Annotated in this window: 82 protein-coding genes (2 of these 82 cut by a window edge); 8 read left to right on the top strand and 74 right to left on the bottom strand. The window is 40.4% G+C overall.

Annotated features, from left to right (window positions below; all coding sequences use genetic code 11):
• The 11 genes from alaS to G631_RS0104935 all read right to left on the bottom strand — a co-directional run.
• A protein-coding gene (gene alaS / locus G631_RS0104985) for an alanine--tRNA ligase (protein ID WP_051196846.1) crosses the window boundary here: on the bottom strand, positions 1–1065 show its 5' portion. Its footprint begins 1590 nt before the window's first position; 1065 of the gene's 2655 nt are visible here — the first part of the coding sequence; its start codon is at positions 1063–1065; its stop codon lies beyond the left edge, outside the window.
• Between the two features lie 106 nt (positions 1066–1171).
• Positions 1172–2581 (bottom strand): glycine--tRNA ligase, encoded by a 1410-nt coding sequence (locus G631_RS0104980; RefSeq protein ID WP_026488524.1) that lies wholly within the window; start codon positions 2579–2581, stop codon positions 1172–1174.
• A 54-nt stretch (positions 2582–2635) separates the two neighbouring features.
• Entirely contained in the window at positions 2636–3238 is a 603-nt protein-coding gene (locus G631_RS0104975) for a hypothetical protein (protein ID WP_026488523.1), read from the bottom strand.
• Positions 3239–3302: 64 nt separating this feature from the next.
• Positions 3303–3956, bottom strand: a complete 654-nt coding sequence (gene recO, locus G631_RS0104970) for a DNA repair protein RecO (RefSeq protein ID WP_026488522.1) — start codon at positions 3954–3956, stop codon at positions 3303–3305.
• Positions 3957–4021: 65 nt separating this feature from the next.
• Positions 4022–5104, bottom strand: a complete 1083-nt coding sequence (gene era / locus G631_RS21315; protein WP_026488521.1) for a GTPase Era — start codon at positions 5102–5104, stop codon at positions 4022–4024.
• Positions 5105–5115: 11 nt separating this feature from the next.
• Complete coding sequence (locus G631_RS18025; protein WP_051196844.1) at positions 5116–6087, bottom strand: DUF4349 domain-containing protein; 972 nt, start codon at positions 6085–6087, stop codon at positions 5116–5118.
• A gap of 19 nt (positions 6088–6106) precedes the next feature.
• Complete coding sequence (locus tag G631_RS0104955) at positions 6107–9037, bottom strand: insulinase family protein (protein WP_026488520.1); 2931 nt, start codon at positions 9035–9037, stop codon at positions 6107–6109.
• Between the two features lie 31 nt (positions 9038–9068).
• Positions 9069–10736 carry a hypothetical protein gene (locus G631_RS0104950; protein WP_026488519.1) on the bottom strand — a complete coding sequence of 556 codons (1668 nt, stop codon included), beginning with the start codon at positions 10734–10736 and terminating at the stop codon, positions 9069–9071.
• 45 nt (positions 10737–10781) lie between these two features.
• Positions 10782–11519, bottom strand: coding sequence for a YebC/PmpR family DNA-binding transcriptional regulator (locus G631_RS0104945; protein ID WP_026488518.1), 738 nt, complete (start codon positions 11517–11519; stop codon positions 10782–10784).
• A gap of 33 nt (positions 11520–11552) precedes the next feature.
• Positions 11553–12917: a hemolysin family protein gene (locus tag G631_RS0104940; protein WP_026488517.1), complete on the bottom strand. Its 1365-nt coding sequence runs from the start codon at positions 12915–12917 to the stop codon at positions 11553–11555.
• A gap of 81 nt (positions 12918–12998) precedes the next feature.
• The gene (locus G631_RS0104935) at positions 12999–14561 is read right to left on the bottom strand and encodes a hypothetical protein (protein WP_155833871.1); all 1563 of its coding nucleotides are present in this window, start codon (positions 14559–14561) and stop codon (positions 12999–13001) included.
• Between the two features lie 40 nt (positions 14562–14601).
• Here G631_RS0104935 and G631_RS19950 point away from each other — a divergent pair, with 40 nt between their 5' ends.
• Positions 14602–15681 (top strand): hypothetical protein, encoded by a 1080-nt coding sequence (locus tag G631_RS19950; protein WP_026488515.1) that lies wholly within the window; start codon positions 14602–14604, stop codon positions 15679–15681.
• On the opposite strand, the gene alr is transcribed toward G631_RS19950, so the two are convergent.
• The 5 genes from alr to G631_RS0104905 all read right to left on the bottom strand — a co-directional run bounded on the left by alr (position 15674) and on the right by G631_RS0104905 (position 27890).
• Positions 15674–16846 carry an alanine racemase gene (gene alr, locus G631_RS0104925; RefSeq protein WP_242829061.1) on the bottom strand — a complete coding sequence of 391 codons (1173 nt, stop codon included), beginning with the start codon at positions 16844–16846 and terminating at the stop codon, positions 15674–15676. The two genes, G631_RS19950 and alr, sit on opposite strands and share 8 nt — an antisense overlap.
• 41 nt (positions 16847–16887) lie before the next feature.
• Positions 16888–18453 carry a bifunctional ADP-dependent NAD(P)H-hydrate dehydratase/NAD(P)H-hydrate epimerase gene (locus tag G631_RS0104920; RefSeq protein ID WP_026488513.1) on the bottom strand — a complete coding sequence of 522 codons (1566 nt, stop codon included), beginning with the start codon at positions 18451–18453 and terminating at the stop codon, positions 16888–16890.
• A gap of 89 nt (positions 18454–18542) precedes the next feature.
• Positions 18543–19205: a hypothetical protein gene (locus G631_RS0104915; protein ID WP_026488512.1), complete on the bottom strand. Its 663-nt coding sequence runs from the start codon at positions 19203–19205 to the stop codon at positions 18543–18545.
• A 23-nt stretch (positions 19206–19228) separates the two neighbouring features.
• On the bottom strand, positions 19229–19864 hold the full coding sequence (locus tag G631_RS0104910; protein WP_026488511.1) for a redox-sensing transcriptional repressor Rex: 636 nt from the start codon (positions 19862–19864) through the stop codon (positions 19229–19231).
• A gap of 220 nt (positions 19865–20084) precedes the next feature.
• Complete coding sequence (locus tag G631_RS0104905) at positions 20085–27890, bottom strand: rhamnogalacturonan lyase family protein (RefSeq protein ID WP_026488510.1); 7806 nt, start codon at positions 27888–27890, stop codon at positions 20085–20087.
• Between the two features lie 333 nt (positions 27891–28223).
• On the opposite strand from G631_RS0104905, the gene hslO reads away from it, so the two are divergent.
• Positions 28224–29111 (top strand): Hsp33 family molecular chaperone HslO, encoded by an 888-nt coding sequence (gene hslO, locus G631_RS0104900; protein WP_026488509.1) that lies wholly within the window; start codon positions 28224–28226, stop codon positions 29109–29111.
• Positions 29112–29217: 106 nt separating this feature from the next.
• On the opposite strand, the gene aguB is transcribed toward hslO, so the two are convergent.
• The 4 genes from aguB to nspC form a co-directional block, all read right to left on the bottom strand.
• Positions 29218–30117, bottom strand: a complete 900-nt coding sequence (gene aguB / locus G631_RS0104895; RefSeq protein ID WP_026488508.1) for an N-carbamoylputrescine amidase — start codon at positions 30115–30117, stop codon at positions 29218–29220.
• Positions 30118–30205: 88 nt separating this feature from the next.
• Positions 30206–31351 carry an agmatine deiminase gene (gene aguA / locus G631_RS0104890; RefSeq protein WP_242829063.1) on the bottom strand — a complete coding sequence of 382 codons (1146 nt, stop codon included), beginning with the start codon at positions 31349–31351 and terminating at the stop codon, positions 30206–30208.
• A 57-nt stretch (positions 31352–31408) separates the two neighbouring features.
• Positions 31409–33181, bottom strand: coding sequence for a hypothetical protein (locus G631_RS0104885; RefSeq protein WP_026488506.1), 1773 nt, complete (start codon positions 33179–33181; stop codon positions 31409–31411).
• A 65-nt stretch (positions 33182–33246) separates the two neighbouring features.
• The gene (gene nspC, locus G631_RS0104880; protein ID WP_026488505.1) at positions 33247–34440 is read right to left on the bottom strand and encodes a carboxynorspermidine decarboxylase; all 1194 of its coding nucleotides are present in this window, start codon (positions 34438–34440) and stop codon (positions 33247–33249) included.
• Positions 34441–35246: 806 nt separating this feature from the next.
• Here nspC and G631_RS0104875 point away from each other — a divergent pair.
• Positions 35247–36032 carry a hypothetical protein gene (locus G631_RS0104875; protein ID WP_026488504.1) on the top strand — a complete coding sequence of 262 codons (786 nt, stop codon included), beginning with the start codon at positions 35247–35249 and terminating at the stop codon, positions 36030–36032.
• Between the two features lie 267 nt (positions 36033–36299).
• On the opposite strand, the gene G631_RS0104870 is transcribed toward G631_RS0104875, so the two are convergent.
• The 8 genes from G631_RS0104870 to G631_RS0104835 form a co-directional block, all read right to left on the bottom strand.
• Positions 36300–37562 (bottom strand): saccharopine dehydrogenase family protein, encoded by a 1263-nt coding sequence (locus G631_RS0104870; protein WP_026488503.1) that lies wholly within the window; start codon positions 37560–37562, stop codon positions 36300–36302.
• Between the two features lie 98 nt (positions 37563–37660).
• Positions 37661–38524, bottom strand: a complete 864-nt coding sequence (gene speE, locus G631_RS0104865) for a polyamine aminopropyltransferase (RefSeq protein ID WP_026488502.1) — start codon at positions 38522–38524, stop codon at positions 37661–37663.
• 46 nt (positions 38525–38570) lie between these two features.
• Complete coding sequence (locus G631_RS0104860) at positions 38571–40019, bottom strand: aminotransferase class I/II-fold pyridoxal phosphate-dependent enzyme (protein ID WP_026488501.1); 1449 nt, start codon at positions 40017–40019, stop codon at positions 38571–38573.
• 134 nt (positions 40020–40153) lie between these two features.
• The gene (locus G631_RS0104855; RefSeq protein ID WP_026488500.1) at positions 40154–44128 is read right to left on the bottom strand and encodes a hypothetical protein; all 3975 of its coding nucleotides are present in this window, start codon (positions 44126–44128) and stop codon (positions 40154–40156) included.
• A gap of 1 nt (position 44129) precedes the next feature.
• A complete protein-coding gene (locus G631_RS18015; protein WP_035789313.1) occupies positions 44130–46580 on the bottom strand; it encodes an MMPL family transporter in 2451 nt (816 codons plus the stop codon).
• A gap of 413 nt (positions 46581–46993) precedes the next feature.
• A complete protein-coding gene (gene groL / locus G631_RS0104845) occupies positions 46994–48619 on the bottom strand; it encodes a chaperonin GroEL (protein WP_026488499.1) in 1626 nt (541 codons plus the stop codon).
• A gap of 38 nt (positions 48620–48657) precedes the next feature.
• On the bottom strand, positions 48658–48942 hold the full coding sequence (locus G631_RS0104840) for a co-chaperone GroES (RefSeq protein ID WP_026488498.1): 285 nt from the start codon (positions 48940–48942) through the stop codon (positions 48658–48660).
• A gap of 114 nt (positions 48943–49056) precedes the next feature.
• On the bottom strand, positions 49057–49806 hold the full coding sequence (locus G631_RS0104835) for an SIMPL domain-containing protein (protein ID WP_081671246.1): 750 nt from the start codon (positions 49804–49806) through the stop codon (positions 49057–49059).
• A 323-nt stretch (positions 49807–50129) separates the two neighbouring features.
• On the opposite strand from G631_RS0104835, the gene G631_RS0104830 reads away from it, so the two are divergent.
• Positions 50130–50558: a hypothetical protein gene (locus tag G631_RS0104830; RefSeq protein ID WP_026488496.1), complete on the top strand. Its 429-nt coding sequence runs from the start codon at positions 50130–50132 to the stop codon at positions 50556–50558.
• A gap of 19 nt (positions 50559–50577) precedes the next feature.
• Here G631_RS0104830 and G631_RS0104825 read toward each other — a convergent pair whose 3' ends face one another.
• The 8 genes from G631_RS0104825 to G631_RS0104790 all read right to left on the bottom strand — a co-directional run bounded on the left by G631_RS0104825 (position 50578) and on the right by G631_RS0104790 (position 60875).
• Positions 50578–51795, bottom strand: a complete 1218-nt coding sequence (locus G631_RS0104825; RefSeq protein WP_207637876.1) for an SH3 domain-containing protein — start codon at positions 51793–51795, stop codon at positions 50578–50580.
• 53 nt (positions 51796–51848) lie between these two features.
• The gene (locus tag G631_RS0104820) at positions 51849–52787 is read right to left on the bottom strand and encodes an acyltransferase family protein (RefSeq protein ID WP_026488494.1); all 939 of its coding nucleotides are present in this window, start codon (positions 52785–52787) and stop codon (positions 51849–51851) included.
• Between the two features lie 99 nt (positions 52788–52886).
• Positions 52887–54914, bottom strand: coding sequence for a hypothetical protein (locus G631_RS0104815; RefSeq protein WP_026488493.1), 2028 nt, complete (start codon positions 54912–54914; stop codon positions 52887–52889).
• Positions 54915–54917: 3 nt separating this feature from the next.
• A complete protein-coding gene (locus G631_RS18010; protein ID WP_051196842.1) occupies positions 54918–55808 on the bottom strand; it encodes a metallophosphoesterase family protein in 891 nt (296 codons plus the stop codon).
• 26 nt (positions 55809–55834) lie between these two features.
• Positions 55835–57649: an ABC transporter ATP-binding protein gene (locus tag G631_RS0104805; RefSeq protein ID WP_026488492.1), complete on the bottom strand. Its 1815-nt coding sequence runs from the start codon at positions 57647–57649 to the stop codon at positions 55835–55837.
• Positions 57646–59463: an ABC transporter ATP-binding protein gene (locus tag G631_RS0104800; RefSeq protein ID WP_026488491.1), complete on the bottom strand. Its 1818-nt coding sequence runs from the start codon at positions 59461–59463 to the stop codon at positions 57646–57648. Before G631_RS0104800 ends, G631_RS0104805 begins: the two co-directional genes overlap by 4 nt.
• A gap of 54 nt (positions 59464–59517) precedes the next feature.
• Entirely contained in the window at positions 59518–60429 is a 912-nt protein-coding gene (locus G631_RS0104795; protein WP_026488490.1) for an SPFH domain-containing protein, read from the bottom strand.
• Positions 60426–60875: an NfeD family protein gene (locus G631_RS0104790; protein ID WP_026488489.1), complete on the bottom strand. Its 450-nt coding sequence runs from the start codon at positions 60873–60875 to the stop codon at positions 60426–60428. Before G631_RS0104790 ends, G631_RS0104795 begins: the two co-directional genes overlap by 4 nt.
• Before the next feature lie 168 nt (positions 60876–61043).
• Here G631_RS0104790 and G631_RS0104785 point away from each other — a divergent pair, with 168 nt between their 5' ends.
• Positions 61044–62468 (top strand): GGDEF domain-containing protein, encoded by a 1425-nt coding sequence (locus tag G631_RS0104785; protein WP_207637875.1) that lies wholly within the window; start codon positions 61044–61046, stop codon positions 62466–62468.
• A 6-nt stretch (positions 62469–62474) separates the two neighbouring features.
• Here G631_RS0104785 and G631_RS0104780 read toward each other — a convergent pair whose 3' ends face one another.
• From G631_RS0104780 to G631_RS0104645, 27 genes are all read right to left on the bottom strand, one after another.
• The gene (locus tag G631_RS0104780; RefSeq protein WP_026488487.1) at positions 62475–64145 is read right to left on the bottom strand and encodes a GGDEF domain-containing protein; all 1671 of its coding nucleotides are present in this window, start codon (positions 64143–64145) and stop codon (positions 62475–62477) included.
• Positions 64138–65847 (bottom strand): GGDEF domain-containing protein, encoded by a 1710-nt coding sequence (locus G631_RS0104775; protein ID WP_026488486.1) that lies wholly within the window; start codon positions 65845–65847, stop codon positions 64138–64140. Before G631_RS0104775 ends, G631_RS0104780 begins: the two co-directional genes overlap by 8 nt.
• A 167-nt stretch (positions 65848–66014) precedes the next feature.
• Complete coding sequence (locus tag G631_RS0104770; RefSeq protein WP_026488485.1) at positions 66015–67034, bottom strand: GGGtGRT protein; 1020 nt, start codon at positions 67032–67034, stop codon at positions 66015–66017.
• 20 nt (positions 67035–67054) lie between these two features.
• Positions 67055–67747, bottom strand: coding sequence for an iron-sulfur cluster assembly scaffold protein (locus G631_RS0104765; protein WP_022765395.1), 693 nt, complete (start codon positions 67745–67747; stop codon positions 67055–67057).
• A gap of 301 nt (positions 67748–68048) precedes the next feature.
• Positions 68049–69239: a multiple monosaccharide ABC transporter permease gene (mmsB, locus tag G631_RS0104760; RefSeq protein ID WP_026488484.1), complete on the bottom strand. Its 1191-nt coding sequence runs from the start codon at positions 69237–69239 to the stop codon at positions 68049–68051.
• Positions 69240–70790 (bottom strand): multiple monosaccharide ABC transporter ATP-binding protein, encoded by a 1551-nt coding sequence (mmsA, locus tag G631_RS0104755; RefSeq protein ID WP_026488483.1) that lies wholly within the window; start codon positions 70788–70790, stop codon positions 69240–69242.
• A gap of 115 nt (positions 70791–70905) precedes the next feature.
• Complete coding sequence (gene chvE, locus G631_RS0104750) at positions 70906–71991, bottom strand: multiple monosaccharide ABC transporter substrate-binding protein (RefSeq protein ID WP_026488482.1); 1086 nt, start codon at positions 71989–71991, stop codon at positions 70906–70908.
• A gap of 210 nt (positions 71992–72201) precedes the next feature.
• Positions 72202–73257: a sugar ABC transporter substrate-binding protein gene (locus G631_RS0104745; RefSeq protein WP_330365666.1), complete on the bottom strand. Its 1056-nt coding sequence runs from the start codon at positions 73255–73257 to the stop codon at positions 72202–72204.
• A 32-nt stretch (positions 73258–73289) separates the two neighbouring features.
• The gene (locus G631_RS0104740) at positions 73290–74897 is read right to left on the bottom strand and encodes a helix-turn-helix domain-containing protein (protein ID WP_026488480.1); all 1608 of its coding nucleotides are present in this window, start codon (positions 74895–74897) and stop codon (positions 73290–73292) included.
• Position 74898: 1 nt separating this feature from the next.
• Positions 74899–76374 carry a sensor histidine kinase gene (locus tag G631_RS0104735; protein WP_026488479.1) on the bottom strand — a complete coding sequence of 492 codons (1476 nt, stop codon included), beginning with the start codon at positions 76372–76374 and terminating at the stop codon, positions 74899–74901.
• Positions 76367–77362, bottom strand: a complete 996-nt coding sequence (locus tag G631_RS0104730; protein WP_207637874.1) for a sugar ABC transporter substrate-binding protein — start codon at positions 77360–77362, stop codon at positions 76367–76369. Before G631_RS0104730 ends, G631_RS0104735 begins: the two co-directional genes overlap by 8 nt.
• 203 nt (positions 77363–77565) lie before the next feature.
• Positions 77566–78048, bottom strand: coding sequence for an acetolactate synthase small subunit (gene ilvN, locus G631_RS0104720; RefSeq protein ID WP_026488477.1), 483 nt, complete (start codon positions 78046–78048; stop codon positions 77566–77568).
• A 23-nt stretch (positions 78049–78071) separates the two neighbouring features.
• Positions 78072–79700 carry a biosynthetic-type acetolactate synthase large subunit gene (ilvB, locus tag G631_RS0104715; RefSeq protein WP_026488476.1) on the bottom strand — a complete coding sequence of 543 codons (1629 nt, stop codon included), beginning with the start codon at positions 79698–79700 and terminating at the stop codon, positions 78072–78074.
• A gap of 13 nt (positions 79701–79713) precedes the next feature.
• Positions 79714–82176, bottom strand: a complete 2463-nt coding sequence (locus tag G631_RS0104710; RefSeq protein ID WP_026488475.1) for a homocysteine S-methyltransferase family protein — start codon at positions 82174–82176, stop codon at positions 79714–79716.
• 312 nt (positions 82177–82488) lie between these two features.
• Positions 82489–83556, bottom strand: coding sequence for an acyltransferase family protein (locus G631_RS0104705; protein ID WP_026488474.1), 1068 nt, complete (start codon positions 83554–83556; stop codon positions 82489–82491).
• A gap of 3 nt (positions 83557–83559) precedes the next feature.
• Complete coding sequence (locus tag G631_RS0104700) at positions 83560–83967, bottom strand: hypothetical protein (RefSeq protein ID WP_155833870.1); 408 nt, start codon at positions 83965–83967, stop codon at positions 83560–83562.
• Positions 83968–84098: 131 nt separating this feature from the next.
• Positions 84099–84527, bottom strand: coding sequence for an ATP synthase F1 subunit epsilon (gene atpC, locus G631_RS0104695; protein WP_026488472.1), 429 nt, complete (start codon positions 84525–84527; stop codon positions 84099–84101).
• 2 nt (positions 84528–84529) lie between these two features.
• Positions 84530–85942, bottom strand: a complete 1413-nt coding sequence (gene atpD, locus G631_RS0104690; protein ID WP_442855800.1) for a F0F1 ATP synthase subunit beta — start codon at positions 85940–85942, stop codon at positions 84530–84532.
• A complete protein-coding gene (gene atpG, locus G631_RS0104685) occupies positions 85914–86885 on the bottom strand; it encodes an ATP synthase F1 subunit gamma (RefSeq protein ID WP_026488470.1) in 972 nt (323 codons plus the stop codon). Before atpG ends, atpD begins: the two co-directional genes overlap by 29 nt.
• 24 nt (positions 86886–86909) lie before the next feature.
• Positions 86910–88703, bottom strand: a complete 1794-nt coding sequence (atpA, locus tag G631_RS0104680) for a F0F1 ATP synthase subunit alpha (protein WP_242829060.1) — start codon at positions 88701–88703, stop codon at positions 86910–86912.
• Positions 88696–89187 (bottom strand): ATP synthase F0 subunit B, encoded by a 492-nt coding sequence (locus G631_RS0104675; protein WP_026488468.1) that lies wholly within the window; start codon positions 89185–89187, stop codon positions 88696–88698. The genes atpA and G631_RS0104675 overlap by 8 nt, the downstream gene beginning before the upstream one ends.
• Positions 89188–89214: 27 nt before the next feature.
• Positions 89215–89433: an ATP synthase F0 subunit C gene (gene atpE, locus G631_RS0104670; RefSeq protein WP_092064543.1), complete on the bottom strand. Its 219-nt coding sequence runs from the start codon at positions 89431–89433 to the stop codon at positions 89215–89217.
• A 24-nt stretch (positions 89434–89457) separates the two neighbouring features.
• Positions 89458–90168: a F0F1 ATP synthase subunit A gene (locus tag G631_RS0104665; protein WP_026488466.1), complete on the bottom strand. Its 711-nt coding sequence runs from the start codon at positions 90166–90168 to the stop codon at positions 89458–89460.
• A 134-nt stretch (positions 90169–90302) separates the two neighbouring features.
• Entirely contained in the window at positions 90303–92822 is a 2520-nt protein-coding gene (locus G631_RS0104660; RefSeq protein ID WP_026488465.1) for a DUF342 domain-containing protein, read from the bottom strand.
• A gap of 147 nt (positions 92823–92969) precedes the next feature.
• Positions 92970–95816: a pyruvate, phosphate dikinase gene (gene ppdK / locus G631_RS18005; protein ID WP_035789311.1), complete on the bottom strand. Its 2847-nt coding sequence runs from the start codon at positions 95814–95816 to the stop codon at positions 92970–92972.
• A 96-nt stretch (positions 95817–95912) separates the two neighbouring features.
• A complete protein-coding gene (locus tag G631_RS0104650; RefSeq protein ID WP_051196840.1) occupies positions 95913–96812 on the bottom strand; it encodes a glycerophosphodiester phosphodiesterase family protein in 900 nt (299 codons plus the stop codon).
• A 137-nt stretch (positions 96813–96949) separates the two neighbouring features.
• Positions 96950–98290, bottom strand: a complete 1341-nt coding sequence (locus G631_RS0104645; protein WP_026488463.1) for an MFS transporter — start codon at positions 98288–98290, stop codon at positions 96950–96952.
• A gap of 106 nt (positions 98291–98396) precedes the next feature.
• On the opposite strand from G631_RS0104645, the gene G631_RS18000 reads away from it, so the two are divergent.
• Positions 98397–99260 carry a DegV family protein gene (locus G631_RS18000; protein WP_051196839.1) on the top strand — a complete coding sequence of 288 codons (864 nt, stop codon included), beginning with the start codon at positions 98397–98399 and terminating at the stop codon, positions 99258–99260.
• A 32-nt stretch (positions 99261–99292) separates the two neighbouring features.
• Here the strand turns inward: G631_RS18000 and G631_RS0104635 are convergent, their stop codons facing one another.
• From G631_RS0104635 to G631_RS19940, 3 genes are all read right to left on the bottom strand, one after another.
• Positions 99293–99937: an Hpt domain-containing protein gene (locus G631_RS0104635; RefSeq protein WP_026488462.1), complete on the bottom strand. Its 645-nt coding sequence runs from the start codon at positions 99935–99937 to the stop codon at positions 99293–99295.
• Between the two features lie 22 nt (positions 99938–99959).
• Entirely contained in the window at positions 99960–100724 is a 765-nt protein-coding gene (locus tag G631_RS19945; RefSeq protein ID WP_026488461.1) for a response regulator, read from the bottom strand.
• 127 nt (positions 100725–100851) lie between these two features.
• Positions 100852–102624: a GDSL-type esterase/lipase family protein gene (locus G631_RS19940; protein ID WP_051196837.1), complete on the bottom strand. Its 1773-nt coding sequence runs from the start codon at positions 102622–102624 to the stop codon at positions 100852–100854.
• 211 nt (positions 102625–102835) lie between these two features.
• Between G631_RS19940 and G631_RS0104620 the strand changes: the two genes are divergently transcribed.
• Both G631_RS0104620 and G631_RS0104615 read left to right on the top strand, forming a co-directional pair.
• On the top strand, positions 102836–104476 hold the full coding sequence (locus G631_RS0104620) for an ABC-F family ATP-binding cassette domain-containing protein (RefSeq protein ID WP_026488460.1): 1641 nt from the start codon (positions 102836–102838) through the stop codon (positions 104474–104476).
• 58 nt (positions 104477–104534) lie between these two features.
• The gene (locus G631_RS0104615; RefSeq protein WP_026488459.1) at positions 104535–105410 is read left to right on the top strand and encodes a phosphoribosylaminoimidazolesuccinocarboxamide synthase; all 876 of its coding nucleotides are present in this window, start codon (positions 104535–104537) and stop codon (positions 105408–105410) included.
• 103 nt (positions 105411–105513) lie between these two features.
• Here G631_RS0104615 and G631_RS0104610 read toward each other — a convergent pair whose 3' ends face one another.
• The 8 genes from G631_RS0104610 to G631_RS0104575 form a co-directional block, all read right to left on the bottom strand.
• On the bottom strand, positions 105514–107544 hold the full coding sequence (locus G631_RS0104610) for a methyl-accepting chemotaxis protein (protein ID WP_026488458.1): 2031 nt from the start codon (positions 107542–107544) through the stop codon (positions 105514–105516).
• 279 nt (positions 107545–107823) lie between these two features.
• Positions 107824–109464, bottom strand: a complete 1641-nt coding sequence (locus G631_RS0104605) for an Mbeg1-like protein (protein ID WP_026488457.1) — start codon at positions 109462–109464, stop codon at positions 107824–107826.
• Between the two features lie 148 nt (positions 109465–109612).
• Positions 109613–110212, bottom strand: a complete 600-nt coding sequence (gene thrH / locus G631_RS0104600; protein ID WP_026488456.1) for a bifunctional phosphoserine phosphatase/homoserine phosphotransferase ThrH — start codon at positions 110210–110212, stop codon at positions 109613–109615.
• Positions 110213–110228: 16 nt separating this feature from the next.
• Positions 110229–111608 carry a TrpB-like pyridoxal phosphate-dependent enzyme gene (locus tag G631_RS0104595; RefSeq protein WP_026488455.1) on the bottom strand — a complete coding sequence of 460 codons (1380 nt, stop codon included), beginning with the start codon at positions 111606–111608 and terminating at the stop codon, positions 110229–110231.
• Positions 111609–111738: 130 nt separating this feature from the next.
• Complete coding sequence (gene hflC, locus G631_RS0104590; RefSeq protein ID WP_026488454.1) at positions 111739–112626, bottom strand: protease modulator HflC; 888 nt, start codon at positions 112624–112626, stop codon at positions 111739–111741.
• A 12-nt stretch (positions 112627–112638) separates the two neighbouring features.
• On the bottom strand, positions 112639–113598 hold the full coding sequence (gene hflK, locus G631_RS0104585) for an FtsH protease activity modulator HflK (RefSeq protein WP_026488453.1): 960 nt from the start codon (positions 113596–113598) through the stop codon (positions 112639–112641).
• A 98-nt stretch (positions 113599–113696) separates the two neighbouring features.
• Positions 113697–115061 carry an NCS2 family permease gene (locus G631_RS0104580; RefSeq protein ID WP_330365654.1) on the bottom strand — a complete coding sequence of 455 codons (1365 nt, stop codon included), beginning with the start codon at positions 115059–115061 and terminating at the stop codon, positions 113697–113699.
• A gap of 48 nt (positions 115062–115109) precedes the next feature.
• On the bottom strand, positions 115110–115343 hold the end of the coding sequence (locus tag G631_RS0104575; RefSeq protein WP_026488451.1) for a CPBP family intramembrane glutamic endopeptidase. Its footprint extends 399 nt past the window's final position; 234 of the gene's 633 nt are visible here — the last part of the coding sequence; the start codon falls outside the window, past its right edge; it ends in the stop codon at positions 115110–115112.

Raw genomic sequence — 115343 nt, 5'->3', positions numbered from 1 at the left:
TTCAGTAAGAACAAACTTGATGTTCTTGTTAAGGTGCTCATAGCTTCCCTTGTACTCATCGATATAGATCTGTGCCACACCTAGAATCTGTTCCTTGTTAAGTCCAAGAGTTCTTGCATGTCTTACAGCACGGCGGATAAGTCTTCTAAGAATGTATCCTGCTCCTGTATTAGAAGGAAGAAGCTTAGCCTCATCTCCAATAAGCATTACAGAAGTACGTGTATGATCAGCAAGAATTCTCATTGATCTTGTAGTCTTCTCGTCTGCATCATATTTAATTCCGCTTTCCTTTTCAATATATGCAATAACAGGTGCGTGAAGGTCAATCTTGTATACATCATCAACACCATTTAAGAAAGCAAGAATTCTCTCAAGTCCCCATCCTGTGTCAACATTCTTCTGCGCAAGAGGTGTAAGACTGCCATCGTGGTGTTTCTCATACTGCATAAATACGTCGTTACCGATTTCTGTGTACTTGCCACAGTGACAACCAGGGCCGCAATTAGGGCCACAATCAGGAATATCCTTGACATAGAACATCTCACTATCTGGGCCACAAGGACCATATTCAAGTCCCCACCAGTTATCTTCTGCAGGAAGATAATAGATATTCTCAGGCTTAAAGCCAGATTCAATACGATACTTAGCGCCCTCTTCATCTCTAGGTGCATTCTCATCACCAGCAAATACAGTAGCTGCAAGGTGATCAGCATCAAAACCAAAAAGCTGTGTAAGGAGCTCAAAACTCCACTGGCAACGCTCCTTTTTGAAGTAATCACCAAGTGACCAGCTTCCCATCATCTCAAAGAAAGTTCCATGGCTCTTATCGCCAACAGAATCAATATCGTTAGTGCGGACACATCCCTGAACATTGCAAAGGCGTGTTCCCATAGGATGCTTTTTACCTAAAAGATATGGCATAAGCGGCTGCATACCAGCAACATTGAACATAACACCAGTTGAACCGTCAGATACAAGTGATACTGCTCCGCAATCTACATGTCCTCTATCTTTATAAAATTGCTTCCAAGCTTCGCGAAGCTCTTGTGCTGTAAATTGTTTCATTTTTATTCCTCCAGAATGTATATATATGATATACGGATTGCTTCACTTCGTTCTCGCAATCCTACAAAGATTCGGAAATCGAATCACTCATTCTTCGTGTATATCATTAAAAATCAAACTTATCTGAGAAAAATGCCTCAAGCTCATCGATGGCAATTCTCTCCTGCTCCATACTGTCTCTGAATCTTACTGTAACCATATTGTCATTCTCAGACTCAAAGTCATATGTTATACAGAATGGAGTTCCAATCTCATCCTGACGGCGATATCTCTTACCAATGTTTCCACGATCGTCAAACTCACAATTATACTTCTTGGAAAGCTTGGCATAAATTTTCTCTGCGCCCTCATTAAGCTTCTTTGAAAGTGGAAGGATACCAATCTTAACAGGAGCAAGTGCTGGATGGAAGTGAAGAACTGTACGCATATCAGGCTTCTCTTCTGTTCCGATATTCTCCTCATCATAAGCCTCGCAAAGGAATGCAAGTGTTACACGGTCTGCACCAAGTGAAGGCTCAACAACATAAGGAATATACTTCTCATTGGTCTCATCATCAAAGTAATCCATAGGCTGACCAGATGTCTCCTGATGTCTTGTAAGGTCATAGTCAGTTCTGGATGCAATGCCCCAAAGCTCGCCCCAATCTGTGAATGGGAATGCATATTCAATATCAGTTGTATGATCTGAATAGAATGAAAGTTCCTCAGGATCATGATCACGAAGACGAAGGTTTTCTTTCTTGATGCCAAGAGAAAGAAGCCACTCGTAGCAAGTCTTTCTCCAGTACTCAAACCATTCTGTCTGTGTTCCTGGCTTGCAGAAGAACTCAAGCTCCATCTGCTCGAACTCTCTTGTACGGAATGTAAAGTTACCAGGTGTGATCTCGTTACGGAAACTCTTACCAATCTGGCAGATACCAAATGGAACCTTCTTACGAGATGTACGCTGAACATTCTTGAAGTTTACAAAAATACCCTGCGCAGTCTCAGGACGAAGATATACTGTATCCTTGGCATCCTCAGTTACACCCTGGAAAGTCTTGAACATAAGGTTGAACTCTCTGATACCAGTAAAGTTGTGCTTACCACAAGATGGGCATGGAACGCTGTGCTCCTTGATGAAGTTCTCCATCTCCTCATGAGACCATCCATCTACTGATGTCTCAAGTGTAATACCATTCTCAGCAGCAAAATCCTCTATGATCTTATCAGCACGGAATCTCTCGTGACACTCCTTACAGTCCATAAGAGGATCTGAGAAACCGCCAAGATGTCCTGAGGCAATCCATGTCTGTGGGTTCATAAGAATTGCGCAGTCAACACCTACATTGTAAGGGTTCTCCTGTACAAATTTCTGCCACCATGCCTTCTTTACATTATTCTTGAATTCAACGCCCAAATTACCATAGTCCCAAGTATTGGCCAGACCTCCGTAAATCTCTGATCCTGGGTATACGAATCCTCTTGCCTTAGCCAGGGCTACAATTTTGTCCATTGTTTTTGCGTTTGCTTCCATAATCCTCCATTCCGCGGCGCCATAAATCATCAGCTGCCGTAAGTAAACATAATATTATTTTGAAAGAAGCAGCTGAACACTGTCAGAAAGTACATTGGTCAAATCAGCTTCCTTTTTGTCTCTTAAAGTTACACCACTTGTCATATATTCAATATTATATGGTGTATCAATTATAACCTTTTCACTTGATATCACAATATGTCTGTCAAGAAAGTCTCCGCTTCCAAGATCGATCTTGTTGCCTTCCCTGTCTACGAGGGCCGCAGACAACTCATATCCATTCTCTACTGCATCCTGAACAGTTCCAAAAAATAAAAGCTCCTGATTAAAATGAGAGTAATCCAGACAACTGTCAAAGGTCATAACAAGCTTCACATAGGGCTCGTCCTCAATCCTCGTCGTCTCATCAAGTGTAATCCTGGGAGAAATGTATTCAGAATTATAGTATGATATTTCCTCCGCCGCCATATCAGAAAGCTCAGAAATATCATAATAGTCCTGCTCAAAACTCTCATAAATTGTGCTGACTACTCCCCCGTCCTTGTCAAGGGTTACTTTGGTCTCTCTATCCTTGTCAGCACCACAGCCAACCAATGTCAGAGTCACCATAAAAAGAGAAAGCACTGGGCATAAAGCCTTTTTAATTAGTATTTTCACAATTTTCCCTCATAAACCTAAAAAAATACAAACAACGTTATTATATCCAAATAGTTTTTCTTTTTCAATACTCAAAGGTCTCAAGCATTTCAAGGCTTTTTAGCGGCCTGTCTATGTATTTTTGCCGATATTCCTTAGTTATGATATCAAGCTGGTCCAGCACTTCATCAGTAAGTGAAAAAGAAAACAGCTTATTAAGCGGGCTTGTTGTGATAAAATTCATAGCATACCGTGTAGAATCCAAAATGCCTGCCCTATCTGGAATACCAGGATATTCTCCTTCGATCAAAAGAGCTCTCAGTTCAAAAATACACCGGACAAGTCTATTAGGAATACTGCTCTTTAAAAGAGCTTTCAACGAAAAGTATAAAAGATTTAAAAGCTCCTTGTCCTCATTATTCTCCCTAGTATAAAAGGAGCACAATTCAAGAAAAAAGGTGCCATAACAGGCACCTTCCAAGTCACCCCTGAATTCTTCAAAATAGTTTTCTATGTCCGCCTCAACTATCGTATATGAATTCTTACCTGCAAAGAGTTTAAAAGTCCCAAAACAAAAAGGTTCAACCAGCCCTGAAAGCTTGGCTGAAGGTTTTCTGGCACTTCTGGCAAAGGCTGTTATCTTGCCCCTTTCTGCAGTAAAGATCGTAGCAACCCAGTCATAGTCTCCTGCTGGTGCATGCTTTAATACTATGCCGCGGACGATCACAAAATCTTCCATATTTCATTCCATATTGCCAGTATAATCTCAAAGTGCCTTATACCAGCACATATACCAAATTAGTTTTATTTTAAATCTCTGATATCGTATCCAAAGCTCTTCATCTGGGTTTTGTCATCTCTCCAGTCGCGCCTTACCTTGACCCAGAGCTGAAGATTGACCTTACATCCCACCATCTCTTCAATATCCTTACGGGCTGCAGAACCAATCTTTTTAAGCATTGCTCCGCCCTTGCCTATAACAATGCCCTTGTGGGAATCTCTCTCACAGATTATAGTAGCATCAATATCCATTATTCCATCTGGATCATATACTTCTTCAGGCTGTGAAATTGCAGAAATATCAAGAACAACCGGTCCATCCTGATCTTCATAGCCATCATCTAAGTTTTCTGCTTCCATTGCCATAGCTTCAAGCTTACTCTTTTTAGGAGGATGCTGATGTCTGTTTTTCTTTTTCTTTGGCTCTTCAACCTTCTTTTCGCGCATTCTCATGGTCTCGATTGTCACCGCAATTCCATGAGGAACCTCATCCTGTAAAAGACGAAGCGCCTTCTCTCTGATTATTTCAGCCGCAATCTGCCTCTCAGGCTGGTCTGTCAGTGTTTCTTCGTCATAAAAAGGAGGTCCAAAAGGAAGAAGGTCCTTGATAGCAATCATAAGTTCATCTATATGCTGTCCCTTAAGAGCTGCTACAGAGATAACCCTGTCAAAATCCATCTCTTTTCTATAGGCAGCTTCAAATTTCTCAAGATTATCCTTCGAAACGGTATCTATTTTATTTATGACGAGAATAACTGGTTTTCTGCACTTTTTAAGCTCTTCGATAATGGATTTCTCACCGGCTCCTATAAAAGTGCTGGGCTCCACAAGCCACAGAACCACATCCACTTCTTCAAGAGTGCTCTTGGCTACCTTGGTCATGTATTCTCCAAGCTTGTTCTTGGTTTCATGGATACCAGGCGTATCAAGAAAGATCATCTGACATGAATCATCTGTGTACACAGTCATGATCTTATTCCTGGTAGTCTGGGGCTTATTAGAAGTTATAGCTATCTTCTGCCCGATCATATGATTCATAAGTGTAGACTTTCCAACATTTGGTCGCCCTATAAGTGTTACAAAACCTGTTTTAAAATTATTCTCCATCTTTGCCTTTCTTATTTGCTGCTGTTTTGCTGGTTTTTATTATTGTCAGGAGTAGTTCCTGTCTTAGGACTTTTCTTATGCTTGATTTTCTTGATCAGCAAAATTATAACTGTTACAACAAGCCCAAAAACTATGATCTGTGGAATATGGATCACAAACCATACAAAAAACTCAACAATCGCATTCCATACTGATTTACAGCTATTCACAAAACCCTCAGCAATTCTCTCTATCACACCTTTTTGCTCAGTAGGTGTATACTGTGTCACCTCTGTAATATCCAGATAAACTGTTGAAAAAGTAATCTTATTATCATAGGTTCTAAGCTGAGATTCAATGCTCTCAAGCTGATATCTGACTTCTGAAAGTCTCTCTTCAACCTTGATAATGTCTTCAACTGTCTCTGCTGACTCCACTATTTCAAGGAGCCTTGCTTCCTCCGCCTTGAGAGCCTTTTTTCTGCTCTCAATATCAACGTAGGAAAGAGTTACATCCTCGACATTCGTTGACTTATTTGTGATATTAGTGCCCTCATCAAGTGTCACCACAAACTGATCCAGCTTATCTGCAGGAATGCGAAGTGAAAGACTTGCACTTCTATTGCTGACTCTTCCAGAATAGCTGCTACCATTATAGATATTGCTGGACTCAACGTATCCGCCCAGCTCCTTGACCTTATTCTGTACACCAGATAGAACCAGATCAAGATCCTCAGTTTCTGTGCTGATATTCATGGTAGTTATAAGTTTTCTTGATGTATCAACAACCTGTTCTGCCTGGTCAAAAGAGTTATCTGCCATCTTGGCTTCTTCCGCAAATTCAGCCGTTTCAAAGTCATACACTCCATTTGTATCATAGTCTTCCTGAGGTGCATAGCTTGCTGATGTGGCAAAGCTATCGCCCTTACTACTGCCGCAGGCAGACAACATTATAGATAAAGCTGCTACTGAAGTTACACAAATAAGTCCAAATCTCTTTTTCATAACTCCCTCCCCCAAAAAATCATCTGTTTACAAGCTGCTCCACATTATCAAAGAGTTCTTTTGCCTCTTCAATCTTGTCATTTGTTCCTATAACACACAGACACTCATCTTTCATAAAGGCATCTACATAATCAGCCAGCCCTCTGATTGTTTCCTTAGTAGTTCCAAGAAGTTCATCACGATTTCTCTGGATGTTCTCCATTTTTGCATTACAAAGGAAAGCTGTAAGGCCATATGCTCCCTTGCCTGCTGGTGTCTTGGGAGTATCAAGATCTGAGATAGCTCCAATTATATACTGCAGTATTGCTCTGTCATCATCATCAAAATTCCTGAGGTAATCAGCTGCCTTCTCAAATACATCTATACTATTCTTTAAATTAGGATCCCTGTATGTCACAAAAGCACTGTCGCCATTCTTGGCATAACTACTCATGCATCCATACGCGCCCCCTATTACTCTTATATTCTTCCAAAGGTAATCATACCCCATCATCACCTTAAGTACTCTAAGTGCGCCATTATACTTAAGGCCCTTGGATGAGAAGTTACCTGCCCTGCACACATACTGCACCTGACCTGCAGTCTTAAAGGCTTCATTCTTTTTGACAGGCTTTATCTCGAGTTTGCCAAGATCAATTTTTTCTGTATTCAAAGAATCCGCAAACTTCTTGCCATTTTCAGGAATTCCAGCATACTCCTTGTCAGTTCCTGTAATATCTATCAAAAGATTATCCGCCCTGAAGATTGCCTTACTAAGCATCTTTAAGGTTTCAATTATCTCTTTGGCCCCTTCATCAGTGCAGATATCCTTATTAAGCTTCTCAAGATGCCTAAAATAGCCGATACCACTCACATTATCTGACACTACAGCAGCAGGAGAAACATAGCTCATGGCACGAAGAGCTGCAGTCTGATGTCCAGCAGATGAAAGATCTGACTGAAGCCTTGCATACTGCTCTCCAAAAATTTCCTTAAGTCTCTTCACATCATCAAACTTAGTTGAAGTAATGATTTCTTTTACCAGGTCAAAAGCCTTATCCAGATTGTCATGAAGAACCTTAACACTTATCTCAAAGACTGTCTCAAACTTGTTCACATCAGTCGAATCTGTGTAGGTGCTGATAGATCCTGAAAGACCGCCTGTATATATATTGATCTCATTGTAGAGATCACCATAGCTAAAGTTCTCTGTATCCAGCATTCCAAGCACCTTTTTAAGAGCAGATGCGTAAGGAATGTACTTGACATCAATGTCCTTAAGGTCAAAGACAAAGTTCACATAGTCGATTCCATTTGTGAACACATTGTGATGAAGAATCTTTATTCCCTTGTACTCCTTGAGCTCATAGATAAATTTCTCTGCTTCTTTTTTAAGATCTGAAAGTTTCAAAAGAGGGATCTTTTTAAGATCTTCAGGATCATCAGGAGCTTCCTGATAATCTTTAAGTTCCTTAGTCTCCCTTACAATTCTCTCTATTTCTTCCTGTGATAAAGAGTTCTTGTAGTCAGAAAGTTTTTTCTTGAGTTCTTCATCCTTGGCTTCGTTAAGACCTCTTACAGGTTCTAAAAGAACTACAGTCCTGTGAGGATTATCAAGAAGATACTTCTTTATCAGTTCCTCAAAATATCTTCCCTCTGCTTCTTTTTTAAGTTCGGCAAAGGTGTCGTTAGCTTCTACATTTATCCATGGCTTAGCATCGTCATAAAGCCAGCTGTCAAATACCTGAAGGCCATAGAGTAGGCCCTTAGGGAACCTTCCAAAGTCAGCTTCTCTGTACTTAAACTCATCAAAGTTAAGACCAGCTAAAAGAGCTTTCTTATCAATTCCATTTTTTACCTGCTGCTCTAGTACTTCTCTAATTGTACCTACAAACTCTTCCTTCTGAGAAGCATTGGCATTCTTGGCAATGATGGAAAATACAGGCTGTCTCAGGCCATTATCATATTCGCTATACGCATCCTGTCCTATTCCCTTATCGATAAGTGCCTTTTTAATAGGTGCTCCAGGTGCTGAACAAAGAGCATAATCAAGGATGTCAAAGGCTACATAGAGCTTTCTGTCAAGAGGTGAGCCTACGCTGCAGTTATAGGACAAAAATGTATTATCCTCAAGTGGCTCGCTCTCCATGATGGAATAAGGCTTATGAATTTCCCTTGGAGCATCAAAGGCCTTCTGAAGTCCAATCTCAGAGTCAACATCAAGATGATCAAAGGCTGACAGATAGTTCTTGTCAATATAATCAAGTTTCTCCGCCATATCCATATCACCATAGAGATAAATATAGCTGTTTGAAGGGTGATAATATTTTCTATGGAAATCAAGATATTCCTCATAAGTGAGTTCTGGAATAACATCAGGATCTCCACCGGATTCGATTCCATAAGTTGTGTCAGGATAAAGAGAATTCTGTATTTCTCTTGAGAGCACATCATCGGCAGATGAGAAAGCTCCCTTCATCTCGTTATAGACAACACCGTTGATAGTAAGATCTGATGACTCATCTTCCATCTCATAGTGCCATCCCTCTTGCTTAAAGATTTTGTCAGTCTTGTAAATATTAGGATAAAAAACTGCATCAAGGTATACATGCATCAGATTCTGAAAATCAGTATCATTGCAGCTGGCAATAGGATAAACAGTCTTGTCAGGAAATGTCATTGCATTCAAAAATGTATTAAGTGACCCCTTTACCAGTTCCACAAAAGGATCCTTACAAGGGAACTCTTTAGACCCGCATAAAACAGTGTGTTCTATAATATGGGCAACTCCAGTAGAATTCTTGGGTGGTGTCCTGAAACCTATTGTAAATACCTTGTTATTATCATCGTTAGAAAGGAGTGTTATTCTGGCTCCTGTCTTCTTATGTCTTAAGATATAGCTGTCAGAATTAAGGTCCTCAATCCTACGGCTTTCTACTATCTCATAGGTCTTTAAATCTTCTAATCTCATTTACTTTTAGTAAACCTTTCATGTTTTTATTTTATATATCAAAATCATCGCCTTCTTTATAAGGCAGATCAAAATCATCTCTCTTTATTTCTTCAGGACGTACTTTATCCTTAAGCCGATTCCTGTCTATATGTTTGGTAGGATGAGCCCTCTTAATTTCTTCCTTGGGCATTTTTATCTTATCTTTATCAAAATCATCCTTTACACGTCCTGAACATAGCGCAATCTTGCCCTTAAATTCAGGCATCTTCATATTGGTTTTTTCTATATCCATCTCATCCTCAGCCCCTGTAGGAAGAACCATTCCCTCTGGAACAAAGCGGGGATGCGCCTTAGTATCTTCTGTACCAGCCTTTGTTTCTGTCTCAGGCTCAACAACTATTGTGCCAGTAACCATAGACTCTGCCTCTTTTTGAAGCTGACTCTTTTCATCTTCGGAAACAGTCTTATATACTTCCTCTTTTCTGGTAAGCGCAATTAGTGAAACCACACAGGCAATCACAAATGCAAAAAAAACAGTTACTACAAGCTGGTCATTCATTCTGGTGGCTCCAAAGAATGGAGTTGCCATAAACACAAGGATTGTCGAAAGGAGCCATGGAGATACTCTTCCAAAGTTTTTGTTTCTGAAAAATCCCACAAGAACTCCGGACATTACTATAAAGGTGATCACATAAATGATCTTGTAGTTTGTATAAGTCCAGAACATGCTAAAGGTCATCACGTTATGGAAATAATACTGTGCCCAGTTTTTAAGAACCGGAACAAACATGGAAAATCCGGCTTCCTGAGCTATCATAGCTGCAAATGTAAGCAATCCGGCAAGCATCACGAACAAAAAGCTTTTCGCACCTGTATGCTCATAATCTCCAGCCATAAACAGAGCAGATAAAAGAAGTGGCAAGACAGCAACTATCGTTCCGGCATCAAGATAGGTCATAAATCCCACAACCATGCCAACAAAAACATACCAAATGATAAACCATCCAGATGTATATTTGCCATCTGACACATTCTTAAGATATATAGAAATAACCAAAAGCTCTATCCCAAGAAGAACCAAAAATAGTTCATTAGTTCCTATTATCAGATTGCCAAGGTCTTCCACAAATATAGGCATAAAAGAAATATAGGCCGCAAAGATAATAGCCGCAGCCTTGCCTAAAAGAAGCCTTGCTGTAATTGTTCCAAGAAGAACAAAGATCATAAAAAGTGCAATTTGGAAGAAAAATGAAACCGCTATATTATTACCAGTAAAAAAAAGCACAGACCTAAGAAGACTTGAGTAGACTATAGACAACAGATCATATTCATTACTAGCCAGATTACTTCCAATCTGGGCATTCTCAAATAGCGAAAGCTTCCCCCCTGGAGAAGCCAAAGATCTGGATACTACCTCCAGTCTGTAGAATATCCCGCCTACAAAAATAGCTATGAGCATCAAAACATAGATTATTTTTACACCCATAGTCTCTGACAATTCTCTAAGGTCAATATGGTCACATATCCTTCCTGCCAGAAATGTAAGTATGCTCATCATAAGCACTCCCAAGACTGTCAGGATCAAGGAATATGTAAGTGTCATTTCTCCTAATGGAAAAAGTCCTGAAAAGAAGCTAGAACTTGCCACCATCACCACATCAAAAAGAATAAAGACAATCAAGATGCATAAACCAGGCCACATACGTTTTAGTTTCATTTCAGGACTCCCCCACGCCTTTTAATATTTTTTGTTTATCTTTGATTACTCTTCTGGCTCATCCCAGTTATGGTATACAGCCTGAACATCATCATCCTCGTCAAGAAGATCAAGAATTCTTGTAAGATACTTAACAGTTTCAGGATCAGTAACTGAAACATAATTCTGAGGAATCATAGTAACTTCAGCAGAAGCTGTCTCAACTTTAGCTTCAGCAAGGGCCTCCACTACAGCCTGGAAGTTATCTGGAGTAGTAAGAATCTCATAGCTGTCATCTTCCTCATTGAAGTCATCAGCTCCTGCATCAAGAACGAGCATCATAAGATCATCAGAAGACATCTTGCACTCTTCCTTGTCGATAAGGATCTGACCCTTGTTATCAAACATGTATGATACGCAACCAGGAGTTCCAACATTACCATTTCCCTTAGTGAAAGCACTCTTTACATTAGCTGCTGTTCTGTTCTGGTTATCTGTAAGAGTTTCTACGATAATAGCTGTACCACCTGGGCCATATCCTTCGTAGGTAATACTCTTGTAATCAACTGCTCCGTCTGCACCAGAAGCCTTTTTGATACCACGCTCGATAGTATCGTTAGGCATGTTATTAGCCTTAGCCTTGGCAATAACTGTAGCAAGCTTAAAGTTGTTGGCTGGATTAGGGCCGCCTTCCTTAACAGCTACTGCAATTTCCTTACCAATGATTGTGAAAATCTTTCCCTTTGCAGCATCATTCTTTTCTTTTTTGTGCTTGATGTTGGCAAATTTTGAATGTCCTGACATAAAAACTTCCTTCCTTTAAAATAAAAATGTATCTTATTTTGCTATTTCTAATTCTTCCTCTTTCTGCTGACTCTCCTCCTCAGGCAACTTGGTGCCAAGGACTGACTGTATCATATGATTGTTCACAGAAAGGATCTTGAAACTATAGCCATCAACAGTTACGCTAAATTCCTCATCAGACTCCGGAATCCTGTCCAGCTTGGAGATCATAAAGCCATTTAGCGTTTCAAATTCGCTCTCGCCGAAAGATATCTTAAAGCGTTTCTCGAGAACTTCAAGTGGAGTCTTACCCTCTATAATGTATTCGCCGGGATTCTTGGTAGGTCTGACAAAGTTCTCATCCTCGTCATACTCATCCATGATATTTCCAACGATTTCCTCAAGGATATCCTCCATAGATATAAGGCCTGCAGTCTGTCCATACTCATCAATGATAATTACCATCTGAGTCTTACTGGACTGCATACTATGGAAAAGAGAATCTATATTTCTTGTCTCTGGTACAAACTTGGGCTGCCTCAAAAGCCCCTTGATCTTTCTGATAGGAAGCTCCTCATCAGTTTCCTCTGAGAGCTTTTTCATGGCATCTCTAATGTGCATAATACCAATGATATGATCGATATCATCCAGATAAACCGGGAATCTGCTGTTATTGGTATCCATCATGAAATTAACAGCATCTTTAAGGCTCATATTGGCATCAATAGCAACCATAGCCTTTCTGTTAGTCATGATATCTCTTGCTTCCTTGTCAGAAAACTCAAAGATATTCGTGATCATATCTGCCTCAGTTTCCTGTAAAACGCCCTGTTCCTGACCTTCAGAGACCATCGACTTGATTTCTTCCTCAGTTACATCAGATTCATCTGTATCGCCCCTGACTCCAAACAGATATAAAAGACCAGATGCAATACCATTTGAAACCATAACAAAGGGAGCGCATATCGATAAAACAAAGCTCACAGGATAATAACAGGCATACACCCATTTCTCAGGGAAACGAGAAGCAAGCTTTCTAGGAACAAGCACACCAAAAGCCATAATGATAAGGCTGATGACAAGTCCCGTTGCAAAATAAATGCCAAAGCGCACCAATGCAGCATCTCTATCTGCTCCTATAAAAAGAGCTATTGCTCCTCCTATGTCAATTGTGACAAGGCCACCAAGTATCATATTAACAACTATGTTAAAATACTGAATGTCCTTGATATAATCAGAATCTCTCTGAAGCGCCTTAAGAATCTTATCGCTGATAGAATCTTTACTCTCAAGAGCTCTCTTCTCAATTTCATCTTCTCTTACATGCCCCAGGGCAACCCCAAAGCCGTGCACAAGAATATCCATCAAAAGAACTAATACTAACGCAAAAATACTGACAGAAGGCAAGCCTTCGTCCATAATAGATCCTCCTCGTTTAATATGTACATAAAATGTCAACTTACACTATATCACATTTTGCAATTTGCTACCAGTATAGTGTTATACAAGCTTATCTATCTCTGCTCTTAACACATCGCTATATATTCCATCCTTGGCTTTTTCAGAGTATTCAAGTTCCTCATAAGGAACCAGAAGATGATGCTTCCTCCTGGCATTATCTCTTTCCTTGGCATAGGACCAATGATTAACATAATAGAATCTGCTCCATCTGATATGTTCAATTCTCCAGGCATCCTCAGAGTCCTCGTCAAACTCGCCATCAGCCTTGAGTCTTTGCTCAATCCAGTAGTGATCAGCCCTTGCCACATTGGAACTCTTAAAGAAACCATTGAGCTTCTTCCACTCTTTTTCTGCAGCTTCTTCAAAATCCTGCGCAGGCTGACTATTTGAATATCTAAGGCTGTAATCATAGTTAAAGAGCTTACCTTGCCTGTAAAGTCTCTCGTTTTCAATGCTTTCTTCTGTCAATATTTCCTTCATATCTCCAAAAGCAACGATCTTATCAGAAAGATAAAGCTTAGCAAGTCCCGCCGGAGTATCTGAATAGCAGTGAATCTCTGCAAGCGGATTAACATAAAGTACAAACTGAATAAGCTCAATAGTTCCATCAAGAAATGTATAGATAACCCTGTCCATCTGAGCCAAGTCCTCTATATCCTCTTCCCAGCCTCTGTCATGAACAACTATCTTGTCATCATTCATAGTATGAAGAGTATTAAGGAAAGCCACCTCAGCAGGAGATGCGCCCCAGATATGATATTCAACAGACTGAACCAGACTAAAGATATTATTAAGATAGCCATATTTAAAGATAGCATTTCCAACCTGATCAAAGCCTATTATAGCTATCTTGATCTTACCTTTTCTTCTGTCATATAGGTTATATTTTTTCCAATAATCCCTGGCTAAAACATCATAGACATTGAAGAAATGAAGATTCATCTTACTCTCATCTACAGCATCCAAAAGTGTAGGATCCACATCTCTGAGCATCAGATAAATATTATCTCCCTGAAGTTTCTTTTCATTTTTTGAAATGAAGCTCACATTGTCCATATCATCTGTGAACATTACAATATGATTTCTAACCTTCTCTGCCTTTAGCTTGCTTATCTTATTTTCATCATCATCGGGATCAGTGTACATAACATATCCGTGCCTTACTGTCTCGCCAACAGCCTGTCCCATCTCATTGTCTGTATAAACAACAGTTGCATCCTTACTAAGCCTGATAAAAAAATGTCCCATCTTGGCGTAGGCATATCTGAGTACGCTTAAGATAATACTGGCTACAACAAGTACAGATGTGATCTCTGCAAAAAGAATATAGCCATTAGTCATATCATTGACAGGATTTACAAAATATACAGCCAGTGCAGCATATACTGTTTCCCAAAAAGAAAGTCCCTCTTTCGCATAGCCTATGCAGCCCATAATAAATGGAATCACACCCAGAACGTAGGATATCCAAGGGCACTTTTCCTTAATCGCATGTAAAAGCTTCAACACTGTTCTCCTTCGTCTTTTGTTTAATTTAACCTTCATAACATTACCATTTTTAGTCATTTCAAGCAATAATTCTTTATTTGACGTTCCTTTCATAGTAAAATATCCAAGTGGAAATAAGTTTGGGGAGTAATAAATGATTTCATTAATATCAACAATTCTAAATGCGATTTTGTCCTTCATTTTACATATTTTAAAAGCATTTTTTTCTATGCTTACCTGGTTTCTTAAGGGAGTACTCTCCCTTCTTAAGCTGTTTTTCTGTTTCTTACCCGCTACCAGCATTCTTTTTTCACTTTTATTTGTCGCAGATATTTACCTTTATTTTGCTGGAATACCAGATATTGAGCCTCTTTCTAAATACAACTCATATCTCTCAAAAGACATGCAGATTTCAGCTAAACTCATAAGCGACATGAAAATATGGTGGACACTAAACATTTATCCTTATAGAGGGAATATCACATTTATTCTTCTTATTATTCTCTCCCTTATCATGTTCCTTCCTGTTGTCTTTGTTTTATTGTCAATCAGCGTAGTTTTGTCCTTTGGACAACTCCTCTTCTATGCTGCAGCCTTTGATATTATCATTTATGTTCTAAGGGCCATATTTCATAAGTCCTTTTTGGCCCAGTTTCAGGACAGATTTTTTGCTGTATTCCCAGAAAAAGGTAAAAGACATTACGAAAAAAACTATGAAAAATGGTTGCGAAAACACCATGGCCAATTTGAGGATGATGATCTTGAAGCTGTCCCTGTCAGAAATAAAGTAGATGAATTCTACGAAGATGATGATAACTACTATGAAGAAGACTACGAAGATGACTGTGAAGATGACTATGACGATTATTATGAGGATGACTATGATAAGGACTACGATGATCAGGATGCTATAGAGGATAAAAGATACAAAAGACGAAAAAGATTTCCCTATCGTGATCAGTATGAAAATGATGAATATGAAGATATAGATGAATACTACGAAGATGATGAAAACTATGATGACGATGAGAATGGCGATGAATCAGAAAGCAGTAACGACACAGATCGCCTGTCCTCATTTGACTTTTTTGCTGGCTGTTCCTCAAGGGAAAGTGCAGACAGAAAATACAAGTCTCTGGTAAAGCTCTACCACCCGGACAATATGGACGGAGATACCGCAGCAATTGCTGAGATCAACACCCAATATGCCCAGGCTAAAAAGAGATTTAGCTAAAAACCCTTGGCACTCTCTTACTGATATCGCAGGTAAGCTCATAATTAAATCTGCCGCTTAAATCTCCTAAAAACTCAGCTGTGATCTCATCTCCCGAGCTTTTATCTCTGCCGATGAGAACCACTTCATCGCCCTCAGATGCATCAGGTATATCTGTTACATCAACCATAAACTGGTCCATGCATACTCTTCCAAGGATGCTTGCGCGTTTACCTCTGATCAGGACAAAGCCTTTATTTGAAAGGCTTCTTGGATAACCATCTCCATAGCCTACAGGTATAGTTGCTATTCTTGTAGGCTTTTCTGTCACAAAGGTTCCGCCGTAGCTGACAGGAGTATTTGCAGGAACTTCCTTGACCATTACTATATGGCTTATAAGTTCCATCGTAGGCTTAAGATCTATAATATCTCTGGACACCTCGTCAGAAGGCCACATTCCATACATTGTAACACCAGCTCGTACCATATCCATTGATGACTCAGGTACAGAAATAATACTTGCTGAATTAGCACAGTGCTTCAAAAGGAATTTGATGCCGGTCTTATCCTCTGTATTTTTTACAAAATCAGCAAACACCTTTTCTCTTTCCTTGGCATTAGAAAGGTCCTTCTCATCTGCTCTGGCAAAATGAGTAAAGATGCCCTCAATAGAAATCCCCTTAAGCTTCATGACCTCTTTGATAAACTCTGTCCCCTTATCATCAGGTGTGATACCAATCCTGCTCATTCCTGTATCTACAGCTATGTGCACAGCAGGAGCTTCCGATATCACTCCCTTTTCAAGAAGCTTTTCGCCGCAATCAGACAGTTCTTTTGCCATATCGAGCCTAAATACAGTAGGTCTGATATTCTCTGAGAGCATCCTCTCATAGGCGTATGGGAATGTATAGCCCAGAATCAGTATAGGCTTCTTCACCCCATTATCTCTAAGTTCAAAGGCTTCCTCGGCAGTAGCTGTTGCATAGCCCCAGATGTAATCTACATCTTCTAGCATTTGGGCAATAGGTACAGCGCCATGTCCATAGGCATCTGTCTTAATTACAGCCATTATCTTTGTTCCATCAAGAATGTTCTTTCGCATAGACTCAAGGTTATACCTAATGGCATCTAAATCTATTTTTGCATATACACGTGAATACTCTTCAAACATCAATCTTCCATCCATAAAAATCATCTGCAGGCCTTAAATTCAATGGCCACAGGTATTTACTCATATTGTCTTAGAATCATTTCCATTCCGGAAATTATATCAGAAGCCACCATTGAGTGTCTTCCCTTATCTTGAGCAGCAACATCTCCGGACAGGCCGTGAAGATAGACGCAAAGGCAGGCTGCATCAAAAGAAGAAATAGGACCAGATATAAAAGCACCTATAATTCCAGAAAGCACATCTCCGCTTCCAGCAGTTGCCATGCCATCATTACCGCTCATATTAATATAAATCTTTTTGCTACCACTGTCAGCAACTATTGTTCTTGCGTCCTTGCATATAACGGTACAGTGGAATCTATCAGCAAGTTCTCTTGGATACTCAAGTATATGTTCCTTACAGCTTGCAATATCTCTATCAATCAGTCTGGAGAATTCCCCAAGATGTGGTGTGAGAATAAGTTTTTTGCCACCTCGTGCAAAATTTTCCAGATAGTCCGCAAGTTCCTTGCTGCCAGCAACCAGATTAAGGGCATCTGCATCAACAACAAGGTTCTTGTTGCAGTTCTTCAAAACAAGCCTTGTAACCTCAAAGCCCATTTGGACTGTTCCAAGCCCAGGCCCTAAAACAACTGCGTTAGCCCATTCAATATCCTTTTCAAGCTTCTCACCTACAGGTTCAAAATCCTCATAGGTTGTGAGCATTGCCTCTGGCAAAAGAGCTTTTACTGCCTCGGCATTTTCTGCAGCTGTAAATATCTTTACCATTCCTGCACCAGCTTTCAAGCAGGCACTAGCCGCTAGTATGCAGGCTCCGCTGATTTCTTTAGACCCGGCTATGATAAGAACCTTACCATTTGTTCCCTTATTAGCATCAGCCTTTCTAAGAGGAATAAGACTGTTTACGTCTTCGTCATAGAAGAAAGCTCCCGGCTCTCTTCCAAGAAAACTGTCCTCTGTTATCCCTGCATCCTCAACATGTAATTCCCCTGTGTATTCGCAGCCAGGATACATGATATGTCCCAGTTTAACCTGATTAAAGGTAATAGTCATATCAGCCTTGACTGCCACCTGACATACCTTGCCGTTATCAGCATTTATTCCAGAGGGAATATCTACGGAGACAACGCAGACATCGGACTGTCTCTCATTCTTGCAAGTATTGATATATCTAACTGCATCAGCAAAGTCTCCTGCGATGCCTCTTGATAATCCAATACCAAACATTGCATCTACTATGATATCCCAGTCTGCGTAGCTTTTGTTGTCTCTTATATTGGAAAAAGTGTCAATGGTTGTACCATATTTTTCTAATATCTTGAGCTGAGATAAAAGAAGGTCGCTTGCCTTTGTGTAATCTCCTATAACACAAACATTTACAAGAATGCCTTTCTGCCTTAATATCCTGGCGATGCAGGCTCCATCTCCGCCATTATTGCCAATGCCGCAAATGACCAAAGCTCTTGCCTTTCTATCCAGTTCTCTGCCCTGAATATGCTCCAGAATATGCTGCACTACTAAAAGTGATGCCCTCTCCATCAAAACAGAGCCAGGTACCCCGAAATACTCAGAAGTGTTCCTGTCATAAATCTTCATTTCCTGACTTGTTACAGCGTATTTCATCTTCCCCTCCAATATGTTACCAGGCAAAAAGCCCTTCTTCCAACAGGTCTCATTCTATAGGAAAAGCTGCCCATTGGGCAGCTTTCTAATCATTCTACATATTCATCTTCTGCCCCTGCAAGAGGTCTCCTGATAGGATGTCTTCTGTCAGGGTCATATTTCATATCAAATATCTCAACAACCTCAGGTCCAAATATCTGATGCATATATGAATATAGATTATAATTCTCCATCTCAGCTTCCTGGAGTCTTATTACATTCTTCTTAAGTTCAATTCTGGCCCTCGTAATCCATTCATCAAGGCTCTTGATGTCCGATGTATTATCATGAAGTCTCTCGTAGCAGACCTTCATAGTCTCTACCATAAGCTTATAATCGATGTCATAAATCTGTTTAGAGAGATCTAAAAGCTCATCCTGATGGCTATCAAGCTTGTCATTGCATTCATTGATAAGACGTGTTCTCTCAGAGATTTCTTTCTCAATGGCTGCTGAATTGCCAGCCTTATTGGCCTTGTCCCTAAGGGGCACAATCTCACCAAGAAGCTTTTTCTTAAGCTTCTTGATGTCCTTGGTCTGGCTTCTGAGCTTACCATCCTTCTCAACAAGGCTGTTAAGTTCATCTGCAAGTTGTTCTATTTCAGGTGTCATTTCTGTCTGCGTAAACAATTGATGCCATTTATTATCCAGCGTCAATATAGGGATGCTCTTCCCCTGTAGCGCAGACATATAAACTTCATCGTCTCTTGCCATCAGATTCTCTCACTATCGTAAGTTTATGAGTTCTCGTACCTATTTATATTATACGATAATTTCATTAAACTGTCAGATAAATGTACATTTTCTACCTGAATATTGTTAGGAACTTCCAAGTCAACATGAGCAAAGTTCCATATAGCCTTTATTCCGCACTCAGCAAGCTTATGTGCCATGGGAACTGCTTGTTCCTTGGGAATAGTCAAAACAGCTATCTCAATATTATTCTTTCTGACAAAGTCTTCCATTTCTTCTACTGGTCTGACTTCCACATCGCGGATCTTGGTTCCGTAAAGTTCAGGATTCTTGTCAAAAGCTCCCTTGAAAACAAAGCCTCTTCTAGTAAAATTGGTATATCCAGCAATAGCCTTACCAAGGTGTCCTGCACCTATGATTACCAGGCTATGTTCCTTGTCGATACCAAGTATCTTACTGATCTCATCATAGAGATAATTAACGTTATAGCCGTAGCCCTGCTGTCCAAAGCCACCAAAATTATTAAAGTCCTGTCTGATCTGAGAAGCAGTTACCTTCATGATGTCACTCAGTTCCTGAGAGGATATTCTCTCAACGCCCTTCTCCTTCAGATCCCCCAAATATCTAAAATATCGCGGAAGTCTACTGATAACCGCCTGAGAAATCTCTTTATCTGCCATTGTCTGCTCCAATTCTGCGTTTGCAAATACTCTAAACGCTATATAGTTAATAAGTTTAGTTCTGATTGTTAATAAATTCTCAAATTAATTATACCGATACGTTAAATAAATGTCAATCAATGAAATGATACAAAACATGGTAAACAAAGAGTAAACAAAGAAAAAAATTCCCGGCCATTTCTGGCCGGGAATCTGAGTTTCTTATAGAAAAAAATGTTGTTTAGCCGATAAGAACACCATTTTCATCAAAGGTATATTTCTTGAGCCAGCGGGTTATAGTTGCATTTTTAACCATATGTCCCTCCTTGTCAAAGAAATGTCTGCCATCATCAAGATCTACAAAGTCGCTTACTACGATATGTCCCTTTGCATTTGCATAGTATACATAGCCGTCCTCAGCTTCAATGAGAGTTGCTACAGCCATCTTGCCATCTGCTGCAAAATAGTATCTTGAAGACCACTTTGTCATGAAACCAGTTACCATATGTCCTTCACCGTCAAAATAGTACTTACCATCTTCAAGTTCTACAAAGTCTGTCTTTACCATAGTACCATTTGGCTTAAAGTAATATGTGTAGCCATCGATAAAGTGCTTGCCTGTAAGGATTGTTCCATCTTCAAGGACATAAGTTGTCTTGCCCCACTTTGTAACGAACTTTCCAGCAGGTGTCTCTGGCTCAGGATCTTCTTCACCACCATAGTAAGAAGCATCTGTGATTACTTTACGAACTACAAGGGCACCAACTCTTGGTGTGCCAGATCCAAACTCTACATTCAGCTGTCCGTCTGCTACTTCTGTAGTTACAGAAGTTACAGTATAAGTATTAGCAGCGTTGCTAACGTTAAAGGATACGCCTTCAACTGTTCCAGAAACAGAACTCTTATAAACTGAGTTACTCATTACTTCTACCTGGTATGCGCCGTTTTCTACATCTACAAGGAATGTTTCACCAGCTGGCAGGCAGAAGTCTGTGTAAACAAGGCCTGGGAAGTCACCTTCATAAGTGAACTCTTCAGTACGTCCCTGCATAAGAACGTCGCCATTAGCAAATCCATAGCCTCTTTCTTTTGTATAGTCACTTCCAAAGGTAGAGATTTTCTTGTCTCCGTTCTTAGGGTTTACAGTAATGCCAGTCCATCCTTCTGCTACACGGCTTGTACTGATACCAAAATCATATTTACCGATAGCAGGATATTTAACTGTTGCCTTTAATACAGCTGTTCCATCGAAGTCTTCTACAGTACCTTCAAGGGTAATTGTTGAGCCAAGGCTTGTAACATCCATATCTGATGTATTCCATGTTACATTTGCAGCCTTTGTAGCTCCACTTGCATATGTAGCAACTACTGTCTCAGGAAGTACATAGTTCTTATTAAGGTACTCAACCTCAACAAAACTATCAGCAACTGATAAGATATAGTCGCCTACGATGTGTACTGTAACAGTAACTGTATCCTCTGTTCCCTCTACTGTACCAGTAAGTGTGTAGTCACCAAGCTTAGTTTCGTCTAATTTCTCTGTGTTCCAGTTTACCTTTACCTCTTTTGTTGTTCCGTTAAGGAAGGTTGCCTGAACATACTCAGGAAGTTCTACCTTGTTGCCAAGAATAACCTTAATATCATTTAAAGGAGCATAGCCTGTAGGTACATTTTCAATAACTGTAACCTTTACATCTACAGGATTCTCTGAATAACCACGGATGTATGCATGAGCTGTATATTCACCAGGTGTTGAAAGATCTATCTCACTAGCATCCCATGTTATTACTACTACCTGCTCAAGTCCATCAGCGTCTGTTACAGAAATAACTGACTTCTTCTCAGCAAGAAGATCTGCTACAGTCTGTCCCTTTGCAAGAGGTGTATCCTGAACAAGTTCCACAGCTTCAAGCTCTTCATTGAGTTTTGAAATTGCAAATGTAGTCTGAACTGTAAGAGGAGCTGATACGAAACTCTCCTTGCCATCTACTACTGCTGCAACTCTGTATGAATAGAAGCATCCTCCCTTGAGGTTCTTATCTGTATAGCTGTAAGCAGATACAGGATCAGTCTCTACAGGAGCATCTCCATAAACTGGAGTAAGATTTGTGATCACTACTGCATTAAGAATAGCCAGAGATCCTTCGTTAGAAGATACAACTTCAATCTGTGAATTCTCTTCAAATACTACTGTCTTACTCTTAACAATATCTGCAACCTTAGCTGACTGTGATACAGTACCCAGGTCTTCACCATTTACAAGAACTTTGCAGTTGTTGTAAGCGTTGTTGCTATATGCAGCGCCAGCATAAACATCTACCTTGTATGCTCCAGCAGGAACATCAATAAGGAATTTAAGCTCGTTATCAGCTCTGTCAAGATCGCAACATGCCTTTTCGATATCTGTCTGAGTATCTCCAGCATTCTCAATACCGACACCAACTCTGTTCCAGTTTACATTAGCTCCAGTGCCTACTGCCCATCCATATCCACTTGGCGCACTGTATTCATCTGCAAGAACTCTGATAAAGCCGTTTGCGTTGCTGCTCTTATAGCCCATATCAAACTTCTTGAATACGTTGCCTTCTTCGTAGCCTACTATTACCTGTTCTTTTTCACTTCCTGCTATTTCAGAAGATGTAAGTCCACTAGCATTAAGTTCTGCGATTGTTTCATATTCGCCAACTGTCTCGTTTCCATTTTCATCTACTGAAACGTCAGCTCTTTTAACTACGTAGCCTTCTACATCATGTCCATATACACCGTCATTTGCAGGTGTGAAGTTTACTGTAGCGCTTGTAGAATCAACTGCTCCCTCCGAAAGCTGTGCTGTGATAAGTCCCTCAGAAATAAGGTAACTTGTATGTGCAGGCTGGTTGTAGCCAACATTCTGCCATGCAACACCTTCTCTGTAAGCAAGGTCTGTAAGTGAGCAAGGAATTACATAATCTGTCTGAATTGTTGTTGAGTAAACTCTGATCTTGCTGCTATCAGAGGAGCATCTTGCAACAATCTCATCTCTCCAGTCACCAAGGATATCAGCAACAAGGCCAAGGTTACCCTTTGTTCCATTACTTGTAAGTACTTCTGAAGACTCAAAGAGTACTACATTTGCTTTATTTTCATAATCCCATTTCTCAATAGTTGTAGTAAGTGGAACATATGCAGCATTGTTGAAGGTATGATCCTGCATTTCTGCAAGAAGGTCTCCATCCCAGTAAAGTGAGAAGTTTACTGCAGGTGTAACTCCATATGAAAGCGCGATCATTGCTTCATTTGTAGCATCCATCTTAGTAACGATGCCAGACTTTGAGCTAAATACATTAGCATTTCTGGAATCCCAGGATGGTTCGTCTGATCCTGTGTAATTAGGATTAGCAATTGACCAGTACTCAGCACCTTCTGCTGTAGGATCTATGTCAGCTGCCATTCCACGTCCAGTATCTCTTCCTGTGTAATAACCAGTCAGAACCTCACCAGTTTCTGCATCATGAATTTCTACATGGTAAGCTGCATTGTCGTGCTCATGAACATCCATTACCTCAAGGCCAGGGTTAGATGGGATCCAGTCACTAACGTGCATTGCATCACCGTGTCCAAGTCCTGTGCTGTAGAGAACAGAACCGTCATCATCAATTGTAAGTGAACCATAGATGATCTCGTCCTTGCCATCTCCATCAACATCGTTGATTGAAAGGCCATGGTTGCCCTGTGCTGTATAAGCAGAGCCATTGTCAATAGCATCTGTATCAAACTTCCAGTAAACACCAATCTGCTCTACTTCTTTACCTTCTTCATCAGTTGTCTTTGTAAGGTAATAAGCTGTGAGAGTTGTTCTTGTGTAATATCCTCTTGCAAATACTGCAAATGGAGTTGTTCCATTAAGATATGCAGTCCCTGAAAGAAATCTGTCTACTCGGTTTCCGTAACCATCACCCCAAGCAGAAACTGATCCTCTTGCTGGAATGTAATCTACTGTATCAATAAGTTCACCTGTATTTCCCTTAAACATTGAGAAATACTCAGGTCCATCAAGTACATAGCCACTTGAATTTCTGTAGTCATATTTTGGACTTACTGTATCTACAGGAAGCGCATCGGAATTGCATTCTCCAACATGTCCTGTCTCTACAAGAGTTCCATTATCATTTCTATAAGTAGTCGTTCCATCAGCAGTCTTAACTGCAATCTCTGCAATTCCGTCTGCGTCATAGTCCCAAACCTGGAACTGTGTATAATGTGCTCCAGAACGGATATTTACACCAAGGTCGATTCTCCACATAAGTGAAGCAGCACCAGTTGAGAAGTTTACATCATATCCGTCGATAAAAGTCTTTCCTGTATAGCCTGACTTTGAGTTATCCTGAGCATTGCTTGGATACCACTTTACGATAAGTTCAAGCTCGCCATCGCCATCAAGATCTGCAACAGACATATCATTTGCTGTATATGTGCATGTTGAGCCATTTGGCATTGTCTCATCTTCTGGCTTATTAAGAGAAAACTCCATGTACTGGTTAGCCCATACTGCTGTATCTACAGCGCTAAGGCCAAGTGAAGAATCATTTGATCCAACAACTTTATAAGTGTCAGAAGCGCTTCCTGCCTCATCTACAAGGTTAGTTACGCTAAGGCCTGAAGCAATCTGCTGGCCATTTCTGTAAACATCAAAGGTTGTTGTAAGTTCTTTTCCGCTAAAGTCACCAGGGAAGCTCCTCCATGAAAGGTAAACTCCGCTTGTGATCTGATTTCCTTCTGCATCTGTAGCTGAAACCTTGGTCTCTCCGCCAGCAGCGCCTGCAAGATTGATTGCAACTACTGCTCTTGATGCATATGATTCAAGTCCACCAGCAAGAAGTGAACCAGCTACAGGTGTCACGCAAGTTTCTGAAAGTTCCCCAATTCCACCTGCATTCATAGCTGCAACCTTGTAATAATGATGAACATTAGTAGCAAGGCCTTCGCTCTCATCTACAAAAGTAGTAGTTGTGCTCTCTCCAACCTTTGTAAACTCCTTAAAGCCCTTATCTGTCTCAGCCTTTTCAGAACGATAAATGATGTACTTGATAACATTCTCTTCTGCTGGGCTTTCATCCCATGTAAGAGTAACTGTATTCTGAAGCTGTGTCTGTCCATCTTCAGGGCTTGTGCACTTAACATTTTTAACTGCTACTGGAACTGTTACGCTCTTATCAAGCATTTCCTGAGTTACAACATTACTTGGTGCTGACTCAGAGCCATCCTCAACAACACAAGTCATATAGTAAGAATATGTCTCACCAAGTGCTGCTGACATAGCGCGGCAGTCAAGCTCGTTATCAATAAGTTCCTGTGCTGTATAGCTCTTTACAATATGGAACTCAGCATCTGAATCACTCTTCTGGTAAACGTTGTAGGATACTGCATTCTCAACCTTTGTAAATGAAAGAAGGAATGTAGCTGTTGTTGTGCCAAAAGAAAGCTCTGTAATAGCAAGATTTCCTGGTGCTGGAAGAAGTGATGTGATAGTAAGACCATTGATGTACTGGTTAGTACCTTCAACTGTGATGTTCATCTGTCCATCTTTTACTTCTACAACACCTGTGCAGCTTCCAAGTGACTGTTTGCAGGCAATTGAACCAATTGACTTGCCCTCTGCTGAGTATGCAGCCTTGATAGTACTTGTTCCATTCAAAAGATCTGCTGCATAAACAGTAACTTCGTATGAGCCATTTGGAAGATCTACTGCAAACTCTCCTGCTCCAAGGTTAAAGTCATCTGCCATATCAGATGAATCAGCCTTACCATTGCCGCCTCTGTAACGACCATTGTTTGGAGCTGTGATCCAGCCATAACCCTTATCAGCTGAATACATCTCATTCTGGTTAACGCCTGTCCAATCCTTCATTGTAGGAGAATTGTTGTAGTTAAAGTCATAGCGATAACCAGCTTCCTTGGTCTTAACAGCAATCTTGTCAGAGAATTCGCCAACACCAAAGCTGTTAAAGCCTGCTACAGCGTATACATAAGTTGCAGCGCCGCAGTTAGAATCTACATAGCTTGTCTTTCCAGATACGGAGTACTTTTCTGCACCTGTAAAGTCAATATCATCAATTGTCTTTCCTTCAGGAAGTTCTGTTCTATAAATATAGTAGAGTTCAGATCCTTCTGAAGCTTCCCACTCAAGTGAAATGCTTGTAGCACCAACTGATGTTGTTTTAAGGCCTGTAGGCTTTTTAGGAGCCTCAGTAGCTGTATTTACAACTACAAGAGAAGCAAGATCATCAAGCTTGTCATTAGCTCCATCTACATCACCATTTGCATAGTCAACAATACCCTGGGCTACGCAACCAGCAAATTTAAGAGCACCATAATACTGAAGATGAGTAGAATCATCTACGCCGCCAGCATATGCACCTGTTGATACCTCTCCTGCTGCAAGCTTTAAAAAGAGCATCTTGGAACCTTCGATTCCAAAGCTGTTACAAACGTCAATTGAACGCTGTGTAAGATCAACAAATGGAATATCATATTCAGCAGCAAGTCTCAGCATTACCTGTCTGTATGCTTCGAAGTTGCTGGCAAAAGATTTTAATGTTCCATCTGCATTTGTTGTGTAGCTGTAACGTGCAACTGGAGTTACTAAAACAGGTGTAGCGCCTCTTTCAATTGCACCATTTACATATACCATGATCCACTTTTCAAAATCATCTGCTGAAACATAGCGGTTTGGTCTTGAATAAGTAGCATCATTATGTCCCCACTGAACAAGGAGGTAATCACCAGGCTTGATGTCCTCTAAAAGGTCATCAAACTTGCCCTCATCAATATAGGACTTAGAAGAACGTCCACCGATTGAACGGTTCTCAACAATAACATTTGTAGTTTCATAGGTCTGTGACTGGCTAAATCCACAGTCTCCACACTCTCTTTCCTCTACAAGATCACCAAAGTAGGATGAAAGAACCTGTCCCCATCCAGTCTGTGGATAGTAATAAGAGTCATAGGTCTGAACTGTTGAATCAGAAGCAACAAATACTGTGGGCTTCTCACCCTTTTCTTCTGTAGCAAGGCGTGTTACCTTTACTTCAGATATGTAAACCTTTGTTGTCTTGGCATCATTCATAGATGTGGCTGAGCTTGTGCCAAGGAATTTAAGATTAAGCTTTCCATCAACAAGGTTAGCCTCAAACTCTTCTGTCTTGGATCCGCCTGCGGGAACTGTGATTCCTGTAACCTTTGTAATATCCTCAGCTTCAAGAGCAGCTGTGTAGCTTTCTGATGTAGGGTTAGTAAATGTAACCTCTACCTTGTAATCTGCATTGTAAAGATCAAGATCAAATGTTGATGTGCTCTCATAGGTGTAAACACCATAGCCTGTGCTCTCAGTCTCTGTCCAGATCTTGCTGGCTATAGCAACGTAAGTATCAGCATCAACAACATTGCCGGCGCCGGCAGAAACTAAAGGAACTCTTGGATAGTAAATATTGTTAGACCAGCCCTTAGCATCCTGGCTATAGTCAACATCACTAAATCCGTAGCCCTTTTCCTCATCATATACATTCTTTGAACATACATCCCTGCCTTCACCAAACTTGATATCAGCAATAACTGTATCTTCAGTAAAGTTCTCAAAGCCATCCTCTCCCTGATCAGCTATAACGCCGTCTGAAAGATCAGCCTTAAGATCTGTTGTAGCAAGAGTCTTTTTAGCCCCGAGCACATCTGCTGAAGAATCAGAAGATGCTTCTGCAGACGCTTCCTTAGATGATTCCTCATCTGACTTTTCCCCTGAAGCCTCTTCGGAAGACTCCTCCTTACTTTCCTCAGACTTCTCTAAAGAAGCCTCTTTGCTACCGTTTTCTTCAGTGCTGCTGTCAGTGTTTGCAGCACCTGATTCTTCCTGCACTTCCTCTTCTGAAGATAAAAGAGCCGCAGCTCCTTCCTCAGCAGAAACGGTGATAGTGCCTGTAGCTGTAGCAATACTTGACGCTGCCATTAAGGCGCTCATAGAAAGAGCAAGGCCCTTCCCAAGTGCCTTGGAACGAAAGTTACTACCTTTGTACATCCCAACAACCTCCTTTTTCCTTTCCCCTCTTTTTGGTAACATTTTAAGAATTGCAATCCCCCTCTAGATCGCAGACAATAAAAATGTCACAAATTATGTTGTATCTAGTATGATATTTTAGGCATTTTGCTCGAATTTGGCATTTCATTTTTCAGATAATATTTTGCAATTTTGACCATTATCTAAATTGTTTTAGCGAAGAAGTCTCTACGGATAATGCTGATTTATGCAGTAATTTCTTTGAACATTTACAGAAAGAGAATAATCTATTATTATTTATGGGTTAGCAAAAACAATCACATTATCTATATAGAAAATAGCGAGGATAATTAAATGGCATATAAAGATTATATGGTTAGAGCAACAGCTGGAAATGCACAGATCAGAGCCTTTGCAGCAACAACAAAAGATCTTGCAGATTATGGCAGAAGAGCCCATGGTCTCTCTCCAATTGCTACAGCAGCCCTTGGAAGACTCATGACAGGTACTGTAATGATGGGACAGATGATGGACAACGACAGTGATATGATCACTGTTAAAATGGATGGCGATGGCCCCCTAAAAGGCGTTCTTGCAACAGCCGACAATAAGGGCAATGTAAAGGGATATGTAAATAACCCTTACGTGATCATGGAGCCAAACGCTGCCGGGCACCTAAACGTTGGCGGTGGCATTGGTGAAGGTACTCTTACAGTTATAAGAGATATGGGCCTTAAAGAGCCATATGTTGGTCAGGTTCCTCTTTATTCCGGAGAAGTTGCAGAGGATCTTACCTATTACTTTACCAAATCAGAGCAGACCCCTTCTTCTGTTGGTCTTGGAGTTTTAGTTGAAAGAGAAAATCTCTCTGTAATTGCTGCCGGAGGTTTCATTGTACAGCTGATGCCTTTTGCAGACGAGCAGACAATTACACATCTTGAGTTCAACCTTGGAAAGTTCACTTCAGTTACAGATATCCTTAAGGCAGGCAAAACCCCAGAGGATATGCTAAAAATCGTTCTTGAAGGGTTTGACATTGAATTCACTGATACAGTAGACCTTAACTTCTACTGTAACTGTGACAAAGACAGAGTTGAAAGAGCTCTGATGCTCATCGGTAAAAAAGATCTTCAGGAAATGATCGATGATGGCAAAGAGATTGAGGTAAAATGCCACTTCTGTAATAAGCCTTACAAGTTTTCTGTTGATGAACTTAAGGCTATACAGGAAAGAGCAAAGTAATAACAGGAAGGTCTGCTTCATCATTTTTTTGATGTAGCAGACCTTTTATTTCTATTATCTTATTTATTTCTCACTATCAGAACGCATCTCTGATTCAGATGTATTCTCACTCTGTGATGGTTTTGTAACACTCAGGTCTTCTATCCCTGAAAAGCCCCCAGGAAGCTCGCATCTTACGGATTTCCTCAAAATCATATTCAGCGTATATTATCTCTTCCTGGTCTCTTGAAGCTCTCGCAAGTAGATCACCTGTCTCATCAGTAAGGAAACTGTTTCCATAGAAGGTAAGACTTGATGTCTGTCCTCCATTTTCTTCTGAAGGAGTAACGTCCTCTCTTCCTATCCTGTTTGCTGCAGCTACAGGCACAATATTGGCTGCAGAGTGTCCCTGCATAGTGCGCATCCAGTGTCCTGAGCTGTCCACATCAAGAATTGGTTCAGAGCCAATAGCTGTAGGATAAAGAATAATATCTGCTCCCTTAAGGGCAAGGCACCTGGCAGTTTCAGGGAACCACTGATCCCAGCATATTCCAACACCAACATTCCCATATTTTGTATTAAATACCTTAAACCCGGTGTTACCTGGTGTAAAATAAAACTTTTCCTGATAATAATGATCATCCGGAATATGAGTCTTGCGATACACTCCAAGTTCACTTCCATCTGCATCGATCATTACAACTGAGTTATAAAAAACATTTCCATCTTTTTCAAAAACACAGATTGGCATTACAACAGAAAGCTCTGCGCAAAGCTTCTTAAAATGGGCTATAGCAGGATTCTCTGAAAGAGGAAGCGCCAGTTCATAATAGTCGTAGCGTCTTTCCTGGCAAAAATAGAATCTTTCAAAAAGCTCTGATAAAAGAATTATCTTAGCTCCCTTACCTGCAGCTTCTCTTGTAAGTCTATCAGCTGTTTCTATATTTCTTTTTACCTGTTCTTCATCTGAAGAAGCACTTGCCCCACATGCAAACTGCACACTGGCTACTTTTATTTTATTGCTCATAATATTTATTTTACCTCGTATTGTATATGGATTTCATTTTCAAATATCCATAATATGCCTGTTTATGATTAGACTTCCAGGTAGTCTCTTACTCACCCAGATTATTTTCCGGAATCTGCTGAGTAATACAATGGATATTTCCGCCTCCAAGAAGAATGTCCCTGGCTGGAATTCCAATCACTTCTCTGCCTTCGCATATACCTTCAAGTATAGAAATAGCTCTCCTATCACTTTCTGCGTTGTCTCCGCCAAACTGAGGAACAAGGGCTGCTCCATTTATAAAGTAGAAATTAACGTAGCTTGCTGCAAGTCTCTCGCCCACTTCTCTGGAATCCTCGCCCTCTTCAAACTCATAGTTATCAAGGTCCTCTTTGGAAACAAGAACGGGATGATCCGGAATAGGAAGCTTGTGGACTACAAGCTTTCTGCCTTTTGCATCTGTCTCTTTTTCAAGATATTCAAGATCTGCCTTGGACATGGCATACTGTGGATCATTCTCATCATCAGTCCAGGCAAGGACCACCTCACCTGGCTTTGTAAACGCACAAACATTATCAACATGTTCATTGGTCTCATCATTGTAAATCCCATAAGGAAGCCACAAAACCTTCTGAACATTCAAATACTCTTTTAACTTGTCTTCTATCTGTTCTCTTGTAAGCTTTGGATTTCTTCCCTGGCTCAAAAGACAAGTCTCAGTGACCATGACTGTTCCTTCACCATCACAATGAATAGAACCGCCCTCTAATACAAAAGGAGCTGCATCAAAAAAAGGAACTTCTATCATATCACAGAATTTCTCAGCCACCTTGTCGTCCTTGTCCCAGGATGCGTATAGACCGTCCACCTCACCGCCCCAGGCGTTAAAAGACCAGTTGATACCGCGAATCTCAGGCAACGCGCCATTATCTTTTACTACAAAGGTTGGCCCCACATCCCTGGCCCAGGAATCGTCAGATTCTATAGGAAGTATAAGGCACCTGTTCTCAAGGACATCTGACAAAGTATCCTGTCCTGTCCTTTGGACAAAGTCAGTTATAACTTCATCCATAAAATCTTTGGCCTCACCAAAGTGCTCTTTATCTGTCAAAAGATAGAGGTTTTCCCTTTTCATTATCTCTATAAATACACTTGCAAAGGAACGCAGGGCTCCGGACCTATCCTTACCCCAGCTCCCTGCCCTTGTAGGATATATCATTATAGTGCCATCATGTTTTGAAAACTCTGAAGGCATATAAAAGCCATCTTTAATTGGTGTAGAATCAGTAATCTTTCCCAAAGTTTCACCTCGTTAAAAAACTTTATAAATCCAACCACCGTAGTAGTAATAATCGCCCTCAAGATCGTCAAAATGAAGGAATGGAATATTATCTATCCTGGTTAAACTTCCATATCTACCTTTTCCTTCTTTTTTCTCATCTTTTTCTAAATTGTATGCGCACCATTTACCATCCTTACCATAGACAATTTCGCCCTTTTTAAAGTCAAAGAAAAACTGTCCATTTGTACCTTCTTTATTCATTTCAACATCGGTATCAATAAGAATATCCTCTTCTTTGTCGCAATTATAAGCGTACAGCTTTCCGTCCTCTGTAAGAATCATAAAATTATACTTTCCAGAATGGCAAACACAGTAATCTACAACTTTTTCTTCATCAAATCTGATGAATTTTTCATTCTGATCGCCAAGAAGATTTCTCTCAAAATACAGTACGCCATCCTCTATATAAGAAATCCAGCCATCATAATAGTATTCAACTTGATTGCCAAGCTTTCTAGGAAGTTCCACCGCGTCTGCCTTCTCATTTCTGCGATCAATAGCAACATAGTACTGTTTCCCGCTTTTATCCTCCAGAACGCAGCTATGAATCCACTGGTTTACGTAATGACCATTTCTGTAGCCGTAATCCCACATCTGGACATTTTGTACTTTTTCAAGACCATTTATATTAAAAGGCATCATTTCTTCAGTATTATTTGGTACATAGAAATAAGCCTTGTCACCATCCCTGATTATGAAACTATAATCATTAAATGCATAGAATTCATCAATATTTCCTGTGTATATCTTCTTTCTTTCATCCTTATTGTAAAAATAAGCTACATATAAATCTTTTTTATCCTGATCATAGTAATACAAATAAGAACCGTCAGTATATAACGGCACGCAGTTCCCATCGCTAATGACTGTATCCTCAATCGGATACTTTTCATCTTTTGTTCCAATGTCGTCATCAAACCAGACTTTATGCATAGAGTATTTGCCATCAGTATACTTAGTGTAATAAGCATAAAATCCACGATTCCCGGTTTCTGTCATTCCACCAGTTCCCACAGAGGAAGCCACCACATCTGTAGCTACAAGCTGAGGATCCTTCCAAACACAGTCAAAGAAATACAAATCTCCAATGGTGCCATCAGCAGAAGTAGGCATTATATAGGCTGTGTCTCTATATTTTAGAATAAATGGATTGATTGCTCCCTGTGGATATTCCAGGAAACCGTCAGAATACTCATTGATAGAATAGCTTTTTCCATCAATAGTAAGGACATAGCTATTATATTTGTAGCTTTCAAGTCTCTCTGGCTGTTTACCTTCTAAAACATTTTCGATGGTCAGGATTTCTTCGCTATTTATGACCTCCCTATACTTGTTGGTCATTAAACGATTGCCTTCTCTTATGATAAAAAAGTCATCATCATCTGAAGCAAAGCTTCCCAAACCTGTTCCAAATGTTATGGGAAAATCCTTATTGTGAGGAATAGCACCGTCCTCTTCACTTTCTTCAGCCTCAGCTTTGGCAGAAGAAAGGTCGCTATCCGCACTAGTGGATGCTATAGTGCTGGCTGCTACAGTGCTGTTATCACTGCCTGCTTCTTCATTTTTCTCAGTCTCTGCACTATCTGAAATTGAGCCATTCTCCGAACCACTGTCACTTAACGCCCCTGGATAAATACCCTTAGCGCCATACTTGTAGGAAAAAAAAGCTCCTACAGAAAAAGTAATAATTGAAACTGCAACCAAGGCAGCCAAAGCCCCAACGCCTTTTTTCTTATCACTCATTTACACACTACTCCTCAAACTATATATTTGATAAATGCACCCCATTGTACATCAATCATACTTTTTTATAAACGTTCTTTAAAATCAGAATAGGAAAATCTTTTTATTACTTCCACATCTCCATTTTCATGAAGAATATCAATGTCAGGAAGGGGCATTCCATTAAAGGTATTATTCTTGACCATGCTATAAATAGCCATATCTTCAAACACAAGTCTGTCACCAATGTTAAGCTCATGGTCAAAGCTGTAGTCCCCTATCACATCCCCCGCCAGGCAGGTTCTAGAGGATAGCCTGTAAGTAAAGGGAAGTTCTCCAGGCTCCTCTCCGCCACGAAGTGGTGGCCTATATGGCATCTCAAGAACATCAGGCATATGACAGGCAGCTGATGTATCAAGGATAAGTACTGGCATTCTAGGTGTCTTTACAACATCCATGATAGTAGTGATAAGGTATCCAGCATCTAAAGCTATCGCTTCTCCAGGCTCAAGATACACCTCAATCCCATATTTCTCTTTAATGTCCTTAACAAATTTAATGAGGCCCTCTACATTGTAATCTTCCCTTGTTATATGATGGCCTCCGCCAAGATTGATCCACTTGATCTTACCACTATTATCGCTTGATTCAGGATCTGGGAAGAATCTCGCGAACTCTTTTTCTACATGTTTAAAGGTCTCTTTAAGTGGCTCAAAGCCTTGCTCGCATAGGGTATGGAAATGGATTCCCTCTACGCCCTCAGGAAGTTTATCTGGCATATTGGCATTACTGATTCCAAGCCTTGATCCCTCTGAACATGGATCATATATCTCATGCTCCTCCTGTGTACTGTATTCAGGATTGATCCTAAGTCCTACAGACAGCTTGCCCTCTTTTACCTTCTTTTCCCAGACTGGTCTGTGATGCTCAAGCTGTGCTAACGAATTAAACACCAGATGATCACAGATATCGCAGATTTCAACCATCTCTTCATCGCCAAAAGCCGGCTCATATACATGATTCTCAATTTTCCTGTTTCCATCCTGATCAGGAGTTCTCATTTCTTCGTATGCAAGCCTTGCCTCATAAAGTCCCGACGCTGTCGCTCCAGAAAGATACTTGGCAATTAGCGGATATGTCTGGTATACAGAATATGCCTTCTGAGCAAGAAGTATCCTTGCGCCTGACTCCTTCTGAACTCTATCTAATATTTCGAGATTCTCTCGAAGTTTCTTTTCATCTATGACATAGGCTGGGGTCTTGATATTATCTATATTCATAGGCACCTCCATACTATCTAAAATTTGTAGTAGTTTTATTTCTATATAAATTCTATCTGTGGGCTTTTTGTGCTTATTATAATTGCATTATTCAAGTTCTACTTAATCAGTGAAACTGTTGGTTTATTTGTCGTTGCGTCTTTTGGGTTGCGCCGCTGTGTTTTTGCTTATTTTTTCTGGCATATACATAAAATTGCATTATTCAACCATCATGTTACCCCCTTTTTCATAATAAAGGGTAACAAAAACTATAATTTCAAATATTTATCAAAAAATACATCTAAAAACACTTCAAAAATGGCCAAAAAGGGTAACAATCTTTCAAATTTGCTTGTTCTGCAACAAACCGCTTTATCAAGTTCTTTATCTTGAATCACACCTATGTATTCTAAATAGTTCAATATTTGTTTACCAAGATAAAAAACTCACAACAAGCATGCGTCCGCATACTTTGAAAGCAAATCAATAATCCCACTACTTTATATTACCATAAATACTCATATATTTTTCTCTTGTCTACCCTATCTTCATTAAAATCAAACACAAAATACAGCTGAAATTTGGAGATTATGCGATACGAGATTTGTAGTTCTGCAAGCAGCGTCAAACCTCTCTGCATTGCAGTTTCCGAAAGCTTCTTTCAGTAATAGTAAAAGAGCTTTCTTCAAAAAAATCTTTACAAACAAGATATATAATGATAAATTATCAATCGGTCATTCGACCATTCATATTTTTCTGAAATATTCCAGGCGCTTTCGCCGGTTAATTTCAAAAATGATAATACTACTAAAATTCAGAGGTATAAAATGTTTACTACAGCTATTCTTGAAAGACAAAAAGAATTTCTACTACGCGATATCACATCTATGGAAAAATATATCTCAAAAGCTCCAGAAGGATTGCTAAAATGCTATAAGATCAAAGGCCACATCAAATGGTATATCGAACAAACAGATGATTCTGGAAACAAAACTCGCAAATATCTCCCAAAGAAAGAAAAACAATTGGCTCAAGAACTCGCTCTAAAATCATATTATCTGCATGCTCTTCCCGAAAAGAAAAATGAGCTTAAAAACATTAACAGATATCTAAAAAACGCAAAGCCAACAAAGTCTGATCTCTTTATTCAGGAATCTTCAAATTACTATGAGCTATTAAAGCCATCACTAAATCTTCCCAACATGGAAAGTTCAGGAATAGAAACAGAAAAGAACATCAATCATCCAGAAAACTTGATTGTCAAAACACGAAGAGGTGAATATGTTCGTTCTAAGTCAGAGGCATTTATAGCTGATACCTTATTTGAACTTAATATTCCTTACAAATATGAATATCCATTCCATGTTGATGATATTACTCTTTTTCCAGACTTTACAATTATTCATCCCAGAACAAAAGAGACATACATCTGGGAGCATTTTGGACTAATGGATAACCCAAGTTATGTTCGCAATTCCCTTGGGAAAATTCCTTTATTCCTATCAAAAGACTATATGCCAGGTAACAACCTTATTATCACATATGAATCTAAGACTATGCCTCTTAGTTTTTCTCATGTCAGGAATATTATTTCTATGTACTTTGAAAAATAAAAGAGAAACTACAAATTTAATATCCTTTTAATCCGCGCCAGCAGGTCACTGAGCACTTATATAATGCTTACAACATCGCCATAATATAAAAGTTGTTACCCGTTTTAATTCAAAAACGGGTAACAACAACTAAAATCTATATATTTTCTGGTTCAACACCTTGATAAATAGCATGAAAAACAATCAAAAAGGGTAATAGAATTCAAAAAGACGCTTTTTATTGTCCAAATTGCTATTCATCATGGCTCTGAAGTGCTTTAATGTCTATTAGTCAACCATTACAGGGTTCTCATCAACAACCCATGGAAGTCCAAACTCATTAAGCATTTCCATGTATGGATCTGGATCAAACTCATCAGTTGTATAAACACCTGGCTTCTTCCACTTTCCAGAAAGAACAAGTGCTGTACCAATCATAGCTGGAACACCTGTTGTGTAGCTGATAGCCTGGCTTCCAAGCTCCTTGTAGCATTCCTGATGGTCACATACATTGTAGATGAAAAGAGTCTTCTCCTTGCCATCCTTGATGCCGCGGAAGATACAGCCGATATTTGTCTTACCAACTGTTCTAGGACCAAGGCTAGCTGGATCAGGAAGAAGTGCCTTTAAAAACTGAATAGGAACAATATCTCTTCCCTCAAACTTGATAGGTGTTGTTGAAAGCATTCCAACATCCTCAAGACATCTCATATGATCAAGATAGCTCTGACCAAATGTCATGAAGAAACGGATTCTCTTAATCTCAGGGAAGTTTCTTCCAAGGGCTTCAATCTCCTCATGGTGAAGAAGATACATATCCTTCTGTCCAACCTGTGGGAAGTTATACTCTCTCTTGATTTCCATAGGCTTGGTCTCAACCCAGTGGCCATCCTCCCAATAGCTTCCGTTTGCACTAACTTCTCTAAGGTTGATTTCTGGATTAAAGTTTGTAGCAAAAGCATAACCGTGATCACCGCCATTGCAGTCCAGGATATCTACTGTATGAATCTCATCAAAATAGTGCTTTTTAGCGTAAGCTACAAATACACTTGTTACACCTGGATCAAAGCCAGTTCCAAGAAGACCTGTGATACCAGCCTCCTTGAACTTGTCCATATATGCCCACTGATAGCTGTAGTCAAAGTAAGCTGTAAAGCCCTTTTCCTTACATCTCTTCTCGTAGGCTGCACGCCATACAGGCTCATCTGTATCTTCTGGCTCGTAGTTAGCTGTATCAATGTAATCAACCTTGCACTCAAGGCAGGCATCCATAATTGTAAGATCCTGATAAGGAAGTGCCACATTAAGAACTGCATCTGGCTGATACTCCTTTATAAGCTTAACAACATCAGCTGTGTCATCAGCATTAACTGTAGCTGTTGTGATCTTTACAGGTGTTCCCTGCTTTTCTAATTTATCCTTAAGTGCGTCGCACTTACTTACTGTTCTGCTTGCAAGGCACATCTCTGTGAACACTTTGTTGTTCTGTGCGCATTTCTGAATAGCGACCTGTGCTACACCACCGCAACCAATAACTAATAATCTTCCCATTTTATTCTCCTTTGCAATATCACTATATTGACTATATTTACAATATTTACTATGTCTAGATAACACGGATTGCTCTGTACTTCGTACTTATGACACTGTTATCTAGACATGTCTTCTTCTTCCTGAAGAAGATCCTCAACATACTTAGGTAACATGAAAGCTCCCTTGTGCAGGTGAGTTGTGTAATACCAGGTCTTTATTCCTCTCTCATCCCATCTGTCAGGATTGAAATCCTTAAGAGGGTGATACTTCTTGCTGGCAAATCCAAAGAGCCAGTATCCTGCAGGACAGGTAGGAATATGTGCCTGATAAACTCTATTTACAGGAAATACTCTGTAGGCCTTTCTATGCATTGCTCTACAGCTCTCTTCATCCTCATCATAGAATGGGCTTCCGTGCTGATAAACCATGATTCCATCATCGTGAAGTGCCTTGTAGCAGCTTCCATAAAACTCTTTAGTAAAAAGACCTGCCTCATGTCCAAGAGGTTCTGTGGCATCGTTGATTATAAGATCATACATATCCTCGCACTTACGAAGATACTTAAGTCCATCCTGATAATAGATGTGAACTCTGTCATCCTCAAGTCCAATGGCATTGTCAGGGAAGTACTGCTTACATACATCCACAAACATGTTATCAGGCTCTACTACATCTATAACCTTGATCTCATCATAGTGGCACAACTCTCTGGCAACGCCTCCATCACCACCACCAAGAACAAGTACTCTCTGTACCTTGGGATGAACAGCCATAGGAACATGAACTATCATCTCATCATATGTGAACTCATCCTTTTCAGAAAAAATGATATTTCCGTCTGAAGTTAAAAACTTACCAAACTCAGGGGAATCAAATACATCTATTCTCTGAAATTCACTGCTTCCAGAAAAAAGCTGCTTACTGATCCTGATACTGATCTTGACATTACCAGTATGCATATCAGAAAACCAATAATCCATCTCTGCCATAAGAATAAGAACCTCCTATCAAATCTCTCGTTTCCTATTATTTTAAAACAAACAGCTCTGATATATCTTCACTCTCAGGTCCCTGCATAGAGCAGCCCTTTGCCATAGCTGTTTTGATATAGTCCAGAATGTCCTTGGTAATTACTTCACCTGGTGACAAAATAGGAATTCCAGGTGGGTAGCACATTACTGACTCTGCACTTATCCTGCCAACTGCATTGTCGATAGGAAGTGACTCTTTTTCCGCATAGAAAGCTTCCTGAGGAGTTGCCTTAACTATAGGAGTAATGTACTCTGCAGAGAAAAAGCTCTGCTCAGGCTTACTGTAAAGCCTTCTGATATCTGCAAGAGCTCCTGCAAGTCTCTCTATATCCTGTAGTCTGTCACCAATTGAAATATAAGCCATTACATTGGACAGATCACCAAATTCCATCTGAATATCATATTCATCACGCAGAAGGTCATAAACCTCGATACCAGTAAGGCCAATCTTTCTGGTATTAACAACCAGCTTGGTTTCATCGAAATCGTAAATACTTCCGCCATTCTTGAGCTCATTGCCATAAGCATAATAACCGCCAATGTCATTGATCTCTTCTCTAGCATACTGAGCCATCTTGGTAACCTTCTCAAAACTCGTTGCTCCGTTAAGAGCAAGGTTTCTGCGGGATATATCAAGACTTCCAAGAAGAAGATAGCTGGCACTAGTTGTCTGAGTCAGATTAACTATTCTGCTGATATAGCCAACATTGGCATCTGGTCCGCATAAGAGGATTGAGCTCTGAGTAAGGCTTCCGCCTGACTTGTGCATGCTGATAGCAGCCATATCTGCCCCTGCAGCCATAGCATTAAGCGGAAGATTTGGTCCAAAATACAAATGTGTTCCGTGAGCCTCATCAACAAGAGCCTTCATCCCATTCTCATGGGCCAGGTCTACAATTGCCTTAAGATTAGAGCAAATGCCATAGTAGGAAGGGTTATTTATCAAAATAGCCTTAGCTTCAGGGTTCTCCTCTATAGCCTTTTTAACATCTGAAAGTTCCATTCCAAGAGGTATTCCCAAATTGGTATCAACCTTTGGATCAATATAAACAGGAACAGCACCACAAAGTATCAGTGCATTAATAGCGCTCTTATGAACATTTCTAGGCATGATGATCTTCTCGCCCTTCTTGACATGAGAAAGAACCATAGCCTGAACAGCACTGGTGGTTCCATTGACCATCATAAATGCATGATATGCGCCAAAGGCGTCTGCCATAAGTTCCTCTGCTTCCTTGATAACAGAAACAGGGTGGCACAGGTTATCAAGTGGTTTCATGGAATTGACATCTATTCCAACACACCTGTCCCCCAGAAAACTAACAAGTTCGGGATTACCTCTCCCTCTTTTATGTCCAGGAACATCGAAAGGAACTACTCTCTGCTTCCTGAATCTCTCCAAAGCCTCGTAAACCGGAGCTTTCTTTTGTCTGCTAAGATCCAACTAACTACCCTCCCAAATAATCTATAAACGCAAGTAAAGGAGCGGCGTACAATTATGTACGCTACCCCCTTATTTTTCATTTTTTTACAGTAATGTAATAATACTATAAAACTCGATATTATTAAAGATTTATTTTACGCCGATCTTCTCTTTTTTCCAGTTTTTTTACGGCGTTTTTTGCTCTCATTTTTCGCTGCCTTTTTAGCCTTATTTTCTTTTTCCTTTGCCTGCTTTTTGGCCTCCTCTTTTTTCATCAGATTTTCCAGTTCTTCCTGCTCATCATCATAGAAAATCTGCTCTTTGCTCTCGATTCTTGCGGAAACCTTTTTCCTGATCTTTTTAAATGCTCTTGGAATCTTTTTCTTGTGCTTAGAAGTATATCCAACCATAAAGACAAAAGCTCCCAAAGCAGCTAAAATCAGCACAAAAATAAGTGCATAGCCCTTGTAAGTGCTCCATATAAGGCCTTCGAAATTAAGAGAAAGCGTCACATTATTTCCCTCTATATCATAGGTCTTATATTTGCCCATAGTTCCAGTTGGCTTTAATTTCTTACTGCCATTATCAGTCAAAAGATATAACGTAAAATCACCATTTGTTGAATAGAACGCATTATCTGGCCTGAATCTTAGCTGATGCACAGTCTGTCCATCATCAGGAATAACAATATTCACAGTTCCAAAGCTTGTAAGGTTTCTGATCTTGGAGTCAAAAACACTGCCCTCATCAACAACATCACTCCAGGTTACTGTAAGCTTATCTCCTTCTTTAAACTTACCATCTACAAGGACCTGTGACTGATAAACAGAATCATTACTTACATTGTCAGAAAGAGTTGTCAGATATCTGCTGTATTTGGCGGTAATGACAAGATCAGTAGTCACACTATCTGTCCCCTCCATATCCCAGGCAACGTAGTACCCATCTCTTTCTTCCGGGCACGGATACTCTTCTGCCAAAAGGGCTTCGCCATACTTCTTCTTTGTCTTATCAAGGATTATTTCTTTCTTCTGACCATTTTCCTCGTCTTCAAGCACATATGTGACATTAAGATAATTAAATTCATAAGGAACTTCCCTTAATGACTCCTCGAACAGGTTGAAGTTTGAAACTTCCTTGTATGCAACAGGCTCAGCTTTACTTGCATAACTGATCCTGTCTATTCCTGCAAGATTGTCACTTACAAAGAAGTTATTCTTGACCTCTCCCTTATCATCGATGTGACCCGCAATTGCTCCTGACCAGCTGTTTGAATCCTTTATGTCTACAAGAGAAAAGCTGTTTCTGATATGAAGTCCGTCTCCAACAATTCCGCCTACATAATCCTTGCCCTCAAGAATACCTCTGGAAAAAGAGCTAAGTACATAGGAAATTGATGAGCCTGCAACTCCTCCTACATAGTCGCCAGATGAAGATGATATATTAGAGTAGTTTCCTGCCCCCAAAATAGTTCCCATCTCCTGAAGACCGCAAACACCGCCTATATAGTTCTTTTCTCCAACTACAACACCAAAATTTTTAACATCCCTAAGGACACACTTTGTGATATATGCAGAGTTGAGCTTAGAGTCCCTGATACCAGTGATATCGCCCTCTTTATCGTAGTCATAATCAATAGCCATGGTTCCTGTAACGCCACCGCAATCAATGTCTCCCTCTACTCTTCCATAGTTGCTGCATCTATCAACTGTAGCGTCCGTGCTGATCTCAGCTTCTTCTATTGATACATCCTCAAAAGCTGTTGTATAGTCTGCATCCAGAACACCATCAATTGCATCCGTATATAAGTTCATGATCACATTGAACTGATCTGCCATAGCCTGCAGGTCATCAATAATAACACCACTGGCATTATTGACCTCCTGATTTAGAAGTCCAAAGTTATCATTCATGCCCTGAAGATTATTGGCAAAGCTTGTATTATGGGCCTGGTACTCTGCATCAAGTTCTGGGAAAGCTATTGGATCCTTGCCTGCAACTGTTCCAATAGTCTCCTTGGCCTGAGTTCCTGCAGTCTCAACATGTCCTGCTGCTGACTCCAGATTATCAAGGCCTCTTGAAGCATCCTTTCTGGCTGCCTCTGTCATCTCGTCCATGTGTCTGCTAAGTAGCTTTTCATAGACTGATGTTGCCCAGATCATATCCGCCTGAATACTGTTTCCTCCAAGTGGACTCTGATAACTCTTGTCAGTATATTTTGCTGCATCCTTGGCAGCTTCCTCTGAAGCCTCTTGAAATGACTTTTCATCCCTGTCTGTATTACTAGGAAAAGAAGTAAGCTCACCGGTTTCAGCATTTTTGTGGTACCAGGATCCATCCTTTGTTATTCCTGTCTCATCATTTTCTGCAGCCAGAGCAGCCTTTACAGTTTCAAGATGCTGCCATTTTTTGTCTTCTATAATGAAGTCATAGTCGTATACATTTCCATCGTCGCACTTGTAAACAAGGTCCCCCAGACTTTCTTCTCCAAGGTGATGCTGAGCCATTTCATTGGCAACTTCATGATTAAAATAAACCTTGTAGGATTTGTAATAGTTTTCAGTATATTGCTGACCTGCGCCCTCCATTACTTCCTTGGCCTTTTGGTATTCCTCTTTTTCCTCTTCAGTAAGATAACTATCAAGATCAAGATCATTGACCGCCTGTCTAAGGTCGCTTCCTGCCGTTTTAGCATCTCTTGCAGCGTAGGTAACCTGATCTATAAAGCCGTCCTGCTTGGAAGCCTCATCCAGAACATACTCTACCCTTGATAAACCTTCGTTAGTAGATTTTGAAATTTCATTAGCATAATCAATCGTTCCAGCAGAAAGATATCTTGCATCATCAATAGCTCCAGCAGTAAATTTCTGAATAGTTGAAAGTCTGTCTGTTATAACCCCGGACTGATCCTTGGCATCCCCAAGAGTCTTCGTTACTATCTCATGGAGCTTACTGATGCTCTCAGAAAGCTGATATGCTATATCCTTACTAAGGTCAACTGTAACATAAGGTTCAGCCTGTCCAACAATTCCTCCAACATCCTTACGGCCCTGGATAAAACCATTATTAGTACAGCCCGTCATATATCCTGACTGTCTTCCCACAATACCACCAATGTTGTAGCCTACATGCTCATAGCCCACATTTCCATTATTGGTACATTTCGAAACAATACCTATAGAAAGGCCTGCAATTCCTCCAGCGTCAGAAATTGTGCTGTCCTTTGACGCTTCATCTGCGTCCTTTTCCTCTCTTCTTATAAAAGAAATAACCTTATCAAGATTAGCCTTGGCCTCATCGGACAGTTCAGGATCCACGTTGGTGGTATTTACAAAAGATTCATTTAGGCAGCCAACTATATCTCCCATATTTTCTCCGGCGATACCACCGGTAAAATGAGTACCGTGAACATAGCCATCAACAACGCAATCTGAAATAATGCCAGATAGCTCATTCATTCCAACAATGCCGCCAACGTAGTCTTTTCCGGATACCACTCCTGTAAAATGACATTTTATAAGTACTCCAGAGTTATCTCCCGCAATACCTCCAGAAAAAGTCTGTTCACCGCTTGGCTCTACAGTTCCCGACACATTCAGATTGCGGATAACTGCTGTCTTTTGTACTATTCCAAAGAAACCAGAATAAGAAGCTCCTTTATCAATACTGATATCTGAAATTTCATATCCCTGTCCTTCAAAGATTCCGCCAAATGTAGGAATGCCGCAGAATTCTCTTCCTCTAAAAGAAATATCATTTTCAAGAATAACCTTTTTATCTGCAGACCAGGTGTCCATCTTACAATTATTGGCTAAATTAATAAGATCCTCTGCGGTTTCAATCTTTATTTCAATGTAATTTACAGGATTTTCTGTTTCCTCAACCTCTTCTGTTTCCTGCGCTTCCTCGCTCTCACCGTTTTCTTTTTCCCGGGCTTCTTCCTGAGTTGCTGTAGTCATATCGCCTACGTATGCGCTTTTATCTATTGTTTCCCCAACATTATCTTCAGATTTGTCTGAATCCTTAAGTTCAGTTTCAAGCGCTTCCTCTGATTCAACGGCAAAAGAAATTACGCCCGTGTTACATACGAGTGAAAGCCCCAATAGAAGGGCCATTATCCTCTTTTTCATATTATGCCCCCTCCTCTAAATTTTCTTCTATGAGTTCAATATCCTTATTTTCGATAAAGGCGCTGACATCTCCCTTAACAACGCCATGGACCACGCCATTTATAGTTCCGTCAATCTTGCCCCTGACATATCCATCAATACGCATTGTTCCAGACATCTGTTTGTTCTGAATTGGAACATTCATGACAAATGCAGTAAGTTCAATGATCTTATCTCCCACAAGAAGTATCTGAGGAAGAACAAACATAGTGACAATAATGGAAATAATTGTTCCTCTTCCAAGGGCCTTACCAATACTGTAGATAACACAGTCTGAAGTCATCTTTCCAATCAGTATTCCCGACATAGCCATCATGGTTCCTGATGTGATGATTGTAGGAAATGACAAATTCATGGTATTGATAATAGCTTCTCTTTTACCGGTAGTACCGCGAAGCTCAATATACCTGCCTGCAATAACTATGGCATAGTCGATATTGGCGCCCATCTGGATTGAACTTACGATAAGATATCCCAAAAAGAAAATGTTATCGTGAGTAATGGCAGGTATTCCAAAGTTAAGCCAGATACAGCCCTGGATAACCGCTATCAAAAGGACCGGCATTCCAGCTGATTTAAAGGTAAAGAGCAAAACTATAAGTACTGCAAGTACAGAAATAATGCCAGTTACCTTGTTGTCCCTTGAAAAGCATTTCTTAAGATCATACTGACTCACAGAATTACCAACTACATAAATTTGGTCCTCTGGATAATACTTCTCTGTAATCTTGTGCAGAGTATCAATAAAGTAGTAGCTCTCATCAGACTCTTCTTCCGAGTTAAGGTACACCAATATTCTGGAATACTCCTCACCCTGAAGCTGTTTCTTGGCAAATTCCATCATCTTGTTAGCATCTTCTAAGGTTTCCATTAGGTCATCATCAAGAGTTACATATCCATCATCAACTTCCTGATAAATGAACATCAGCATATCAATAAGCGGAACTTTGTAGTTATCAAGCCCATTTACAGCCTTGGCATAATCTTCATCGTTGACTGCATAAGCTGCATAAACCAGCTCAGCTATTTCAAAGTCAATATCAATAAGCTCGGAAAACTGTCTGGGTGTAAGCTTATCAGTCAATGTATATCCGTTCATAGCCTCCGTATTGGCAAGACCTGTAACAGAAGACACATTTCCATTCAGCAAAAGATCCTGAATAAGGAGCTTTTCTTTCTCATAATCTCCCGAAGGAAAAACAAGAGCTACCATATTATCAGTCTTAAAATTCTCATTCTGCAAATTCTGAGCAGCCTGAACTTCATTGGTAATAGGAGGAATGATCTTGGTATATCCATATACATAAGGGGTAAAGTGGCATATATAATTAGCAGCAAGAAGTATCACCACAAAAAGAGGTGCCACGAAAAATCTTGAAGCATATGCAAACCTTCCTACAAATGGAATCTTAGGAATAAAGTTCCTGTGCTGAGTTCTCTCCATGAGACCTGCAAATATCATGATAAGACCAGGCATCAAAAGAAATACTGACAAAAGGCTAAGAAGAATAGCCTTAATAAGAACCACAGACAAATCCTTACCAATTCCAAACTGCATGAAAATCATGGCAAGAAGGCCACCAATTGTAGTAAGCGAACTTCCTGATATCTCAGGAATTGATTTGGAAAGCGAAACGATACAGGCTTCTCTTACAGGGAGATTAGCCCTCTCTTCCTTGTATCTGTTAAGAAGAATAATGGCATAGTCTACAGAAAGGGCCAGCTGCAAAACAATTGCCACAGAATCTGATACAAAAGAAATTGTGCCAAGAAGGAAATTGGTTCCCATAGCTATAAGTGCTGCGCTTCCGAAGGTCAAAAGAAGAACAGGAACCTCAGCATAAGCCTGACATGCAAAGAGAAGTACTATGATAACAACAAATACAACCATGATAGAAATAACACTCATCTCGCTCTGTATCTGCTTAGAATGAGTATCACCTAATGAGGTTGAAATATAGGAATCATAATCTGCAAAATAGTCCTGAACCTGCGCAAGAAGTTCAAGGCAGTTCTCATCATCTTCATCGTAGTTAAAAGTTATATCAAAAAGAGCACTACCGTTATTGTAGTGTTTGTCAGTATCATCAACGTCTGCTGAAAATACTCCATCTATTGACTCGATGTCTTCCTGAATTCTCAGGGCCTGCTCATAGGAAATATTTGCAACCATGACCTTAACTGAACCATAGGTTGTAAACTGCTCCTCCATTAGATCCAGTCCCATTCTGGTCTCACTAGTTGCAGGTAAGTAGGCTGCTATTTCATTTTCTACCTTGACCCAGTTTCTTGAAACCGCGCAGAATATGCATAGAATCGCGTAAATTAAGAAAAAAAGATTGCGCTTATCAACGATAAAAGCGCAAATTTTAAGCATGGCATTACTACCATTTTTAGAACTTGAACTACTCATTGTCCCCCCAAAAATAAAAATAAAATGAAACTTTAATTAACATTCTATTACATAAGTTTTTAGGGGGCAACAAATTATATTTAGGGTGTTTTAATGCGGTTTATCGCTCACTCTAAACTTAGTGCGAGCCATGGGTGGGCACTTAACGAGGTTCTTCCGAGTTTAGTGCAGCATCCCAGTCGCCAAGGCTTTTGTGAGTATCGCTCATACAGGAAAATCACTTCGTGATTTCCCTGTCGTCCGTTGTCGCCAAGCTCTCACAGTCAAATATGGATTATCGCTGCTAACGCAGCTTATTCGCAAATAAAAATGCAGTGCCTTTCAAGCAAGCTTGAGACACTGCATTTTTACTTACGAAGTCACTATCGTGACTTAAATCCATATTTACCTGTTCGAGTTTGGCTCGTTATCGCTTACATGCCCATGCCCATGCCGGCGCCACCTGCTGGCATTGGAGGAACTGGCTCTTTAACTGTTGCTACAGCAGCCTCTGTAGTAAGGAAGCTTGATGCAACAGATGTTGCGTTCTGAAGAGCTGATCTTGTAACCTTAGCAGGATCAATGATTCCATCCTTAACCATATCTACATACTCTTCTGTATATGCGTTAAAGCCAATGCCCTGCTTGGACTCTTTAACCTTGTTAACGATAACAGATCCGTCAAGACCAGCGTTGTTAGCGATGTGGAATAAAGGAGCTTCAAGTGCCTTAAGAACAACCTTAGCACCTGTCTTCTCGTCGCCTTCAAGAGAATCAACGAGCTTAGCAACTTCCTTGGAAGCGTGGATATAAGCTGAACCACCACCAAAGATGATACCCTCTTCTACAGCAGCTCTAGTAGCATTAAGAGCATCTTCCATTCTGTACTTAGCTTCCTTCATCTCTGTCTCTGTAGCAGCACCAACTCTGATAACTGCAACGCCACCAGCAAGCTTAGCAAGTCTCTCCTGGAGCTTTTCTCTATCGAAATCAGATGTTGTATCTTCAATCTGCTTCTTGATCTGAGCAACTCTTGCCTTGATCTCATCCTTGTTGCCAAGACCGTCAACGATAGTTGTCTTTTCTTTCTCAACCTTGATGCTCTTAGCACGTCCAAGGTCATCCATTGTTGTATCCTTAAGCTCAAGGCCAAGGTCAGAAGAAATAACCTTACCGCCTGTAAGGATTGCGATATCCTCAAGCATAGCCTTTCTGCGGTCGCCATAACCTGGTGCCTTAACAGCTACTACATTGAATGTTCCACGAAGCTTGTTAACAATAAGAGTTGTAAGAGCCTCACCCTCAACATCCTCAGCAATGATAAGGAGCTTAGAACCTGTCTTAACAATCTGCTCAAGAAGTGGAAGGATATCCTGAATGTTAGAAATCTTCTTGTCTGTAATAAGGATGAAAGGATCATCAAGTGTAGCTTCCATCTTGTCCATATCTGTAGCCATGTAAGCTGAGATATATCCTCTGTCGAACTGCATACCTTCTACAAGGTCAAGCTCAGTCTGCATTGTCTTGGACTCTTCGATTGTGATAACACCATCGTTAGAAACCTTCTCCATAGCATCAGCGATCATCTGTCCAACTTCATCATCACCTGATGAAACTGCTGCTACTCTCATGATCTGCTCTTTACCCTTAACCTTTGTAGCCATCTTGCTGATAGACTCAACTGCTGTGTCTGTAGCCTTCTTCATACCTTTTCTAAGTACGATTGGGTTAGCACCAGCTGCAAGGTTCTTAACACCTTCATTGATCATAGCCTGTGCAAGGACAGTAGCTGTTGTTGTACCATCACCTGCTACATCGTTAGTCTTTGTAGCAACTTCCTTAACAAGCTGAGCGCCCATGTTCTCATAAGCATCCTCAAGCTCGATCTCTTTTGCAATAGTAACACCATCGTTTGTGATTGTAGGTGCACCATAAGATTTATCAAGAACTACATTTCTTCCCTTAGGTCCAATTGTAACTCTTACTGTATCTGCAAGCTTATTAACGCCTTCTACCATAGCTGTGCGGGCGTCAGCGCCGTACTTAATTGTCTTTGCCATTTTTATTGCCTCCAAATATTTAAATTATTTTTATTAGCTTATTTAATGATTGCGAGGATGTCGTTCTGCTTAACAATGATGAATGTCTCATCATCAAGTTTAACTTCTGTTCCTGCATATTTAGAATAGATGACATTGTCACCCTTTTTAACCTGCATCTTAACTTCCTTGCCATCTACTACTCCGCCAGGACCTACAGCAATAACCTCTGCCTGCTGTGGCTTCTCCTTCTCAGCTCCAGGAAGAACGATTCCTGATTTTGTAGTCTCTTCAGCCTCAAGCGCCTTAAGCACAACTCTGTCTGCAAGTGGTTCTAACTTCATAATAAAGCCTCCTTATATGAAAAATTCAGTATTTTTTAAATCTGTTAGCACTCTGTTTTATTGAGTGCTAATCTCTAAGAACTAATATTAGTGCTATTATTATAAAAAGTCAAGTTATTTAAGGTCATACTCAAGTTTAACTGTTATAGATGCTGTCTTATATCTGGAATCTGTATCAAATGCTCCGTCATAAGAATAACTGCTGGTGCCAGAATTCTTGGCAGTTATCTGGAAAACGCCAAGGCTTGAGTTCTTGAGTTTGCCAAGATCTGCTCCTGTATTCTTGGCAATAATATCAATCCTGTCCTTGGCATTTATAGATGCCTTATCAATAAGGTCAAGCTTAAGAGCATCAAGGTCTGAATAATAGTATTCAGGAGAACCTGATGTAAGCTCTACTCCCTTATCAAGAAGGCTGGAAATATCTCGAGATATTTTTTCAACTACATCAAGATTTGATGATGATACTGTAACGCTCTGTGTAAGCTCATAGCCATCAGCCTCAGAGCCTATGTAATTGCCGTTGTCATCATAGTTGTCATGATAGGTTCTACGAATATCTACAGAGTCAAATACAATCTCATCCTCTGTGATTCCATTACTTGTAAGATAGTTCTTAACAAGGTCTGCATCATTTTTGATTGCAGTGTATGCTTCCTGGGATGTCCAGGCTGTTCTTGAAAATGAGCCGCGCCAGATTATGATATCTGACTCAAAATCCACGCTTGCGCTGCCTGTAGCTGTGATCGTATGTGTACTTTCTGACCTGAAATGTGAAAGTCCAAAAGCAATTGCAACACAGCTTACCATAACACTGATTCCAATGATAAGGGCACTCACCCAACTATTTTTCTTTTGTTCCATAACTTTTCTCCTTTTCCTCTTTGTTCTTGCTGTTTGCGCCGTCATCATCAAGTAAGCAAAAGAATCTGACAGCACTTTATTATTGTAGCACATATCTCCTCAGAGCAAATGGGAAGTCAATTCAAGATAATTATTCGTCTATACAAGGAGTGATGCAATATTTCAATGCAGTTAAGCATAATTTAAGATTATTTTATTCTGGTTTAATTGCTTTATGATTACCTTTGGCCAATAATAATCATAAGAAAGTGTACGCATTTTTCAGAAAAGGATTTTCTGAAACAGTTTTTAAAAGCTCCAATAGCTCTCAAGGAGGTGAGTCAATGAGCACAAATTTCTTTTCAAGTTTATCTGGTAAATTCGATTATATGTCCAGCATGAGTGGTCTTATTGGTGACTATGCAAGCATCAAGAATGGCTCTTATGGTTCCCTTATGAAATCATATGTAAAAAAAGTTGGAAACAAGACGGCTCTTAACGCCTATAGAGAGACTGGTTCTACTACGACTGCTGTAGACAATGCTGCAAACACAAGCTCTTCATCAGCAACCAGTTCCTCCAAGAAATCCAGCTCCTCATCAAAGACCAATTTTCTTGATAGCCACCTTAGCAACGTAAAGGGCTCCGGAAGTGTTTACCAATCTGAGCTTTTGCAGAAGTTAAAGAAGCAGGATGAAACTGCAACCTATGACAAAGATGGCACCAAGACTCAAAATGCTGACACCACCCTTGGAATGGATACAACTATCTAGCATAATTTTTTGTTAATGATCAGATCTGACCTATTATGTAGTTAAACAAGTTAATATAAGTATTTCCATCGTAGTGAAGACCATCTACAAGTCTGTAGCCATTGGTCTCAAGCCAGGAATGAGTATCTAGCCAGGTAATGCCAGCAAGCTTACCTGGCATTGCGCTATTAAAGGCCTTAACCTGCTCTTCTGTTCTATATGGATTCTCCCATACTGGATTTACTGAGCAGAAATAGGTTTTTGCACCTCTCTGGGCCCACACCGCAGCATAGGCATTAACAAGATTAGCATAGTTATCTATATTGCCAGTATCATTGACTCCAAGGCAGATAACTACCTTTGTGCCCTTTCCCACAATTGCATCAGCCCGGGCAATTGCAGTGTCATTGAGCCATACATAGCCCTTGGCGTTCTCACATATCCAAGAACATCCTCCGCCATCTACAGCAGCCTTCATCTGAACACATCTGGAATCACCTATAAAAAGAACTCCTGCAGGAGCAGCAACTGGAGCTGGAGAGGCCGGTGCTGCAGCCTGAGCTGGCTGTGTCTGAGTCTGAGCTGCTTGCTGAGCAGGTGCCTGCTGTGCTGCCGCCTGCTGTGCAGCTTTCTGGGCTTCAATAGCAGCAAGGGCTTCTGCTTCCTGCTGTGCCTTTAATGCAGCAAGATCAACCTCAGTCTCAGCAATAAATCTATTGCTTGCAAAAGCTTCCCCGCCAAAGAACTCTATCAGATACCATCCATTTTTATCATACTGGCCCAGTACCTGAACCTCTGTATTATATTCAAGATAGCCATAAATATCATATTCTGTTGATGGGCCCGAGCGAACATTAAGTGCTCTCTGGGAATACATAGTCACAGGCTCATCAAAATATGTGATCTTTGTTTTATCAACCTTAGTATCTATTACAATTCCATTATCAGAACTTTCAACATTTGCTTCATCCTCATCAGAAGCTCCGCTAGCAGCAGAAGAGGCCTGATTGCTGCTATGGTCGCCATTTCTGCCATCCGCATTTTCATCTGATGTATCTCCATCTGCAACATCAGAAGAATTCTCAGATGCACTCTCTATAGAGGTCATACTACTGGCTTCACTGGCACTTTCAGCTCCGTTTTCCTGTAGGGGCCTTGAACTTCCACAGCCTGTCATTACTAGATTGGCACATAGCGCCATAACAGTTACCAATTTACAAAACTTCAAATTCATAATACCAATTCTTTTCTCTTTCATTTCCATCACTTCGATTCTTTGATCCTATTTCTACTTAAATAGGCAACTCAAAACTATTTTTTCTTCCCAATAAGAAAATTAGTTACCTTCCCCAGGCAAAACTCTATTAAAAAGCCAAGTACCACTGCAAAAGCAAGTGTTATAAGGCCTGCTATCACAGCCCCCTTAAAATAAGACCAGCTCTCCTTGTAGGCCACAAACTTCCAAAAAAGCCTTGTGTGCACTAGGTAAACATACAGTGAATAAGTTCCAATCGTAGGTAGTACAAAGCCCTCTCCCTTAAACTGCACGCAAAGCCCCATCGTCATAAGCGCAAACATTATGCTGGCGCACAGATGAGCTGCTAGGGCTCCTCCAAACACATGCCAAAAAGCACATATAACCATTACAGCAAAAGAAATAAACGCTAAATTCGACTTTATTATAGCACTTTTTAGTTTATCTCCAAGCTTACTTTCAAGGGTCGCCCCATAAACTCCAAGAAGAAATGCTCCATTTGAAAGAAACCAAAAATCCTGAAACTCAGGTTTATTATACAGCCAATATGAAAAGCCAATAACACCGAGAGTTAGAAGGATTTCTTTTGCCCTTCCTCCAAATCTGTAGAACAACATGAACATAATATATAAAGCAAAGAGGACACACATAAACCAGTAGTCATAGCCAATAAGAAGCTTGACCAAAGCCCCAAAGCTATCTATATGCTTGTCCAAAACAGCTAAAAATCCAGCTATCAAAATATATGGCACGTAGCTGTTCATAATGCGCTTTATAACAAATCCTTTATTAATACCACTCTTTTGGTATGACTTAACAAGTCCATAGCCTGAGAGCAAAAAGAAAATGTCAACGCCGTAAATTCCCCAGGTTGAAATCCACACTCTAAGTGATTCATTAAAAGACTCAGTGTACATCCAGCCTGCATAGTGAGATGCTATTACCATCAAAATTGCTATGCCCCTAAATACTTTTGATGTCTTAGTATCTATCAAAACATTACACTCTCCTTCCACAATAAAGACGATCAGTCTTCCAAAATATCATCTATTGACTAAATTCAGCCCTTTAATATCTGTATGATCTGCTACAACTTAGAACCTGAAATAATCTCCTATAACATTAAAGAGTACTTTATTATCATTTTCAAGACACACTGTGCTTCCTGATCCAACAAAGGTCAAAAAGCTATATACAAGAGTCAGAACAACGCAAACATAAAAGAATCTGCTGGCAAAAGTATAGTCTATAAGGCCCCTTGACCTGTCCAGAAATACAATCCATAAAAGAGCTGCTGCTAGAACAAAAGCCGGAGCAAAATCGCAGGTATATCTATAGATAATTCCGGCACCATTGGCATCAAAGCCTGCAATTATAAGTCCTACAACTACAAGATAGATTACAAGTCCCTTTACTGCTCCCTCTAATCTTCTGCCGCCCTTTAATAGAAAAGCCCAAATCGAGAACATAAAAGCATTGGCCACAAAGATTCCGCCGTAGTTATACTCATACAAAAGTCTTCCCATGTAATTACCTGACAGATCAGCAGAATGAATAAATGGATAATCCGCATTCACAACTGGTGGCTGGAACAGGAAATAGTAAAGACTTCTAAATAGCCTGTCAAAGTTAAAGCCTCTGTTATTCATATCGTTTGAAGTCAGAGAATACGTGGCTCCAAAGTCCAGGATATTTCCAAATCTGGCAGCATTATACCAGCATACTGGAATAGCAACCGCGATTATAGGAAGGAAAAACAGTACTGTTTCAATCACGCTTTTTCTGGAAAAGAGTTTTCTCTTACCAAGGCCCTCGTCAAACAAAAACAGTATCACTGCAACTCCTGACAATAAGACCAGCTGCGGCCTGCATCCCGCAACAAGCGCAACAAATAAGCTTCCAAGTGTAATAGAAAATCTCTTAAGCCACAGTCTATTTGTATTTAATGCTTCAAGCCACAAGCCTATTCCCGCAAAAGAAAAGCCTATACCACCAATTATGGGCACATCATAAATATCCGGCCTTGCTACAAGAAAGACAAAATTGGCAGTAAGAGAAACCGCTACGCACAAAAGAAGGTATAAAAGATATGGCATCCTTTTACTGTATTTTCTGACAAGCCCCGTCACAAGCAAAAACGAACCTGCCACAAACACAAGAAAGAAGGCATAAATTGCCCTGTAATTTGGAAGGTCTCGCCCTGTCAAAAGATAGTAAGGATAATACAATAAAAGCTCAGGAACAATGCCAAAATAAGCATAATAATGCCCCTCATAGTAGGCATAATCCATGGCATAGGGAATGCCCTCTGCCTGAAGAGTAATAGTGTCGTAAGGATTCTCCACTTCAAGAAGCCTTTCATCAACTTCTTTTTCTGTGAGTATTACACTACCCTCCTTAAGGCTATGGGCCAGCTCCTGATACTGCTTGTGATGAGGCCAGTAAGGATTTTGTACAAGAGCAGTATCTGCCTTATTAAGAAATCCTCCAAGAGCCATGATAAGAAGCATGACAAATAAAGTTAAAGCTATCTGCCTCTTGTTTCCATGCTCAAAATAAACATCATGAATAAATGAATCAGTAAATATCAGATACCCAAGGGTCAGCACAAAAAATATCACAAGAGCCCTTAAAGGCTTAATATCAAAGGGGACTCTGCGGTTGATAGTAATATCTTTTACATGAGCAACTGTTCCATCTGCGGCTCGTACAATAACATATATATTCTTCACATCTCCAAAGGGATATACGTTAGAAAATCTGCTTCTAAAGGATCCATTACAGACAACAAATTCAGGTGTACCATACTCATATTTGTTGCCTGCATCTGTCATCCACACGCTGACATATGCCTCATCTCCGTTCTCAACAGCAATATTGGCATACACATTCCTTACAGGGCCATTTACTGTATAGACTTCAGTAGCTACGCTCTCTCCCCCGTTTACAGAAAAATAATCAGCAATCGGCATTGCAGATGAATTCATTGTTCGAAACCTTGAGAAATTAAAAACAAATATCTCAAGAAAACAAGTGATCAAAAATACTACGATCACGCCCAGCATTAGTCTTTTTACTTTTTTATCACTCACTTTAGATGTCATAACAATCAACATCCCCATAGTTTAGTCCTCACTATGGGGAATCTCCTTACCATGTAAGTCTATATAATTTTCTTTTAGGGCAATTGCCCAGTATTTTTCAGGAATATTCGGCCATTTCACAGTACCTCTCTCCTGCTCGCACAGCCTCATGGCCCGTAAAAGAACTGTCTGATTAAGATCAATTCCAGTCCTTATAGTATGCATTGAAACTGCAGCCCAAGCAGGTGCGTACTGACATATCTCAGAATTTTTAAAGGCCCTTATTATTTCCTTTCTATTGTAATCAAGCTGGATAAGCTCTTCTTCCCAGGTCTTACCATTGCCGTGAAGTATGCAGAACTGGGTCTTCCCATCATGGTACCATGGAATTCCCACAGAGCCAGGATTAATTGCCTTTTTCCCCCTATATATATAGGTTTCCTGCACATGGGTATGACCATGCAAAAGATATCCCGTCTTTAGGTGAGACAATACCTTTTTGGTGTTTCTCTTTTCCTTATAGAGAAGCTCTGCCGTCTCTGTTGGAGACCCGTGACAATATTCAAAAAAAGGAAAGCCCTTCATCTCAAAGGTTCCATAGTTGGGCAATGATTCAAAAAAGTTAAAATCCTTGTCAGTGAGATTTTCGTAGGTGTACAAAAGAGCTCCTGAAGCCGAGCCCTTTCTCCAATTGCCTTCACCATTTCTTCTGTAGTTTAAAAGGTATTCTTCTCTGTTTCCCCTGATAATGTAGGTATTAAAGTACTGTTTAAGAACATAGATAAGCTCCATGGTCTTTTGAGGATTTGGGCAATCTGTGACATAGTCACCCAGGAGAAGGAAATTCGTGATTCCCTTACCCATTGCATGATCTATGCATGCCTGCAAAGCACTATAATTCCCATGTATGTCGCTAAATACCGCTATATCCATAAAATCTCCGATGATGAAACAAAAACTTACTCAAATACAGCATCAGTACTTGCTTCGTCAAATTGTTTAGTAAATAGATCGTAGTAATAACCGTGCATGGCCATAAGTTCCTTGTGAGTTCCCCGCTCAATTATCTTGCCATCATTGACAACAAGAATAATGTCAGCATCAACAATGGTAGATAGCCTGTGGGCTATAACAAAAGAAGTTCTGCCCTTAGTCACGATCTCTATGGCATCCTGGATAGCCTTCTCAGTTACTGTATCAATGGATGCTGTCGCCTCATCAAGAACAAGTATCTTGGGATCTGCTAAAAGAGCTCTGGCAAAAGATAAAAGCTGCTTCTCGCCAGTTGAGAGCATTCCTCCATCCTCTCCCACATCACTGTCAAGTCCTTTGTCCATCCTTTTTACAATGCCATCTGCCGAGACTAGCCTTAAAGCCTCCCAGATTTTCTCCTCAGTGGCGTCAGGATTGCCGTATTTGAGATTATCCCTTACAGTACCCGAGAAAAGATGAGGCGTCTGAAGAACATAGCCAATGTTTGAATGAAGCCATAGCTGTGACCTGTCCGCTGCATCCCGGCCATCAATAAGTATCTGGCCTGATGTAGGCTTAAAGAATCTGCACACAAGATTTACCAGTGTCGATTTACCTGCACCTGTCTCTCCCACTATAGCCACATTTGTTCCCTGGGGAACTTTGAGATTAAAGTGCGTTAGAACGTACTCATCACCATCAGGATACTTAAATGTAACATCCTTAAATTCCACATCGCCTATAAGTTCTTCCCAGTTTTCCTTCCTGGGATTAAAAGTATCGCCGTATTTCTCGATAACTTCAGGCCTGTCTGCAACATCAGACTCTGTCTCAAGAAGCCTTGTAAGTCTCTCAACATTTACCTGAACAGCTATAAGCTCAGATAAAGTTACTATTACATTCTGAACAGGCTCCATAAGTCCCAAAGCGTAAGACAAAAATACAGACAAAGTTCCAATCTGTATCACTCCGTCAAGAGTTATGATACCACCCCTCCAGAGAACCAGTGAAAGAGCTATTGAGCTCATCATCGTAATAGCTGATGTAAAGAAAGCTGAATAATGGGTTGCATGAATTGAAGTGGAACGCATCTTGGTAGTATCCTCTTCAAAGTCCCTTTGGATCTTGTCCTCTACAACAAGAGTCTTTATAGCTCTTGCTCCAGTTATTCCCTCATTAAAATTACTGGTTATAGTAGAATTTATCTCTCTTATCTTGCGGTTTAATACAACGAGTTTTGCCTGGAAGTACATTACAAGTACAACAGCTATCGGAACAAGTATCATTACGTAAAGCGCAAGTTTTACATTAAGAACCAGCATCATCACAAGAACAAAGATTATATAGGCTCCCTGCCACACTATATCCATCATTCTCCAGGATACCATTACACCAATCTTGCCAGTATCACTCATGACTCTTGCATGGATATAGCCAACATTATTCTGGTTAAAATAAGCAAAGGATAATGTCTGAAGGTGGCTAAAGGCTGCATTTCGAAGATCCCTGTCCACAGACAGTTCAACCTGTCCGCACATATAACAGCATATGAAATTATCTATAACCTGAATGACTAAGACAACAACATAAAGGATCACAAATATAGTAAGCCCCTCTAAGGTCTTTTTCCCAACGAAGTTATCAAGAGCATATCTGTTAAATATAGGGAAAATAGAATCAATGAGCGAACTTAATACTCCAAGAAGTATCATAAAGATAATCTTGGGAGCATACTGCTTTATGTATGGAATTAGTCTTGGAATTCCAAATAATGGAAGTTTAACATTTTTATTCTCGTTCATGTTCCCTGCATCTGTATATCATAAATCTTCTTGTAAATGCCGTCTTTTTCAAGGAGCTGCTTGTGAGTTCCCTGTTCAGCAATACGTCCATGGTCAAGGACAATAATGTTGTCAGCGTGCATTAGTGTCATTATCCTGTGAGAAATAAGTACCACAGTAGAATCCGAGGTGTTTTCAGAAAGAGCCTGCCTGATCCTTGCATCTGTCTGAGTATCAACAGCAGAAAGCGAATCATCAAATACCATGACAGGAGGTCTTGAAACCAGCATCTGGGCAATTGCAGTTCTCTGCTTCTGGCCTCCGGATAAGGTCACGCCTCTCTCTCCAACGTAGGTGTCATATCCCTTGGCAAAATCTGAAATAGTCTCATCCAAAGCCGCTATCCTTGCTGCTCTTCTGACATCCTTCATATCAAGTTCATTCTGAGTAATACCAATATTCTCTGAAAGAGTTCTGCTAAAAAGAAATGGCTCCTGCAGAACAAATCCAATGTTCTTACGAAGGTGAGAGGCCTTTATATCAGATATATCCGTATCTCCTACAAAAATCCTGCCACTATCATCTTTCAGGTCATATAACCTGTCCATAAGGTACATAAGAGTGGACTTTCCAGAGCCTGTTCCTCCAAGAATACCAAAGGTCGATCCTGCCTTGATTGTAAAGCTCACGTCCTTAAGTACATCTCCGCCGCCATTTTCATAGGCATAGGAAACATGATCAAAAGTAATATCAGCATTAAGTGATGGCTCAGTAGCTCCATCCTTGTCCTTTTCTATCTCTGAATTCATAATGTAGGCAATACGGTCTATTGATACTCCCGCCTTACTCATTTCAGAGATGATCCTTCCAAGAGCACGAACCGGCCATACCAGCATAGAATTATAGGCAACAAAGGCTATATACTCACCAACTGTAATAGAATCCTGCACACAGAAAACGGCTCCAAGCACTGTTATGAGCATAACCTGAAGTCCGGATATAAGGTCATTAGAAGACCAGAAGGCTGCAAGTGTGCGCATAAGATCGATCCACATTTGGGTATACTCTGCGTTTTGCTTAACAAATCTGTCCTTCTCGTACTTTTCTCTTCCAAAAGCCCTTACTACTCTTACTCCTGTAAGGTTCTCCTGGGCAGTAGCTGATAGTCGTCCCTCCTCCGTATCAGCCCTTTCAAATTCAGTCCTGATTCTGTTATGGAAAAAGCCCGAATATAAGACAATAACAGGAATAAAGGCTGCGGAAACAATAGTCATGGGTATGCTGATACCTATCATGAAATACATGGCTATTACAATCCTTATAAAAATCCTGAAAAGTGAAAGCATCTGCTCAGAAATAAACATCCTGATGGTATCTACATCAGATGTACAGCGCTGAATTATGTCACCTGTATGATTAGCCCCATGCCAGGTATATGGAAGATGCATAATATGGTCAAAGAGCTTATCTCTCATTCTCTTGATCAAAGTCTCTGACCCATAAGCATTCATGAGTCTGAACATATATCTGCAAACAGCAGCCAAAATACCTACTATAGCAACAACCAGGGCAATTAGATAAAGATGACCTCTAAGAAACTCCCTGCCACCTAAAAGATCCATGATAGTCTTCAAATAAACAGGCACACTGTCAGACTCTGCATCAGCTATGCAAAAGTCGACAGTGTACTGTATTATCTTAGGTCCTATCAGATCCAAAAAAGTAACAAGAAGTGAAAAAATAATACTAAAGACAAAGAATTTTTTACTTCCCTCTAAGAAGTATAAGACAAGCTCAGATCCTGTCTTAAATCTTTTATTTTTATAATCTGACATACACTAATCCCTATTGATCACAATGATTACAAGTTCCAGGGATCATCAAGATTCTTATTTAATAACTTCCTTGATAGACTGAGCAAGGCCTGCAATACCCTGAATATTTGATGGAACAATGATCTTGGTAGCCTGTCCATCTGATGCCTTCTCAAATGCTTCAAGGCTCTTAAGAGTAAGAACTGATTCGTCAGCTCCTGCCTCCTTAAGCATCTTGATACCCTCAGCATTAGCCCTCTGAACGCTCTTAATAGCCTCAGCCTGACCTTCTGCCTCTCTGATTCTCTTTTCTCTTTCAGCTTCAGCTCTAAGGATTGTAGCCTGCTTGTCAGCTTCAGCCTGAAGGATCTTACTCTGCTTCTCACCTTCTGCAACAGTGATCTGTGACTGTTTCTCACCTTCTGCAAAGAGGATCTTTTCTCTCTTTTCACGCTCAGCCTTCATCTGTTTCTCCATGGCATCTCTGATCTGCTCTGGAGGATTGATGTTTTTAAGCTCAACTCTTGTGATCTTGATACCCCATGGGTCAGTTGCAATATCAAGCGCATCCTGCATCTGTGCATTGATCTGATCTCTAGAAGTAAGAGTCTCATCAAGTGTAAGTGAACCAATGACATTACGAAGTGTTGTTGCTGTAAGATTCTCAATAGCTCCGATAGGATTTCTCACACCATAAGCATAAGCCATAGGATCTGAAATTCTAAAGAATACAATAGAGTCAATCTGCATTGTAACGTTATCCTGTGTGATAACGGGCTGAGGTGGGAAATCGCAATACTGTTCCTTGAGATCAACCTGTCTGGCAACTCTGTCGATAAAAGGCACCTTGATATGAAGACCTACATCCCATGTTTCCTTGTAAGCGCCAAGTCTCTCAACTACATAAGAATGTGCCTGTGGAACAATCTTAATATTTGCTGCCACCAGCACAAGAATAAGAACGATAAGAACAATAATAAAAATCATAATGTATTAACCTCCCTTTCAACAATAAGCTTTGCTCCTGATACACGTACCACTCTGACCTCTTCTCCAGCAAAAATCGTAACCTCATCAATGCTGGATGCCGCAAGCCAGGTAGAACCATCCATATCTACTTTACCTGTTCCCTTGATATTGTCAATATCAGTTTTGGCAATCAGTTTCCTGCCAATAATCGCATCTATATTAGTCTTTTTGATGTTGCGATTAAAATGCTTGGAAGCAATAGGTCTGACAGTTACCAGAATCACAGTGGAAACTATAATGAAGCTGATAAGCTGAGCCCAGATATTTCCTCCAAGAAGAGCTACCAACATGGCCACAGCAGAGCCAATAGCAAACCATATAGTTATAAGTCCAAGTGTGGCAAGCTCGATAACTGCAAGAGCCACAGTCAGGATAAGCCAGAAAATGGCCTGATAGTTTCCCATACACACACCTCCTTCATATGATACTCAATTATACTTCAATTTAGGCCTTTTCGGAAGATGATTTACATTATTAGGCGCTTGGCGCATGTTTTTTATACTAATTAAATTACAAATAAATGTTTTTTAGTTAACAATATGATATTATATAATAGTAGGGATATGAACGTTATGTCGTTACAAAAAATCTTATTATCGGAGGCTACAATGTCTGGTATCGATTATCAAACCCTGAAAACGATCGTTAATCTTTGCAATATGCCCAGTGCAATCATGTCTGTTGAGAAAAATAAAGACGGCTCCTGTGGTGAGATTCGTATGGTTGCTACCAATGATAAATTCAGTATGACAGGAGAAAATGTAGAAGGACTGACCTATGATGCCAAGCTAAAAAGAGATCCTAAATTTGAAGATATCCTTTTCAAGGCAGCCTGGAACAATGAACATTACCACTCCTATGTTGACACCTCAAGGCTCTACGGATATTGGACAGAAGACATCATAATCCCTATCGACAATAATGGCGATGAAAAAACTGGCTACTGTCAGTTCATTTATAAGCTCAGCAAAGAAATGGAGGCAGGCAGATACTCTATCATCTCTCCTGATATTGCAAGCTTCGTTATAAGGACCTGCATTAACCTGCGAAAAGATGAAGACTTCTATACCACCATGAATACCGTTACCAAAGATATTCGTGAATTCACTGATTCTTTTGCCGCTTCAATAATGACTGTATCCAAGGATTTGTACCGTTTCGAGGTAGTAAGTGAAAGTGTCCGTAATAATCTAAAAAACCTTCATGATGTTTTTGCAAACATCCCTTATGAAGTTGTAGAATCCTGGGAAGACCTGGTATCCGGTACAGATTGTATCATAATAAGAAATGAAGAAGACATGAAAGATTTCGAGTCAAAAGCACCTGCATGGGTAAGGACTCTTAGGGATAACGACGTCAAGAATCTCTGTCTTGCCCCTTTCATGCATCAGAATATGATCATTGGCTATCTCTACATTACTAACTTTGATGTTTCTCAGATGGCCAGATTCAAAGACACTATCGAAATGGTGGCATTTTTCCTGGCATCAGAGGTTGCTCATCATATCTTTGTAGACAAACTTAAAACTCTTAGTTCTCTTGACCTTAGGACTGGTGTGCAGAATAGAAATGCCATGAACACCAAGGTTGATGAACTTGCTCTTGAGCTTAGAATGACTAAGACTCCATTTAGCGTAGCCTTCTGTAACCTGATCACTCTGCGAACAGTCAATATCCAGCAAGGCCATGATGCAGGTAATAATCTCCTTAGCGATGCCGGCCAGATACTAAGAGATATCTTCAAAAATGATTTCATTTACAGATCAAACGGTGAAGAGTTCGCTATTATCTCAACTAATTCAACGGAAAAGAGCTTTGAAGAAAAGGTAAAAGAGCTAAAAGAAAAGGCAAATGATCCCAACTGGGTATTCTTCACAATTGGTTACTATACAGATATGACAGAGGGCAATATTCATCAGGCAATGCGCTTTGCCAACGAGTATGAGCAGGAATTCAAAGAGGACTTCTACTATAATCATCCTGATTTTGTCAAATGATCATACTCACTCTCCTTTGATAAAGGCTTTGTTTTTGTACATTCTCTCGTCAGCAAGCATGAATACATCATTCCAGCTGTCACCATCAGTTTCATGCCTATATGCATAGCCAAAGGCTGCGCTTCGTTTAAGCTCAGGGTCCTCCTGATTAAGTTTAGCAAGCGCAGCTTTTACTTCATCTATCACGCGTTCTACCTTCTCAAGATTATCGCCACTAAGTACAGCAACAAATTCATCACCACCAGTTCTTGCAACAAAGCCCCTGCCAGCAACACATTCTTCTAAAATATCTGCAAATTCCCTTATGTATTTGTCCCCCATAAGGTGTCCCTGAACATCATTAATAGTTTTAAGACCATTTAGATCAATGCTGACAATACAATAGTCAGCATTCTTTTTGGATATATCATTTAAATATTTTTCAAACCTTGCTCTGTTAGGAATATCTGTAAGTCCATCTGCATAGGCATAATGAGTAAGAGACTGATACTCTTTTTTTCTGGCAATAGATGCAGAAATATAGATATTGTAATTGACAAGTGTTGAAAAGACCATGCAAAGTGCTCCAACAGGTACTATCTTCTTGGAGAGCATGATCTGCTCCATTACTCCTGCCACCTCAAGGTAGTAGAAAAAAACATTTACAATAAAAGCTACTCCCAGCATAGCCTGTCCCGCAAGCTGAATTCTCTGTGATGGAGATATGCGCCTGTTCTTCTCATCTCCAAAGAGCATAAAGAACATAAATACTATCAATGTAAGAGCATTTATCTGATACAGCCACAATAGCTTATTTATATGCATTTGTCCTGTGTAATGAAGGAAAATAGGGAGAAATGACAGCAAGGTTCCTATAGCGGAAAAAGCTAAAAATCTCTTTTTCTTTAGATAGTTTCTCATACTGCCCATGACCAGGTACATAAGTGGCACGATAAGATAAAGAGAAATATATTCAGCCTCTGTCTGCCTTCTTCCAGTTTCCATAAAAAGACTAAGGAGTTTGAATTGAGTAAGGAACCACACTCCTAAATCGATGAATAAAAGTGCTGAAAACATCAGCATTCTTATCTCAGGGAAGTTACTTTCAAAGCCAAGAGCAATTATAAAAAACATAAAGCCAAAGATAACCAGAAAAGCTGAAATAATGAAAATATACATATTATTGTAGATGCCATACATAAAAAGATCTGTATACTCTCCGAAAACTGGAGCATCAAAATAATTATAGGCACCATCTTCACCTACAAGCAGTTCAATAGTTATCTCATGTTTTCCAGACATTTTAGGCATATTCACAAAGTTTCTCTCACAGCCTACATACTCATCTCTTTCAAAGTAAGTCAAAAACTTATGCTCAATTTCCATTCCGTCTATGCTCACAATAAAGGCGCTAAACTTAGTCTCTAGCATGAGGGCAGGATCTGAAAGGGCTGTGAAATCCACTCCTGTCTTAGTCATAATAATTTTGTCGCTTCGATATGTTCCATTGCCAATAAGCCTTCTAAGATTAGAAAGCTTTACGTTATTGTATTCAGTTTTGTTATAGCGAACATACCATCCATCCTGTAATACTTCTACTTTGCCAATTCTTTTAGGCTTTATAATAGCTTGCGCTGTCATAAGCATCAGGATAAATGCTATTAAGGCTATTAGTAAATAAAGGGCCTTCTTACACATGATGGGTCTCCTTCATTTTGTACATTCTGCTATCAGCCAAATAATATGCAAACTTAAAATCATCTTCCTTTATCTCATTGCTATATGCATATCCTGAAGAAAAAGATATAGTAAACTTCTCATTTTTTGCTTCATTCTCGTTATACTCATTTACCAAGAGCTGCAAATAGCCTATGCTCTTTTTACATACTCCCTCTTTAGGATTTTCATAGACAACCATAAATTCATCGCCACCTGTTCTTCCAATAAGGTCAGCATCCACAAAAGCTTTTTTCAAAAGATCAGCAAAAGCCTTTAACATTTTGTCGCCTTCAAGGTGGCCATAAGTATCATTTACCTTTTTTAGTCTGTCAAGATCAAGAATTATCACAGCGTAAGGCTTTTTTATTTCATAGGAATACTGGGTACATTTTGCCCTGTTCATAAGTCCAGTAAGAGCATCAGTAAATGCCAGTCCCTCCAATTCCTCTTTTACCCTGTTGGCATTCATATGTTCAATACTGCTTAAGAAATAATAAACAAAAAGACATATCATAAAGCCCAAAAGTCCAAGATCCAGCAAATTTATCTTGGAATAAAAATCCGCTCCGATATCGATATTGCTTCTTGTAATATTGAATTTGACTATCTCAAGGAACATAAATATCAGCAGGAGTATATAGCCAAGAACAAGGTAATTATCTGCCGAAAAGCCAACAGAAATATCAGTCTCTTTATGCCTTTTATATGCTCTTCCAAGGCCCTTTATAAGAGCAGGAAGGACCATGACATTTTCAATTACCAGTATCAGGTGGAAAAGCGTCACAAAATGAGTATAATTGATAAGCCCTGTATAATGACATATAGAGAAAATAACAGGAACAGAAATATTGACTACAGCAAGAGAACTCTGGATATTCCTTGCTATATTGGGATGTGTTACATGTATAAGGATAAGAACAGCAAGAGGCAGCAGATACATAGAAATGTATTCAAGGTCAGTGAACAGCCTCTCCTTGTCACTTACAAAGCACAAAATATCGTTATAGGTAAAGGTATAAGTCCCTAAAAGAAGCGATAGCATTGCACTAATAAAGACAGATGTATCGAATTTACCGCACAAAAACAGGTACAGACCAAGTGACAATAAAACAAATGCGTATACGAAGAAAAAGCCTCCTATAAACATTGAAAGCCTGCTATTTTGAAAGAAATATGTTATCAGCTCTTTTTTTGTTCCGAAATGAACAGGGAAAAAATTCTTTACTGCAGAATCTTCAGTTATCAGAAAACTAATAGTCAGTTCATGCTCAGTTCTGCACTCACCAAGAGAAACCATATTATATTTTTTTTCTACATACCGCCCGCTATTATATTCCGACCAGCCATAGGTGTAGATAAGCTCACCATCTTTATAAACATCAATTACACAAAATCTGCTTTTAAACATAATTGCAGGGGACTTTAACCCGGTTGGTGGGATATTTCTGGTAAAAGAAATAATGTCGCCCTTTTTTGTATTAGACATATCGAAGTCAATGAGAGTCACATTCTCATATTCATTATCTCCATACTTAACAGACCACCCCGAAGCAAGCTGGTTAAAATGTTCTGAAGGTCTTGTTGTAAAAAGATCACTTTCAAGTGTCAAAAGAACCAAAATGGAAACTATCGTAAGCACCGAAAGGATCAGAATGTCTCTTACCCTTGATTGCTTTTTCATGCTTTTTACCTAAACGCATTATCGTACGTCAATTATATTATAAACCAACAAGACAGCATAAAATATTAAAAAGAATATAAACAAATAGTGTCCAAAAAGCAAAAACGCCAGTGCGCAAATAACGCACTGGCGTAAATCTCAATATATTATTCAGATTTATTGAATAATCAGAACTTACCAGCCTTAGCAGCCTCTTCGATAGATACAGCTGTTGAAACAGTCATACCAACCATAGGGTTGTTACCAGCACCGATAAGACCCATCATCTCAACGTGAGCAGGAACTGATGAAGAACCAGCAAACTGAGCATCTGAATGCATACGTCCCATAGTATCTGTCATACCATAAGAAGCTGGGCCTGCAGCCATGTTATCTGGGTGAAGTGTACGTCCTGTACCGCCGCCTGAAGCAACTGAGAAGTACTTCTTACCAGCCTCAACACGCTCTTTCTTGTAAGTACCTGCAACTGGATGCTGGAATCTTGTAGGGTTAGTTGAGTTACCTGTGATAGATACGTCAACGTTCTCCTTCCACATGATAGCAACACCTTCCTGAACGTCGTTAGCGCCGTAGCAGTTAACCTTAGCACGAGGTGAATTAGCATCCTTAGAGTAGCACTTTCTGAATACTTCCTTAACCTCACCTGTGTAGTAGTCATACTCTGTCTCTACATATGTGAAGCCGTTGATACGAGAAATGATCTGAGCAGCGTCTTTTCCAAGACCGTTAAGGATAACGCGAAGAGGTTTCTGACGAACCTTGTTAGCTTTCTCAGCGATACCGATAGCACCCTCAGCAGCTGCGAATGACTCGTGACCAGCAAGGAATGCGAAGCACTCTGTATCCTCTTCAAGAAGCATCTTACCAAGGTTACCATGTCCAAGACCAACCTTACGACGATCAGCAACTGATCCAGGGATACAGAAAGCCTGAAGACCGATACCGATTGCTGCAGCAGCCTCAGAAGCCTTGCGGCAGTTCTTCTTGATAGCAATAGCAGCACCTACTGTGTAAGCCCACTTTGCATTTTCAAAACAAATTGGCTGAATGCCTTCGATAAGCTTGTATACATCGATACCAGCATTCATACAAATATCTCTACACTCTTCGATTGAAGAAATCCCATACTCCTTAAGGCAAGCCAGGATCTGGGGCTCTCTTCTTTCATATGATTCAAATAAAGCCATTATTTTTTCCTCCTTACCTATTACTCGTGTCTTGGGTCAATGCATCTAACTGCATCATTAACACGTCCATACTGTCCCTTAGCCTTCTCAAGAGCTGTATTTGCATCATCACCAGCCTTGATGAAGTCCATCATCTTACCAAAGTTAACATACTTGTATCCGATGATCTCATCGTTCTCATCAAGAGCGATGTCTGTGATGTAACCATCTGTAAGCTCAAGGTAACGAGGTCCCTTCTCAAGTGTTCCGTAAGTTGTACCAACCATTGAACGGTTGCCCTTACCAAGATCCTCAAGACCAGCACCAATCTGAAGTCCATCCTCTGAGAATGCAGACTGTGTTCTACCATAAACGATCTGAAGGAAAAGCTCTCTCATAGCTGTGTTGATAGCGTCACAAACAAGGTCTGTGTTAAGAGCTTCAAGTACTGTAAGTCCTGGAAGAATCTCAGATGCCATAGCAGCTGAGTGTGTCATTCCTGAACATCCGATAGTCTCTACAAGAGCTTCCTGGATGATACCATCCTTAACATTAAGAGAAAGCTTGCAGCAACCCTGCTGAGGAGCACACCAGCCAATACCATGTGTATAGCCTGAAATGTCCTTAATCTCTTTTGACTTAACCCACTTAGCCTCTTCCGGAATGGGAGCTGCGCCATGGTGTACCCCTTGAGTTACAGGGCACATATTCTTTACCTCTGTTGAGTAAATCATGTGAAAATCTCCTTTCGTATCTTTAAGTAACTTTCATTACTTACTACCTATAGATGAATGGATGCCCTACATGACATGCACCACATTCAAAGACGTGTCTGCAGTTTCTTTTATATGCCGACCGCAGAACACCATTCTTATTTTTACACACTTTTTCCTATATTTCAATGGTTTTTGATATTTTTTTAACATCCTTTTTATAGATAAAAAATTTCCTTTAAACAGCACAAATACGGGCAAAAGAAAGAGAACCTGCCCTTCACCCAGGCAAGTTCTCCTGTTTGTTTATATTTTTTTAATATCAATTCTTGACGATCATCTTGCCGCCGCGCTTAGATACAACATCAAAGATTACAGCTGCAAGAAGTACAACGCCCTTAACTACTTTCTGCATGTTGGCATCTACACCCATAAGTGACATTCCAAGGTTGATAACACCCATAAGTACTGCACCAACAATAACTCCTGGAACTGTACCTATTCCGCCGTAGGCAGAAGCACCGCCGATAAAGCAGGAACCGATGGCATCCATCTCATAGTTCTGTCCATAGGTTGGCTGAGCAGATGTAAGTCTTGCGATTGTTACCATTCCAGCAAGAGCAGCCAAAAAGCCCATGTTCATGTAAGCAAGGAAGTATACCTTGTTTGTATCGATTCCGGAAAGCTTTGTTGCCTTTTCATTACCACCTACTGCATAGAAATATCGGCCAGTTGTAGTGTTGCTTGTAATATAAGCATAGATGATTACAACAACTAAAACCCAGATAAGAACTGTAGGAATACCTTTATGCTGAGCAAGCTTATAAGAGAAAGCCAAAAGAGCTGCCGCTATCAAAATGATCTTAAATCCAAAAGCCCAGATTGGCTCAACATCATAACCGCTTTTTGTCTTTTTGATCCTGCCATATATATTAAGTCCAACAAGTACAACTACCGCCAGAATGCCTCCAAAAAGGCATGTCATATTAAGTTTGCCATCAGAAAAGTAATCAGGAATATAGCAGTCTGCTCCGCCTCCAAAGAGATTTACAAATGTTGTCTCATCCTTGATAGATACTGTAAGTCCATTGAGTACTACGTTTGAAAGTCCTCTAAAGGCAAGCATTCCTGCCAGTGTTACGATAAAGGGAGGGATTCTAACAAATGCAATCCAAAAGCCCTGGAAAGCGCCAATTGCTGTTCCAATAAGCACCATGATGGCTATTGCTGCCCATGTAGGCACTCCGAAATTCACCATTAAAAGTGCGCCAACTGCACCTACAAAGCAAACTACAGATCCAACTGAAAGATCGATATTACCACCAGTAAGAATACATAAGAGCATACCTGTTGCGAGAATAAATACATATGCATTCTGTGATATAAGATTACTTACATTCATTGGCAGAAGTATTGCCCCATCAGTCCGCCAGGAGAAAAAACCCAAAACAATAATAAGCACAATCACCATTGTGTTCTTTTTTAAGAATTCAAATACTTTTTCCTTACCCATTTAAGCTGACTCCTCCTTACTATCGGCAGTTCCTAAGATGCTGGCCATGATTTTTTCCTGTGTAGCCTCAATTGCATCCATCTCCCCAACAATCCTGCCCTCATTCATTACATATATTCTGTCGCACATTCCAAGTATTTCCGGCATTTCTGAAGAGATCATTATCACAGATTTTCCCTCAGCCACCAATTGGTTTATGATGCAGTAGATTTCGTACTTGGCGCCAACATCTATTCCTCTTGTAGGCTCATCCAGAATAAGGATTTCAGGATCTGCAAACATCCATTTTGCAAGAAGAACCTTTTGCTGATTACCACCACTTAAATTGCCCACGTTCTGATCAACTGTAGGGCATTTTGTCTTTAGCTTTTCCTTGTATTCAACAGCCACTGCATATTCCTTGTGCTTGTCTATTACTCTTCTGGAGCTGACTGCTTCAAGGTTAGCCAGAGTTGTATTTATCTTTATAGAATTAGTAAGGATCAGGCCGTTTCCTTTTCTGTCCTCTGTAACATAGGCAAGTCCGTGTTTGATAGCGCTATTTACAGTATTTAGAACAACCTTCTGTCCATTTATATAAATCTCTCCGGATATATTTTCTCCATAGCTCTTGCCAAAAATACTCATGGCAAGCTCAGTTCTTCCAGCACCCATAAGACCTGATATGCCAAGGACTTCGCCTCTTCTGACATTAATGTTAATGTTGTCGCAGACCTTTCTATCCTTGTGCTGGGGATGATATACGTTCCAGTTTTTAACTTCCATCAAAACTTCACCTACGTGAGGTACTCTCTTTGGAAATCTGTCAGAGAGTTCTCGCCCTACCATTCCCTTTATGATCCTTGACTCAGAGAAATCATCAATGCCTTTTGTAAGGGTTTCGATAGTAGCACCATCTCTTATGACCGTGATCTTATCTGCCACATAGGAAACTTCATTAAGCTTGTGGGAAATGATAATAGACGTAAGATTTCTTTCTTTTTTTAGTCTAAGAAGCAAGTCCAAAAGAGCTTTAGAATCCGTCTCGTTTAAAGATGAAGTTGGCTCATCAAGAATAAGAAGCCTTGCATCCTTAGAAAGAGCCTTTGCAATTTCAACAAGCTGCTGCTTACCTACTCCAATATCTTTTATCAGAGTCTGTGTGCTTTCATTAAGTCCAACTATATTCAAGAACTTTTTTGCAAGTTCATTAGTTTCGTTCCAATTGATCTTTAACTTTGTTCCTCTCTCATTACCAAGGAACATGTTTTCAGCAATTGACATATATGGGATAAGTGCCAATTCCTGATGGATAATAACTATTCCTTTATCTTCACTATCCTTAATTGCTGCAAACTGACATGTTTCTCCATCATAGACAATGTCGCCTTCGTATGAACCAAATGGATATACTCCACTTAATACGTTCATCAAAGTAGATTTTCCTGCACCGTTCTCCCCAACAAGAGCATGAATCTCACCTTCTGCAACCTGCAGGTTTACGTTATCAAGCGCTTTAACCCCAGGAAAGGTCTTGGTGATATTCTTCATTTCAAGCAATATCTTCTCCACCTTTGCCCCTCCTCCTTTTTTATTATTTTAGTTAGAAGCGATAAACAGTAACTATAATGGGATGCATAATGCATGCCAGCATGCTATGCACCCCATTCTGTTACCTATTTATTGCTTACTTAAGATCATCTTCCTTGTAGTAACCTGAATCGATAAGAAGTTCTTTGTAGTTGTTTACATCTGCAAATACAGGCTCGCAGAGGAATGAAGGAATAACACCAGTGCCATTGTCATAGGTCTTTGTGTCATTAACAGGAGCTTCTGTGCCCTTCATGATTGCATCAACCATCTCAACTGTCTTAGCTGCAAGAGTTCTTGTATCCTTGAAGATAGACATTGACTGCTTGCCAGCGATCATATTCTTAACGTTTGCAACGTCACAGTCCTGACCTGTGATGATAGGCCACTCGCCTGTGTAGTTAGCTTCAAGTGAGTTTGTTACACCAAGAGCTGTTGAATCGTTTGAGCAAAGAACTGCATCAAGCTTTGTTCCATTTGCATAGTTAGCAGAGATAATAGCATCCATTCTTGACTGTGCATTCTCTGTTGACCAGTTAGCTGTAGCAACGTTGTCGAATTCAACCTGTCCAGACTGAACAACGAGCTTGCCTGACTCAATGTATGGCTTTAATACATCAATTGCTCCGCCATAGAAGAATCTTGCGTTGTTGTCACCAGGGTCGCCTGTGAAGATTTCGATATTGAATGGGCCAGCTGCATTATCAAGATCAAGCTGCTCTTTGATATATTCACCCTGCTTGGTTCCAACCATGTAGTTATCAAAGGTTGCATAATATGAAACGGCATCAGAATTCATAATAAGACGATCATATGCGATTACCTTAATGCCAGCTTCCTTGGCCTGAGCCAGTACTGTTCCAAGTGAATCGCCATCGATAGAAGCAATTACAAGAACCTGTGCTCCAGATGAGATCATGTTCTCAATCTGTGATACCTGAGTTGCAATATCATTTGAAGCGTACTGAAGATCAACCTCATAGCCTGCTGCCTTGAGCTGCTCCTCCATGTTTGCTCCGTCCTGATTCCATCTCTGAAGGTCCTTGGTTGGCATTGCAACGCCGACCTTTCCGTTTGTCTCTCTCTGAGCACCAGCAACTTCAGCCGACTTACTGCCACATCCCATCAGAAGAGTAGCTGCCATAGCTGCAGCCAAAAGGCCACTAAGTAATCTTTTTTTCATTTTTCTTCCCTCCAACAATAATCTTTTTCTAGACACTTTCGTGTCCGCTTTACTTGACAAGAAAAATTTAGCATAGAAAAATAAGCACTAACTTGCGATATTCTGCATATTTTTATCCTAGGAGAAAAAGAAAAAGCAGCTGTGCTAGCATTTTTTTGCAAACACAACTGCTCTTTTTATAAATTATTGCTATATGGTATTTAGTTTATCCTAGTTAGATGCCTTGTCAGGTACATTTAGATAAATATCCTCTTTGAGATGGAAGCCACTCTTTACTATAACTTCATCCATGTTATCAGCAGAAACACTGATAGTTTCAATCTTTAGATATGGCACATTTTTCTTGCCATCATCATATTCATAGAGTTCAGAATCCAAAGGCTCTCCAAGGGCCATTGCAACTGCTGCCTCTGCCGCTGTCCCAGCCAGCTTCTCTATAGGCTTATAGACAGTCATAAGCTGAGTGCCCTCAACAATTCTCTGACAAGCCTCCAGATCTGCATCCTGCCCCACAACAAGTTTTTTACCTGCAAGTCTCTTTTCAGAAAGGGCATAGACCACTTTGCTTGCAAGATCATCATTGCCGCACATAACCGCGTCCGCTTCCTCTATGATCTCCGGATGACTATAGACATAATCCCCTGCTGCCTCAGCCTTCCATCCATCTGCATAGAACACATCCAGGATCTCGTTCCCGTTTTCTTCCATGACTCTTTCAAAACCCTCACAGACCATAGGTACATTTTTGTCAGTGGGCGATCCGCAGATCATAACCACCTTGCCATTTTTAAGGCCGCTATCTACCAAAGCCTGCCCCATCATCTCTCCAACCATCTCGTTGTCAAAAGAGATATACAGATCTGCTCCTGCTCCTGTTATAGGCCTGTCATAGGCTATGACCTTTATTCCTTCATCCTGGGCTTTCTTGACAGAATCAGCTATCACCTCGGGGTCAATGCTGATTATAACTATTACGTCCATACCTTTTTTGATAAAGTATTCAATTTGTTCCTTCTGCTTTTTAGGATCTCCATTGGCATTCTGAACATTGACTTCCGCCCCTCGCTCCTTGGCTGCTGACACAAATACATCCCTGTCCCTTTGCCACCTCTCTATAACAAAGGAGTCAAAGCACATTCCAATCTGTACCTTATCTTCCGTGGCAGAGCTGCTTTTTACACTTTCAAGACTAGTGTTCCCGCAGCCCCCAAGGATACAGGCTGTCAAAAGAAAAACAATCACCCCAATTTTATATTTTCCCATCATACCTTCCATGCCCCACTTACAAAATATTAGTTTCAAGCGCTAAAAGTAAATCTGTCCTTGTATTCAGTAGGTGTAAGTCCTACGTTCTTTTTAAAACTGCGGCTAAAATAGTTTGGATCTGAATACCCGCAGGAAACGCATATCTCTTTTACCGAAAGATTTGAATTCTCAAGTAGCTTTTTAGCCTTGTCTATTCTTATGTTAGTAAGATACTCAATAAAGTTAAGGCCACTCTCTTCCTTGAAAATCTTGCTAAAGTAGTAAGGAGAAATGTTAACGATCCTTGATACATCATCAAGGGAAATATCCTTATCGTAATGAGAATTTATATAGTCCTTGGCTGTTTTAATGATATTTCCTGATCGCTCCTCTTTTTTACTAATTACGTCCCTGCAGGCGTTTGTGACTTTTAAAAGAAACCACTCCCTTATAGAATCCGTACTATCAAGTGCCATGATCTCAGGAAGATAATTAGTCCTGCTGGAATACCTGTAAGTCTGCCCTCCTGACTGATAAGCAAGGTGCTCTGCGTAAAGAGCAAATTCCAATACCTTAAGCCGCATTGACATCAGATCCCCGTCCTGGGCCTTCTGGCACATCCAGTCAGAATATTTGCCAGCTATTACCTTAGTTTCATTAAGGTCTCCTTTACCTACTGCTTCAAACAAAGGTTTCTCAAGGGCTATAGGATATCCGTCCTCATAATCACAGGCAACATTAAGATCATCTGTATGAGCAACAGTTCCAGTTGTTGCAATAAGGGCATTTAAAGCCTCCTTGTAGGAATCTCCAAGTTCCTTTAAGGGCTTTACGCCGCCGATTCCTACTCTAAAACTGATATCTGTACGTTTCTTAAGATATCTTGCCATTTCCCTTGCCCTGTCTATTAGCTCTGACCTTTCAGATAGTTCCATTTCGGAATCCTTACATGGGACAAGAACTGCGATCTTATTGGCCATAACATTTCCAACCATGCAGCCAAAAAAGCTCTTTACTCCTTCTCTTATCTCCTGATATTTGCCGGATATCTTAACGGAACTTCCTATGGCGTTTGTCATATGGTTTCCCTCCTGGGAATCTCCACAGACGATAGCCATCATATAGCCGTAACCTGCCTCTATACCAAGGATTGTCCTATAGTTCTCTATATCTTCATCAAAATGCTCCTGAAGAAGGATATCGTATATAAGACCATTTTCTATGATAGGCTCAACAGTCTCTAGCTTTTCCTTTATAAGAAGCTCGTTGCTTCTCTTTTCCCTGTCCCTGTCAATCTGCTCCATAGCCCTTCTAAGGACATTTATGACCTTTGTCCTCTCCATGGGCTTGGTGATATATTCCATAACTCCAAGCTTTATGGCCTCTTTGGCGTAATCGAACTTGTCATAGGCCGACATTATGATAAATACCGTGTTAGTGCAAAACCTCTGCATCTCCCTTATGGCATCTATTCCGTTTATACCAGGCATATGGATATCTATAATGGCAATGTCCGGCCTGAAGCTCTCTGCAAGCTCAATTACCTTTCGCCCTGTCTTGGCATACTCTATAAGGCAGGCATCTCCAAACTCTTTTTCTATAATGAATTTCGTGGAATCAATAACGATTCCCTCATCGTCTGCAAGCATTACTCTATACATATTACTTCTCCCCAAGTGGAAGGCTGAGCTTAACCTCACATCCATAGCCTTCGCCTTTACTGTAGATACTGATAACATCTCTTTTGCCCGCAAATATGCGAAGTCTTGATATCACATTATCCATACCTATTCCATTATTGTCATACCTTATCTTGTCCGGGTTTCTCGTGCCTGAGAGAATCTCCTCTATTGTCTCCCTGCTCATTCCCTTACCATTATCAATGATGCTGATGCAGAGATTGTCATCCTCTCTGTAAACCTTTAGAAGTATCCTGCCTTCCCCAGCCATTTCCCTTATGCCGTGATTAACTGCATTCTCTACTATAGGCTGCAATATCATGCTGGGCATGTGATGATCAAGAAGCCTTTCATCAACCTGCTTGTCGTAGCCAATATCCCCTGAAAACCTTACATTCAGGATCTGAATATAATTATCTACAAGAGTTACCTCTTCTCGTACTCTTACTGTATCCTGGCGGTTCTTGACATTGTATCTGAAAAAGTCGGCAACAGTCTGCACATACTCATAGGTCCTGTCAGCCCCTTCCATCATTGCAAGCTGCGCCCCGGCATTTAAGGTATTAAAAAGAAAATGCGGATTTATCTGGGCTTTTAGATACTTAAGCTGGGCGTCCTTTAAATGTGCCTCCATAGACAGCTCTTTTTCCTGCATGTCTTTCTCTTTTTCAAGACTCTCTCTTAGCTTTTCGATGTAGTCTCTGATGCTGATGACCATTTTATTAAAGGCCCCGATAACTATGCCAACTTCGTCGTTGTAATGAACGGTGGGAAGCACAATGTCAAAGTTACCATCAGCCACCTCATCTGCTGAATCCGAGAGCTTTTTAAGAGGAAGGATCATGGTCTTAACAAAGCTTGTGACTATAATGACATTTCCTATCATAACTAAGGTCATGACTACAACTGCCACTATTTCAAAGGTCTTAAAGGCCCTAAGAAGCGATGTAAAGTTCTCAGAATTTGATACAAACAACTCAAGATTCAGCCTTGAAAGATAAGCCTTTATGTAGCTGTAGAGTTCTGTTGATCTTTCGTATCCTGCGCGGTACTTCTCTACATTTCTTCCACGCTTTCCATCTATTGTTCCCTCTACCTCTGTAAGATAGTTGGAGGTCATGTTCTTTATGTTTCTCTCCATGCGGTTGTAGGAAAGATCTGTTATCCTGCCGCTTAAGTCTCCGGCCAGATTTGAAAGTTCCTGAGCACTAATATAGTAGCTCTCGAGAGAATCACTGGTTTTGGAACTAAGATAAGCAGTCATGGAATCCTGAACATCATCTAGAGCTCTTGTGAGCTCATTTAGCGCCCTGTTATCCTCATACACCATGTCCATATCCTTGGACATACTATTTATCCCTGCTAAAAGAAATACATTTACCACAAATATCAGAATATTGGCAAAGACACAGACACTTATGATCTTAGACTGGAGGGAGCTGTTTAAAAATTTATTCATCCTGCTCCTCCTTATTCTTGAACTGGTCTACATTACTCTTGTCAATAAGAGTTGTATCAGCAGTAAAGTATTCACTGGTATTTCCTGTTTCGTAGTAGTCCAAAAGAGCCTGAACGCTATACTGTCCAAGCTGCAAGGTATCAATTGATATGGTAGCGTAGATTCCACCCCTGTCGATAGCATTGACTATATCTTCAGAGTCATAATAGCCAAGGACATTGACATCACCTACCATGTTAAAGTCAACTACCGCCTGATATGTACAAATTGTATTAAGCTCATTGAGGCACACAATAACATCAGGCACTTCCTCCTGCATAAAGATATCTCGTATGGATTCTTCTACAGAAAAGGCATTGGTATTATCTACTGCCACCACCTCAACCTCAAATTCAGAGTCAGTAGCATTTTCCTGCCTTATAGTATCCTGCATGGAGGAAATAATGATATTCTGTCCTGAATCAAGAGTATCTGCGCTGGCAAGGACCGCTATCTGGATCTTGCTCCTGTCATCTATATGATCAGTTTCAAGAAAATCCTGCCTTCTCTTTTCCTTGATGATATCCACTATCTGTTTGCCATAGAGCTTACCGACACTGTATCCGCTAACTCCCACAAAGCTGAGCCTGTCTGAATGCGTACTATCTCCATATAGAGTGACTACAGGAATTCCGTTCCTTACAGCTTCATCTATTAGATTGGCCATAGCCGGAGCTTCACTTGCATAGACTATTATTCCATCAACCTCAGAAGCTATGGCTATTCTCATAAGCTCCTTAGTAGAATAATCCCCTGATAGATTCTCTCCCAAAAGATCTATATAAATTCCCTGCTCTTTGGCTGTTTCCAGTGCTCCCTTATACACTGCCCTCCAGAAGTCCGACTTGTAGTTGTCTGTTATCATTACAAAATACTTGTCGTACTCAGTTTCTTCTGCCTGCCTCAGGATATCTGATCTGTAAAATCTAAAATATAGTGAGCCCCCCACTAACGTGGCTACCACAAATATAAGCGTAAACACCAGAGAAATATATTGTCTGCTGATTTTTTTCTGATAAAAATCTTCATTTTTCATATGGTGATTTTATCAAAATGCCCCCATAAGAAAAAGTGGATTTTCTTGTCATAATTTCAAATATGACAAAAAAATCCACTTCTGCCACCATATGGTCTCTAGATAAAACTATATTATCACTGTTCCTTGCACTTAGTGAGGGCAACCGTGCCTGTTCTGGCAATCTCAACTATGCTGACACTCTTTAGCATCTCGATAAAGAGCTCTATACGCTCTGATGTGTCGCAGATCTGGATCATCATGAGATTCTTGGACATGTCTACAATCTGAGCATGCATGATTTCACAATTTTCCATGATATCGCGCCTGTTCTCTTTGTTGTATTTGACCTTGATGAGCATAAGTTCCCTGTTTATGGACATGCTCTCCTTGAAGGTCTTGACCTTTATGACATCAATTTTCTTGTTGAGCTGTTTCTCAATCTGCTCAATAGTGCGTTCATCTCCGCTTGATACAATTGTCATAGCAGAAATGCCCTTGTCTGCGGTTTCGCCAACTACAAGTGAATCAATATTGAAATTTCTTCTGGAGAACAGGCCTGCAACCTTTGAAAGTACACCAGCTCTGTTCTCTACCAGTACTGAATATATTCTACGCATATTTTCACCACCACTTATTTGTATTAGTACTTCACAAGCTCCATTGGATCTACGCGGACTTCCAGAAGTGCTGCCTTGTCATCAGCCAAAAACTCAGCAAGTTTTTCTGAAATATCATCCTCGCCGGTGATCTTCATATAATCCATATCGTAGGCTGCGGCGATAAGAGAAAGCTCGGGATCTCCCTTAAGTTCAACCATGGAATAGGTGTCATCATAGGCATAATGCTGATGCTCACGAACCATTCCAAGGAAACCGTTCTTCATCACAATTATCTTGATATTGATGCCGTACTGGCGCATGGTAGCAAGTTCCATCATAGACATCTGGAAAGCTCCATCTCCTATAACTGCAAGAACCTGCTTGGAAGGAGCTGCCAGCTTGGCCCCCATGGCTGCAGGGATGGAATAGCCCATTGTTCCCATTCCGCCCGAGGTCAAAAACCTGCCATTTCTAACCTTGTAGTAAGCGCAGGACCACATCTGATTCTGGCCAACATCTGCTACATAAATAGCATCGTCCTCTACAGCGGCAGAGAGCTTTTCCATGAAATCCTTGGGTTCTACAAAATCGCCCTCAGCAGGCATCCTGCCTGAAGCCATTTCTTTCTTGTAACCATTAAGGATAGAGAGCCATTCTCTATGCTCATCAGCATGATCATCCTGCTCTAAAAAGTCCTGGAAAATGTGCTTGATATCTCCAACAAGCGGAATAGTAGGTCCTACGTTTTTTCCTATTTCTGCAGGATCTACATCTATATGGACCATAACCTTATTCTCAGTTATAAGATCTGGTCTGTTTACTGCTCTGTCTGCAACTCTTGCTCCAACCATAAGGAGAAGGTCTGACTCATTCATAGCTCTGTTTGCAAAAGGCTGTCCATTATTGCCCACCATTCCAAAGTACAGCGGATGGTCTGATGGCATAACTCCAATTCCCATCATGGTAGAAACTACAGGCACATTGTTAAGCTCAGCAAACTTTCTGATCTCTGCAGTTGCGCCGCTAAGGTGCACACCGCCTCCAACACAGATTATAGGTTTCCTTGATTTCTCAACCTCTTTTATTACCTTCTTGATCTGCGCAACATTTCCCTTTACTGTTGGCTTGTAGCTACGCATAGAAATTGATTCAGGGTAAGTAAACTTATCGCCAAACTCTGCATTCTGCACATCAAAAGGAATATCTATAAGTACCGGACCACGTCTTCCAGTGCTTGCTATATAGAAAGCTTCCTTAAAGACTCTTGGAAGGTCTTCTACATTTCTTACAAGATAGCTGTACTTGACAAAAGACTCTACAGCGCCGGTAATATCTGCTTCCTGGAAAACATCACTTCCTATCATGTCGCTATTTACCTGGCCTGTGATTGCAACCATAGGAATGCTGTCAGCGTAGGCTGTGGCAATTCCTGTAATAAGGTTCGTAGCGCCAGGGCCGGAAGTTACTGCGCACACGCCAACTCCGCCGCTAATTCTGGCATAGCCACTTGCAAGGTGTGCTGCATTTTGCTCAGTTCGAACCAGCACTCTTTTAATGCCTGACTCCGTCATCTTATTCCAGAAGGGATCAATGGCAACTCCAGAGTAACCAAAGATAACCTTCGTATTTTCTTTTTCCAAACACTTAACAATAACCTCAGCGCCTATCACAAGGATTTCCTCCCTACTCTATTCCCAGTATGTTTTTTACAACTCTCACAGCATCTGCTGCATCAGAAGAATAGCCATCAGCCCCGATCTCATCAGCATAGTCCTGAGTAACTACAGCACCGCCAATTATGATCTTGGCATCAAGGTGCTCCGCCTTTGCAAGCTCCACCACGTTTTTCATCTCCTTCATTGTGGTAGTCATAAGTGCTGAAAGAGCTATGATCTTGGCATCATATTCCTTGGCTGCCTTTATAATCTCTTCTCTTGGAACGTCCTTACCAAGGTCATGAACATCAAAGCCGTAGTTCTTGAGCATAAGGGCTACCAGGTTCTTACCTATATCATGAATATCTCCGTGAACCGTTGCAATCACAATAGCTGGCAGTTTTTCTCCTGTACCCTCGCCTTCCTTAAGAAGAGGCTCCAAAAAGCCAATGGAAAGCTTCATGGCTTCAGCCCCTGCTATAAGCTGTGGCAAAAAGTATTTGCCCTTATCAAACAAATCTCCAACCTCATTTATAGCCGGCATCAGGACTTCATCCAATATCTTTCTGGGTTCAATTCCCTCTTTTACAGCCTTTTCAGTGTCTTTTACAATAGTTCTCTTTGAACCATTAAGTACATCTTTCTTAATTATATCAAGAATATTATCACTTTCCAAAGGTGCATTTATCGTTTTAGCGTTTGTATCTGCAACAACTGCCCCCTGGTCTGCGTATCTCTCCATTCTGGTAATGTATCTGACATCTGCACCTTCTTTTTTCCTCAAAAGGTCACTGGCAAATGCCGCATTGACCAGCATCTCCTGTGATGGATTAGCAATGGCCATAGTAAGGCCTCTTGAAATTGCCATAGTGAGAAAGGCAGTATTTACATTCATTCTCTGGGGCAAGCCAAAAGAAATATTGGAAAGGCCGCAGATTGTAGCATAGCCGTTATCATGACAGTACTCGATAGTTTCAAGAGTATTAAGAGCCGCATTAGGGTCAGCACCAACAGTTGCCACAAGACCATCCACCACAATATCTTCCCTTGTCATGCCAAGGTCATAGGCCATCTTGGAGAGCTCATTAATATTATTTATCTTCTCCTCAGAGTCCTTGGGAAGAGCCTCTGCAAGAGGCAAAAGAATAAACATAGCCCCGTACTTTTTAGCAAGTGGCAGGAATTTCTCAGCCTTTCCCTTTTCAAGAGAAATTGAATTCATAAGTGCTCGTCCAGGGTAGATACGAAGTGCAGCTTCCATAACTTCGGCACTTGAGGTATCTATGCATAGAGGAAGATCAGTTATAGACATTACTTCCTCAAGGACATTTAGCATCATTTCCTTCTCATCGATGCCACTCATGCCTACATTGATATCAAGAATCGAAGCACCCTCTTTTTCCTGTTCTCTTGCAAAGTCAGAGACCATGTCAAGATTTCCTTCTCTTAGCTGGGCCTGCAACTTCTTTTTCCCTGTAGGATTTATTCTCTCCCCTACTATCATGAAGTTCTCATCAAGATCAAAAGAAAGGCTCATTCTCTCGGAAGCAAGATATCTTCTGCCGCTTATCTTTCTGGGAATTCTGCCCCCTTCTTCATCAAGAAGCTCTGAAGGCTTAATATCTTTATAGGCTTCCTTTAGCTTTCTGATATATTCAGGGGTAGTTCCGCAGCAGCCGCCAATAATGGAAGCACCAGCTCTTACTAAAAGATCCATCTCAGACACAAAGGTATCTGCATCCATGTCGTACTCAGTGTTGCCATTTTCATCAACAGAAGGAAGGCCTGCATTGGGCTTGGCAATAATAGGAATATTGGTAACTGATGCCATATTCCTTATTATCTCCTGCATCCTGTCAGGGCCAGTTGAACAGTTAGCTCCGATTGCACATGCCCCAAGAGTCTCCAATGTAATAGCACTTGAAGTAGCATCAGATCCGTAAAGAGTTCTTCCATCCGCCTCAAAAGTAAGAGTAACCATAACAGGTAGGTCAGAAACCTCTCCTGCTGCTATGAGTGCTGCTCTACACTCCTGAAGGCTCATCATTGTCTCAACTATAAGAAGGTCACAACCAGCCTTTTCAAGAATCCTTATCTGCTCCTTGTATACATCAATAAGCTCTTCAAGATCAAGGTCTCCTATAGGCTTAAGCTGCCTTCCAGTCATTGTAATGTCACCAGCAACAAGGCAATTTGGCGCAGCTTCTTTAGAGAGCTTAACAAGCTCAGTATTTATCTCTTCTATCCTGTCCCCAAGGCCATAATCAGCAAGCTTTATCCTGTTTCCAGTAAAGGTAGGCGCATAGATAATATCTGCCCCAGCCTCTGCATAGCTCTTTTGAAGCTGGAACATTATGTCCCTGTGCTCTAAGATCCATTTCTCAGGGCACACACCAGCTGGCATTCCAGCCTTCATAAGATTTGTTCCCGTTGCACCATCCAGGAACATTATTCTATTCTCACATAACTTTCTAAACTCAGCCTTATTCATATATCAAAATCCTATATTTTTTCTTAATTTATCATTTTATAAATCTTTAGTACTATTATATTCTTCTTTTCGCTTTGCATATCGTAGTCAGAGGAACTGCCCTATGACTTATAAGGTATTATATGTATTATTTTACGACTTTTTGTGCTATGAAGACGAGACCAATGAATCGTAAGTGCCTATGCACGAAGCGATTCATGCTCTGGGCTCGTCGGAATGCTCAGCACAACAGGAGTAAAAAATACATATATACCGACATAAGCCATAGGGCAGACCCTCGTCCTAATTATTACACTATAACCTTAAATAACATCATACACTAGATGGCATTTTTAACCTCTTTCGAAAAATGGCCGGCACAAAATAGAATAAAATCACACAGATTGCCATCACCACTATAGGCTTTGCATACATAGGCATAGCTGCAATGATGCCCGCATTAGCCAAGTGATCTATTATTGCTATCACAAGAACATGGTAATAGTAAATGTTTGAAGAAGCATCCCTTCCTATCTTCCATAGCACCTTGCCTCCCATATCCAGACACTCTGACAAGATCAAAATGCTGACAACAATACAAACAGAGCCCATATAAACTTCTTTTTTGCCAAGAATCTGCATCTCAACAGCTGTAAGGACAACACCTGCCCCCAGCAAAAGAAAAGCCTTTACCCTGGCACTTTTAATCCATCTGTTTTTCTTTTCCTCATCAAGAGTATCAACCTTGTCCCTTATGAAATCAGCGAACAGCACTCCTATAAGTACAAAGGGAATTCCTACAAACAGCCAGTTTCGCATGACAAACCAGGTGCAGATATTAATGCCAAAAGGCCTTATTGGGTAATAGGTCTGAAGAAGCTGCCCAAAGAACAAAAAGAAAAGAAGTATACCGATAAGGCCCTTGTACCAGCTTCTAAGAACCGGTGCAAAAATGTATATCAGGCCATACACATAGATCAAGGCAAAAAGATACCACATATGATCAAAGGTATATGTCCAATCGTAAATAAACTTACCCGAATTAAACAAAATAAAATTAAAAGTTTCAGCCGGATTAAACTTAGAGCTAAACCAATCATAAACAGTATTTTGGTAGATCATATAAACAGCAAATGAAAAAGCAAGATAAATCAAATAAACAAGCCCTGTTACTTTCAAGGTTTTCCCTAAGGCTCTGCATGTTCTTGATCTTATGTATTTTGTTCCGCCTTCATTGGTCGCCAGAAGAAATCTGCCAGAAATGGCAAAGAAATACGGTACAGCAAATCTGGCCAGTGCATCCAGCAGCTGGCCAAAATATCCTGGAAATCTTGTATGTATTGTAATGACAGCAAGGCATGCAATAAATCTTACTGTATAAAGAAATCTGTTTTCCTTCATGAATTACTCTGTAGTAGCTCCTATAGTAGAGAACTGTCCTGGCTCCTGAGTTGTTACTGTTACCCCATCCCCAGTTGGAACCTCTCCATGAAGAACCTGGAGCATAACCTTTACTCTATTATTGGCCCTTTCATAGTACTGAGAAGCAAGAGATTCATCTTCAGCATTAAAATCCCCATCATAAGCACTATGATAGAATTCATCAGCCATCTGCATATATTCAGCAGCTTCACGTGCTATGTCAGCTATTCCTGAAAATTCATCCGGAATAGCAATAGCCGCCATAGTCTTATAGGCTTGATTCATCTCATCAAGGTATCCTAAAAGCTCTATTTTGGCGGTTTCAGAATCAGGATCTATATTATTTATAGCTCCGTCTAAGCGAGCAAGCTCATCGTAAAATTCTGTCATACTGGTTTTATATTCTTCTAATGCCTTGGAATTTTTGTTGCCGCAACCAGTCACAGACAAACATAAACAAAATAATAAAAGAAGGCGCAAAAAGCCCCCACACATAGCTTTTTTCAAAACAATTCTCCCTACTACTTATCAGAATACTTAGAAGCCGCGCTAAGTCTTGTAAGAGCTCTGGCAAGACCTGCCTGAGACTTCTTAAATTCCTTTATCGACTGCTTCTGAAGAAGGTGCTCCATAGCAAACTCGTATGCCTCCTGAGCTCTTCTCTTATCAATATCTTCAGGTTTCTCGACTGTATTTACAATTACAATGCACCTGTTATTAGCCATCTGTGCGGAGCCAAGACTTACTACCCCATAAATCCACTCTCCGCCAGGCTTTTTGATCTTAATTACACCATCAGAAAGAGCCAGGATCATCTCCTCATGTCCCGCAAGAAGGGCAAGTTCCCCATCATCGCAGGGCAGAATGATCTCTTCCGCTCTGTCATCATAAAACATTCCGTTAACTGAAATGACCTGCAGTCCAAAGGTCGGAAATCTTTCATCACTCATATTTACGCCTCAATCTGCTTGGCCTTCTCTGCCACTTCATCTATTGTACCAACATTAAAGAAAGCTGATTCCGGATACATATCCATCTCACCATCTATTATAGCCTTAAATCCTCTGATAGTCTCAGCAAGAGGTACAAACTTACCAGGAATACCTGTAAACTGCTCAGCAACATGGAATGGCTGTGATAAAAATCTCTGTATCTTACGTGCTCTATGAACAGTAAGCTTATCCTCATCACTAAGCTCTTCCATACCAAGAATAGCAATGATATCCTGAAGCTCTTTATACTTCTGAAGGATCTCCTGAACCTTCATAGCAGTCTCATAATGTTCCTTGCCAACTATGTCCTCTTCCAGAATTCTACTGGTAGATTCAAGAGGATCAACAGCAGGATAAATACCCTGTTCTACAATCTTCCTTGACAAAACTGTTGTCGCATCAAGGTGAGCAAAGGTCGTAGCTGGTGCAGGGTCTGTAAGGTCGTCCGCAGGCACATATACAGCCTGAACAGAAGTAACAGATCCAAGCCTTGTGGATGTGATTCTCTCCTGAAGAGCTCCAAGGTCTGTAGAAAGAGTTGGCTGATAACCTACGGCTGAAGGCATTCTTCCAAGAAGTGAAGATACTTCAGATCCTGCCTGTACAAATCTAAAGATATTGTCTATAAACAAAAGAACGTCCTGATGCTTGACATCTCTGAAATACTCAGCCATTGTAAGTCCCGTCTCAGCAACACGCATACGTGCTCCCGGCGGCTCATTCATCTGTCCAAACACAAGGGCAGTCTTACTGATAACTCCAGATTCTGTCATTTCTGACCACAGATCATTACCTTCTCTTGATCTCTCACCTACTCCGGTAAAAATAGAGTATCCGCCATGCTCTGTAGCGATATTCTGGATAAGTTCCTGGATAAGGACTGTCTTTCCTACACCGGCACCGCCAAATAGACCTATCTTACCACCCTTGGCATAAGGAGCCAGAAGATCAATAACCTTTATTCCGGTCTCAAGAACCTCTACAACAGGGCTCTGGTCAACAAGCTTAGGCGGATCTCTGTGAATCTGCCACTTTTCGCTGGTGCCAACATCGCCCTTTTGATCTATAGCATCTCCTAAAACATTAAAGAGTCTTCCAAGGACTTCTTCTCCTACAGGAACACTTATTGGTCCTCCGGTAGGATAAACTGTCATATCCTTGCAAAGTCCTTCACTTGGAGAAAGCATGATGCAGCGAACAACATCTTCTCCAATGTGCTGGGCAACCTCCATCACTCTTTTTTTGTCCTCAACATATACCTCCAGAGCATCACTGATAAATGGAAGGTCACTATCATCAAATTTTACATCTACTACAGGTCCCATGACCTGAACAATCCGTCCGTTATTCAACAGTGTTTCTCCTCGTCTCATCTATAATCTTGGCATCAGGTGCTTTTCTGCTCTTCCTGGCCTTTTGTTGTTTAGCCCTTTTAAGTGCCTTGGCTCCGCTGGCAACCTCTGTTATCTCCTGCGTGATCATAGCCTGTCTCTGCCTGTTGTAAGTTCTCTGAAGTGCATCCAGCATCTTCTGGGCATTCTTGTTGGCAGAATCCATAGCCATCATTCTCGAGCTCTGCACACTGCAAAAGGCTTCTACTAACGCTCCATAAATGTATCCGGTAATATAGTTTGGAACAATATTATCAAGAATTGCGGAAGGACTTGGCTCCATCAGGAATTCCTCAAGCATTGTCCCGGTATGCACGTGCTCTTTTCGAATATTTGTAATAATCTCAAGTGGGAGCAGCTTTTCATACCTTGTTTCACACACATTGCCATGAACAGTAGTGTAGATACAGTAAAATTCATCTATCTCTCTTCTGTCATAGTAATCCAGAATCTCCGCTGCTATCTTTCTGGCTCTGTGAAGTGTTGGATTCTGGGAAGTAAACATAAAGGATTCCTCTATGCTTATGTTCCTGGAAAGGAAATGAAATCTTCCCACCTCTCCTATAACAAAGAGCTTGAAATTATCGCCATTCTTGCTTATATTTTCCTCTGCAAGCTTTAAGACATTGTGGTTATAAGCCCCAGCAAGACCTTTATCATCAGTAAAAACGATATAGCCTCTTTTCTTTTCATTGTCCGGAATATCGCTTTTGGACTCCAAAAAGATGTTCTCAACTCCCTCCGGAAGATGTCTTACAACTCTGGAGATCATTGCCTGGGTAGCAAAGAAAAATGGTTCCGTATCTGTCAGCATTTTCTTTGCTTTTCTAAGCTTGGTAGAGGATATAAGGTACATGGCATTTGTAATTTTTCTGGTATCGTTAACGCTATTTATGCGGTCACGAATTTCTTTTATATTTGCCAATTATCAAACCTCTTTGGAATAAGCTTAATTTTGCTTCTGCATCTGTTCAACTTCATCTTTGAGCTTTTTATTTTCAAGGTCATTGAAAGTATCAACAGCCTCAATGATCCTTCTCTTTAGCTGCTCTGAAAGTTCCTTGCCCTTTTCAAGCTCTTCGCAAATATCAGAACACTCTGTATCAAAATATGTGAGTAGCTTTTGCTTGTATTCTCTAACCTTTTTAACAGGAACCATATCAAGGCGCTTTGAGTTAGCTGCTACCAAAATGATAACCTGCTGATGCATCGAAAGCGGATGCTCTAATGGCTGTTTCAAAAGTTCCATCAGAACATTTCCATGGGCAAGCTGATTTTTAGTAGTCTCATCAAGATCTGAACTAAACTGCGTAAATACAGCCATCTCTCTGTACTGTGCAAGATCAACTCTTATACTTCCAGATGCTTTTTTCATAGCCTTAGTCTGGGCTGCACTACCAACTCGGGAAACTGAAAGTCCTACGTTTACAGCAGGTCTCATTCCTTCAAAGAACAGATCGCTTTCAAGGAATATCTGTCCATCAGTTATTGAAATTACATTGGTAGGAATGTATGCGGATACGTCTCCCGCCAGAGTCTCAATGATTGGAAGTGCTGTGATAGAGCCGCCTCCAAGTTCTGAAGAAAGCTTACTTGATCTTTCAAGAAGTCTTGAATGCAAGTAGAATACATCTCCAGGATAAGCCTCACGACCTGGTGATCTCTCAAGCAAAAGAGATAGCGCTCTATAAGCTACAGCATGCTTGGACAGGTCATCATATACAATAAGGACATCCTTGCCACGATACATAAAGTACTCAGCAAGAGCTGTTCCTGAATATGGAGCTATATACTGAAGAGGCGCCATATCAGAAGCTGTAGAGCTGACTACTATAGTGTAGTCCATAGCTCCAGTCTTCTTGAGAGTCTGTATGAGCTTGGCTACAGTTGAAGCCTTCTGTCCAATTGCGACATAAACACAAATAACATCCTTGCCCTTCTGATTGATGATAGTATCAAGGGCAATAGAAGTCTTACCAGTCTGTCTGTCTCCTATAATAAGCTCACGCTGTCCTCTTCCTATTGGGAACATGGTATCTATTGAAAGAATTCCAGTCTCCATAGGTTCATTAACAGATTGTCTCTCGATTATTCCAGGTGCAGTATTTTCAACTGGCCTGTAATCAGATTCCTTGATATCACCAAGGCCATCTATAGGTGCTCCAAGGGCATCAACTACTCTTCCTATAAATGCCTCACCTACAGGAATTCCAGCCTCTTTGTATGTTCTAACGGCTCTTGTTCCCTGCCTGATACCAGTATCATTACCAAAAAGGATACAGCCAATATGATCATCTCTGATGTCCTGAGCCATTCCCTTGGTTCCATCTTCAAATTCAATTATCTCGCCATAAAAAGCGTGGTCGATACCATCAACATTGGCAATACCATCACCAACCCAGGTTACTGTTCCAACCTCTCTGTCTTCTGTAGAGAGTGTGAAATTCTCAACCTTGGAGCTGAGCATTGATATAATCCTGCCAGCGTCGTTGTGCTCACTCTTTTTTCTTAAATTATTAAGTTCTGCGCGAAGCTGTCTCGCTCTTCCTGCATCAGACCAGTCATACTCAAAATTCTTACAGGAAACGATAAAGCCGCCGCCAATTGAAGGATCTTGAGATAACTCAAGTTCGATTTCCTTACCTTCAAACTTTTTCTGCAGCATTGCCTTTATCTTGGAAACCTGCTCGTCACTAGGAGCAGTACTCGCATAGCGCAGTTTTGCTAATAATCTTTCACTCATTATCCGCTCCGGCTTCAATTATAAATTTATCATAGAGTTCTCTGTCATCAGTTGCACTATGTTTGGTTGCAGCAATTTTAGAAGCTGCATCAATAACCATATCTGTGATCTGGGCAGCGTAAACCTCTTTGGCTCTTTCATTCTCAACCTCAGCGTTATGCTTGGCCTCGATAACGATCTGCTCACCCTTTTTCTTGGCATCAGAAACAATGCGCTCATACTCGTCGTAGCCCTGTTTCTTGATATCAGCAAGAATCTGCTCTTTTTCTTCATCAGCAAGAGCTATCTTCTCTTCATACTCTTTCTTGGTATCAAGAGCTTTCTGGGTCGCAAGATCAGCTGCCCTGGTAGCTTCATCAACCTCTTCTTTTCTCTTCATAACAACCTTGTCTACCCTGTCAAACAGGAACTTTTTAAAGATTATATAGAGAACAAGCAGGTTGATCACTATACATACTATGTTTACAATACTAAAATCTAACACTGTGATATCCTTCTTTCGCTGGGCATATTAGGTAAACAAGATCATTATAGCTACGATGAAACCATAAATAGCTGTTGCTTCTGCAAGAGCACAACCAAGAATAAGAAGTGTCATGATCTTACCATCTGCCTCTGGCTGTCTTGCCACAGCATCTGTTGCCTTAGCTGTTGCCACGCCGATACCAATACCAGCTCCAAGTCCTGTAAATACTGCGATTGCTGCTCCAATTGCTGTTAAATCCATTATTATCCCTCCATTTTCTTATTATTATCACTCCACCGCTTCTTTTATGTAGAGCGATGTTAAAAAGACAAATACATATGCCTGAATGAGGCCGTCAAAAATATCAAAGTAAAATGCAAATGGCACTGGATAGATAGCCGGAACACTCACTGAATGTATATGTATCAGGTGCTTTATAAGCTCCATGATGACAGTCGCACCTATGATATTACCAAAAAGTCGCATGCATAGTGATAAAGGTCTTATCGCCAGCTCCATGATATTCATAGGAGTAACGATTGCCATAGGCTTTGCAAAAGACTTGAGCCAGCCAGCTGTACCTTTCTTGCGGATAGCAGCTGCTTCTACCAGGATAATACTCATAAATGAAAGTGCCGCTGTCACATTTATATCCATAGTAGGTGGAATAAATCCAAAAAGACCTATTGTGTTGGCACAGGCAAGATAACACAGGATTGTAACTATCCAATCAGTGTACCTTGAGGCCTCTTCTCCAAGGTTCTTTCCAACAACTCCTCTAAGCCACTCTACAAAGGCTTCCACAGCAGCCTGTCTTTTGGAGATATTATGAACTTTGAAATCCCGGGTAAGTATTAGTAGAAGCACTAAAATAAAGGCCATTATGATCCATGTGACCACAACAGACTCATAGATATCAAATTTGCCATTACCAAACGGCAAATGAATAAAAGCCTTATCTTTTAGAAGTATTTCTTTTAATAATTCCTTTATATCCATAGTCTTAACCCCCAAAATTGTCTCTTATATTATAGAAAATGTATTTTGAAATCGCAAGAAAAAAAGCCACAATACAGCGAATTATCAGCCTTTTATAATCTTTTTTTCTCATATTTTACACATTTTTTATAATGTTAGTAAGCCACAACTTTTTCTTTTTTGGCATCCGTTTTAAATACAATTTTGTCGTAGGTTTTTCTATCATCTGTAATCTTAAGGGCAATTCCGTCTATTATAAGTATCGTTCCAGCGAATATCTGCTCTGTTACTGTAACACCAGCCTTTGCTCCATTTCCGATCTGCTCTTCAAGTTTGGCCTTTTTAACCAGCAGTTTCTTAATATTTTGTTCCTTAGTTCCAACAGCTGCATTTATCTTTATCTTCCATTGCATAAGCTGCCTATCCCCGGAACCAAGCTCCTGCAGCCTGTCTTTTTCCTTGGACAGAGTTTTTAAATCCTCTTCATCTCTGCTCATCTGCTTTAGAAGCTCATTATATTCAGTTAAAAGAGCTGTATTTGCACCAAGAGTAAGAATTGTCCGGACACCAGTCTTATTACCTATAAGTGCAGATTCAATTCCCTCTAGGCTATAAATTGAACCTCCATAGATCATTCCCTGCCTTCCAAAGGTCTTTATCTTCCCTTTAGCTTCAATAGAACAATTAGTAAAATAATTGGAATAAATATTCTTGCCCTTTATGGTTGCTCCATCAAAGAACTTAGCAGAAATATCTCCCTTTGCTATAACGCTTCCCCTTACAGGACATGTCACGCCGCCAGCAACAATTATATTTCCGCCGCTTTCTATTGTAGAACTTTCCAAATGCCCGCCAATGACTATATCTCCTGTAGCATATATCTCACTGCCAGAATTGACATCTCCTCTGACAAATACCACTCCATCATAATTGATCTTTTTATCTGTTATTTTTACTTCGTGCAAAACCTGGACTTTCTGGATATTTACAAGCCCATCGTCCATGCTGATAGCCCCAGAATACTTGGCGACGTAGGTTACCCTGTCGCTCATTATCATAAAGCCCTCTCCTTTTAGGATAGGTACCTCCTTGCCATTTTTAGCCTTAACAACTTCGCCATAGATATTATAACCATCAACACCTTTTGTAGCTTTCTGATATATGGCAATCTTGTCTCCTACATGGACCTGCTGGATCAGGTCTATCCCATCAAAATCTATAGAACCGTCTTCAGCAACCTTAAATTCATTCTTGTGCTCTATGTCAAAGAAAAATTCATAGTGCCCATCTGCGCCGTCTTCTACTGGTTTGCCGGAAGCGACTAAATATTTGACTCCCGGTTCACTGTCAGCCACCATTTTCTTAACCTGAGCCCTATCAATTCCGCTTCTGATCTTCATTTTAAAAAGAAATGTCATGACTGCATCTTCTGTATAGCTTATGCCATCTTTGCGAAGAGGAAGCTTTATCCAGCATTTCATCTTATTCTCAGAAACAGACAGATACTCGTCCTTATTTTCCAGCATAGATGTCAAAAGAACAGACTGATCAGAAACTCCTCCTGTTCTGTCAAGGACAGTGCCTTCCAAACCATCATCTGCTATGACTGTCTGAATTTCGCCAGATAATAGTTTTAATCTGATCCGCCGCATATCTTTGGCGGTATACATCATAGTTGAAAACTTGCTTATATCAAGGCCAGCTTCTATTCCAAGCCTTATTTCACGCATCTGCTTGGGCTGATATAAAGGCTTACAATATGGCGTAATATCTATCTGATGTTCAAGGCCAATTCGCATCTCATACATTTGTTGCCAGCCATAGGCCACATCAGCGTACTTGGCTACATCTATGCCCTCTTCAAGACCTAGTCTGATTTCCTTTATAGCTTCGCCCCTCATATCAAAGGACATATACTGATCTATAGGAAGTTCTTTTTTTAAAGCAAGTCTTATCTGCTCAAGCTGTTCCGCATCAAACTTTTTCTTTACATAACCACTTATGTCAACTTCGTCAAGGAATGCTAAATGCATCTGCTCGAGAATAGCTGCATTATATGCTCTAATATCCGATTCAGAAAAGAAAAGTCCGTCTTCTGCGCTTTTCCTTATGGCTCTCATTTTCAAATAAGGAATATCCAGCATACCATAAGTAGAAACGTCTATTCCATCCTCAAGCCCTTTTCTGATTTCTCTCATTTGAAGAGGGTCAAAAGCCGGATCCTGATAAAAGATGATAGGGACTCCATTTGTTTTAGATAGTCCTATTCTGATTTCTCTCATCTGGTCAGCCATATATATCTTTTTGGCATAAACAGAAACATCTACTCCATCAGAAATGCCTGCTCTTATCTGGTAAAGCTGCTGGGTATCAAATCCCATTTGCCTATACTGACTCATATCAATACCCTGGGTCATTTCAAGGCGCATTTCCTCCATCTCAGTCCAGGAAAGCTTTGGATCAAGGTATTTGTTTACATCGACCTTACTGTCCTCATATCCCTTTCTGATTTCAACCAGCTGAAGAGCATTAAAACCAAGAGCCTTAAGCTTCTGCACATCACCTCCAAATTTGCCGCAGAGCTCAAGCTCCTTTTTAAGCACATTTTCATTAAACGAGTCAAGGCCAGAATAAACATTCAGTTCATTGACAAGATCCAAATCCTGTACAGCCATGTATGCTCCTTTTAAGTAAATGCCCATAATACTACCAATATTAATTTTATCACTTTACTGTACAATGCTCAACGCAAAAAAGAACAGGCAGCTGTAAAGACAGTTACCTGTTCTGAATATAGCTTATTATATCAGGACTAAAATATATTAGTTCTTCTTGTTCTCGTTGTAAGCTCTCTTAGCTTCCTCAAGACCAGCCTTAAGACCAGCAAGTCCAGCCTTAGCAACCTCTGCAGATGTCTCTGCGAGTTCCTTAGCGATTACCTGTGCCTTCTCAGCAGCCTCTTTAAGCTTTTCCTTTGTCTCGTCATCTACGAAAGACTTAGCTGTATCTTCGCACTTGTCGCACTTCTTAGCAGCCTTCTCAGCGATTGCAGCCTGAGCAGCAGCAAGTCTAGCAACAGGTACACGGAATGGTGAACATGATACATAATCAAGACCAATCTTGTGGCAGAACTCAACAGATGAAGGATCTCCACCGTGCTCACCACAGATACCAACGTGAAGCTTAGGATTAACTGGCTTACCAAGCTTAAGTGACATCTCCATAAGCTTACCAACACCTGTCTGGTCAAGCTTAGCAAATGGATCGTTCTCGAAGATCTTTGTATCATAGTAAGCATTGAGGAACTTACCAGCATCATCACGAGAGAATCCGAATGTCATCTGTGTAAGGTCGTTTGTACCGAAGCAGAAGAAGTCAGCTTCCTTAGCGATCTCATCAGCTGTAAGAGCAGCTCTTGGGATCTCGATCATTGTACCTACTTCGTACTCAAGCTTAGCGCCTGCAGCAGCGATCTCAGCATCAGCAGTCTCAACAACTACCTTCTTAACATACTTAAGCTCCTTAACCTCACATACAAGTGGGATCATGATTTCAGGCTTAACATTCCAGTCAGCGTGTGCCTTCTGAACTTCAAGAGCTGCACGGATAACAGCCTTAGTCTGCATCTTAGCAATTTCAGGATATGTAACTGCAAGACGGCATCCTCTGTGACCCATCATAGGGTTGAACTCGTGAAGTGAGTTGATGATAGCCTTGATCTCGTCTACACTCTTATTCTTAGCATCAGCAAGCTTCTTGATCTCGTCTTCTGTTGTAGGAACGAACTCGTGAAGAGGTGGATCAAGGAATCTGATTGTAACTGGGCATCCCTCAAGAGCTTCATAGAGCTGCTTGAAGTCGTTCTGCTGGTAAGGAAGAATCTTCTCAAGAGCAGCTTCTCTCTCTTCTACTGTATCTGAGCAGATCATCTCACGGAATGCAGCAATTCTGTCTTCCTCGAAGAACATGTGCTCTGTACGGCAAAGACCAATACCTTCTGCGCCAAGCTCTCTAGCCTTCTTAGCATCAGTAGGTGTATCAGCGTTTGTACGAACCTTGAGCTTTCTGAACTCATCAGCCCATGCCATGATACGTCCGAACTCACCAGCGATCTGAGCGTCAACTGTTGCGATCTGACCATCATAGATGTTACCTGTTGTACCATCGATTGAAATGAAGTCTCCCTCGTGGAACTCTTTTCCAGCAAGTGTGAACTTCTTGTTCTCTTCGTCCATGTTGATGTCGCCGCAACCTGATACGCAGCACTCACCCATACCACGAGCAACAACAGCAGCGTGTGATGTCATACCACCACGAACTGTAAGGATACCCTGAGCAGCCTTCATACCTGTGATATCTTCTGGAGATGTCTCAAGACGAACAAGAACTACCTTCTCTCCTCTTGCAGCCCATTCAACAGCGTCATCAGCTGTGAATACAACCTTACCGCAAGCAGCTCCAGGTGAAGCACCAAGACCCTTTCCGATAGGTGTTGCAGCCTTAAGAGCAGCAGCATCGAACTGAGGATGAAGAAGTGTATCAAGGTTTCTAGGATCGATCATAGCTACAGCTTCTTCTGGAGTCTTGTGTCCCTCATCAACGAGGTCGCAAGCGATCTTAAGAGCAGCTGGAGCTGTTCTCTTACCGTTACGGCACTGAAGCATGTAAAGCTTCTTGTTCTCAACTGTGAACTCCATATCCTGCATATCATGGTAGTGATTCTCAAGAGTCTCACAAACCTTGATGAACTCTGCGTATGCTTCTGGGAATTCCTTCTCCATCTGAGCGATTGGCATAGGTGTACGAACACCAGCAACTACGTCCTCACCCTGAGCGTTGATAAGGAACTCACCCATAAGCTTATTCTCACCTGTTGCAGGGTCACGAGTGAAAGCAACACCTGTACCAGACTCATTGTTAAGGTTACCGAATACCATAGGCATTACGTTAACAGCTGTTCCCCATGAATAAGGGATATCGTTATCACGACGATATACGTTAGCACGAGGGTTATCCCATGAACGGAATACAGCCTCGATAGCAAGCTTGAGCTGCTCTACAGGATCTGAAGGGAAGTCCTTGCCAAGCTGCTTCTTGTACTCAGCCTTGAACTGTTCAGCAAGTTCCTTAAGATCTGCTGCTGTAAGGTCAACGTCGAACTTAACACCCTTCTTCTCTTTCATTGCATCGATAAGCTGCTCGAAGTACTTCTTACCAACTTCCATAACAACGTCTGAGAACATTTGGATGAAACGACGATATGAATCATATACGAAACGCTCGAATGCAGGATCAGGATTGCCCTTGATCATAGCTGCAACAACGTCATCATTAAGACCAAGGTTAAGGATTGTATCCATCATACCAGGCATTGATGCACGAGCACCTGAACGAACTGATACAAGAAGTGGATTCTGAAGATCACCAAACTTCTTTCCGTTAAGCTCCTCCATCTTTTTAACGCCTTCCATAGCCTGAGCCATGATCTCGTCATTGATCTTACGACCATCTTCATAATACTGTGTGCAGGCCTCTGTTGTGATTGTGAAGCCCTGTGGTACTGGAAGGCCAATGCTTGTCATCTCTGCAAGGTTAGCACCCTTACCACCAAGAAGGTTACGCATTGTCATGTTACCTTCACTGAACATATAAACCCACTTGTTCGCCATGTTTTCTACCTTTCCTGCTACGCCTCTAAATTACGTAGCACCTTTCAAATTGAAATTTATTATAATCACTGTATTTAATACATGTAATTATCCAAGTTAAGCTTTTGGACCACCTGCTGGAACAAAGCTGTCGAAGATGAAGATATCAAAATTCTTCCTGGCTCTTAAAAGCTCCTCTTCACTCTTAATGGTCCAGGCTGCGGCAACGTTGCCATAAAAGCGCCTACAAATCCTTCTAGAAACGCAACCCGCATATTTGTGATTAAATGCCACAAAATCAGGTCTTGTCAAAAAGTTAAATAACAGATTAGTAAGGACAAAATATAGAGGTCCCTTAAATTCCTGCGGTTTATCTCTGTGGAACGCATCGGATAACTGTCCTCTGAACACTTCAGGATGATTCTTCCTATACCACATAACACCTAAAGGATTAAAGCTTTCTATGCAGTATACTCCATTATAATTTCTAAGGAGTTCATCCGCTTTTGGGCATACCGACAAGTCCTTTAGTTCAATCTTGAGTTCCACAATAAGAGGAATTTTACCATTAACCATCTTAAGAAACTCCTCAAATTTTGGGATTTTCTCATCAGAATCAAGTAAATGAAAATTCATAAGTTCATCGTATGTGTAATCGATAACCTTACCCTTGACTCCATAGCTTCCGTCCTCATTACGAACGGCATCTGATGGTATCTGGCCCTCAGGATATCTGGCAACTCTTGCCAACGTAAAATCATGGAAAATAACTGGAACCCCATCCTTGGTGAGCTGTACATCGCACTCGATGCCATAGCCGCCATCAACAGCCTTCTTAAAAGCGGCCATTGAATTCTCAGGTGCATTGCTCCTATTATCATGTAGTCCCCTATGAGCATATAAAACACCTGTAAACGGTTTTCTGGAAGGCTTATTCACCACTCTTGGCATTATCATCAGTAAATACAAAACAAAAGATATAACAATAACAAAGCCAAAAATCTTAATAATTAGCATCTAAATCACTTCCTAAAAACCAATCTGCGGACAATCTACGTTAAAAATCTAACACAGATTGCCCGCTAAATATTTTACAGCCTTAAAACATATAACGCAACTAAATTTTCTATAAAAGTAATTCTGTATATTAATAATCAGTCATCTACATCAAAATTATCAATGATTTTCCCTTTTTTAGGAGGTTTCACGTCTCCGTGTTTTACCATCAGCATAGTGCAGAAGGCAAGTGCTGAAAAAATGAACGCATAAGGGAAAAGAGTCCTATAGGAAATATGCTCCAGTAATAATCCGGAGAATATAGGTGTAAACACCTGTGCTGCCATGGAAAATGTATAGTAAGTTCCAGTGAACTTGCCTATTTCTCCAGCTTTACTCATCTCTACAACCATAGGATAGGAATTTACATTTATAGCTGCCCAGCCAATTCCTACAAGTGCAAAAAAGATATTGATAGAAGCTGAAAAATGAGGGTAAAGCCCGGTTATCACATAACTTGCTGCCATGAGACAAATACCGATGAGTATTGTCTTCTTTCTGCCAATTTTCCTTGATACATAAGCAATAGGAATATAGCTAAGCGTCGCAGCAACCGTTGCTACTAAAAGACAGGTAGCGTAAGCATTATCGTGAAGATCCCACACTTCTCCAACAAATCTTGAAAAGGCTGTTGTTACGGCATTGTAGGCTGTGAACCACAAAAAGACTGATACTAGCAGAAACCACAGACTTCTCTTTACCTCTTTAGGCATCATTTTGGTCACTGTGCCTTCCTCAAAGCGCTCAGTATAGTCAGTCTTATCCTCCTTGGCATCATTATCAAAAGTATCGCCAAGAGAGTGTAGTCCCCCCTCCTTATGTATTTCTTCCTTTATCTTGTTCTCTTTTATCGTAAGGAAAACTACCAGAACTGAAACAAGCATAAAAAGCACAAGGCTCAGCATTAGTGGAATGTAGTTAGTCTGCGCAGGATTTTCAGCCTCTTTCAAAAGGACCTTGATCATTACGAGAATGTAGATTCCACCTATTGTTCCCATAAGATTTATAATAGCATTAGCTGTACTTCTCTGAGGTGCAGGTGTCAGGTCAGGCATCAGTGAAACTGCAGGTGATCTGTATATACCCATAGAAATCAGGAGTAAAAGAAGTACTCCGACAAACAAAGCTATATAGCCACTTGGCCTTGCCACTGTAATAAGTATTGTCAAAAGTATCGTTGAAACAATAGTTCCAACTACTATGTAAGGCATTCTCTTACCATATTTAGTATCTGTACCATCAGAAAGAGTTCCAAATAATGGCAAAAGAAACAGTGCAAGCACGTTATCAAGAGCCATTACAACTCCAGTAAGTGTCTCCCCCAGGCCAAATGAATATTTAAGTATCTTGGGAATCTCGTTGTCATAAAACTGCCAGAATGCACAGATAGACATGAATGCAAAGCCAATCAGAATCGTTCTTTTTGTGTTAAGTTTCATACTATAATCCCCCAAAAATATTGATATAGTAATACTACTACAAAATGAAGTATGTTATAATGGTTTTCGTGCTATATTTGAAAATAATTCTATGAGAGGTCTTTAAATGTCTTTTACAGTATTTGCGGATGGTTGTGCTAATCTTCCACAGAAGATAGCTAACGAAATTGTTATTTTGCCATGTGACTACATGGTTAATGGAGAAAATGTCACTTATAGTGGTGATATAGATAATTTTGATGGTCATACCTACTATACCGGTCTTAAAAATGGAGATCAGATCAAGACAAGTCTTTTAAACACACAGCTATTTCTGGATCATTTCACCCCCTATGCCAAAGATGGCAAGGATATAATCTACATAGCCATGAGTTCAGGAATAAGCGGAACCTACAACGCTGCAATCAACGCTGCTAACGAGCTTATGGAAGAATACCCTGATTGTTTCATCCATATCGTAGATTCTCATGGTTGCGGTTTTGGTAACGGTATCCTAGCTCTCAAGGCTGTAGATCTAAACAGAGCAGGTGTAGATTCAAGAGAAGCTGCCAAACTCCTTGACGAAGCTGTTCCTCATGCAGATCAATATTTTACTGTAGATGATCTTAATTTCTTAAAGAGAACAGGGCGAGTTAGCGGTGTAACAGCTAGCATTGGAACTATCCTCAATATCAAACCCATTCTCTTTGGAGACAGCACAGGTCACATCATATCCTGTGACAAGGTAAGAGGACGTAAGGCTGCAATAGCTGCTCTTGCCAGAAAATACTCTGAAAAGCGCATGAAATGTGATGATCAGAGGGTTTTCATATCTCACGGAGATTGCATTGACGATGCCAATAAGCTCTGTGAAATGGTTAAAGAGATAAATCCCAAGGCAGAAGTTACTATCTGTATGCACGAGCCATTTTCAGGATCCCATGTAGGCCCTGGTATGCTTGGTCTATTCTTCTGGGGAATAGAACGCTAAAAGAAAAAGTCTGAGATTTGATAATGCAAATCTCAGACTTCTTTTTTATCATTTAACAAATCCTGAACACTTTCCCAGTCAAGCTTTTTCAGATAGTATTCAATCTTTTCTATCCTTTCCTTCTCATCTTCCGGAAGTTTATACTTTTTTAATCCCTCGATGATCATTTCCACGGAATCATAGTCCATCATAGGTGAAACTTCTCTAAGAGCTCTATATGCATCATCAATAATTTCCCTGCTTGCAAGCGGCCTTAGCTTTATTCCATCAAGAGAAATACTACTGATATCAGAAAGCTTATTGCTATAGCTCCTATAAAGCTCTAAAAGCTCTCCCGTCTTTTCCTTTATAACATCTATCTCTCCTGATTCGCCCGCCAGTTCAAGCTTTTTAGATAGTTCTGACAGCCTATGGGCACCAATGATCCTTGATGTACTCTTTAGTGAATGGACTTTCATCGTATAAAGCTGGTAGTCTTCACTTGTCAGCGCATCCTCTATCTCTTTTGCCTTATCATCAATACTTCTTAAAAAGGTTTTCAGAAATTTGACAAAAGAATAAGTACTACCGCAAAAATCCATTCCTTCCTGTATTGAAATCAAACCTTCTTTATCAGGTTTTATCAGTTCTTCTGGAATCTTCTCAGAAATATTTCTTCCAGTTAGTCCTTCTTCCACTTTTAAGCTCCAACTTTCCTTCTTACCTATTAACAAAGAACTTGCTCACGGTATTTACAATCTCATTTTTACCGCTTGTCTTGAGTACATAACCCTCTGGTTTAAGAGCAAGAACACTCATAACGCTTTCCTTATCATCTTTTCCAGTTAGGAATATCACAGGTATTCCCTTGGTCTCCTCATCGCTCCTAAGCATTTCAAGCACCTGAGGACCATCAGTAACAGGCATCTCATAATCAAGAAGGATCAGATCAACTTTATTACTGCCAAGCCATTTTATAGCCCTAAGTCCAGAATTAGCCATTGAAACCTTGTAAGTATCCTTGAGCCATTCTCTCACAAGCCCCATATAGTTTGGATCATCATCTACAATGAGAATGCTCTTTTTCATCTCACCTTCTGCAACCATGTTAAAGTAAAGGCTCACATCAGAGATGAATGCACCATAATCTAGTGGTCTTGTAAAAACCTTATAGATGATATGTGGTGGGAAATTGTCTACAACATCCTTGGTATCTGTCACATCGCCAATAATAGCCATCTGCTTGTTGTTATCAGAGAGCTTATCTCGAAGGAAGGTTGCCACCTCACCATCAATTCTCTCTCCAGCTTCCATGTAATAAACAACAAGTGAGCAGTCATGCCAGAGCTGATTTATCTGATCAACATGAGATGGAGCAAAAAAAGTATCAATATTTGCATCCTTAAGTTTGCCCATAAGAACCTTGATAATGAATGTCTCCTTGGCACCTATAATCAATATCTTATTTTCTTTACCAAAAAGCATGTCAGTCTCCCACTAATAATTAGTCGTAAGATTACAACAAGCATACTATCACTAATACCATATACTGATTATACCATTTAATAGCGTTATAATGATTAAAATATTATATAATATTTCATAAAATGCCTTAGTGTACAGGATGAACATCAGCATCCTCTGGATGGCTATCGTTTTTTACGCTGCTCTTTTCTTTGGTAACATCCATGTAGTCTGCAAGGATCGTATATACATCAGCTCTGTTTGCTATTTCTTCAGCTTTTACATTTGCTTTTTTGATGATTCCAAGAGCTTTTGCCTCTTCTACATACTCCTCCCCGGAGCGCTGCTGTCTTTCGTTCTTATCAGCACATCTGCCGATCTTTTCATATCTTTTTATAATATACTCAGCAAGTTTTCCATATGTAAGAGGATCATCCGGCCCAAACATAGCGCTTTTGGTCTCTTTATCATCAATATATCCCTCCTCTATAAGGGCCTGCACATATCCGGAAATCCACTCATCTACCTTGATATCAGCAAATTTCTTTTTGTAAGGTCTAACTCCGGACATTCTAAAAGCATTGAACATAACCATAAGAAGCTGGCCCTTAGGCATTGCATCATAAGGATGAAGATACATTACGCATGGATCTAAAAGGCCATATTTAAAGGCCTTTCTGATGCCTTCATATTCTGGGATTCCAGATATATCAAGGTAAGGCGGTTCAATATCAAAGGGGCTTTTTAATGGAAGCTCTTTTGGGATCTCTTTTGTATCCTGGCAAGGCTCAGGAACAGGTAAAAGAGAATCCTTAATAAGAGGAAGTGCCTCGCCCATCTGCCTTACAAACATATCCGCTATCATAAAAGCGCCATATTCATTGGTGTGAGTTATGTCGCCCTTTATAAAATAGTCTTTTGCATTATCAGAAAGTTCTATCCACTTCTTCATGGTTTCTTCATGAAGATCTGCAAACAATATTTCCTGTTCTGTGGCCACATCCCTGGCTGCATCAGCATATTCCTGTAAAAGAGAATATTGCAGCGGCATAGATAGTTCTTTTGCCTCAGTCTCCGATAACTTGAGCGGAATACGGCTAATAGGTGAGCAGATAATGGGCGTCACTCCTCTTAACCTGACCTCATTTGCAAAGCGCCTAAGATTCTGCGCATACCCACCTCTGGCGCCCAGATTTCTTCGCTTCTGGTCATTGTGTCCAAACTGGATTATAAAAAAGTCCCCTTCCTTCATGAATTCCAGCGAAATAGCATAATGACCGTCGTCCCGGAAACAATTTGTGGTCATCCCGGAATGGGCCAGATTACAGACGGCTGCCTTATCTACATATCTTGATAGAATCTGAGCCCAGCCAGCACAGCTTCCATAAGGATAATACGGAATACCTGCATTTTGATCAGTTAAAGTAGAATCCCCTGCAATCCATATGACAGGAACATCCTTTCTGGTAACATTTAGAGAAATCTCTGGCGAGCCCTGTTTTCCTAGTTCATTGGAATTCACCCCTGCAATACTGACAAAAACGAATTTATCGTTACATCTCCTTGAAGAAAGCGCAGGAATATAGGGCGTTACAGCCTGGTAAAAAGTCTTTCTATATGTTTCTCCACTCTTTAATATGATATCTGTGTCAATCAGGTTTCTTCTTCCAGCAAAAAGAATAAGCTTCCTCTCTCCTTCTCCTGCCTTTATAGTAACCGTCACTTCGTAGGTTCCAAATTCGGGAACCTCTAATCTAAAAACTGTGACGTTTCTTTCTCTGTCTTCTCCGCCTTTTTCCTGGTCAGTTATTTTTTCAAACTTTCTATAGTTCCAACCACCATTCTTAAGCGCAGCCTCTGCATCAGTCATATATTTATCTTCAATATCTTCCTGTCTTACGACAGTAAACTCTTGTTCCATGATATCCCCCACATTTGATCTTTTATGATTTACTAAAAATCTTACTACAATCGGCTTTATTCAGATACTTCTTTTGATGCGATTACTGGTCGATTTTGCCCATTTATATTTCTTTTTCTTTTATTAATGAAGATATATTGCATTTTAAAAAATATTCCAATATAATACGAACTGTTGCAAAGAATAGATTTTTTATGTGAGGTTATTTTTAATGATTAGTGCAAATAACGTAACCTTAAGAGTTGGTAAAAAGGCTCTTTTTGAAGAAGTTAACATCAAATTCACACCTGGTAACTGCTATGGTATCATCGGTGCCAATGGTGCTGGTAAATCAACATTCCTTAAAATCCTGTCAGGTCAGATTGAGACTACAAACGGAGATGTTGTTATCTCTGACGGCGAGCGTCTCTCATTCCTCGAGCAGGACCACTTCAAATATGATGACAATGTTGTACTTGATACAGTAATTGCAGGTAACGCGCGTCTGTTCGAGATCAAGAATGAGAAGGATGCAATCTATGCCAAGGAAGATTTCACTGATGAGGACGGAATCAGAGCCAGTGAGCTCGAGGCAGAGTTTGCTGAAATGAATGGTTGGGAAGCTGAGTCAGATGCTGAATCTCTTCTTAACGGCCTTGGAATTGACACTGAATTCCATTATAAGCTCATGAAGGAGCTTGATGGTGCTCAGAAGGTCAAGGTTCTTCTTGCAAGAGCTCTTTTTGGTAACCCAGATATCCTTCTTCTGGATGAGCCTACAAACCACCTTGATCTAGATGCTATTGCATGGCTTGAGGAGTTCCTTATCAACTTTGAGAACACTGTCATCGTAGTATCTCATGACCGTTATTTCCTTAATAAGGTTTGCACTTATATTGCAGATATAGATTATGGCAAGATCCAGCTCTATGCTGGTAACTATGATTTCTGGTATGAATCAAGCCAGCTCATGATCCGCCAGATGAAGGAAGCCAACAAGAAGAAAGAGGAACAGATCAAGGAACTTAAAGAGTTCATCGCTCGTTTCTCTGCTAACGCAAGTAAGAGTAAGCAGGCTACTTCCAGAAAGAAAGCCCTTGAGAAGATCGAGCTTGATACCATCAAGCCTTCAAGCCGTAAATATCCATATATCGATTTCAGACCTGATAGAGAGATTGGTAATGAGGTTCTTACTGTTGAAGGCCTTTCCAAGACTATCAATGGCGAGAAGGTTCTCGACAACATATCTTTCGTTGTACAGCGCGAGGACAAGATTGCTTTCGTTGGTGGTAACGAGCTTGCCAAGACTACTCTCTTCCAGATTCTTACTGGCGAGCTTGAGCCAGATGAAGGAACTTACAAGTGGGGTGTAACAACATCACAGGCTTACTTCCCCAAGGATAATACTAAAGAGTTTGACAATGACTACACTATCACAGAGTGGCTTACAGGATATTCTGAGATCAAGGATGCAACTTATGTAAGAGGCTTCCTTGGACGTATGCTCTTTGCTGGTGAAGACGGAGTTAAAAAGGTTAAGGTTCTCTCCGGTGGTGAGAAGGTTCGATGCCTTCTTTCCAAAATGATGATAAGTGGCGCTAACTGCCTTATCTTCGATGAACCAACTAACCACCTTGATATGGAATCAATCTCCGCTCTTAACGACGGAATGATCAAATTCCCAGGTGTTGAATTGTTTGCCTGCCGTGACCATCAGGTTGTACAGACAACTGCTAACAGAATCATGGAAATCCTTCCAGATGGATCACTTATTGATAAGCGTTCAACATATGATGAGTACCTTGAAAATGATGAAATGGCTAGAAAGCGTACAGTATACAACACTGCCGCCGATGAAGATGAGGACGACTGATAATACCCACTTATGTGGATACTATAAAATTTAAGTTACATTACGGAGGAGTTTTAGCATGCAGGAATTTAAGCCAGTAAAAGAAGGAAAAGTACGTGAGATCTACGATATAGGTGAGAACCTTATAATGGTAGCCACCAATAGAATCTCCGCTTTCGATGTGATCCTTAAGAATAAGGTTTCCAAGAAAGGCTCAGTACTTACACAGATGTCAAGATTTTGGTTTGACTACACCAAAGACGTTGTAAACAACCACATGGTCAGCGTAGATAATGCTGATATGCCAGAGTTTTTCAGAACACCTGATTTTACAGGTAATAGCATGCTTTGCAAAAAGCTTAGAATGATTCCTGTTGAGTGTATTGTTCGAGGCTATATTACAGGAAGCGGCTGGAAGAGCTACCAGGAAAATGGCACTGTATGTGGCATTAAGCTTCCAGAGGGACTTAGAGAATGCGACAAGCTTCCTGAACCCATCTACACACCTAGTACTAAGGCTGAGATTGGCGATCACGATGAGAATATCGATTTTGAGCGCAGCATTGAGGTCCTTGAAAAAGAATTCCCAGGTCACGGCGAGTACTACGCTACCAAGATCAGAGACTACACCATTGCTCTTTACAAGAAATGTGCTGACTACGCTCTGACTCGCGGTATTATAATTGCTGATACCAAGTTCGAGTTTGGTGTAGATGAAAAGGGTGAAGTTGTTCTTGCAGATGAAATGCTCACTCCTGATTCATCAAGATTCTGGCCAGTAGAAGGCTACGAACCAGGTCATGACCAGCCATCCTTTGACAAGCAGTTCGTTCGTAACTACTTGAAAGCTCATCCAGAATGTGATTACAATCTTCCTCAGGATGTAATTGACAAGACCATTGATAAATATCTTGAAGCTTACAAGCTTCTTACAGGTAAGGAATTAGAAGCCTAAATTAAAGGGCGGTTCTCTTTTAGAGAGCCGCCCTTTTCTATTCTTATTTTTTTCTTATACTGTTTCCGTTCTATACTGTTGTCTTTATAGCACCTCTGATAAGTTAATCCTTAAAGAATTCCATATCAGAACTTAGCTTATCAGCAATTTCCTTGAGGGTATTAGCTGAAGAAGCAAGGGTTGTAACTGTAGCAGACAGTTCCTGCATAGAAGCTCCTGTCTCCTCTGAGGATGCAGCATTTTCTTCTGAAATAGCTGAAAGAGAACTCATGGCATCTGCAACCACGTTCTTGGCATTTACGCAAGTTCCTGCGTCTGTCTCGATACTCTTTACTCCAGTTACTGTAGATGCTATATCACCTATCATTGCGTTTACGCTATCAACTGTAGCTCCAAGGACCTGTGCCTGCTCTTCGTTGCCCTTTTGAACCTCAGCTGCCATTTCAACTGCAGCCTGAGACGATGTCAAAAGTTCATCCATCTCTTTTCTGATCTCATCAGCCATAAGCCTTGAATTCTCAGCAAGAGTTCCAATCTCACCTGCAACAACCGCAAAGCCCTTGCCGGCCTCTCCTGCTCTAGCAGCCTCAATACTTGCATTAAGAGAAAGAAGATTTGTCTGTGTTGCTATTGAGGTAATTCCCTCAACCTTTTCATTGATGCTCTCTACGGCCTTGCTTGTTGCACCAATCTTTTCAGTAATCTGAGCAATTTTTTCACTCATGCTCTGGCTTGACTCCTGAAGGTCAGACAAGGACTGGGCTGAATCTGTGCTGACAGACTGCATTCTTCCAGCAAGTCCTGAAAGGTCATCTGTGCTTGTCTGTACATTTCCTGTAGCTACATCAATTTCACCAACGCTTTCTGTTACGCTCTGGATTTCATCTGCCTGCTGAGTAGCACCAGAAGCAATTTCCTGAACAGCTGTTGATACATCATCTGCTGTCTGTGAGATCTGATCTGCTGTCTCTGCAAGATCTTCAGATGACTTGTGAACAGCAACCGCTGACTCCTTGATATTCCTAACTATATCATCAAGAACACTCAGTACTGAGTTTGTATTATTGACCATATCTCCAAACTCATCTTTTCTGTTATGGAATTTCTCTATATTGACAAACCTACCCTCTGCCAGATGTGAAAGTGCTGTGTTAACTTCGTTAAGAGGTTCTGTAAATGATTTAGCCAAAAAGAATGATATCACAGCGGCAACCAGTGCCATGATAACACCAACTATAACTATGATATAAGCACTTCTCTGGGCGGATGCCATGGTTGCGTTGTAATCAGATGATACAACAACAATCCATCCTGTATTTGGCTCCTGCCTATAAGAAACAATCAGCTTTTCATCTCCATTAGAGACATATGTTCCAGATGTAGTTCCAGCACTTACGCTCTTAAAGAAATCTCTATCACTTCTATTGTCTTCAGGATCATCAGCTTTGATTTCCTGATCTGACCTTGCAATTACTATACCATTTTTATCTGTGATAAAGGTTCTCTGATTAGCCTTAACATTGCTTGCAAGCAGTGTATGAAGGGTTGAAAGATCATAACTTCTCTGAGCAACACCGATTACACTTGTGTACCCATAATCATAAACTGGTACAGCAGGAATAATGATTCTGGATCCTGTTGCCTTTGAAATAAGTATACTTGAAAGAAATACCTGGCCTTTTACCGCTCCCTGAAAATAATCTCTTTCATGAATATCAGACAGTTTTCCTCCATCATCTCTTACAAGCTGCTGACCATTTACATCAGAAACAACTATAGCATTTCCGTCGTTATAATTCTCATTTACCTTAGCAATATATGCAATCATCTGCGCATCATCACGTGTCTGAGCATTTTTAATGTATTCGATGGTGTAAGGGCTATCGGCTATAGCTTGCAGAGATCTTAACTGCTGATCGATTGAAGCCATAAAGCTTTCCTCAATGATCTTAGCCTGAGAATCATTTATGGTCATAGCATCTTCAAGGCCTTTATTGATTGAACTTGCATAACTTACCACAATCGAGATCACAAGTGGGATCACAACCACTGCCATCATTACAAGTATCAGCCTTGTTTTTACGCTATTAAGGCCTTTGCCATTTCCTTTTTCTTTTGCTGTGTCCTTAGCCATGATAACCTCCTATCACATGATGAAACTATTGTTATATGAACCTCTTTTTAAGTATTAACAAATTATCTGCCCACTAGCATAATTATATAATATTACGACAATTAATATACTCATAAATACTAAAATCTATATTAAAAAAGTATGATAAAAAAAGGATGAAAGCCGCATATTTACGCGATTTTCATCCTCTTATACAATCATCCACAACATAGTGTATGGGCAATTAAATATCGCACAACATAGTGTATGGGCAATTAAATATCATACAACATATGTCTGCTATTCTTCTTCGTAATAATTCTTTCCACTCTTATTTTTTTTATCACCCTGAAGCTGTTCCAGGAGCTGAATTATAAGCCTTACAAAACCGATGATTATAAGATAGCTACCTAAAGTAACCGATTTTGTGTAATCAAGTCTCGCAGGCATAACTACCGAAATAATTCCAATGTAGAGATTGACCACAGCAAGAAGCATCATCCAGAACTTGGCCTTTCCAGAGATAGTATTCTTATACTTCACAATATACCTGATGCTGGCTACAGTTAGGGAAAAGAATACTATAGCCATCAAAAGGTTAGTCCACTTAGGGATTCTCTCAAGGTTAGACATGATAAAGACCATAAACCACATGATGACAATGTGAAATATCATACGCCCTCGTTTTAAAAAAGGGTTTTCGTCCCTGACTCCAGCCTTTAAAAGCATCACAGCACTCCAGATTGCAACGACCAGTGCTATAACGCCTCCAAGGACGCTATAAACAGCTTCTGGAATAGTCAAAAATACTATTCCAAGAAAGATCAGGAAAAGATCTATCATACCAGATAAAGACTTAATAGCTTCCAATATCTTTATCTTCTCAAAAGATCTCCATAAAGATCCAAGGAACTTACCAGTAACAATCTTGGTCTTACTCTCTGAATTAGCAGCCGATAGGAGTATCGTTCCAAAATCATGAAAGCCTCCTTGAGGAATATCTGTAACTGCCACCGCCCCGCCAGCCTTCATAGCATCAAAGATATCTCTGGTAAAGGCTCTTCGTTGTTCCATAGTAGCATTACCGATCCAGTCATCAATAGCTCTGTTATATACAGTACTCTCCTCAGTCAAAAACCTCTTATGAACAAAATGGTCACCCTCTATTTTCCAGGTCATACCTGAGTGCTGAGCAATCTTTTCAGCACTTGAAGATACTATCTCATGCTGAACAGGAAGTTCAAATAACATTCCAACAACGCTAAAGCTGGGTACCACATGTACTATCCTGTCCTTTATTATATTGAGTTTGTTTTCATCGAGAAGCTCTGGACAAAAGCCTGGCCCGTCAAAGCTATAGATTCTTTTTATCCTGTTCATGACAACGTCCGGAGCATGCATTGCTGCATAAACAGCCAGATTGCCACCCTTAGAATGCCCTCCGACGTAAATATCTCCTGCATATTTCTCTGTAATATGCTGCAAATACCTGGCCGCAGCTTTCTGAGCTTCAATTTCCTCAAAGCTTATCTGAAAATCCAATCTCCAGTCATCAATCTCCATTGTAGTGCCACGATACGCAATAAAATGGCTTCCATCTGGAAGATGCACTGTAAATGCGGTAAACACCATATCTCTATCAGATTCATCTATATCTACGTAGTCTGACAGATAAAGATTTCCAAAGCGTTTTGACATACCCATGTAGTACAAAACCCAATCAAAATCATATATGCCAAGATTATCAAGACTATGCTCCTGAAAATACCTGTCTGCAGCTTCTCTGATAGTAATCCTGCCGCCTTCATATCTTCCTGGAACTATGCCAGCAAAATTGTTATAGACAAGAAGTGAAAGCCCCAGATTATCAACTCTGTTAAATGGGACTTTCTTAAACTCTATATCGCCACGCCATTTAATATAATTGACTATGTTTGCCATCTAGATCACCTCTATAATGAAAGGCTTTTATATACCAACTAACTATATTATACCCCAAGAACAAATAGTCACATAGCGACTATTTACTCATTAAATCAGAAAAAAGCCAGACTCCCAGTTAATAGGAATCTGACTTTTCAATTTTTTCTTATAAGGCTTTCTTTATAGCCGCTAGAAGTTCATCATACTCTTCAAAAGCAGGAAGATCAGGATAATCCTTTTTGATCTGATCTGTTGTTCTAAACAAGAAGCCCTCCTTGGAAGCCTGTATCATGGCAAGGTCATTATAGCTATCTCCGCTTGCAATTGTATCATAGCCAATAGACTGAAGTGCCTTCACAGTAGTAAGCTTAGAATTCTCAATTCGCATCTTAAAGCCTGTAATTTCCCCATTATCTGCCACCTCAAGAGAATTGCAGAATATTGTAGGCCAGCCAAGCTTCTCCATAAGAGGAGTTGCAAACTGAGTAAAGGTATCACTGATAATAATGACCTGGGTTGTCTTTCTAAGCTCATCCAAAAACTCTTTTGCCCCGGGAAGCGGGTCAATCTTAGCAATAGTATCCTGTATTTCCTTAAGTCCTAGGCCATGCTCTTTGAGGATACCTATTCTCCATCTCATAAGCTTGTCATAATCAGGTTCATCTCTTGTAGTTCTCTTAAGCTCCGGAATACCAGAAGCCTCAGAAAACGCGATCCAGATTTCTGGAACAAGAACGCCCTCAAGGTCCAAACAAACTATGTTCATGTCTTTATTTCTCCTGTCAAATATTAATCTTAGGAAGTGTAGCAAAGCTCTTCTCAAGTTCTTCATCAGATGGGATGTAATCCATCATAACGCCATCATTATATTTCTGATATGCAACCATATCAAAATATCCAGTACCTGTAAGGCCAAAGAGAATTGTCTTCTCTTCTCCTGTTTCCTTGCACTTTAAGGCTTCATCTATCGCAACTCTTATCGCATGGCTACTCTCTGGAGCAGGAAGAATACCCTCAACTCTTGCAAACTGCTGGGCAGCTTCAAATACTGATGTCTGTTCAACACTCCTAGCTTCCATAAGTCCATCATCATAAAGCTGAGATAAAATAGGGCTCATGCCATGATAGCGAAGTCCGCCAGCATGGTTTGGTGATGGGATATAGTTGCTGCCAAGCGTGTACATCTTGGCAAGAGGACAAACCATTCCTGTGTCGCAATAGTCATATGCAAATTTGCCTCGTGTAAGTGAAGGGCAGCTTGCAGGCTCTACTGCAATGATCTGGTAATTGGCTTCTCCCCTGAGCTTTTCTCCCATAAATGGAGAAATAAGTCCTCCAAGGTTTGATCCACCTCCAGCGCATCCAATTATTATATCTGGCTTAACTCCATATTTATCAAGAGCTGCCTTGGCCTCAAGGCCAATAACAGTCTGATGCAGCAGTACCTGATTGAGCACGCTTCCAAGAACATATCTGTAGCCTTCAGTCTTGGTTGCTACCTCTACAGCCTCTGAAATAGCGCAGCCCAAAGAGCCTGTCGTTCCAGGATGTTCAGCATTTATCTTGCGTCCAATTTCTGTATCCATGGAAGGTGATGGTGTTACACTTGCTCCATAGGTACGCATAACTTCGCGTCTAAATGGCTTCTGCTCATAGGAAACCTTAACCATGTATACCTTGCAATCAATCCCAAAATATGCAGATGCCATAGAAAGAGCTGTTCCCCACTGTCCTGCTCCTGTTTCTGTGGTAACGCCCTTAAGTCCCTGCTTCTTGGCATAATAAGCCTGTACAATGGCAGAATTAAGCTTGTGGCTGCCACTAGTGTTATTTCCCTCAAATTTGTAATAAATCTTGGCTGGAGTTCCAAGAGCCTTCTCAAGAAAGTACGCTCTTACAAGAGGAGCTGGTCTATACATCTTATAAAAGTCCATTACCTCTTCTGGAATGTCGATGTAAGGCGTAGTATCATCAAGCTCTTGCCTGATAAGCTCATCGCAAAAGACAGGACGAAGATCCTCAAAGGTCATTGGCTTAAGCGTTGCCGGATTAAGAAGTGGAGCCGGCTTATTCTTCATATCAGCTCTTACGTTGTACCATCTTTTTGGAATCTCGTCCTCACTAAGATAAATTTTGTAAGGAATTCTTTTTTCTTCACTCATTTCTCTTGCCCCCTGAAAAACGATTATTTTAGATAAAGAACAAAGAAAAACCTGCCCAGACATTTGAATCCGGACAGGTCCGATTGTCTTCAACAGTTTAAACTATTAAAGCACATTTTAACCTATTGTGTCAATTGAAATTACCATAAAGTATCTTGGCAAGCTCTGAATTTTTATCAAGAATGATAGTCTTATCTCCTGATAAAGATGCCTTAAGTGCATCAAGTCCCCTCATGTAGTTGTAGAACTCAGCCTTTTCCTCTGTATTATAAGCTTCTGAAAGAGTCTTCATGTATTCTGCCTCTCCCTCAGCCTCAAGCACTGCTGCGTCCTTCTGAGCCTTAGCCTTTACGATTGCAACCTGCTTGTCAGTTTCATTGTGGATCTTCTGAGCTTCAGCCTCACCCTGAGCTGTATAGGAAGCTGCGATATTATTACGCTCAGAGATCATTCTCTCATAAACAGCGTTCTTGTTGTCATCTGGAAGGTCAAGGGCCTTGATCTGTGCCTGGATAATTGAAATACCATAACCTTCCATATCGGAATTAGCTTCTGTTGTAATGATTCCAGTTAAGGTCTCACCTCTTGCCTCTATAACTTCGTCCTGAGACATTGATGAAATAGCATTCTTGGTAGCGTTATATACAGAAGCCTCTATTCTCTCCTCTGCTCTGTTGCTAAGAGCATTAAGAGTCTGAACATACTTAAGTGGATCAGTTACTCTCCAGAGTACATAAGTATCTGTAATCATAGACTTCTTGTCCTTGGTAATAACGTCAGATGCAGGGATATCATAAATAATAACCTTGCCGCTGATAGACTGTGTATCCTCGATAAATGGGGTTTTAAAATGAAGTCCCGGCTCAGAAACGATAGATACAATCTTACCAAAGCGTCTTACTGTAACATATTCATTCTGGTGAACAACAAAGGTTGCTGAGCCAATTAAAACCACAGCAATCACGACAATTGCTGCTATAAAGCCAAATACTAAACCGTTTTTCTTTTTTCCTTCCATATCACGCCTCCATCAATTTCCGTTAAAGCTGTCTAAAGGTAACATTTCCTGGGTTTCTCCATCTGTGATGATAACCTTTAGATCTGGAAGGATATCTTCCATAGTTTCATAGAATAGTCTCTTCTTGGTGATATATGGCTGAAGCTTGTACTGCTCATACATCTCATTAAATCTTGCGACCTGACCTTCTGCCTCTGCAATTCTGGACTGCTTGTAAGCTTCTGCATCCTGAACGATCTTATCTGCATCAGCCTCTGCCTTAGGAAGAGTCTCGCTCTGATACTTCTTGGCATTGTTTACAGCTGTGTCCTTGCCCTGCTTGGCTGTTTCAACAGACTTAAAGGCCTGAACGATTTCCTGTGTTGGTGGCTCTGCATCCTGTACAGAAAGGTTGACCACCATCATGCCTATATTCTTGTTAGCAAGCTCTTTCTGAAGTGTCTCTTTAACCTCTGACTGAATCTGTCCCTTAGCAGTAGTTATAACATCATCTACAGTGTAGTTGACTACTGTATTTCTGATGCAGGCAAGAGCCATATTCTTCATAATAAGCTCTGGATCGCTTGAATTATAATAATATGCCACAGGATCGCTAACCTTATACTCAAGATAAAAATCAATATCTACAAAGTTAAAATCAGAGGTGATCATAACACCCTCATCATCTACTGTAATATTCTGGCCATCCTGGATCACATAGCCAATTCCGATGCCATGAGTTGTCATATCAATGGTATGAACCTCCTGAATAAATGGCACCTTGAAATAAAGACCTGCTGTGTCTACTCTGATTACCTTACCAAACATGGTAAGAACAGCCTGTTCCTGCTCCTTAACAGAATAAAAGCTCTCGCCAACACAGATCAAAGCTACAATTGCAATGACTATAGCAATTATAAGTTTGGGGCTGGTCTTGGACTTATACTCTTTGTAGCCGTGAGCATTCTGCATTTTCCCTTTTTTTCCAAACATACTCTTTCTCCTCATTAAAATTATTAAAAAGCCGGCTACTGAAGTATTTTCAGCAACCGGCTTTATTATACCATGTAAATAGCGATTACAAATAGTTTTTACTGGAAATCAGTCATAAGCGCTACTATTCGCAAAAGGAACAAAATATCTACCGCCCACATGATAGGGCTGATCTCCTTGATCTTACCTTCGATGATCTTAATTACAAACCATCCGATTATAGCAAACATGATACCTGTAGCAATTGAATATGAAAGAGGCATCATGATAAGTGCAAGATAAGCACCTACTGAATCAGCAATATCTCCATCGTCAAATTTAACCTTGGAGATACTAAATACCATAAGCATTCCTACATAGATAAGAGCTGGAGCAGTTGCAAATGAAGGAATAGCAAGGAAAATAGGACTAAGTACCAAAGATACAAGGAACATTACGCCTGTTGTGAATGCTGTAAGACCAGTCTTACCACCAGCTGCAACACCAGCACCAGACTCTACAAAGCTTGTGATTGTTGAAGTTCCAAGTAAAGCTCCGCAGGTTGTTCCAGCAGCATCAGCAAAGAACACCTTGCCTACTCTAGGCAGATTTCCCTTTTCATCAAGAAGTCCTGCCTTGTCAGCGACACCTACTACGGTACCAACTGTGTCAAACAGGTCAACATAAAGGAAACTAAATACAATAGCAATAAAGCGGATGATATGATCTGCAGCCCAGCTAAAGTTAAGCTTAAATGCTGTCTGAGAAATAGCTCCAAGCTGAAGTCCATGTGAGAAATCCGGGAATAAGCTTGTCCCCTCCGCAGGAACATAAATTCCAACAGCCTGCAGGATCATTCCAACTATCCAGGTAACAATGATTCCTATAAGAACACCACCTGTAACCTTATGATAAACAAGTGCAGAAATCAGGATAAGACCAAAAAGTGCAAGAAGCATATTCCAGTCAGAGAAATCTCCAAGTCCTACTATTGTAGCATCATTAGCTATGATAATACCTGCATTCTGCATACCAATAAAGGCAATGAAAACGCCTATACCAGCTGAAATGCCAAACTTAAGATTCTGTGGAATACCATTGATTATCTGCTCTCTAAATTTGAAGGCAGATAAAAGAATGAAAATAACACCCTCTACAAATACTGCTGCAAGAGCGATTTTAAATGGATCTTCCTCTCCTGCAAGTTCCCCCAAACATACAGTGTAAGCAAAATACGCATTAAGACCCAGTCCAGCAGAAAGACCGATTGGGTAATTGGCAAGGAATGCCATTAAGAATGTTGCTATTGCTGATGCAATCGCTGTAGCAACAAAGACAGCGTTTGAATTCATACCGGAAGCACTAAGAATATTAGGGTTTACGGCAAGAATATACGCCATGGTGAGGAATGTGGTCAGACCAGCAATGACCTCCTGCTTGACAGTCGTACCATGTTCCTTCAGTTTGAAACATTTCTCCAACATAACTTTTTCCTCTCCTTGTGGAATATTAGTTTATTTTATACATCAGCATTATCTGTTAAGAATTCTGCCGACAGCATAAACAATGGAATAAATGTTATCATAAAATTCAAAAGCCACATGTGCCATTACGGATATATAGATATTCCTGGTAGCCACATAAGCAATAGTTACCGGAATAGCCATGATCATCCACTCGGCAATCCCCAAAAATCCATGGGCTCTTGATACTGCACACAAAATAAGGCTAACAATAGTCAGCACAAACACTCTTTTCTTGCTGCC

The organism is Butyrivibrio sp. XBB1001 (genome assembly GCF_000424505.1).
Classification (GTDB): domain Bacteria; phylum Bacillota; class Clostridia; order Lachnospirales; family Lachnospiraceae; genus Butyrivibrio.
This window is presented reverse-complemented; position numbering and strand designations above follow the sequence as displayed.

Coding starts and splice junctions, on each gene's coding strand:
- G631_RS0104980 (WP_026488524.1), bottom strand. CDS start 2,581: ATGGAAGCAAACGCAAAAACAATGGACAAAATTGTAGCCCTGGCTAAG.
- recO (WP_026488522.1), bottom strand. CDS start 3,956: ATGGAAGATTTTGTGATCGTCCGCGGCATAGTATTAAAGCATGCACCA.
- era (WP_026488521.1), bottom strand. CDS start 5,104: ATGGAGAATAATTTTAAAACAGGTTTTGTAACACTTATAGGGCGACCA.
- G631_RS18025 (WP_051196844.1), bottom strand. CDS start 6,087: ATGAAAAAGAGATTTGGACTTATTTGTGTAACTTCAGTAGCAGCTTTA.
- G631_RS0104955 (WP_026488520.1), bottom strand. CDS start 9,037: ATGAGATTAGAAGATTTAAAGACCTATGAGATAGTAGAAAGCCGTAGG.
- G631_RS0104950 (WP_026488519.1), bottom strand. CDS start 10,736: ATGAAACTAAAACGTATGTGGCCTGGTTTATGCATCTTGATTGTCTTT.
- G631_RS0104945 (WP_026488518.1), bottom strand. CDS start 11,519: ATGTCAGGACATTCAAAATTTGCCAACATCAAGCACAAAAAAGAAAAG.
- G631_RS0104940 (WP_026488517.1), bottom strand. CDS start 12,917: ATGGACGAAGGCTTGCCTTCTGTCAGTATTTTTGCGTTAGTATTAGTT.
- G631_RS0104935 (WP_155833871.1), bottom strand. CDS start 14,561: ATGAAAGGAACGTCAAATAAAGAATTATTGCTTGAAATGACTAAAAAT.
- G631_RS19950 (WP_026488515.1), top strand. CDS start 14,602: ATGATTTCATTAATATCAACAATTCTAAATGCGATTTTGTCCTTCATT.
- alr (WP_242829061.1), bottom strand. CDS start 16,846: ATGGATGGAAGATTGATGTTTGAAGAGTATTCACGTGTATATGCAAAA.
- G631_RS0104920 (WP_026488513.1), bottom strand. CDS start 18,453: ATGAAATACGCTGTAACAAGTCAGGAAATGAAGATTTATGACAGGAAC.
- G631_RS0104915 (WP_026488512.1), bottom strand. CDS start 19,205: ATGGCAAGAGACGATGAAGTTTATATGTCTGCGCTACAGGGGAAGAGC.
- G631_RS0104910 (WP_026488511.1), bottom strand. CDS start 19,864: ATGGCAGATAAAGAGATTTCTCAGGCGGTTATCAGTAGACTTCCGCGA.
- G631_RS0104905 (WP_026488510.1), bottom strand. CDS start 27,890: ATGTACAAAGGTAGTAACTTTCGTTCCAAGGCACTTGGGAAGGGCCTT.
- hslO (WP_026488509.1), top strand. CDS start 28,224: ATGGCATATAAAGATTATATGGTTAGAGCAACAGCTGGAAATGCACAG.
- aguB (WP_026488508.1), bottom strand. CDS start 30,117: ATGAGCAATAAAATAAAAGTAGCCAGTGTGCAGTTTGCATGTGGGGCA.
- aguA (WP_242829063.1), bottom strand. CDS start 31,351: ATGCCTTCAGAGTTTTCAAAACATGATGGCACTATAATGATATATCCT.
- G631_RS0104885 (WP_026488506.1), bottom strand. CDS start 33,181: ATGAGTGATAAGAAAAAAGGCGTTGGGGCTTTGGCTGCCTTGGTTGCA.
- nspC (WP_026488505.1), bottom strand. CDS start 34,440: ATGAATATAGATAATATCAAGACCCCAGCCTATGTCATAGATGAAAAG.
- G631_RS0104875 (WP_026488504.1), top strand. CDS start 35,247: ATGTTTACTACAGCTATTCTTGAAAGACAAAAAGAATTTCTACTACGC.
- G631_RS0104870 (WP_026488503.1), bottom strand. CDS start 37,562: ATGGGAAGATTATTAGTTATTGGTTGCGGTGGTGTAGCACAGGTCGCT.
- speE (WP_026488502.1), bottom strand. CDS start 38,524: ATGGATTATTGGTTTTCTGATATGCATACTGGTAATGTCAAGATCAGT.
- G631_RS0104855 (WP_026488500.1), bottom strand. CDS start 44,128: ATGAAAAAGAGGATAATGGCCCTTCTATTGGGGCTTTCACTCGTATGT.
- G631_RS18015 (WP_035789313.1), bottom strand. CDS start 46,580: ATGAGTAGTTCAAGTTCTAAAAATGGTAGTAATGCCATGCTTAAAATT.
- groL (WP_026488499.1), bottom strand. CDS start 48,619: ATGGCAAAGACAATTAAGTACGGCGCTGACGCCCGCACAGCTATGGTA.
- G631_RS0104840 (WP_026488498.1), bottom strand. CDS start 48,942: ATGAAGTTAGAACCACTTGCAGACAGAGTTGTGCTTAAGGCGCTTGAG.
- G631_RS0104835 (WP_081671246.1), bottom strand. CDS start 49,806: ATGGAACAAAAGAAAAATAGTTGGGTGAGTGCCCTTATCATTGGAATC.
- G631_RS0104830 (WP_026488496.1), top strand. CDS start 50,130: ATGAGCACAAATTTCTTTTCAAGTTTATCTGGTAAATTCGATTATATG.
- G631_RS0104825 (WP_207637876.1), bottom strand. CDS start 51,795: ATGAAAGAGAAAAGAATTGGTATTATGAATTTGAAGTTTTGTAAATTG.
- G631_RS0104815 (WP_026488493.1), bottom strand. CDS start 54,914: ATGGGGATGTTGATTGTTATGACATCTAAAGTGAGTGATAAAAAAGTA.
- G631_RS18010 (WP_051196842.1), bottom strand. CDS start 55,808: ATGGATATAGCGGTATTTAGCGACATACATGGGAATTATAGTGCTTTG.
- G631_RS0104805 (WP_026488492.1), bottom strand. CDS start 57,649: ATGAACGAGAATAAAAATGTTAAACTTCCATTATTTGGAATTCCAAGA.
- G631_RS0104800 (WP_026488491.1), bottom strand. CDS start 59,463: ATGTCAGATTATAAAAATAAAAGATTTAAGACAGGATCTGAGCTTGTC.
- G631_RS0104795 (WP_026488490.1), bottom strand. CDS start 60,429: ATGATTTTTATTATTGTTCTTATCGTTCTTATTCTTGTGCTGGTGGCA.
- G631_RS0104790 (WP_026488489.1), bottom strand. CDS start 60,875: ATGGGAAACTATCAGGCCATTTTCTGGCTTATCCTGACTGTGGCTCTT.
- G631_RS0104785 (WP_207637875.1), top strand. CDS start 61,044: ATGTCGTTACAAAAAATCTTATTATCGGAGGCTACAATGTCTGGTATC.
- G631_RS0104780 (WP_026488487.1), bottom strand. CDS start 64,145: ATGTGTAAGAAGGCCCTTTATTTACTAATAGCCTTAATAGCATTTATC.
- G631_RS0104775 (WP_026488486.1), bottom strand. CDS start 65,847: ATGAAAAAGCAATCAAGGGTAAGAGACATTCTGATCCTTTCGGTGCTT.
- G631_RS0104770 (WP_026488485.1), bottom strand. CDS start 67,034: ATGGCTTTATTTGAATCATATGAAAGAAGAGAGCCCCAGATCCTGGCT.
- G631_RS0104765 (WP_022765395.1), bottom strand. CDS start 67,747: ATGATTTACTCAACAGAGGTAAAGAATATGTGCCCTGTAACTCAAGGG.
- mmsB (WP_026488484.1), bottom strand. CDS start 69,239: ATGGGTAAGGAAAAAGTATTTGAATTCTTAAAAAAGAACACAATGGTG.
- chvE (WP_026488482.1), bottom strand. CDS start 71,991: ATGAAAAAAAGATTACTTAGTGGCCTTTTGGCTGCAGCTATGGCAGCT.
- G631_RS0104745 (WP_330365666.1), bottom strand. CDS start 73,257: ATGATGGGAAAATATAAAATTGGGGTGATTGTTTTTCTTTTGACAGCC.
- G631_RS0104740 (WP_026488480.1), bottom strand. CDS start 74,897: ATGTATAGAGTAATGCTTGCAGACGATGAGGGAATCGTTATTGATTCC.
- G631_RS0104735 (WP_026488479.1), bottom strand. CDS start 76,374: ATGAATAAATTTTTAAACAGCTCCCTCCAGTCTAAGATCATAAGTGTC.
- ilvN (WP_026488477.1), bottom strand. CDS start 78,048: ATGCGTAGAATATATTCAGTACTGGTAGAGAACAGAGCTGGTGTACTT.
- G631_RS0104710 (WP_026488475.1), bottom strand. CDS start 82,176: ATGAATAAGGCTGAGTTTAGAAAGTTATGTGAGAATAGAATAATGTTC.
- G631_RS0104705 (WP_026488474.1), bottom strand. CDS start 83,556: ATGAAGGAAAACAGATTTCTTTATACAGTAAGATTTATTGCATGCCTT.
- G631_RS0104700 (WP_155833870.1), bottom strand. CDS start 83,967: ATGACAGAATTTTACGATGAGCTTGCTCGCTTAGACGGAGCTATAAAT.
- atpC (WP_026488472.1), bottom strand. CDS start 84,527: ATGAGTGATGAAAGATTTCCGACCTTTGGACTGCAGGTCATTTCAGTT.
- atpD (WP_442855800.1), bottom strand. CDS start 85,942: ATGAGACGAGGAGAAACACTGTTGAATAACGGACGGATTGTTCAGGTC.
- atpA (WP_242829060.1), bottom strand. CDS start 88,703: ATGAGTGAAAGATTATTAGCAAAACTGCGCTATGCGAGTACTGCTCCT.
- G631_RS0104665 (WP_026488466.1), bottom strand. CDS start 90,168: ATGGATATAAAGGAATTATTAAAAGAAATACTTCTAAAAGATAAGGCT.
- G631_RS0104660 (WP_026488465.1), bottom strand. CDS start 92,822: ATGGCTGTACAGGATTTGGATCTTGTCAATGAACTGAATGTTTATTCT.
- ppdK (WP_035789311.1), bottom strand. CDS start 95,816: ATGGCGAACAAGTGGGTTTATATGTTCAGTGAAGGTAACATGACAATG.
- G631_RS0104650 (WP_051196840.1), bottom strand. CDS start 96,812: ATGCTAATTATTAAGATTTTTGGCTTTGTTATTGTTATATCTTTTGTT.
- G631_RS0104645 (WP_026488463.1), bottom strand. CDS start 98,290: ATGAAACTTAACACAAAAAGAACGATTCTGATTGGCTTTGCATTCATG.
- G631_RS18000 (WP_051196839.1), top strand. CDS start 98,397: ATGTCTTTTACAGTATTTGCGGATGGTTGTGCTAATCTTCCACAGAAG.
- G631_RS19945 (WP_026488461.1), bottom strand. CDS start 100,724: ATGCTTTTTGGTAAAGAAAATAAGATATTGATTATAGGTGCCAAGGAG.
- G631_RS19940 (WP_051196837.1), bottom strand. CDS start 102,624: ATGGAACAAGAGTTTACTGTCGTAAGACAGGAAGATATTGAAGATAAA.
- G631_RS0104620 (WP_026488460.1), top strand. CDS start 102,836: ATGATTAGTGCAAATAACGTAACCTTAAGAGTTGGTAAAAAGGCTCTT.
- G631_RS0104615 (WP_026488459.1), top strand. CDS start 104,535: ATGCAGGAATTTAAGCCAGTAAAAGAAGGAAAAGTACGTGAGATCTAC.
- G631_RS0104610 (WP_026488458.1), bottom strand. CDS start 107,544: ATGGCTAAGGACACAGCAAAAGAAAAAGGAAATGGCAAAGGCCTTAAT.
- G631_RS0104605 (WP_026488457.1), bottom strand. CDS start 109,464: ATGGCAAACATAGTCAATTATATTAAATGGCGTGGCGATATAGAGTTT.
- thrH (WP_026488456.1), bottom strand. CDS start 110,212: ATGAACATAGTTTGTTTGGACCTTGAGGGCGTTCTTGTTCCAGAAATC.
- G631_RS0104595 (WP_026488455.1), bottom strand. CDS start 111,608: ATGAGTGAAGAAAAAAGAATTCCTTACAAAATTTATCTTAGTGAGGAC.
- hflC (WP_026488454.1), bottom strand. CDS start 112,626: ATGGAAGGAAAAAAGAAAAACGGTTTAGTATTTGGCTTTATAGCAGCA.
- hflK (WP_026488453.1), bottom strand. CDS start 113,598: ATGTTTGGAAAAAAAGGGAAAATGCAGAATGCTCACGGCTACAAAGAG.
- G631_RS0104580 (WP_330365654.1), bottom strand. CDS start 115,061: ATGTTGGAGAAATGTTTCAAACTGAAGGAACATGGTACGACTGTCAAG.